This window comes from Streptomyces olivaceus, assembly GCF_000721235.1.
Classification (GTDB): domain Bacteria; phylum Actinomycetota; class Actinomycetes; order Streptomycetales; family Streptomycetaceae; genus Streptomyces; species Streptomyces olivaceus.
On record NZ_JOFH01000002.1, the window covers coordinates 1 to 113290 of the forward strand.

Here is a 113290-nt window from a genome sequence, read left to right on the forward strand (position 1 = left end):
CGCCCCGGCCCCTGCCGCCCCGGCCCCCGCCGCCGGGAAGCCGCACCCGGACGCCGCCCGGCGCAGTCAGCGCTCCCGGCAGGCGATCTACGACGCGGCCCTCGCGCTCGTCGGGGAGGTCGGCTACCCCAAGACCACCATCGAGGGCATCGCCGCCCGTGCCGGTGTCGGCAAGCAGACGATCTACCGCTGGTGGTCCTCGAAGGCGGACGTCCTGCTGGAGGCGTTCCTCGATCTCGGCGAGCGGCTCGTGGAGAACGCCGGGGAGGAGGCGTACGCCATCCCGGACACCGGTGACGTCGCCGCGGACCTCAAGTTCACCCTGCGCTCCACCGTCGACGAACTGCGCGACCCGCGGTTCGAGGCCCCCTACCGCGCCCTGGCCGCCGAGGGCGTCGTCAACGAGCAGCTGGGCCGGACCTTCGTCGCCCGGCTCCTGGAGCCGTCGCTCCAGCTGCACGCCGACCGGCTGCGCGCGGCCCAGGAGGCGGGCCAGGTCCGGCAGGGCATCGACCTGCGGATCGCGCTGGAACTCTTCGTCTCCCCGCTCGCCCAGCGCTGGCTCCAGCACACGGGGCCGTACACCCACGCCTACACCGACACCCTCGTCGACTACGCGCTGCACGGGCTCGCGCCCCGGTGACCGGCCGGTGACCGAAGAAGTGATGACCGGAAAAGTCTGGTGAAACACGCCTGACCAGGGAAGTTTGTCCCTTCGCGACCCCGAAGCGCGCAATGGTGCGACGATAGGGCATGCTGGTGCGCACGACGGCGAGGCGAGGAGATCGATGAGCGCGGAGTTCGGCGGTCGGAGCGGTCTGCAGGGCAAAATCTCCTCGTGGCTGCGCGGACGCCGGCCCAAGGAGGCCGCCGGAGACGGTGGCCGGGAGGATCTGCTGCTCGCCGCCGCCGGTGCGGGACTGCCCCTGGCGCCCGCCGCGCACCCCGCCGGATACCGTTGCTCCTGCGATCGCGTGGGCTGTCCCACCCCCGCCCGGCACCCGGTGTCCTTCGCCTGGCAGACCCAGTCCACGACCGACCGTTCGCAGATCGAGCGCTGGGCCCGGCATCAGCCCGAGGCCAACTTCATCACCGCGACCGGCATGGTCAACGACGTCCTGGACGTCCCCCTGGAGGCCGGCCGCGAGGCGCTCGGGCGGCTGCTCGACGCCGGTGTCGAGGTCGGCCCGGTCGCCGAGAGCGACGACGGACGCATGCTGCTGTTCACCCTCACCCGCGGCACCCCCGAGGACGAGGACGAGTGGTGGCCCTGCGAGCTGGACTGCCACCCCGAGACCATGGACGAGCATCCCGGCCTGCGCTGGCACTGCCGCGGCTCCTACGTCCTCGTACCGCCCGCCCGGCTCCCCGGCGAGAACCGGGCGGTGAGCTGGGTGCGCGGCCCCGAGCACCCGCTGCCCGACCCGCTGACCCTGCTGGAGACCCTCACCGACGCCTGCGCCCGGCACGCCGGCGAGGAGAGCGACCACGCGGCCGACGCCTGGCCCCTGCGCCGCTGAGAACACTGAGCCGTTGAGAACCTGAGCCGTCGAGAACTCTGCGCCGCTGAGAACCCTGCGCCGCCGAGAACCTGAGAACTCCGGGCGCCCGGCGGCCGGTTACTCGCCCTTCGCCGACGTCAGCCCCTGCACCCGGCCCAGGACGGAGACCTGTCCGTCACCCGCGCCGTCCGCCGGGTCGAGCGCGACCTCGTTGGAGACGAACTCCATCGTCAGCGACTGCTTGATCTCGCCGTCCGTCAGCGCCAGCACGTCCTTGTTCGGCGTCGGCACGGACGCGCCCCGCGCGGCGGTCTGCTTCTCGAAGTGCCGCGAGGTGAAGAAGACCAGCGCGCCGCCGTCCTTCGTGCGCAGCGCCAGCGGCGCGTAGTCGCCGTTGGTCAGCGGTTCGTCGATGAACTGCGTGACCAGGCCGGGCCGCGTCCCCCGCTTCTCGCGCGACGCGCGCCACGTGCTGGTGTGGACACCGTCCGCGAAGGACTTCCCGCCGTCCTTCAGGTACGCCGCGTAGTCCTTGCTGAGGTCGCCCGGCGCCACGCTCACGTCGGTGGCGTCGGCGGGGACCGCCTCGGCCCAGCCGTCCGCGTCGGTCACGAACTCCGGTACCTTGCCCGGCGCGACCAGCGTCAGGTACGCCGCCTCCCAGGTCCCGTCCAGGCCGTCGCGGGTGAAGGCCAGCAACCAGCGTGCGCCGCCACCCTTGTTGGCCTTGGCGTCGGCGACGAACCAGCGGGGCCAGCCGGCCTTCTTCGGGATCGTGTACTTCGCGTCGGACAGTTCGAGCGGCGCGTGGTCCGGGTTGCCGTCCGGGTGGTTGGTCGCGCCCGCCTTCAGCCGTGCCGAGTCGATGGCGGCCAGCGCTCCGGTGGTGTGGTCGGCGTCCAGGGAGGTGTCGTACGCCTTGTCCGCGGCGTTGTACGCCTCGGTGAACTGCTCCAGCGCCTTCGCGGCCTCGGCGCGGGTGGCCGACGGCAGCACCTCGCGCTCGCCGTGCACCACCACGCATCCGCTCGCCGTCAGCGACAAAGCGGTCACCGAGGCCGCCGCGAGTATCTTCCGGTCAAGTCTGCGGGGCCTTCGAGGGCCGCGATCCCTGCTCATCAGGTTCCTTCACCTTCCCCTTCCCGGAGGCGAACCCTACCGGGGGGACACGGCCGGTGAGCGCCGGGACCGGGGAGAGCGGCCACACCGTGACCTCCGCCGTTCAGGGTTCGCGGCGCGGCAGGACCAGCAGGGCGCCCGTGCGCGGATGCGGCAGGACCTCCACCGGCTGGTCGTAGACCTCGGACAGCAGCTCCTCGGCGAAGACCTCCGCCGGAGGGCCGTCGGCCGCGACCCGGCCCGCGCGCAGGACCGCCACCCGGTCCGCGTACGCCGCCGCCAGCGCCAGGTCGTGCAGGACGACGACCACCGCGTCCCCGGCCCGCGCCCGCTCCCGGCACAGCCGCAGCACGAGTTCCTGGTGGCGCAGGTCCAGTGCCGCGGTCGGCTCGTCGAGCAGCAGCAGGGGAGCGCGCTGGGCGAGGACCCGGGCGAGAGCCACCCGGGCCCGCTCACCGCCGCTGAGCGCGGAGAACGGGCGTCCGGCGAAACCGGTCACCGCCGTGCGGCTCATCGCGTCGGCCACCACCGCGTCGTCCTCGTCCGCCTCGTCGCCGCCCGCCCAGGGCGCCCGGCCCATCCGGACCACCTCCTCGACCGGGAACGGGAAGGACAGCGACGCCGACTGCGGCAGGACCGCCCGGCGCAGGGCCAGTTCGGGCGCCGACCACGCGGACACCGGGCGCCCGTGGACGCGTACGACCCCCTCGGCGGCCGGGACGTCGGCGGCGAGCGCGCCCAACAGGGTCGACTTCCCCGCCCCGTTGGGACCGACAAGGGCGAGCACCTCACCCGCGCGGACCCGGACGTCCACCCCGTCGAGGACCGGCCGCCCGCCGAGGAACACCCGCAGGGCTTCGGCCTCGGCGAGGACCTCGCCGGGGGAGGCCGGGGGCGGCGGCGCGGGCCGGGCCGGTACGAGCGACGCGGCCAGCCGGGCCGGTACGAGGCGGAGTCGCACGTTTCTCATGCCCAGCCTCCCTGCCTGCGCCGGGTGCGGCGCAGCAGCCAGAAGAAGAACGGGCTGCCCAGCAGCGCCGTCAGCACCCCGAGCGGCAGCTCGGCCGGTTCCGCGACCGTGCGGGCGGCCAGGTCGGCCGCGAGCAGGACCAGCGCGCCGAGCAGCGCGCTGCCCGGGATCAGGAACCGGTGCCCGGGACCCGCCGCCATCCGCAGCAGATGCGGCACGACCAGCCCGACGAAGCCGATCACGCCGGCCACGCTCACGGCCGCCGCGGTGAGCAGCGCGATCACCAGCACCAGGACGATCCGCAGCCGCTCCACGTCCACGCCCAGGTGCCGGGCGGGGCGTTCGCCGAGCGCGAGCAGGTCGAGCCGGCGGGCGTACAGCGGGGCCAGTCCGAGGCCGAGCGCCGCGCACGGCAGCACCGCCAGCACCTTCGGCCAGGTCGCCTGCGCGAGCGAGCCCAGCTGCCAGAAGGTGATCTGGTTGACCGCAGCCGTGTCCGCGAAGAACAGGAACAGCCCGATCAGCGCCCCCGCGAAGGCGTTCACCGCGATGCCCGTGAGGATCAGCGTCACGACCTCCGTACGGCCGCCCGAGCGGGACATCGCGTACACCACCAGGACCGTGACCAGGCCGGAGACGAACGCGAAGACGGACACCGTCCAGTTGCCGAGGACGTGCACGCCGAACGCGAGGGCGGCGACCGCGCCGACCGCCGCGCCCGAGGAGACGCCGATGACACCCGGCTCGGCGAGCGGGTTGCCGAACACGCCCTGCATCAGCGCGCCCGCACAGCCCAGCGAGGCGCCGACGAGCAGGGCGAGGACGATCCTGGGGAACCGCACGTTCCACAGCACCGACTCGGCCACCCGGTCCAGTTCGCCGCCGCCGAGCCCGGCCCGGTGCAGCAGCGAGCCGAGCACGTCGCCGACCGGGATCGGATAGGCGCCGGTGCCGGCCGCGACCGGGACGAGGACGAGGAGACCGGCGGCCAGGGCGGCGGTCAGCAGCCAGGCGGTGGTGCGCCGGGCGCGGGGCGGGGCCGGGTCGGTGGGCGCCCGGTGCGGGCGGGCCGGCTTGTCCAGGACGGTCACTTCGGGCCGTCCTCGCCGCTGCCGCCGTACAACTGGGCCACGACCGACTTCAGCACCTGGTCGGTGCGCGGGCCGTAGTTGAGGAGTACGCCGTCCTCGACGGAGACCACGCGGCGGTCCATCCCGGCCGGGGTCTGGGCGACACCGGGGATCTTCACCAGCCCGTCCAGGCCGCCGACCGATTCGAGGCCCTTGCTCATCACGAGGATCGCGTCCGGCGCCGCCTTGACGAGCGCCTCGCTGGTGATGGCCGTGAAGTCCTTGTCGAGCCCGGAGGCGGCCCCGGCGTCCACCGCCCCGGCCGCCTCGATCAGCGAACCGGCGCCGGAGTCCTCGCCGCCGATGAGGTAGACGGAGGCCGAGCCGCGCAGGTACAGGAAGGCGACCCGCGGCCTGTCGCCGTGCGGAACCTCCTTGCGGGCGGCCCCGATCCGCTGCTCCGAACGCCGGGTCAGTTCCTTCCCGGCCGCCGGTACGCCGAGGGCGTCGGCGACGGCTTGGATGCGCGGGCCCACGTCGTCGAGTCCCTTGGCCGCCTCCACGAACAGCACCGGGACCCCGGCGGCGCGGATCTGGTCCACCGCCTCCTCGGGGCCGCTGGTGGTCTCGGCGAGCACCAGGTCGGGGCGGAGCGACAGCACGCTCTCCGCGGAGACGTCGTGGCCCCGGGTGACCACGGGCAGCTTCGCCGCCTGCTCGAAGGTGGCGGTGACGTCCCGGGCGACGACCCGGTCGCCGAGCCCGAGGGTGAAGACGATCTCGCTGAGGCTGCCGGAGAGGGGTACGACTCGGTCGGCCCCCTCGACCGTCACCCGCTCTCCGTCGGCGGAGCGGACGGTCACCGGAAGGTCCGGCTCGGGTGCCCCCGCGAGCGGCTCGACCCGGTTCGCGACGGAATCCCCGGCCGTCGCGGCCCGCGTGCCGCTCTCCGCCCCGGGCGCGGCCTCGGAGGAGCCTCCGCATCCGGTCGCGGCCAGGGAGAGGGCGAGTACGGACAGCAGTACTCCCGCCAGTCGGTTCCGCATGCGTCGCACGGTGGTGTCCCGTCCTTTCCGTCGACTGCAGGTATCAGTCGGCTAGAGCTTAGGTTAGCCTTACCTTCGCCCGCTACCGGCCCCCGATCCGGAGGACTTCGCATGCCCGCCCGCCTTCGCACCCTGGTCGCCGTGGTGTGCGCGGCCGTCCTCGGGGCCCTGCTCCCCGCGACCGCCGCCCACGCCGAGGGCCGGACCGTGCAGGGCGGACGGCTCGACTGGGGCATCAAGTCCTCGTTCCAGAGCTACGTCACCGGCCCCATCGCCAAGGGGAGTTACTCCCTGACCGGGGGAGCGGCCACCGTCGGCGGCAGCACCTTCCGGTTCCACTCGGCGGCCGGCACCTACGACGCCGGCACCGGTGCCTTCCGCGCCGCCTTCTCGGGCGGCGTGCACTTCACCGGCCACCGCACCGACTCCGGCACCGACCAGCTCGACCTCACCCTCAGCCGTCCCACCGTGAGCGTCTCCGGCTCCACCGGCACGCTCTACCTGGACGTCGTCAGCAAGGCGAAGGACACCGGGGCGGTCACGACGTCCCGTCAGGTGCCCTTCGCCGCCCTCTCCCTCGGCGGCATCGACATGAAGGGCGGCGGCGACACCGTGGCCCTGAACAACCTGCCCGCCACCCTCACCGCCGAGGGCGCCCGCTCCTTCGCCGGGTACTACACCGCCGGCACCGCGCTCGACCCGGTCAGCCTGTCCGCGGACGTCCAGCGGGCGGCGCCGCAGCCGTCCGGCACGTCCGGCGCGTCCACCACGGCCCCCGGGGACGACAAGTCGCCGAAGGCCGGAGCGACTTCGGACGGCGCCATCAAGAAGGGCGCCGTCGACTGGGGCGTACGCCGCACCTTCCGCGAGTACGTCACCGGCGACATCGCCGACGGCAAGTGGGACCTGTCCGCCGGGGCGCAGGACGGCGGCGCCCTCTTCCGCTTCCCCGGCGGCGAGGGCACGTACGCGGACGGCGGCCTCACCGCGTCCTTCGACGGCGCGGTGCGCTTCACCGGCGCCCACGGCCTCGACCTCGGCCTGAGCGGCGTACGGGCCGCGGTGAAGGACGGCAGGGGGACGCTGTACGCCGACGTGAGGAGCCCGGACGCCGAGGAGAAGAAGGTGCCCCTGGTCACCTTCGCCGCCGAGGACCTGAAACCGGCCGACGGCCTGGTGAAGGTCACCGAGGCGCCCGCGAAACTCACCGAGCGCGGCGCGAAGGCCTTCGGCGGCATGTACCCGGCGGGCACCGAGATGGATCCGGTCTCCCTGGCCGTCGCCCTCACCGCCGACGCCGAACTGCCCGCCCTGCCCGACCTCGGCAGCACGCCCGCGCCCAGCGCGAGCCCGCAGCCCGAGGAGTCCGCGTCCGACACGTCCGCCGCCCCCGTGGCGAGCGCCGCCGACGACGACTTCCCTGCCCTTCCCGTCTCCCTCGCGGCCGGTGCCCTCCTGCTCGCGGCCGCGGCCCTCGTGGCCGTCGCCCTGCGCAGGCGCCGCGCCCGGCCCGCCGGAACCGCACCGGACGCGGACCAGGGCTGACAACCGCCCCGCGCCAACTCCCTCCCCACTCGAAGGAGAACCGAGCATGCCCGTCAGAGGACGCCGCTCCACCGCACTCGCCGCCGCCGTGGCCACGGCCGCCGCGCTCGGCGCCACCGCCCTCGCCACGCTGGGCGGCGCCGCCCCCGCCGCGGCGGCCGAAACCCCCCTCCAGGACTACGAACTCACCTGGGGCATCAAGCAGTCGTACCGCACCTACGTCGGCATGTTCGGCAGCTTCACCGCCTCCGAGGGCGCCACGCAGGCCGCCGGGAACGGCGCCTTCACCTTCACCGACGGCACCGGAACCTACGACGACACGGCCCACACCGTCGACCTCGGCTTCCAGGGCAAGGTGGTGGCCGCGTCCGCCGCGCACGGCTTCGAGGTCACCCTCACCGACGTGCGCTTCGACAGCGGCGCCGGCGAGATCACCGCCGACGTCACGACGGTCGACACCCTGGGGGGAACGCCCACCAAGAAGGGCGACGACGTCCCGCTCGCCACGGTCGAGGTGACCCGCGAGATGACGGACATGGCCACCACCCTCACCGAGGAGGCGGGCGAGTACCTGGGCAGCGCGGGCTACGCGGGCGCGGCCGGAGACCCCCTCACGGTGGTCGACACCGCACCCCCGGCCACCGACCCCTCGGACGACCCCACCGACCCGTCCACCGACCCCACCGACCCCGACGGCCAGGAGCCGGCCGACCCGGGAGGCGACGAGGAGACCGGCGGAGGGGCCGGAGGAGGGACCGGTGGTGGGACCGGCGGCGGGACCGGCGGAGGCACCACGCCCGGCACCGACCCCGGCACCGCGAATCCGAACGCCTCGGCGGGCACGGGCACTTCCCCCTCGGCCCCCGCCGAAGCGGCGCCCGCCCAGGGCGAGATCGCCGACGGCACCCTCGGCTGGGGCGTGAAGGAGTCCTTCCGCTCCTACGTCGTCGGCCCCATAGCCAAGGGCGCGGTCACCGTCTCCGGCGGTGCCACGCAGGCGGCCGGCAACGGGGCGTTCACCTTCAAGGACGCCACCGGCACCTACGACACGGACGCCGGCAAGCTCACCGCCGCCTTCCAGGGCGCCGTCAACTTCAAGGGCCACGAGTCGGGCGGCACATACGGCCTCGACCTGACGCTGACCAACCTCAAGGCCACCCTCGACGGCGGCGCCGGCAAGCTGAGCGCCGACGTGACCAGCCTCGGCACCCAGACCAAGGGCGTGGTCCTGGCCGACCTCAAGGCCGCGTCCGGCGAACTGGAGGCCGTCGAGAACGTCGTCACGGTCGACGACATCGCCGCTACCCTCACCGAGGCCGGCGCCAAGGCCTTCGGCGACTTCTACACGGCCGGCACCGCGCTGGACACCGTCGACCTGTCGGTGGCGCTGAGCGACGACGCCCAACTCCCCGGCGGCAGCACCGGCGGCAACGGCACCGGCGGCTCCTCCGGCGGCGCCGCGGGCGGCACGGGCACCACCGGCGGCACGGGCGGCACCGCCTCGACCATCGGCGGCACGGGCAGCACCACGGGCGGCTCGATCGGCGGCGGCAGCCTCGCCTCCACCGGCACGGACCTCCCGGCCCCGGCGCTGGGGGCGGCCGCCGGCGTCGCGGTGGCAGCGGGTGCGGGCGCGGTCTGGGCGGCCCGCAAGCGGCGGACGCAGGGACAGCCCGCCGAGTAGCCGGGCAACCGGGCGGCGGGCCGGTGGGGGGGGGGATACCCTCAACCCGCCGCCCTTTAGCGGTGCTTGAATGCCCCCGTGACTGACTACGACGTACTGCGCGTCTTCTGCGCGCCGAACGGCGGATACGGCAACGAACTGGGCGTCGTCCGGGACGGGTCCGTGCTGCCCGAGCCCGCGCGGCGCCAGGAGCTCGCCGCGAAACTGGGCTTCAGCGAGACCGTGTTCGTCGACGACCCCGAGCGCGGTGTCGTCGACATCTACACACCCACCCTGCGCCTGCCCTTCGCCGGGCACCCCTGCGTGGGCACGGCCTGGCTCCTCGACGTGCCCGAACTGGTCACCCCGGCCGGGGTGGTGGGCACCCGCCTCGACGGGGAGTTCACCTGGATCGAGGCCCGCGCGGAGTGGGCGCCTGCGCGCACCCTGCGCCAGTACGCCACCGCCGCCGAGGTCGACGACCTGCCGGTGCCGCCCAAGGGGGAGTGGGTGTACGCGTGGGCCTGGCTGGACGAGTCGGCGGGCCGGGTGCGCGCCCGTGCCTTCCCCGGGCGGGACGACGGCATCGACGAGGACGAGGCGACCGGCGCGGCGGCACTCCTGCTGACCGAGCGCCTGGGCCGCGCGCTCAACATCACGCAGGGCGTCGGGTCGCAGATCCTGACGGCCCCGCAGCCCGGGGGCTGGGTGGAGATCGGCGGGCGGGTACGCCTGGAGCGGTGACGGCGCCGCCCGTCACCGCCCTCCGCGGACCGCCGCTCAGGCCGCCGACAGCGGGAACTCCTCGCCCAGGCCCTGGAAGACCGCCGTGTTGAGCGCGAAGGCGCGCTTGCACTCGGCGACGATCCGCTGCTTCTCCAGGTCGTCGGCGCGGACGCCGTCCAGCAGTTCGCGGTACTCGCGCTTGAAGGCGGCCGGGTTGGCGATCCCCTCGAAGACGTAGAAGCGGACTCCGTCCCCCTTGCGCTCGAACCCCCAGGTCTTCTCGGCCTTCCCGCGGATGATCTGCCCGCCCGACAGGTCGCCGAGGTAGCGCGTGTAGTGGTGCGCGACGTATCCCGCCGGCCACTCCTCGGCGCACTCGCGCACCCGGGCGGCGTACGCCTCCGTCGCGGGGAGCGGGGTCAGTGCCGCGCGCCAGCCGGGGCCGCGCAGGTGCGCCAGGTCCCGCTCCAGGGAGGGGAGGCGCAGCAGCTCGGGCCGGACGAAGGGGCCCGCGACCGGGTCCGACGCCAGGCGTCCCGTGGCGGCTTCCAGGGCTTCGTAGACGAACCACAGCTGTTCGGTGTAGCGCGCGTACGCGTCGACGCCGAGCCGGCCGCCGAGCAGGTCGCTCATGAACGTGGAGGTCTCCGCCTCCACGTGCTGCTCGTGCGACGCCGTGCGGATGAGGGTCGAGAAGGAGTCCATGGGCCCGATTTTCTATGGTTAGGCTTACCTAAGTCAAGAGTCTTTCCGACGTCCTGTCGGTAAAAGCGTACCCACCCGGGCACGAAAAAGCCCGCCCTCCGAGGAGAGCGGGCCCACGGCTCGTACGGGCCGGTCTCAGGGCAGCGTCAGGATCTCCGCGCCCGAGTCCGTCACCACCAGCGTGTGCTCGAACTGGGCCGTCCGCCTGCGGTCCTTCGTCACGACCGTCCAGCCGTCGTCCCACATGTCGTACTCGTGCGTCCCGAGCGTCAGCATCGGCTCGATGGTGAAGGTCATCCCGGGCTGGATGACGGTCGTCGCGTGCGGGCTGTCGTAGTGCGGGATGATCAGCCCCGAGTGGAACGCCGCGTTGACGCCGTGCCCGGTGAAGTCCCGCACCACCCCGTACCCGAACCGCTTCGCGTACGACTCGATGACCCGGCCGATGATGTTGACCTGCCGGCCCGGCCTGACCGCCTTGATCGCGCGGGCCAGCGACTCCCGGGTGCGCTCGACCAGCAGCCGGCTCTCCTCGTCCACCTCGCCGACCAGGTAGGTCGCGTTGTTGTCGCCGTGCACGCCGCCGATGTACGCCGTCACGTCGAGGTTCACGATGTCGCCGTCGCGCAGCACCGTGGAGTCGGGGATGCCGTGGCAGATGACCTCGTTGACCGAACTGCACAGGGACTTGGGGAAACCGCGGTAGCCGAGCGTCGACGGGTAGGCGCCGTGGTCGCACATGTACGCGTGCGCCACCCGGTCGAGCTCGTCCGTCGTCACGCCGGGCGCGATGTGCTTCGCGGCCTCCTCCATCGCCCGCGCCGCGATCCGCCCCGCCACGCGCATCGCCTCGATCGTCTCGGGCGTCTGCACCTCGGGGCCGGTGTACGGCGCGGGTGCGGGCTTCCCGACGTACTCGGGCCGGCGGATGTTCCCGGGCACGGGACGGGCGGGGGACAGCTTCCCCGGTTCAAGCAGTGACTGGCCAGACATGGCAACGAGTCTAACCAGCACGCGTGGGGGAACATGTGGGTGGCGAGAGGAGCAGCTTATGGCCCTGTTCAAGAAGCGCACGGTCGGGAAGCCGGGCGAGTGGTACTACTGCCTGGAACACCAGAAGGTCGAGGAGGGCCCGGACTGCCCGGGCAAGGACCGCTTCGGACCGTACGCCTCCCGCACGGAGGCCGAGCACGCGATGCAGACGGCCCGCGAGCGCAACCTCCAGTGGGAGAACGACCCCAAGTGGCACGACGCCTCCGCCGCGGGGCGCGCCGACGAGGACTGAGACCGGCCCCCTTCCGGCCCCGCCGCCGTCATCGGCCACGGCCCCGCCGCCGTCACCAGCTCGACGGCGGCGGGGCCGTCAGGTGGTCGGCCAGGCGGGAGAGGCGGTCGCGGAAGCGGCGGCGGCCCCGGGGCGGCGGTACCGCGTTCTCCCCGGCCGCCGCGCTGACCAGGTGCTGCACCGTGTCCAGGTCCAGCTCGGCGCCGTCCGGCACGGTCAGCGTCTCGTGCGCCATGGCGGCCAGCTCCCGCTCGCCCGCGTCGCGGGCCGTGCCCAGCGCCAGCACCGTCGCACCGGCCCGGCGGGCGTCGTGCACCCGCTCGAGGAGCCGGGCGCCGGGGTCGTCCGGCGTCACCACGAGCAGCGTCTCCCCGCGCCGGGCCGCCGCAAGCCGCCCGAGCCCGACCGCCAGGTGCGCAGGGTCCGAGAGGCGCGCGTCGTGCCGTACCAGCGTGGGCGCCAGCTCCGGCGTGCCCGACCAGGCGGCCTCGTCCACCAGGTGCGCCGCCAGGTGCCAGGGCTCGTACCCGGCGGTGCCCACGAGCAGCAGCCCGCCCCCGTGCGGCACCACCGACCCCCGCAGCGCCCCCGCGAACGTCCGGGTGGCGCCCAGCCACTCGGTCCCGGCGAGCACTTCCCGCAGCAGCGCGACCCGTACGGCGTCCATGCCGCCGCATCCTGCCGCAACCGGTCCCGCGCGGTCCGGCGTTCGCCCCGGATTCCCCCGACCCGGGGACGCCCCGGCGCGGGCGCGACCCGTGCCGCTGCGGCGGCCGGAGCGGACGTAGGGTCGGCCCATGACCTCTACCGACAGTGCTGCACAGAAGGCCCCCGCCAAGGACCCCTGGGACCTGCCCGACGTCTCCGGCCTGGTCGTCGGCGTCCTCGGCGGCACCGGCCCGCAGGGCAAGGGCCTCGCGTACCGCCTCGCCAGGGCCGGCCAGCGGGTGATCGTCGGCTCGCGCGCCGCCGAGCGCGCCGAGGCGGCCGCGGCGGAACTCGGGCACGGCGTCGAGGGCGCCGACAACGCCGAGACCGCCCGCCGCAGCGACGTCGTGATCGTCGCCGTGCCGTGGGACGGCCACGGCGAGACCCTCCAGTCGCTGCGCGGGGAACTGGCGGGCAAGCTCGTCGTCGACTGCGTCAACCCGCTCGGCTTCGACAAGAAGGGCGCCTACGCGCTCAAGCCCGAGGAGGGCAGCGCCGCCGAGCAGGCCGCCGCGCTGCTCCCGGACAGCCGGGTCACCGCCGCCTTCCACCACCTCTCCGCGGTTCTCCTCCAGGACCCGGAGATCGCCGAGATCGACACCGACGTCATGGTGCTCGGCGAGGCCCGCGCCGACGTCGAGACCGTGCAGGCGCTGGCCGGACGCATCCCCGGCATGCGCGGCATCTTCGCCGGGCGGCTGCGCAACGCCCACCAGGTCGAGTCCCTGGTCGCCAACATCATCTCCGTCAACCGCCGCTACAAGGCACACGCCGGGCTCCGCGTCACGGACGTATGAGGCGATGGGGGACACTGGTGGGTGCCAGCAGTGTCCCCCGACAGGAGCCCGCCCCATGCCGAGCCTCGCCCGCTACGCCCTGGTCGTCTGCGTCCTCGCCGTCGCCGCCGCCGTCGTCTCCTTCGTGCAGGGCAGTGTGCTGATCGGCGTCGTGTGGGTGCTGCTGTCGGGGCTGTCGTCCAACATGTGCTGGTACTACGTCAAGCGCGGCCGGGACGCGCGGCGCGCCGCGTCGGCGTCCGCCACCGGCTGACGGCGTCCGTCACCAGGCTTCCGGCACCAGGCGTCCGTCGCCGGCTTCCGGCACCAGGCGTCCGTCGCCAGGACTCCGTCACCAGGCGTCCGGCACCGCCTGACGGGAGCCGTCAGCCGCCGACGGTGCACAGCTCGTCGGTCTGCCAGAACCGGTACAGCTCGAAGCCGCAGTACGTGTCGACGTCGCCGATCCCCAGTGCGCGCAGGAGCGCGTCGACCACGTCGAAGAACACGCCGTTGAGCGCCGGGATCCACAGCAGCGCGAAGACGATCAGCAGGCCGAACGGCGCGAGCGGCTCCACCTGCCGCCGCACCCCGTGCGACAGCCACGGCTCGACCACGCCGTAGCCGTCGAGGCCCGGCACCGGCAGGAAGTTCAGGATCGCCGCCGTGACCTGGAGCAGTGCCAGGAAGGCCAGCGCGAGCCGGAAGTCGCGGGGTACGCCGTCCAGCGCGTCCAGCCAGAACGGCGCCGTGCACACGACGGCGAACAGCACGTTCGTCAGCGGGCCCGCCGCCGAGATCAGGCTGTGCCGCCACCGCCCCCTGATCCGTCCGCGCTCGATGAACACGGCGCCGCCGGGCAGCCCGATCCCGCCCATGATCACGAAGAGCACGGGGAGCACGATGCTCAGCAGGGCGTGCGTGTACTTGACCGGGTTCAGCGTGAGGTAGCCCTTGGCGCCGACCGAGATGTCGCCGCTGTGCAGCGCGGTGCGGGCGTGCGCGTACTCGTGCAGGCACAGCGACACGACCCACGCGGCCGTCACGAACAGGAACACCGCGAGCCCCGGCTGCTCGGCGAAGCCGGTCCAGGTGGCCCAGCCCGTGACCGCGGCGACGGCCACGATGCCGAGGAAGACGGGGCTGATCCGCCGGTCACTGGGGCGGGCGGTGGCGGTGGACATGGAACTCCCTGGCTCTCGGAGGCGCGCGGCACCCGGCGGGGCGCGCGACGCGGGACTGCCCGACCGTACCCGGCGCACGGGGAGAACGTCTCCCGGGTGGCGGACGGTTCCGGGGAACGGACGGGGCGGGACGGGGCCGGAAGGCGAAGGGCGGCCCGGGTGGCGCGCCGCGCCGTCAAAACCCCGTGACCGGCCCCGACGGCAGCGGGGACAATGGGTCCGTGCGCTACCGCATCCTCGGCACCACCCAGGTACTCCGTCCCGACGGCACGGCCGTCCCGCTCGGCGGGGCGCGGCTGCGCGCGCTGCTGACCGTGCTCGCCCTCCGTGCGGGCCGCGCCGTCCCGGTCGGACTGCTGGTGGAGGAGGTCTGGGACGGCGACCCGCCCGCGGACGCGCCGGGCGCCCTGCAGGCGCTGGTCGGGCGGCTGCGCCGGGCGGTGGGAGCGCAGGCGGTGGCCTCGTCCGACGGCGGCTACCGGCTCGCCGCGGCCCCGGACGACGTCGACCTGCACCGCTTCGACCGGCTCGCCGGTGAGGGCACCCGCGCCCTCGCCGACGGCGACCCCGCCAAGGCCGCCGACGTGCTCGACGACGCCCTCGCCCTGTGGCGCGCGCCCGCCCTCGCCGACCTGCCCGACCGCGCCGCCGAGGCGGCCCGCTGGGAGACCCGGCACCTGGACGCCCTGCGCGCCCGCCACACCGCCGCCCTGGACCTCGGTGAGGCCGAGCACTCGCTGCCCGAGCTGACCGCGCTGTGCGACGGCCGCCCGCTGGACGAGTCCCTCCAGGCGCTGCGGCTGCGCGCCCTGCGCGACACCGGCCGCACCGCCGAGGCACTGGCCGCCTACGAGGACGTACGCCGCCTGCTCGCCGACCGGCTCGGTGCCGACCCGGGCCCCGAACTGCGCTCCCTGCACGCCGAGCTGCTGGTGCCGGTGGAACTCCCGGCGCCGGGGACGCCCGACCCCGGTGCCCCTTCGGGTGCTGCGGCGTCCGGTGCGTACCCGGGCTCCGCGGGCGGGCCCGACGGCGCCCGCACCCGCCCCGACGGGACACCCGGGCCCGCGACGCCCTCCGGTGCACGCCCGCCCTCCGGCGCCCCGCACCGGACGGGGGCGCCCCCGTCCGGGTCCGGGCACCCGGGGCAGGAGACGCCCCGGACGCCTGCCCGGCCGGCGGAGGGGGCGCAGCCCGGGGCCGCCGGTCCGGCCGGGCTGCTCCACGCCTCCGCGCCCGGGGACACGCTCCCCGCGCTCCCGGACACGCCCCCCGCGCCCGCGGACGCCCCCCGCCCCCGGGGCAACCTCCGGGCCCGGCTGACCTCCTTCGTCGGCAGGGGCGCCGACCTCGAGGCCCTGCGGGCCGACCTGGCGACGTCCCGTCTCGTCACCCTCCTCGGGCCCGGCGGCGCCGGCAAGACCCGGCTGTCGCAGGAGGTCGCCGAGGGCGCCGGGGACGTGGCGCGGGACGGGGTCTGGCTGGCCGAGCTGGCCCCCGTCGACGACCCCGCCGACGTACCGGAGGCCCTCCTGACCGCCCTCGGCGCCCGCGAGACCGTGCTCTACGGTGCCAAGGCCGAGGAGCTGCGGGCCGTCACCGCGGGCGTCGAGCGGCAGGCCGGCGCGCTGGAGCGACTGGTCGAGCACTGCGGACGGCGCCGCATGCTGATCGTCCTCGACAACTGCGAGCACGTCGTCGACGCCGCCGCCCGCCTCACCGAGGAACTCCTCGCCCGCTGCCCCCACCTCACCGTCCTCGCCACCAGCCGCGAACCGCTCGGCGTACCGGGGGAGTCGCTGCGCCCCGTGGAACCGCTGCCCGAGCCCGCCGCGCTGCGGCTGCTCGCGGACCGGGGCGCCGCCGCCCTCCCCGGCTTCCGCGTCGACGCGGACGAGGAGACCGCCGCCGCCTGCGCCGAGATCTGCCGCCGCCTGGACGGCCTGCCGCTGGCCATCGAACTGGCCGCCGCCCGGCTCCGCCTGCTCACCCCGCGCCAGATCGCCGACCGGCTCGACGACCGCTTCCGCCTGCTCACCTCCGGCAGCCGCACCGTCCTGCCCCGCCAGCAGACGCTGCGCGCGGTCGTCGACTGGTCTCGACGAGACCGGCGGCCGGCCCGCCGCCGAGCGCGCGCACCTGACGTACTACCGCGAACTGGCCCGCACCACGGACCCGTTGCTGCGCGGACCCGGGCAACGCGCCGCCATCGAGCGGCTGGAGCGCGAGTACGAGAACCTGCGCACCGCCCTGCGCCATGCCATAGCGGAACGCGACGAACAGGAGGCGCTGAGCCTGTCCCTGTCGCTCGTCTGGTACTGGCAGATGCGCGACCTGCGGGTGGAGGCCCGGAACTGGTTCAGCGAGGTGATGGCCCTCGGCCCGGACCCGTTCGCCGAGCCGGCCCGCCCCGCCCGGCCGGTGTGGGAGCGGTGCACGGCCGCCCCGCCGCCGATGACCGGCGAAGTGCTCGCCGAGGCCCGGCGCGGCGTCCACCTCGCCCACCTCGCCTGCATGGACACCGAGTTGGACGCCTGGCAGAACCCGGCGTCCAGGCGGAAACTGCGCGTGATCGCCGACACGTACGAACCCGGCATGCCCCAGACCTGCACCCCGCCCGGCCTGCTCTGGTTCTTCGCCGTGATGCTCTCCGGCGACATGGAGCGGCTGCGCGTCATCATGGACGCCTCCGTGCGCACCTGCCGCGAGACGCCCGGGTTCGACTGGGAGCTGGCCGGCAGCCTCCAGATGCGGGCCAACTTCCTCGCCAACCGCACCGAGTGGGCCGGGGACGCCACCGGCGACGCCGACGAGGCGCTGGAGATCTACCGCCGCCTCGGCGACGCCTGGGGCACCGCCGAGGCCCTCTCGTCCCGCGCCGAGGCCCGCGAGCGCAAGGGCGAGTTCCGGCTCGCCGCCGACGACTACCGGGCCGCCGCACGGCACGCCGAACGGCTCGGCGCGCACGCCCAGGTGGACGTCCTGGAGGCCCGTCTCGGCAGCGTGCTCCTGGAGGCGGGGGACGCCGAGGAGGGCGAGCGCCTCCTGACCGGCGTGATCGACCGGACCGACGGGAGCGCCCACAACGGCGCGATGCCGGCCGCCCGGCTCTTCCTCGCCGGCTGGCTCGGCATGACCGGCCGGACCGCCGAAGCGGGCGAGCAACTGCGCTTGCTGCGCGAGGACTTCGCCATCTCCCACTTCATCGTCTTCGACGCGTTCATCCTGGCGGCCGAGGCGTGGGTCGCCACGCTGGAGGACCGGCACGAGGAGTGCCTGACCCGGATCCGCAGGGCGCTGGAGCGGGCCGACGACCCGCTGTCCGCGGCCATCGCCCCGCACATGCGCTCCGGATACCTGACCATCGCCGCGATGGCGCTCGCCCGCGTGGACGGCGGGCGCCGGGCCGCGGACGCCGCCCGCTGCATCGGCGCCGCCGACGCGGTGCTGCCGCCGGAGCACGTCTCGATGGGCCTGGAGCGCGACGCGCGCGCCCGTGCCGCCGGACGGGCCCGCGACGCCCTCGGCCCCGAGGCGTACGACACCGCGTACGCCGAGGGCGCCCGGCTCTCCCCCCAGGAGGCCGTCGCCCTCGTCTGACGCCGCGCCCGGCCGGGTCAGGTCTTCGTACGGAACTTGTGGATGGCGATCGGTGCCATCACCGCGGTGATCGCCACCGACCAGCCCAGCGTGATCCACAGGTCGTGCGCGACCGGGCCGCCCACCATCAGTCCGCGCGCCGCGTCGGCGAGCGTGGACAGCGGGTTGTAGTCGGTGAAGGACTGCAGCCAGCCCGGCATCGACTGGGTCGGCGCGAAGATCGACGACCCGAACTGCAGCGGGAACAGCACCATGAAGCCCATCGCCTGCACGGACTGGGCGTTCTTCAGGACGACGCCGAGAGTGAGGAACACCCACATGATCGACGAGGCGAACACCGCGGACAGGCCCACGGCCGCGAACAGCCCCATCCAGTGGTCGATGTCGAAGCCGACCAGGACGGCGACGACCATCAGCACCGCCGTGGCGAACAGCATCCGCGCCATCTCGACGGCGATCTTGGCGAAGAGCACCGAGCCGCGCCCGATCGGCAGCGACCGGAAGCGGTCCATGACACCGGAGTTGAAATCCTGGCTGAAGCCGGTGCCGACGCCCTGGGACAGCGTCATGCTCATCATCGCGATCATGCCGGGGATCACGTACTGCACATAGCCGTCCTGCCCGCCGCCCAGGGCCTGGCCGATCGACCCGCCGAAGACGTACACGAACAGCAGGGTGAAGACGATCGGCATCAGCAGCGCGTCGAACATCGACTCCGGGTCCTGCCGGATCCACAGCAGGTTGCGCCGGACCAGGGCGCCGGTGTGCCGCACGTGCGCGCGCAGCGAGATCCGCGCGTCGGGAGTGAGGGCGGGAGCGGGTGCGGTGGTGGCGGCGCTCATACGGCGACCTCCTCGCGGGTGTCGGCGGGGGCGGGCGCGGGGTCCTGCGGGGCACTGGCGCGGTGGCCGGTGAGGGACAGGAAGACCTCGTCCAGGCTGGGCAGTTCGGTGGTGACGGAGGAGACGGTGATGCCGCGCGCGGTGACCGCGCCGACCACGGCCGTCAGCTGCTCGTCGCTGAGGATCGGCACCAGGACGGCACCGCGCTCGGCGTCCACCGTGGTGTTGGCGAGCCCGGTGATGCCCAGCTCGTCCAGGTAGGCGGCGAGCGGGCGCAGCTGCAGCGGGTCGGCCGGGCGGACCCGCAGGGTGCGTCCGCCGACCTTGGCCTTCAGCTCCTCGATGCCGCCGTTCGCGATGACCTTGCCGCGGTCCACGACGGTCAGCTCGGAGGCGAGCTGCTCGGCCTCCTCCATGTACTGGGTGGTGAGCAGCACGGTGACGCCGTCGCCGACCATGCGCTTGACCTCGGTCCACACCTCGTTCCGGGTGCGCGGGTCCAGGCCGGTGGTGGGCTCGTCCAGGTACAGCACGGCGGGCTGCCCGATCATGGACGCGGCCAGGTCGAGCCGGCGCCGCATGCCGCCGGAGTAGGTGGCGGCGGGGCGCTTGCCGGCCTCGGTGAGGGAGAACCGCTCCAGCAGCTCGCCGGCGCGGGTGCGCGCGTCCCGGCGGGACAGGTCGAGCAGCCGGCCGATCATGTAGAGGTTCTCCCAGCCGGGGAGCTTCTCGTCCACCGAGGCGTACTGCCCGGTCAGTCCTATGACCCGGCGCAGCTGCCGCGGCTGCCGTACGACGTCGTAGCCGGCGACGTACGCCTGGCCGGAGTCGGGGGTGACGAGGGTGGACAGGATGCGCACGAGGGTGGTCTTGCCGGCGCCGTTCGGCCCGAGCACGCCCATCACGGTGCCCTCGCGCACATCCAGGTCGACGCCGTCCAGCGCCTTGGTCTCGCCGTAGTGCTTGACCAGCCCCCGCACGGTGACCGCGCTGTTCGCGGCCCGGGGGATGTCGTCGATTCGCTTCATGCCCCAGACGATGGCAGGGGCCGCCGACAAACGACCGACATCCCGCCGACAGCGGCGACCGGCGGCACCGACATCCCGCCGGCGGGAGTACCCGACCGGCCAAGTACGCGCGCCCCGGCCCCGGATAACCACCGGCCCCGCCGACGGGGGAAGATCGGCGGGGCCGGTGTTGTACCGGGATGGTCTCCTGGAATGTCCTCCTGGACGACGGGCCCCGGACGACGGGCCCCGGACGACGGGCCCCGGACGACGGGCCCCGGACGACGTCCCCTAGTGGACCGCGTGCTCGTCCTGCGGGAACGTTCCGCCGACGACGTCCTCGGCGTACGCCTTCACCGCGTCGCCCATGACCTTGCGCAGGTCGGCGTACTGCTTGACGAACTTCGGCACCCGGCCGCCAGTCAGCCCGAGCATGTCGGTCCACACCAGGACCTGCGCGTCGGTCCCGGACCCCGCACCGATGCCGACGGTCGGGATGTGCAGCGTCCCCGTCACCTCGGCGGCCAGCTCGGCCGGCACCAGCTCCAGGACGACCGCGAAGGCGCCCGCGTCCTGCACCGCCTTGGCGTCGCGCAGCAGCTGCTGGGCCGCCTCCTCGCCCCGGCCCTGCACCCGGTACCCCATGGAGTTGACGGACTGCGGCGTCAGGCCGATGTGCGCCATCACCGGGATGCCGGACTCCACAAGCAGCTCGATCTGCCGGTGCGAGCGCTCGCCGCCCTCCAGCTTGACCGCGCCGACCCCGGCCTCCTTGACCAGCCGGGTCGCCGAGCGCAGCGCCTGCACCGGGCCCTCCTGGTAGGAACCGAAGGGCAGGTCGCCCACGATCAGGGCGCGGCTGGTGCCCCGGACGACGGCGGCCGAGAGCATGGTCATCTCGTCCAGCGTGACGGGCACGGTGGTCTCGTAGCCGAGGTGGCAGTTGCCCGCCGAGTCGCCGACGAGCATGACCGGGATGCCGGCCTCGTCGAAGACGGACGCGGTCGTCGCGTCGTAGGCGGTCAGCATGGGCCACTTCTCGCCGCGCTCCTTGGCGGCGGTGATGTCCCGTACGGTGATGCGGCGGTTGGACTTGCCCCCGTACAGCGCCCTGCTCCCGTCCCCGGGGGTGCGCTGCGGCGTCTGGGCAGCCGAAAGCTGCGTCATGGCAACGGCTCCTTCATGTCATCTCGAGGCACCCTCACGGCGTCCCCGGATCCGTTCCATGGTGGCACTCCGGACGTCCTGTCGGCTAGGGGGTGCTCGGGGAGGGCGGTCATCCCGGTCGAAATATGCTTGTTCCGTTACGGAATCGACCGCCCTGGCGGCGGCCGGAACTCCGCGGGGCGCCTCGCACGTCCTCTGCCCGTACGGCCGTCGGAAGGCGGCAGGATCGGCGCCGATCATCCCCTAAGGTGCTGAGTCACAGGGGGCGACGGTGTGCACAGCAGGTAGTGAGGCAACGGTATGGCGCAGCAGGCGTACATGACGGATACGGACAACGGTGACTCGGATCCCGAGCGCCGGGAGTCCCGGATTCGGCGCCTGTTCGGCCGGGCGGTCAGCGGCTGGCGCGGCGACCGGCGGATCTGGCGCCGGGGCCTGGTCACCGCGGCGGTCGCCCTGCTCCTGGCGGCGATCATGGCCGCTCACGCGCACATCCCGAACGCCATAGGGAATCTGGGCAGCCTCACGGAGACCTTCCTGCCGTGGTTCGGCGTGCTGCTCCCGGTCCTGCTGGTGATCGCCCTGGCCCGCAAGTCGGCGACGGCGCTGATCGCGCTGGTGGTGCCGGTGGCCGTGTGGCTGAACCTCTTCGGGGGCCTGTTCTCCGACAAGACCGGTGGCGGCGGCGATCTCACCGTGGCCACGCACAACGTCAACGCCGACAACGCCGACCCGGCGGGCACCGCCCGCGCGGTGGCCGCCGCCGGCGCGGACGTGCTGGCCCTGGAGGAGCTGAAGGCGTCCGCCGTGCCGACGTACGAGAAGGCCCTGGAGGCGAAGTACCCACACCGCGCGGTCGTCGGCACCGTGGGGCTGTGGAGCAAGTACCCGGTCAGCGACGTGAAGGCCGTCGACATCGAGATGGGCTGGAAGCGGGCGATGCGGGCCACCGTCGCCACCCCGTCCGGACCGGTCGCCGTGTACGTCGCTCACCTGCCCTCCGTACGGGTGAAGCTGGAGGCGGGCTTCACCGCCCGGCAGCGCGACAAGAGCGCCGCCGCGCTCGGGGCGGCCATCGAGCACGAGAAGCTGCCCCGCAAGATCCTCCTCGGCGACCTCAACGGCACCATGAACGACCGCGCGCTCACCGCGATCACCTCGCAGATGCGCTCCCCGCAGGGTGCCGTGGGCGGCGGGTTCGGCTTCAGCTGGCCGGCGGCCTTCCCGATGGCCCGCATCGACCAGATCCTGGTCAGCGGCGTCGAACCGACGACCAGCTGGACCCTCCCGGCGACCGGAAGCGATCACCTGCCGATCGCGGCCCGTGTGAAGGTCGACACAACGGACTCCTAGAGTTCTTCCGAGGAATACCTGCCCCGAGCGTTTTTGTTCCGTACGGGAACATACAGTCGTCCCTCCCGTCCCCTCCCGTACGCACTCCGCTCTCGAAAGGCTCGCTCCTCATGCCCCTGGCCCTGCTCGCCCTTGCCGTGGGCGCCTTCGGCATCGGTACCACCGAGTTCGTGATGATGGGCCTGCTGCCCGACGTCGCGGACGACCTGGGCATCTCCATCCCCACCGCCGGCCACCTCGTCTCCGCCTACGCGCTCGGCGTCGTCGTCGGCGCCCCGCTGCTCGCGGCGGCGACGACCCGGATGTCCCGCCGCGCCGTCCTGATCACGCTGATGGCGCTCTTCGTGGCCGGCAACGCCCTGTCGGCCGTCGCCCCCGGCGAGCTCTCGCTGCTGGCCGCCCGCTTCGTCAGCGGCCTGCCGCACGGCGCCTTCTTCGGCGTCGGCGCGGTCGTCGCCACCGGTCTGGTCGCGCCGGAGCGCAAGGCCCGCTCCGTCTCCCTGATGTTCCTCGGCCTCACGGTCGCCAACATCGTGGGCGTCCCCGCGGCCACCGCCGTGGGCCAGCAGCTCGGCTGGCGGGCCACCTTCCTCGGCGTGAGCGTGATCGGCGTGGCGGCGATAGCGGCGCTGGCCGCCCTGATCCCGCGCGACAGCGCCCCCGCGCCCGCCACCGGCCTGCGCGGCGAACTGGCCGCCCTGCGCTCCCTGCCCGTCTGGCTGGCGCTCGGCACGACGGTCGCCGGGTTCGGCGCCCTCTTCGCCGCGTACAGCTACATCACGCCGATGCTCACGGACGCCGCCGGCTTCGCCGAGACCAGCGTGACGCTGCTGCTCGCGCTGTTCGGCGTCGGCGCCACCGCGGGCAACCTGCTGGGCGGGCGCCTGGCCGACTACTCCCTGCGCGGCACCCTCTTCGGCGGGCTCGCGTCCCTGGTCGTGGTCCTGGCGCTCTTCCCGCTCCTGATGCGCACGCCGGTCACGGCGGCCGTGTCCGTGGCGCTGCTCGGCATGGCGGCCTTCGCCACGGGCTCCCCGCTCCAGCTGATGGTGATGGAGAAGGCCGCCGCCGCCCCCTCCCTCGCCTCCTCGGCCAACCAGGCCGCCTTCAACCTCGCCAACGCCGGCGGCGCCTGGATCGGCGGCCTCGCCCTCGCGGCGGGCCTCGGCACCACCTCCCCGGCGACGGCGGGCGCGGCACTGGCGGTCCTCGGCGTGGCGGTCGCGGCCACGGCCTACGCGATCGACCGCCGCAACGGCAACGCCACCCCGGCGTCCGCCCCCGAACGGCTGGTCGCGGGCCACGTCCCGGAACCCACGAAGCCGGCGGCACACCGGTGAGGGGAGTGTCCGCCCTGGTCTTTCAAAATCGGCTGAAATTGACCGAGATCATTGACTGATGCCGGGGAATTCCGAATTCCCCGGCATCACACCGGTCACGATGCCCACTGCCGCAGCGTGCGCATGCGGCTTTGGATTCTGCGCAACATGCTGGCGAGGCAACACGCGTGACGGTAGAATGCGCGGCGTGACCATGCCCCCCATTGCGCTGGACAACTCCACTTTCATCAGTGCTCAGGAGTTCATCACCGCACAGAATCGTGGCGAGCGAAGCAAAGATCCATTCGCACGGCAATCCTATGTCGAACTCGTCCAGTCGTTGATTCTGCAGCCGGCGGTCCGGGTGATTCATCCCCTTCACCTCAGGCCGACCTCGGGGCAATTCGGTGACGAGCCGTACCTCCTGCGCCGTCTCCTCGATCTCGGCCTGGTCGCGCCGGTGCAGGTCGTTCCGGATTCCGAGCAGCGTCTGGTGGCCGCGGAATCGGACGTACTGAGGACCCTGCAGACGCAGGGCGTGGAGGCGCTGCTCACCTTCCTGCACTCCATGGATGCCTGCGACCGGGAGGCGGAGGCCACGGGCAACGCGGGTCTCCGGCGGAGGATCCTGCAGTGGAACGACTTCCATCAGACGCAGATCCCCCACCACCTGGTGCGGGTGCCGACGGCCGACGGGATCGAACCGGACCGGCTCGGTGAATGGGCCCGGGCGGCCTCCCTCGCCATCGGTGAACTCTTCCGTCCCCTGATGCCGGACACGGTGGAGCCGTCCAACCTGATCGCGGCACTGGCCAGATCCCTCCGCTACCAAGCGCGTGCCACCGTCACCGGCCACGCCTACCAGCCGCACGGCCTCCGTCGTGACTTCGCGGTCACTAGCCAAATCCTGTCCGACGAAATGGACGAGGAGGCGGCGGTGGACGTCATGAAGTCGATTCGCGGCATACACCAGCGGCTGGGCGAGCAGGCGGGCTCTCCCCGTGCACGCCAACTCGAGTTGTTACGCCTCGAACTCCCCCTGGTCGGAGGACGCCTGTGGAACACGGAGGAGGCGGGCGTCCGCACGCAACGGGACTGGATCAACCTGGTCTGCGACCGCATCATGAGCTATCGGCGACAGGCCGGAGCCCTGCGGGAACTCGTCCGGGCCATCAGGACCGAAGAGGACGCCCTTCGCTTCGAACGTGGAATCGACGACATCATCCAGCAATTGAACGAACGTCTCGGACTGAGCACCGCCGAGATCACGCCGCTGGAGCAGCAACTCGCGGAGGGCGTCTCATCCGTAGCTTCCACGGTACCGGGCATGCCGAGAGTGGAAGGTCTCTGGCTCGGCGCCCGAGCCACGCTGAGGAGATACTCCTTCCGCGGCAATCCGGCGCAGAAGTTCATCTACCAGGAATATCTCAGCGCGTGGCGCCGAGCGAGCCACTGACAGCGGCAGAACACTGTGCATTTCACATGAAGCGGCGCTCCGGCTCGAATCTTTCGACATAGTCGAGGGTGGGTGCGAGTGCGGCCACCGTCTCCTCGGACGCAAGGCCCTCGCGCAGTACGTAGGAGACCACGTCGGCCTCGGTCCACCGGGTCAGGAACGTGTCTGCCTCTGCTCCGAGCCGACTGACCACGACGTTCACGAGAGCCTGCCGAAGCGCCCCACCGTGACACACCTTCTCGTTGTTGAGCGGGAAGATCTTCTGCTCCATGTAGTCGGCCCGGAGCGCCGACTGGATCTCCCAGAACCGTGCGTTCTCAAGCGGGTCGGTGTCCAGGAATCCGTGATCGGCGAGGAACTTACGGGTCGACCTGAAAACAAGCGAGTTGAAATCGCGGGTGTACCGCGGTACATCCTTGTCCAGGTTCAGCAGCGTGTAGAGGTGTTCAAGTTCTTCCAGAAAAGAAAAATCCCCCACAGGTAGCCGGAGCAGTTCGAGTGCGTCGGACGGGAGCTCCGAGGGAGAGAGGTTCAGGCCGGTGATCGTGAAGAGAGTGTCTTCGAAGAAGCCGGTGGCGATGTCGGCCAGAAGCACGGTGCGCCCGGTCCGGTCGAGGCGCGAGACCTCTTTGCGCGCGACACCCACCGCCTGCTCCACTGTGGGCCCGGGTAGTCTGTCCGCGATGAAACGCTCGATGTGGTCGGCATGTTCAAAATTCCCTCGCTCGGCGTTGTGAGCGAAGGGCCAGCGATTGATGTCGTGCAGCCAGGAAAGGAGCAGTGTCTCATCCCGCGACAGCCCCCGGTCCTCACTCAGAGAAAGCGCCAGCGAAGTCACCCTCGTCACGTGCTCATAACGGGAGAAGGCGTGTGTTCGCGGGTCACCCCCGTTGGGGTGCACTGTCACGAACCCGGTAATTCCGCGCAAGCGTTTGGCGGCATCGGTCAGCCAGGCCGGCAAAATTTCGGGCGCCACTGTGCTGGCGTTACTCATTTCCGCCCTCTCTGCCGAAACGGCCAAGCCAGGCGCGCTCAGCTGAAATCGATGTGGGTAATAGTTCGATCTGGTATTTGTGCAAGGTAAGGCTGATCATGGACTGCTGCACCTCACCGGCCACCCGGACGCGGCGGCCGGGAAGTATGGAAAGGTCGGAGACATCTTGCCCCAGCCGGTCCGCGATCCACTCCAACGAACGCCGCGACGGCGGTGCGTCGAGAGTCAGGACCCGACAGGCACTTCGCTGGGCCGGCGGGCAGTTGCACGGCAGGCATTGCTTTGCCGCTCCCCGCCGGTCGTCCCACACTCCCAGTGCCTCCCCTCTTCCGGTGGCCAGGGCAATCGCGCAGGACGTGCTGCGGTAGACCGGATAGTCGACGGCCGCGGCGGCGGAGTTTATGTCCTCCCAGACCGCGTCGTCCCACAGTTCGTCGCAGGTGTCGGAAGGTCCTGATAGCAGTCCCGTACCGATGAGTTCCTGCTGATCGATCCCCGCTCCGAGGGACAGGCCGATGGCGACCGAACAACGGTAGCCCGCTTCCTTGAGGGCCTGAACCGTCCGGAGCGCCCAGTCCGCGGAAGGTACACACTTCCGTGTGATGGGTCGCCAGTAGTGGGCCATCGTGATGTTCTCACTGTCGCGACAGCTTCTTGCTGCGCGGAAAGTCTGCTCCGGCGCGAGGACCGGGCCCTTCTCCGTCCGTACATCCAGTGTGGTGCGGTGGAAAGACTGGGAGGAGAAAAGGATCATGTCGATGTCCAGACTGCCGAGATCCTCCACGAGGGATCGAGGCATATGCCCTTTGGACACCACCACTAGCGGTCGATTCACGCGCGCATGTGCCAGTTCACGCGCGAATGAGCGCAGGTAGGTCACGTTTTCGGGTGCGAGCAGCATATCTGTGTAGTTACCCAGGCAGACCGGCGTGAAATCCCTGGTCGCGTCCATGTCGCCACGTGTTTCCGCAAGGTACCTGCATAACATGTCCACCGCCTCGCCGGGGCTGACCCGTGGCTCGGGCTTCCTGGCCTTCAGTCCGATGGGGCCAAGATAGCAGTATGCGCAATTCGCAGGACAGCCGATGATCGGGTCCACGCTTATCCACGTGTCATGTTCCGCGATGATCGGAACATGCTGCTGGGGGACCTTTTTCGTCGGCATGTATCTGCACCACCATCGGTTGGGGCCTGCACTACATTTACTGAAAAGTGCATTTTATTGCGAATGGTGATCGAGTGGCTCGTGGTGCCGCATGGGGCGGAACAGACCGAGAGGTCGTCGGGTGTCGACCGGCCTCTCACGTAGTGGCACGGTACCGGAACTCTGGGCGACGGTGCCTTGTCAGGTCCACGTTTTCCGCTGCGCGGGATCGCGTTGCGACAAGAGGTAGTCAGTCTGTCGCTGCTGGCTACAGGGTCGAATAAATACCGGGCAAAACGTGTCATAAGCCCCTCGGTGGCCACCCGAAGTGAGACGGGCGGTCCCGTGTGCCACGGGGATGCGGGACCGCAGTGACGTCTGACGAGGAGACCGCCGATGAGTGAGTCCGTACAGACCGGAGCCGGGGCGACCAAACAAAAGGTGAGGACGGAGACGTCGGCCACGGCCGGCGAGGCGAAACAGGCCGCGAGTCAGGTGGCCGGGAAGGCCGCGGAGCAGGCTCGCGGCGTGGCGGGCGAGGCGCGGCAGCAGGCGGGTTCGGCCCTGGGGGACCTGCGGAGCCGCGCGATGGGCGAGGCCGAGGGGCAGACCAGGCGCGCGGCGGGCCGGCTGCGGCAGTGGTCGAGCGACCTCTCGGGGCTGGCCGCGCACGCACGGGACGATTCGCCGGCCCGCGGTCTGGTGGCGCAGGCGGCGGACACGGGCAGCCGGGCCGCCGACTACCTGGAGGAACAGGGCGTCGAGGGGCTCGTCGGCGATCTGCAGCACTTCGCCCGGCGGCGGCCGGGGGCCTTCCTGGGCGGAGCCCTGCTGGCCGGACTTGCCGTCGGCCGCCTGGCGAAGGCCGCGCAGGCGTCCGGGAACGACGGGGTCGGGAACGACGCCGGAGACGGCCGGACCGGCGCGGTCGCCGACCGCGGTGCGGTGCGGCCGGGGCAGGGACAGACCGTACGGACCGGGCCTCCGGCGATCTCCGCCGAGGGCGCGGCGGTGACGCCGCCGGCCGGGCCCTCCTCCGGCGGTGCCGCCCGCCGCGGACGCCCGGGGGTGTGAGATGGCAACGATCTCTCCCCTCCGAGGCTCGGGAGCGCACCAGGAGGAGCAGGACCGGTCCGTGAACCAGTTGCTGTCCGCGGTGACCACGGACCTGCAGACCCTGTTCCGGCAGGAGGTCGAGCTGGCCAAGGCCGAGGTCAGGGACGAGGCGAGCCGGGCGGGCAAGGCCGCCGGGATGTTCGGCGGCGCCGGGTTCGCGGGCTACATGGTCCTGCTGTTCCTCTCCCTGGCCGCGGTGCTCGGCCTGGCCAACGTCATCGACGGCGGCTGGGCGGCCCTCGTCGTCGCCGCGCTCTGGGGGATCGCCGGAGCCCTGCTCTTCCTGAAGGGTCGCGCGGGGATGAAGGCCGTGTCGCCGAAACCGGAGCGAACCGTCGAAACCATGAAGGAGAACGCGCAATGGGCACGTCACCCGACCAAATGAGGTCCGAGATAGAGGCCACCCGCGGCAGGCTGGCCACGGACGTGGGCCGGCTCACCGACCGGACCAGTCCCCGGCGCATGGCGCGGCGGCGTCGCGCCCGGATGCGCCGCACGATGTCCGGCATGCGCAACCGTGTCATGGGCACGGCCCACGACACCGCGCACGGAGTGCGGGACACCGCGCACGGCGTACGGGACTCCGCCCAGTCGGCGGCCGGTTCGGTCCAGGAGGGCACCGGGCAGGCGGTCGGCTCCGCCCGCGACGCCGCCGGACACGCGGCCGGTACCGCGCGTGACGTCGCCGAACAGGCCGGCCACGCCGTACAGCAGACGCCCGACATGGCGCGCAGCCAGACCCAGGGCAACCCCCTGGCGGCCGGTCTGGTCGCCTTCGGGGCCGGACTGCTGGCCGCCTCGATGGTGCCCGCCTCCCGCACCGAGCGGCAGAAGGCCGCCGAACTGATGCACAGCGACGCCCTGGAACCGGTGAAGCAGGCCGCGACCGAGTCCGCGCAGCATCTGAAGGAAGGCGCGAAGGAGGTCACCCAGGAGGCGGCCGGGGACGTGAAGGACACCGCGGCACAGGCCGCCCGCGCCACGCAGGACGAGGCGCGCGGCCAGGGAGGCAGGGTCACCGAACAGGCCCGGGACTCCGGCCGCAGTGTTGCCGACGAGGCCCGGCACCGTTCCGGACCCGGTTGACCGCACCACACCCGCACCGCACCCGCTGCGACGAGAATCCCCGCACCCCGGCCCGCGCAGGGTCGGGGACGCGGGGATTCCGTGCACAACGGGGGTGCCCACCCGGACCGACCCGGTGCTTTGCGTTCTTGGGTCGCTCAGGGGTCACGCGGGAGTGCGGAGCTGTTCGGTCAGTCGTTCGAGTTCGGCCACCGCGGCGGGGGAGCGGTCGTTGAGTCCGCTGTGCACGGCCGTCGGGCTCTTCAGGAAACGCCGGAGCACGGCCACGAGGAGTCCTTCCGGCAGCGTCCGCAACGCGGTGAACGCGCGAGGTACCGGCGGCGCCCCCGCCGCGGCGAGGTTCTCCCGCATGAGGTGGAGCATGTCGCGGACCGCGCCCGGGTCGTCGGCCAGTGCCACCGGGCCGCCCGCCGCGTGTACCGCCTGGCCGAGCGGCACCTCGAACGCGGCGTGGGTCCGGAGCCAGGCATCCATCCGCGGCTCGGCCCTGGCGTTGATCCCGGCGGTACGGAACGTCTCAACGATCCGCTCCAGTCGCGGAGTGGTGCGGCCGTCGGGCTCGCCGACCGGCATCGCGACCCGGCGGGTGAGGAAGCTGCTCCTGCGGTAGCGGATCGCGTCGCCGTCCCTCGTGCCGCCCGACATGGGGAAGCCGAGCAGCACCCGCTCGTCTCCGATCACTTTGCCCAACGGTTCCGGGCCGGCTGCCCAGTTGAGCAGGAACAGCACGTCACCGCGGACGCCGGCGAGTGATTCCTGCACCGCGTCCACCTGGTGGGTGCGGACGAAGACGGTGATCAGGTCGTACTCGCTGCCCGGGCGCTCGACCACCGGTACCGGTACCCGCCTGACAGCCGGACTGTCTCCCTCGCTGAGCTGTACGCCGTGCCGGCGCAGCGCGGCCAGGCGCCCGCCCCGGGCGAGGAGCGAGACGTCGTGACCGGCCTCGTGCATATGGGCGGCGAACAGGCTGCCGCACACCCCGGCGCCGTACACGAGCAGTTTCATGACCGCCTCTTTCATACGTTCGATTGAATCATACGTTCGTTTCATTCAAACATATGTAGAGTCCTCGTGTGGCGACCCCAGACACCCGCACCCAGCTCCTCGACGCCGCCGAGCACCTCTTCGCCGAGCACGGATATCGCGGCACCTCGGTCCGCGCGATCACGACACGTGCCGGAGCGAACCTGGCCGCGGTCGGCTACCACTTCGGATCGAAGGCGGAGCTGATGGCCGCGGTCGTCCGCCGCGTGATCGAGCCCATCAGCGCCGCCCAGCGCGCGGGGCTCGACACCGTGCTCGCCCGGACCTCCGACCCCTCGGTCGGCGAACTGGTGGAGGCGTTCGCGGGGCCGCTGTTCGACCGGATGTCGGCCGGCGGCGAGGGCGGGGCCCGGACGTCCCGGCTGATCGTGACGATCCTCAGCGACCCGGCCGAGGAGGCGCGCAGCTGGACCGGACCGGGCGAGGACACGGTCCGGGAGGGCTATCTCGCGGCCTTCGCGCGCGTACTGCCCGGCCTTTCCCCGGAGGAGCTGCGGTTCCGGATGCGGGGGATGCTCGCCGTGACGGCCGTCGACCGCCTGGAGGTCCATCAGCAGCCCACCCCGGGCTGCACGTCCCCGGTGGCGGGCGAGGCGGCCCGGCGATGGGCGGTCACGTTCCTGGCGGCGGCGATGAGCGCGCCGCCGGCCCCGGGCTGACGACCCGGGGCCGGCGGACGCCGAACCGTCCCTACAGCACCGGCAGCGACTTCCGCAGCTCGAAGGCGGTGACCTGGGAGCGGTACTCCTCCCACTCCTGGCGCTTGTTGCGCAGGAAGAAGTCGAAGACGTGCTCGCCCAGGGTCTCGGCGACCAGGTCGCTGCGTTCCATCAGGGCGAGGGCCTCGCCGAGGTTCTGGGGGAGGGGTTCGATGCCCAGCGCGCGGCGTTCCGCGTCGGAGAGGGCCCAGACGTCGTCCTCGGCGCCCGGCGGGAGTTCGTAGCCCTCCTCGATGCCCTTGAGGCCGGCGGCGAGGAGGACGGCGTAGGTCAGGTACGGGTTGGCGCCGGAGTCGATGGAGCGGACCTCGACGCGGGCCGAGCCGGTCTTGCCGGGCTTGTACATCGGTACGCGGACCAGCGCCGAGCGGTTGTTGTGGCCCCAGCAGATGTAGGACGGGGCCTCGCCGCCCGCGCCCGCCGTGCGCTCGGTGCCGCCCCAGATGCGCTTGTAGCTGTTCACCCACTGGTTGGTGACCGCCGAGATCTCCGCCGCGTGCCGCAGCAGGCCCGCGATGAAGGAGCGGCCGACCTTCGAGAGCTGGTACTCGGCGCCGGACTCGTAGAACGCGTTGCGGTCGCCCTCGAAGAGGGAGAGGTGGGAGTGCATGCCCGAGCCCGGGTACTCCGAGAACGGCTTCGGCATGAAGGTGGCCTGGAGGCCCTGTTCGAGGGCCACCTGCTTCATGACCAGGCGGAACGTCATGATGTTGTCGGCCGTGGAGAGCGCGTCCGCGTAGCGCAGGTCGATCTCCTGCTGGCCCGGTGCGCCCTCGTGGTGCGAGAACTCCACCGAGATGCCCATCGACTCCAGCATCGTGATCGCCTGACGGCGGAAGTCCATGCCGATGTTCTGCGGGGTGTGGTCGAAGTAGCCGGAGTTGTCGGCCGGGGTGGGGACCGTACCGTCGACCGGCTTGTCCTTCAGCAGGAAGAACTCGATCTCCGGGTGGGTGTAGAAGGTGAACCCCAGGTCGGAGGTGCGGGCCAGGGCGCGCTTGAGGACGTAGCGCGGGTCCGCGAAGGACGGCGAGCCGTCGGGCATCAGGATGTCGCAGAACATGCGGGCCGTGCCGGGGGCCTCGGCGCGCCACGGCAGGACCTGGAACGTCGACGGGTCCGGCTTGGCGATCATGTCGGACTCGTAGACCCGGGCGAAGCCCTCGATCGCCGAGCCGTCGAAGCCGATGCCCTCGTCGAAGGCCTGCTCCAGCTCGGCCGGGGCCACGGCGACGGACTTCAGGAAGCCCAGCACGTCCGTGAACCACAGGCGTACGAACCGGATGTCGCGCTCCTCCAGCGTCCGGATCACGAACTCCTGCTGCTTGTCCATCTTCCGCTTCCCCATCCTCGCTGGTCAGGCCGCCTGTCTCCGGTACGGCGGGAGGCGGTCGGGCACCTGAGCATCACACCACAGGACCGTTTCGTACGCGTTGCGGGCCCGGCCGGGCGGCCCGCCCCCGTGTCCGCAGCGTAGAGGCCATCTGTTCGATCGGGCCATTCCTGGGTTCGGGCAGGTCCCGAACGCGGCGGATCCTGTGTGCTCCCTACGAAGGAGCCGCCTTCCGCCCTTACGATCAGCTGACTCATCGACCCTGCCCCACCGCTGCACCCCCGTTCCGTTCCCAGCAGTTTTCCCAGAAGGGCAACACCCCATGGGTTCCGCCAAGAAGAGCAGCAACACGGCGCGACAGGCCCGCATAGCCGAGATGCGGCGTGCCGAGGAGGCCCGCGGCCGCCGGAACCGGATCCTCACGATCGCGCTCAGCACCGTGGTCGTGGTCGGCCTCGTGGCCGGCGGGGTCGTCCTCGTCCGGTCGCAGTCCGACGACTCCTCCGACGAGGCCGCCGCCGAGGGCAAGGCGTCCGGGAAGTTCGTCACCGGCGAGGACGGGGTGCGGACCTGGGACGGCGACCTCGGCCGCAACCACGTCACCAAGAAGGTGTCCTACCCCGTCGAACCCCCCGTCGGCGGCGACCACAACCAGGTCTGGATGAACTGCAACGGCGACGTCTACACCAAGCCGCTGGAGAACGAGCACGCCGTGCACTCCCTGGAGCACGGGGCGGTGTGGGTGACGTACACCGACAAGGCGCCGAAGGCCGACGTCGAGAAGCTGGCCGCCAAGGTCAAGCAGACGCCGTACTCGCTGATGAGCCCCGACGACGGGCAGAAGGACCCGATCGTGCTGACCGCCTGGGGCCACCAGCGCACGGTGACGGGCGCGGACGACCCGGACGTGAACGCGTTCTTCGAGAAGTTCGTCCAGGGCGAGCAGACCCCCGAGCCGGGGGCCGCGTGCACCAACGGGCTCTCCCAGTGACCCCGAAGCGGGCCGGCTGGATCGCGTCGGGCGCCGCCGCGGTGCTCGTCGCGGCCGGCGCGATCACCTACGCGGTCGCCGGGGACGACGGCAGCACCGGCCGGGTGCCGTCCGCCGACTCGGCCGACGCCGGGTTCGCGCGGGACATGTCGGTCCACCACCAGCAGGCCGTGGAGATGTCGTACGTCGTGCGCGACCGCACCGACGACGAGGAGGTGCGGCGGCTCGCGTACGACATCGCGCAGACCCAGGCCAACCAGCGCGGCATGATGATCGGCTGGCTCGACCTGTGGGAGCTGCCGAAGGTGTCGTCCGACCCGCCGATGACCTGGATGGGCATGGGCGGCGCGCCCTCCGCGGGCGAGGGCTCGCTGATGCCCGGGATGGCCACCGACGCCGAGATGGACGAACTCGGCACGCTCGACGGCGAGGAGGCCGAGGTCTTCTACCTCCGGTTGATGACCGAACACCACAAGGGTGGCGTGCACATGGCCGAGGGGTGCGTCGAGAAGTGCTCGGTGGGGGTGGAGAAGCGGCTGGCCCGGGGGATGGTGGAGTCGCAGGAGTCGGAGATCCGGCTGATGGCCGACCTGCTCGCCGAACGGGGCGCCGAGCCGCGGAGTTGAGCCCGGCGGGCGCGGGCAGGTACAGGGTGGCTGCACCGGCCCGGTGAGGCCCCCGGTGAGGCCGCGGTGAGGTCCCGGTGAGGCCGCGGACACGAGGCCGAAACCCGCACGTCACCCCATTGCGTCGTTCTGACGATTACACTGGCCGCGTGCCCCGACTACGACTCGCCCTGAACCAGATCGACTCCACCGTCGGCGACCTCGCCGGCAACGCGGAGGCGGTCGTCCGGTGGACCCGGCACTCGGCCGGGCAGGGGGCGCACCTGGTGGCGTTCCCCGAGATGATGCTGACCGGCTATCCCGTCGAGGACCTGGCCCTCAGGTCGTCCTTCGTGGCGGCCTCCCGCGCCGCCCTGGTCTCCCTCGCGACGCGGCTCGCGGACGAGGGACTGGGCGGGCTGCCGGTGGTCGTCGGCCACCTCGACCGCTCGGCGACCGCCCGGCCGAAGTACGGCCAGCCGGCCGGCGCCCCGCAGAACGCGGTGGCCGTGCTGCACGGAGGCGAGGTCGTGCTGAGCCTCGCCAAGCACCACCTGCCGAACTACGGCGTCTTCGACGAGTTCCGCTACTTCGTGCCCGGCGACACCATGCCCGTCCTGCGGGTGCGCGGCGTGGACGTGGCGCTGGCCGTCTGCGAGGACCTGTGGCAGGACGGCGGCCGGGTACCGGCGGCGCGCTCGGCGCGGGCCGGGCTGCTGCTCTCCGTCAACGCCTCCCCGTACGAGCGCGACAAGGACGACACCCGGCTCGAACTGGTCCGCAAGCGCGCCCAGGAGGCCGGGTGCACCACCGCCTACCTCGCGATGGCGGGCGGACAGGACGAGCTGGTCTTCGACGGCGACTCGATCGTCGTCGACCGGGACGGGGCGGTCCTGGCGCGGGCGCCGCAGTTCACCGAGGAGTGCGTGGTGCTCGATCTCGACCTCCCGGCCGCCGGGGCGGACGCGCCCACGGGCGTGGTGGACGACGGGCTGCGCATCGACCGGGTGGTGCTCTCCGAGGAGCCCGTGCACGGCGGCGGGCCCGCGCCGTCCGACGAGCCCCTGCTCTCCGGCGGGCACGCCGAGCGGCTGGACGACGACGAGGAGGTCTACGCGGCGCTCGTCGCCGGCCTGCGCGCGTACGTCACGAAGAACGGCTTCCGCTCGGTACTGGTCGGCCTGTCCGGCGGCATCGACTCCGCGCTGGTCGCGGCGATCGCCTGCGACGCGGTCGGCGCGCGGCACGTGCACGGCGTCTCGATGCCGTCCCGCTACTCCTCCGAGCACTCCAGGGGCGACGCGGCCGAGCTGGCCCGCCGCACCGGCCTGCACTTCCGCACCGTGGCGATCGAGGCGATGTTCGACGCGTACATGGGCGCGCTGGGTCTGACCGGACTGGCCGAGGAGAACCTGCAGTCCCGGCTGCGCGGCACGCTGCTGATGGCGCTCTCCAACCAGGAGGGCCACCTCGTCCTCGCCCCCGGCAACAAGTCGGAGCTGGCGGTCGGCTACTCCACGCTGTACGGCGACTCGGTGGGCGGGTACGGACCCATCAAGGACGTGTACAAGACGTCCGTCTTCCGCCTCGCCGAGTGGCGCAACCGGGCGGCGGCGGCGCGGGGGCAGACTCCGCCGATCCCGGAGAACTCGATCACCAAGCCGCCGAGCGCGGAGCTGCGGCCGGGCCAGGTCGACACCGACTCGCTGCCGGACTACCCGGTCCTCGACGCGATCCTCGACCTGTACGTCGACCGGGACCGGGGCGCGGACGAGATCGTGGCCGCCGGGTACGACCGGGAGCTGGTGACGAGGACGCTGCGCATGGTGGACACCGCGGAGTACAAGCGGCGGCAGTACCCGCCGGGCACCAAGATCTCGGCGAAGGGCTTCGGCAGGGACCGCCGCCTGCCGGTCACCAACCGGTGGCGGGAGACGGGCTGAGGGACCGGCCGGGACGGCGCCGCCCGGTCAGGCTCCGCCCTTGAGGTCCGCCAGTACCTTGTGCAGCGGCTCCGCCTCGCGGCGCCGGTACTCCTGGATCGCCCAGCCGTTGCCGTCCGGGTCCTTGAAGTACATGAAGGTGGCGCCGTCGTCCGGCGTGTACCGCACCGGTTCCGACACCTCGAGGCCGCGCGCGGTCAGCTCCGCGTGGGCCGCCCCGATGTCGGCGACGCAGAGCTGGAGGGCCTGGTACGAGCCCGGTTCCGGCCGGGTCTCGACCTGGGCCATCTCCCAGATGGTGTCGCCGAGGGCGATCGAACAGCCGGAGCCCGGAGGCGTCAGCTGGACGATGCGCATGCCCGGCATGACCTCCTGGTCGATGTCGACGTGGAAGCCGACCTTGTCGCGGTAGAAGTCCCGGGCCCGGTCGATGTCGGTGACCGGGAGCGGGATCACTTCGAGGGTGAAGTCCATGGCGTGGCTCCTTCGACGTCCTTGTCGAGCGCGTGCCGAGCACGATACGGGCCGTCAGCAGCCCTGTGCGGGCCGTCAGCGGTGTCAGTAGTGGTAGCGGGCCTGCACGATGACCAGTACGCCGTCGGCGGGCTTGTACACGAGCCGGTGTGTGTCGTCGATGCGCCGTGACCAGTAGCCCGACAGGTCGCCCTTGAGCGGCTCCGGCTTCCCGATGCCCTTGAACGGGTCACGGGTGATGTCGTCGATCAGTCTGTTGATCCGCTTGGTCACCTTCCGGTCGCTCTCGGCCCAGTGGACGTAGTCCTCCCAGCCGTGGGACGTGAAAGTGACCCTCACGCCCGCTCCGCGTCCGGGTCGATCAGCTCGCGATGCCGTGCTTCGCCCGCTTCGGCCTCCGCGATGGAGTCGAGCAGACGGCGGGCGTTCTTGGGCGAGCGCAGGAGGTGCACCGTCTCCGTCCACGCCGTGAAGTCCTCCTCGGACATGAGTACGGCGTTTCCCTTGCGGGAGGTGATGTGTACCGGGGCGTGGTCCTCGTTGACCTGCTCTATCAGCGGGAACAGGTTCTGACGGGCTTCGCTGGCGGTGATGGGCATACCGGTGCCTCCCTTCCAGGGCTTGTACAAGATATCGTACGAGTCCGGGGCGGTCCACCGGAGAGCGGGACCGGTCCCGGCGCCCGCGCGCGCCTGCCCGGCTACCCTCAAGCCGTACCCCTTGATCCCCCAGGTCCGACAGGAGGCCGAGATGACGGCGCCGGGACGCAGGAGCAGTACCTTCACGCGACTGCTGCGGCACGGCTTCACCGACCCCTCGGCCGCCGAGCGGCTGCTGGACGGCGCGGAGCTGGCCGAGGTCCGGGCCGACCCCGTCCTCCTCGAGGCGCTCGGCGCCACCGCCGACCCCGACCTCGCCCTGCACGGCCTGGTCCGGCTCCTGGAGGCGCAGCCCGGTCCCACCGCCCGCCAGGAGCTGCTGGACACCCTGATAGCGGCCAAGCCGCTGCGCGACCGTCTCCTCGGTGTGCTCGGCGCCTCCGAGGCGCTCGCCGACCACCTCGCCCGGCACGCCGGCGACTGGCAGGCCCTCGTCACCTACGAACCGCGCGACCTGCACCGCGGCGTCGAGGAGTTCGAGCAGGGCCTCGCCGAGGCCACCGACCCGGTGTCCCTGCGCGTCGCCTACCGGCGCTGCCTGCTGTCCATCGCCGCCCGCGACGTCTGCGGCACCATCGACGTCGCCGAGACCGCCGCCGAGCTGGCCGACCTCGCCACCGCCACCCTGCGCGCCGCCCTGGCCCTCGCCGAGGCCGCCGCGCCCGAGGACGCCGCGCGGTGCAGGCTCGCCGTGATCGCGATGGGCAAGTGCGGCGGACACGAGCTGAACTACGTCTCAGACGTCGACGTGATCTTCGTGGGCGAGCCCGCGGCGGGCGCGGACAGCGACGCGGACGCCGACGAGACCAAGGCGCTGCGGGCCGCGACCGCGCTGGCCTCGCACATGATGCGGATCTGCTCCGAGACCACCGTCGAGGGCTCCATCTGGCCCGTCGACGCCAACCTCCGCCCCGAGGGGCGCCACGGCCCGCTGGTGCGCACCCTCAGCAGCCACGTCGCCTACTACCAGCGCTGGGCCAAGACCTGGGAGTTCCAGGCGCTGCTCAAGGCCCGCCCGGTGGCCGGCGACCCCGGCCTCGGCGCCGAGTACGTCGCCGCCCTGCAGCCCCTGGTGTGGCAGGCCGCCGACCGCGAGAACTTCGTCCCCGACGTGCAGAAGATGCGCCGCCGGGTGGTGGAGACCATCCCCGCCGCCGAGGTCGACCGGCAGCTCAAGCTGGGTCCGGGCGGCCTCAGGGACGTCGAGTTCGCCGTGCAGCTGCTCCAGCTCGTGCACGGGCGCTCCGACACCTCCCTGCACAGCGGTACGACCCTGGACGCCCTGGAGGCCCTCGCCGCCGGCGGCTACGTCGGCCGGACCGACGCGGCCCAGCTCGACGAGGCGTACCGCTTCCTGCGCTCCATGGAGCACCGCATCCAGCTGCACCGGCTGCGCCGCACCCACCTCGTGCCCGAGGACCAGGCCGACCTGCGCCGCCTCGGCCGCTCCCTCGGCCTGCGCACCGACCCCGTCGACGGGCTGCTGCGCGCCTGGCGGCGGCACTCCTCCGTCGTACGCCGGCTGCACGAGAAGCTGTTCTACCGGCCGCTGCTCGACGCCGTCGCCCAGCTCGCGCCCGGCGAGGCCCGGCTCAGCCCCGAGGCCGCGCGCGAGCGCATGGTCGCCCTCGGGTACGCCGACCCGGCCTCCGCCCTGCGGCACCTGGAGGCCCTGGCGTCCGGAGTCACCCGCAAGTCGGCCATCCAGCGCACCCTGCTGCCCGTGCTGCTGGGCTGGTTCGCCGACTCGGCCGACCCCGACGCCGGACTGCTCAACTTCCGCAAGGTCTCGGACGCGCTCGGCAAGACGCCCTGGTACCTCAGGCTGCTGCGGGACGAGGGCGCCGCGGCCGAGAACCTCGCCCGCGTCCTGTCCGCCGGGCGGCTCGCCCCCGACCTGCTGATGCGGGCCCCCGAGGCCGTCGCGCTGCTCGGCGACGGCGCCGCCGGGGGACTGGCGCCGCGCGGACGCGCCCAGCTGGAGCAGGAGGTGCTCGCCGCGGTCCGCCGCGCCGACGGCGCCGTGCAGGCGGTCACCGCGGCACGCGGGGTACGGCGCCGGGAGCTGTTCCGCACCGCCGCCGCCGACATCGTCGGCTCCTACGGCACCGAGGCGCAGCCCGTCGAGGCCGACCAGGGCGCGCTGGTGGACCTGGTCGGCGGCGCGGTGTCCGACCTGACGGCGGCGACCCTGGCGGGAACGCTGCGGGCGGTGGTGCGGGAGGGGTGGGGCGACACCCTGCCGACCCGGTTCGCGATCATCGGCATGGGCCGCTTCGGCGGGCACGAACTGGGCTACGGATCGGACGCCGACGTGCTCTTCGTGCACGAGCCGCGCGACGGGGTCGGCGAACGGGAGGCCGGGGACGCCGCGAACAAGGTCGTCGCCGAGCTGCGCCGCCTGCTCCAGGTGCCGAGCGCCGACCCGCCGCTGCCGATCGACGCCGACCTGCGGCCCGAGGGCAAGTCGGGGCCGCTGGTGCGCACCCTGAAGTCGTACGAGGCGTACTACCGGCGCTGGTCACTGGCGTGGGAGCGGCACGCGCTGCTGCGGGCCGAGTTCGTGGCCGGCGACGCGGACCTGGGGCGGCGCTTCACCGAGCTGGTAGACCCGCTGCGGTACCCGGCGGACGGGCTGGGGGACGACGACGCCCGGGAGATCCGGCGCCTGAAGGCCCGGATGGAGACCGAGCGGCTGCCGCGCGGCGCGGACCCCAAGCTGCACGCCAAACTGGGGCCGGGCGGGCTCTCCGACGTGGAGTGGACCGTGCAGCTCCTCCAGCTGCGGCACGGCCACGAGGAGGAGGGGCTGCGGACCACCGGGACGCGGGAGGCGCTGGCCGCCGCGCGGGACGTCGGGCTGATCTCGGCGGAGCATGCCGGGACGCTCGACGAGGCGTGGGTCCTGGCGAGCCGGGTCCGCAACGCGGTGATGCTGGTCCGCGGGCGGGCCGGGGACACCTTCCCGACCGACACGCGGGAGCTGGCGGCGGTGGGGCGCTACCTGGGGCACGGCCCGGGGCACGCGGGGGACATGCTGGACGAGTACCGGCGCACGGCCCGGCGGGCGCGGACGGTGGTGGAGGAGCTCTTCTACGCCTAGGGAGCACGGGCCGGGGCACGCTGCCGGCATCGCCGGCCCCCGTGCTGGTGTCGGGGGCCGGGCGGCGGGTGGCGCAGCCCGGCGTTGCGGGGTGCCTCCCCCACAGCCCACCCGTGCAGCCCCAGCGGCACGACTGGGGGCCTCACGCCCGCCCAGGTGCCCAGACCCCCCGCCGCCCGGCATCCGGCACCGCGCGCGGCAGCGCGTACGGCATCCGGCCGTACCACACCGCCGCCACCGCGTACCCGAAGGCCAGGCACAGCACGCCGCCCACCGCGTCCAGCCAGAAGTGGTTGGCCGTCGCCACGATGACCACCAGCGTCAGCGCCGGGTACACAAGGCCCAGCACCCGCACCCACGGCACCGAGGCCAGCGCGAAGATCGTCAGGCCGCACCACACCGACCACCCGATGTGCATCGACGGCATCGCCGCGTACTGGTTGGACATGTTCTTCAGGTCGCCGGACGCCATCGACCCCCACGTCTGGTGGACCATCACGGTGTCGACGAAGCTCCCGCCGTTCATCAGGCGGGGCGGGGCGAGCGGATACAGGTAGTAACCGGCCAGCGCGACGCCCGTGGTGGCGAAGAGGACCAGCCGGGTCGCCGCGTAGCGGCCGGGGTGGCGGCGGTACAGCCACACCAGTACCCCGACCGTCACCACGAAGTGCAGCGTGGCGTAGTAGTAGTTCATGCCGACGACGAGCCACGTCACCGAGTTGACCGCGTGGTTGACCGACTCCTCGACGGCGAGGCCCAGTTGCTGCTCGACGCGCCAGATCCAGTCGGCGTTGCGCAGCGCCTGCGCACGCTGTTCCGGCACCGCGTTGCGGACGAGCGAGTACGTCCAGTAACTGAGCCCGACGAGCAGGATCTCGAACCACAGGCGGGGCCGGCGCGGGGCGCGGAGGCGACGCAGGAGGCGCTGCCCCGTCCGCTCGGGGACGGGGTGCGGAACGCCTTCCTCACGGCGCTCCCGAGTCCTCGCGGTCGCGTCACCCATAGGTTCGAGTCTGCCAGAAAAGCCCTCTCCCACCCGATCATCCCGCAGTCGGAGCCGACCCGCATCCGACCCGGATTCCGGCACCCCGAGGAGGGTCAGGGGCGGGAGCGTCCGCCCGGTGCCGAGGCGGTCGAACCGCGCACCACCAGCTCCGGCATGAACACGAACTCGCTGTGCGGTGCGGGCGTCCCGGCGATCTCCTCCAGGAGCGTGCGCACCGCCGCCTGCCCCATCGCCGGGACCGGCTTGCGGACCGTCGTGAGCGGCGGGTCGGTGAAGGCGATCAGCGGCGAGTCGTCGAAGCCGACGACCGAGACGTCCTTGGGCACGTCCAGGTCGAGCTGCCGGGCCGCCCGTATCGCGCCCAGCGCCATCATGTCGCTGGCGCAGACCACCGCCGTGCAGTCGCGCCCGATCAGCGCGGCGGCCGCGGCCTGACCGCCCTCCAGGGTGTAGAGGGAGTGCTGGACCAGTTCCTTCTCCACGGTCTGGGCCGCCAGCCCCAACTGGTCCTGGACCGTGCGGACGAACCCCTCGATCTTGCGCTGCACCGGCACGAACCGCTTCGGCCCGAGGGCCAGCCCGATCCGGGTGTGGCCGAGCGAGACCAGGTGCGTGACCGCGAGACTCATCGCGGCGCGGTCGTCGGGGGAGATGAACGGCGCCTGCACCTTCGACGAGAAGCCGTCGACGAGGACGAAGGGCACGCCCTGCGCCCGCAGCCGCTCGTAGCGCTGCATGTCGGCGGTGGTGTCGGCGTGCAGCCCCGAGACGTAGATGATCCCGGCCACCCCGCGGTCCACCAGCATCTCGGTCAGCTCGTCCTCGGTGGAGCCGCCCGGCGTCTGGGTGGCGAGGACCGGCGTGTAGCCCTGGCGGGTCAGCGCCTGGCCGATGACCTGGGCGAGGGCCGGGAATATCGGGTTCTCCAGCTCCGGGGTGATCAGGCCGACCAGGCCCTCGCTGCGCTGCCGCAGCCGCACGGGGCGCTCGTAACCCAGCACGTCGAGGGCGGCGAGCACGGACTGGCGGGTGGTGGCGGCGACGCCCGGCTTCCCGTTGAGGACCCGGCTGACCGTCGCTTCGCTCACCCCCGCCTGGGCGGCGATGTCGGCAAGCCGTGTGGTCACAGGGGTGGACTGTACCTGTCGGCCGCCGCCTTGCACACCGATCGGGCGCCGTGTGCGGCCGGTGGGACGGCCCGTCGGACGGCCCGGCGCGGGCTGCTGCGTCATCGCGCTCCCTCATGAATGTCGCGGCAAGAGCTTGCAGAGTCTTGCACAAGCGGAACGATCCCGCTCGATCCCCGTAAACAAACCGCTCGCCCCTGGTCCTTGAGCGTCTCGCAGTAGTCTCCCGCAGGTCACACGGGGATAACTTCGGAGATCTCTTGCACTTTTTTGCTGCAAGGCCTTTCGCGCAGCTTTCCACGCTGTTACGTTCACGTCGCCCGACGGCGGCGATGGCGCGGTCGGTGTCGGCAGGAGCGGCGGACGGGCCCGCACCCTGCACCACACGGGCTTTCACCCTCAAGGAGAACTCATGCGGCGTGGCATAGCGGCCACCGCGCTGGTGGCGTCCCTCGCCCTGGCGGCGACGGCGTGCGGCGGGGACGGCGACAGCGACAGCGAGTCGGGCGGACCGGTCACCATCACATACTGGGACACCTCCAACGCCACCAACGAGGCGCCGACCTACAAGGCCCTGGTCGAGGAGTTCGAGGCCGCCAACAAGGGCGTCAAGGTCGACTTCGTCAACGTCCCCTTCGACCAGGCGCAGAACAAGTTCGACACCGCCGCCGGCTCCAAGGGCGCACCGGACGTGCTGCGCGCCGAGGTCGGCTGGACGCCCGCCTTCGCCAAGAAGGGCTTCTTCCTGCCGCTGGACGGCACCGAAGCCCTCGCCGAGCAGGACGCGTTCCAGCCCAGCCTGATCGAGCAGGCGAAGTACGAGGGCAAGACCTACGGCGTCCCGCTGGTCACCGACACCCTCGCCTTCGTCTACAACAAGGAACTGTTCCGGAAGGCCGGCGTCGAGGCGCCGAAGACCTGGGACGACCTGAAGAAGGCCGCCGCCACCGTCAAGGACAAGACCGGCGTCGACGGCTACTGGGCCTCCACCGCCGGCTACTACGCGCAGCCGTTCCTCCACGGCGAGGGCACCGACACCGTCGACGCCGACGCCGGGAAGGTCACCGTCAACGGGCCCGCGGCGCAGAAGGCCTACGGCACCTGGCTGAGCCTGTTCGACGGCAAGGGCCTGCACAAGGCGGACACCACCGCCGACGCCTACGCCCACATCCAGGAGGCGTTCGTCAGCGGCAAGGTCGCCTCGACCATCCAGGGCCCGTGGGAGATCACCAACTTCTACAAGGGCTCCGCCTTCAAGGACAAGGACAACCTCGGCATCGCCACCGTCCCGGCCGGCTCCACCGGCAGGGCGGGCGCCCCGACCGGCGGCCACAACCTGTCGGTCTACGCCGGCTCGGACCAGGCGCACCAGGAGGCCGCGCTGAAGTTCGTGAAGTTCATGACCTCGGCGAAGTCCCAGGAGACCGTCGCCCTGAAGAACTCCACGCTGCCCACCCGCGACGACGCCTACACCGACCAGGTCAAGGCCGACCCGGGCATCGCGGGCTTCCAGACGGTCCTGCCCGCCGCCCGGCCGCGCCCGGCGCTGCCCGAGTACAGCTCCCTGTGGACGCCGCTCGACGACGAACTCCCGCAGATCGCCGGCGGCAAGAAGTCCCTGGACGAGGGCCTGGGCGACGCCGAGACCGCGATCGCCAAGCTGGTGCCGGACTTCGACAAGTGACGCCGCGCCGCGCGTGACCCGATCCGACCGCCGGGTCCCCACGGAGGGGAGGGACCCGGCGGCCGGCGCACCGGGCGCCGCACCCCCGACCTTCCGCTCGTCCCGATGCTCTTTGAAGGTGTCGAACCATGACAGTCGCCATCGACCGCGCGACCGGCAAGCGCCGCGGTGACCGCACCCCGCGGCCCGGCCTCGGCCGGCGTCTGAAAGACGGCTACCAGAAGCACTGGTACGCCTACGCCATGATCGCGCCGGTGGCCGTCGTGATCGGCGTCCTCGTGCTGTACCCGCTGGGCTACGGCCTCTACCTCACCCTCACCGACGCCAACAGCCTCAACTCGGCGCGCACCATCGGCGTCAACGAGATCGAGGCCACCTACCAGTTCGTCGGCCTGGACAACTACGCCGACATCCTGTGGGGCCCGACGGCGTACGACCGCTTCTGGTCGCACTTCGTCTGGACCATCGTGTGGACGGCGGTCTGCGTCGGCCTGCACTTCTTCATCGGGCTCGGCCTCGCCCTGCTGCTCAACCAGAAGCTGCGCGGCCGCACCTTCTACCGGCTGATCCTGGTCCTGCCGTGGGCCGTGCCGACGTTCGTGACGGTCTTCGGCTGGCGCTTCATGCTCGCCGACTCCGGCATCATCAACTCCGCCCTGGACTGGCTGCACCTGCCGACCCCCGCGTGGCTGGAGGACACCTTCTGGCAGCGCTTCTCGGCGATCATGGTGAACACCTGGTGCGGGGTGCCGTTCATGATGGTCTCGCTCCTCGGCGGCCTGCAGTCCATCGACCACACCCTGTACGAGGCCGCCGAGATGGACGGTGCGAACGCCTGGCAGCGCTTCCGCTATGTCACCCTGCCGGGGCTCAGGTCGGTCAGCTCCACCGTCGTCCTGCTCGGCATCATCTGGACGTTCAACCAGTTCGCCGTGATCTTCCTGCTGTTCGGCAACACCGCCCCCGAGGCGCAGATCCTCGTCACCTGGGCGTACCAGCTCGGCTTCGGGCAGCAGCCGCGCGACTTCGCGCAGTCCGCCGCCTACGGCATCCTGCTGCTGGCCATCCTGATCGTCTTCACCTCCTTCTACCGCCGCTGGCTGAACCGCAACGAGCAGCAGCTCGCGAACTGAGGCAGGAGCCGCCATGAGTACAAGCACCGCGCCGGCGAAGGCCCCCGCCGAGCAGACCACCGTGTCCACCGCGCCCCCGCGCAGGGTGCGCGCCCGCGGCGAACGCGGCCGCGCCGCGTCCCTCGCCTCCCACGGCGTCCTGACCGTCGCGAGCCTCGTCGCGCTCTTCCCGGTCGCCTGGCTGGTCTACCTGTCCCTCGGCCCGGACAAGGACGACTACCTGCACCCCGGGGGCATCTGGTCGAAGATGACCCTCGACAACTACGCGTTCGTGCTCCAGCACACCAACTTCTTCGACTGGCTGAAGAGTTCGCTTATCGTCTCGCTGGGCACCACGGTCATCGGCGTGCTGGTCGCCGCGACGACCGGCTACGCGGTCTCCCGCATGCGCTTCCCCGGCTACCGCAAGCTCATGTGGGTGCTGCTGGTCACCCAGATGTTCCCCATCGCCGTACTGATCGTGCCGATGTACCAGATCCTGTCCGGGCTCCAGCTCGTCGACAGCTACCTCGGCCTCGTCCTCGTCTACTGCTCGACCGCGGTGCCGTACTGCGCGTGGCTGCTCAAGGGCTACTTCGACACCATCCCGTTCGAGATCGACGAGGCCGGGCGCGTGGACGGGCTGTCGCCGTTCGGCACCTTCTTCCGGCTGATCCTGCCGCTGGCCCGGCCGGGCCTCGCGGTCGCCGGCTTCTACAGCTTCATCACGGCCTTCGGCGAGGTCGCCTTCGCCTCGACGTTCATGCTGAGCGACACGAAGTACACCTTCGCGGTCGGCCTGCAGAGCTTCGTCAGCGAGCACGACGCGCAGCGCCACCTGATGGCCGCCACCGCCGTCCTCGTCGCGATACCCGTCTCCGCGTTCTTCTACCTCGTGCAGAAGAACCTGGTCACCGGACTCACCGCCGGCGGTACCAAGGGCTGAGGCCCGGCTGCCCGTATCAACCAATGAGCGGACCTTCGTATCCGAACCTCGGCACCGCACGTCAGCACCCGCGCGTCGGCACCCGCATCCCAGCACCCGCAAGTCCGTACCCGGCAAGTCCGTACACAGCAAGGACGACATGAGCCAGCAGCACTCCGCCGCACCGGCCCCCACCTCCGCCGTCTCCGCCGTCGAAGGGCGCCCCGACTGGTGGCGGGACGCGGTCATCTACCAGGTGTACCCGCGCAGTTTCGCCGACGGCAACGGCGACGGCATGGGCGACCTGGAGGGTGTCCGCACCCGCCTGCCGTACCTGCGCGACCTGGGCGTGGACGCCGTGTGGCTCAGCCCCTTCTACGCCTCTCCGCAGGCCGACGCCGGTTACGACGTCGCCGACTACCGGGCCGTCGACCCCATGTTCGGCACCCTCCTGGACGCCGACGCGCTGATCCGCGACGCCCACGCGCTGGGCCTGCGCATCATCGTCGACCTGGTCCCGAACCACTCCTCCGACCAGTACGAGTGGTTCAAGCGCGCCCTCGCCGAGGGCCCCGGCTCCCCCTCCCGGGACCGGTACCACTTCCGCCCCGGCAAGGGAAAGAACGGCGAACAGCCGCCCAACGACTGGGAGTCCATCTTCGGCGGCCCCGCCTGGACCCGGGTCACCGAGCCCGACGGCACGCCGGGGGAGTGGTACCTGCACCTGTTCGCCCCCGAGCAGCCCGACTTCAACTGGGAGCACCCGGCCGTCGGCGACGAGTTCCGCTCCATCCTGCGGTTCTGGCTGGACATGGGCGTGGACGGCTTCCGGATCGACGTCGCGCACGGCATGGTGAAGGCCGAGGGCCTGCCCGACCTCGGAGACCACGAGCAGCTCACGCTGCTGGGCAACGACGTCATGCCGTTCTTCGACCAGGACGGCGTCCACGACATCTACCGCGAGTGGCGTCTCGTCCTCGACGAGTACTCCGGCGACCGCATCTTCGTCGCCGAGGCCTGGACCCCGACCGTCGAGCGCACCGCGAACTACGTGCGCCCCGACGAACTGCACCAGGCCTTCAACTTCCAGTACCTGGCCACCCACTGGGACGCCGCGGAACTGCGCACGGTCGTCAACCGCACCCTGGACGCGATGCGCCCCGTCGGCGCTCCCGCCACCTGGGTGCTGTCCAACCACGACGTCACCCGGCACGCCACCCGCTTCGCCAACCCGGCGGGCCTCGGCACCCAGATCCGCCTGGCCGGAGACCGCGAAGTCGGACTCAGGAGGGCCCGCGCCGCCACCCTCCTCATGCTGGCCCTGCCCGGCTCGGCCTACGTCTACCAGGGCGAGGAGCTGGGCCTGCCGGACGTCGTCGACCTGCCCGACGAAGTCCGCCAGGACCCGGCGTACTTCCGCGGCGCGGGCCAGGACGGCTTCCGCGACGGCTGCCGGGTGCCGATCCCCTGGACGCGCACGGGACCGTCGTACGGCTTCGGCGACGGGGGCAGCTGGCTGCCGCAGCCGGCGGACTGGGGCGGGCTGAGCGTCGAGGCGCAGACCGGCGAACCCGGCTCGACCCTGGAGCTGTACCGCGCGGCGCTGGCCGTCCGCCGCGAGCGGGCCGACCTGGGCGCGGGCGACGCGGTGGAGTGGCTGCGCGCCCCCGAGGGCGTCCTCGCCTTCCGGCGCGGGGAGTTCGTGTGCGTGGCCAACACCACCGGCGAGTCCGTACCGATGCCCGCGTACGGCCGGGTGCTGCTCGCCAGCGGCGAGATCACCGAGGCGGCCGGGGAAGCGAAGGTGCCGGCGGACACGACGGTGTGGTGGTCCGCCTCCTGACCGGCCGGCGGGTTCCGCTCACGGCTGCCTGAAAGTTTTTCATTCAATTCCGTACGGCCCGCTGCCCTTTCAGGCGGCGGGCCTCTAGTATCTGCGTCACCCGAAAACTTGCTGAAGCTTTCAGCAAGAGTCTTCAGGTCCCCCCAAGAGCCTTCGACGAAGAAGGAACCCCCACATGGCACGCAGAATCCTTACGGCGGCCGTCGCGCTCGCAGCGGCCGCGGTTGTCATGACCCCGACTGGCGCACCGGCCTCCCCGCCCGGCGCCAAGGACGTCACCGCCGTCCTCTTCGAGTGGAACTTCGCCTCCGTGGCCAAGGAGTGCACCAGCACCCTCGGCCCCGCCGGCTACGGCTACGTCCAGGTCTCCCCGCCCGCCGAGCACATACAGGGCGGGCAGTGGTGGACGTCGTACCAGCCCGTCAGTTACAAGATCGCCGGACGGCTCGGCGACCGCGCGGCCTTCGAGAGCATGGTGGACACCTGCCACGCGGCCGGCGTGAAGGTCGTCGCCGACGCCGTGGTCAACCACATGTCCGCGGGCAGCGGCATCGGCACCGGCGGCTCGTCGTACTCGAAGTACGACTACCCCGGGCTGTACTCGTCGCCCGACTTCGACGACTGCACCGCCCAGATCAGCAACTACCAGGACCGCTACAACGTCCAGCACTGCGAACTGGTCGGCCTCGCCGACCTCGACACCGGCGAGGAGTACGTCCGCGGCAAGATCGCCGGGTACCTGAACGACCTGCTCTCGCTCGGTGTCGACGGCTTCCGGATCGACGCGGCCAAGCACATCCCGGCCGCCGATCTGGCGAACATCAGGTCCCGGCTGTCCGACCCGTCCGTGTACTGGAAGCAGGAGGTCATCCACGGCGCCGGCGAGGCCGTCCAGCCGACCGAGTACACCGGCACCGGAGACGTGCAGGAGTTCCGGTACGCCTACGACCTCAAGCGCGTCTTCACCAACGAGAACCTCGCCTACCTGAAGAACTACGGCGAGGACTGGGGCTACCTCGGCAGCGCGGACGCGGGTGTCTTCGTCGACAACCACGACACCGAGCGCAACGGCAGCACGCTCAACTACAAGAACGACGCCGCCTACACCCTGGCCAACGTCTTCATGCTGGCCTGGCCCTACGGCGCCCCCGACGTCAACTCCGGCTACGAGTGGTCGGACGCGGACGCCGGGCCGCCGAACGGGGGCCGGGTGGACGCCTGCTGGCAGGGCGGCTGGAAGTGCCAGCACGCCTGGCCCGAGATCGAGTCCATGGTCGCCTTCCGCAACGCCACGCGCGGCGAGGCGGTCACGGACTGGTGGGACAACGGCGGCGACGCCATCGCCTTCGGCCGCGGCGGCAAGGGCTTCGTCGCCGTCAACCACGAGTCCGGCCCGCTGGACCGCACCTACCAGACGTCCCTGCCCGCCGGGACGTACTGCGACGTGCAGAGTGGCGGCACGGTCGCCGTGAACGGCTCCGGGCAGTTCACGGCGACGCTGGGCGCCGACACGGCGCTCGCCCTGTACGCGGGCAAGTCCAGCTGCTGAGCGGTGTCACGGGCAAGGGTCATGAAAGTTATTTCTGCTTCTTTCAGGACCCTTGCCGCAAGACTTGCGGCAGCGCTACGGTCCCGCCGGGGCCGGACCCGAACGCACCCGCATGCAGGTCCTCGCCCCGGCGACCGCCGCCCTCCCGCAGGGCCCGGCGCTCTCCCGGGCGGGTACCGACCTGCTGCGCTCCAAGTCGCTGTCCGCAACTCCTACGACAGGGCAGGAGCAGCGTGTCGGCGCCGCGGCCGGGCCCGGCACGTTCACCGTGCCGGGCCGCACGGTCGCCGTGTTCCGGCGGGCCGGCTGAGGGTGCGCGGGCTGCGGTTAGGGTGAGCCCTGCCGTTCACGCACCGGGCACGCACGGTACGCAACAGGAGGGCCCATGCCGCAGATCACCGTCGACTACTCCGCCGAGCTGGCGGACGACTTCGACCGGCCCGCCTTCGCGCGGGCCCTGCACGCCGGCGTCGTCGAGATCGCGGCGGCCAGGCCGCCGGCGTGCAAGACGCAGTTCCGCCGCACCGAGGACACCGCCGTCGGCCCCGACACCGACGGGCACGCCGTCGTGCACGTCACCCTCGGGCTGCTCGCGGGCCGCACCGAGGAGACCAAGGCCCGGCTCACCGAGGCGGTCCTGGAACTGCTGCGGCAGTACGTGAAGCCGTCCGGCGGCCTCGCCCTGCACGCGTCCGCCGAGGTCCGCGAACTCGACCCGTCCTACCGCAAGTCCGAGAGCTGATCCGAGAGCTAACCGGCGAGTGACACCAGCCGGCCGACCAGGTCCGCGAAGGGGCCGTCGGCCGGCTCGGACTCGGCGATGCGGCGCAGGAGGGCGCCCATCTCCTCGTCGTACGCGGCGCTCACCGCCACCAGCGCGGCGAAGTCGTGCACGAGCTGGACCTCCAGCTCGGCCCGCGGGATGCGGCGCCCGTCCAGCCAGATCAACGCGGTCGACTCGGCGAGCGAGATCCACGAGCGGACGATCAGTTCCAGGCGCGCGGGCGGGTCGGTGACGTCCAGGTGCGAAAGGATCTGGACAAACGCGGCCTGCCGCACGGAGTCCACGAGCGCGTTGGTCGTGGACGAGCCCACCGCCGGGCCACCGCGCATCAGCGCCGAGAAACCCGGGCCGTGCTCGTCGACGAAGTCGAAGTAGCGGCGCATGACCCGCAGCAGCCGCGCGCCCAGCGGACCCTGGTGCGGCTCCTCGAAGCGGGCCGCCAGATCGTCCGAGGCGCGTCGCAACGCGGCCTCGTACAGGCTGAGTTTGCCCGGGAAGTAGTGGTAGACCAGCGGGCGCGAGATGCCCGCGGCCGACGCTATCTCGTCGATGGAGACCTCGTCGGGCGAGCGGCGGCTGAACAGTTCGAGCGCGACGCCGATCAACTGCTGCCGCCGCTCCTCGACGCCCATTCTGCGGCGTGCCCCGGTAGTCATACGAACACCTTACCGATCGAATCCGGCCCTTGAACGGACCGGTCCGGGCATCGGTGTTCACCCCGCCGGTGCGGCACGGCCGGTGCGGTACGGCTACCGCAGCCCGCCGATCGTGCGGCCGCCCTCCAGCGTGCCCTTCAGCTTCGCCCGGGCGCCCTGCTCGGCCTTGGCCGTCAGCAGGTTCCCGTCGGCGGAGCCGGTGATGCCGCCCGTCGCCTCGATCGACTCGGTGTCCCCGCCGCCGGCCGCGAGCAGGTACCAGTGCCCGCCCTCCGACTTCCACAGCACCCCGGCCAGCACCTGCGGGTCCCGCTCGCCGCACGCCGGCACGTCCTGCGCCTTCGCCGCGACCGCGCCCTGCACCCCGCCCGGTGTCCGGAACTGCGCCAGCACCCGGGTCCCGTCGCCGCGCCACGTCTCGGCGCGGGTGCACACCCAGGCGCCCGACCCGGTCGAGTCGGGCAGCGGCTGGGACGCGAACTCCCAGGCGTTCACCGACCGCACCCCCTGCCCGCGCACCGCGCCCAGCGAGCAGGCGTACGGCGCCCAGGCCCCCCGCGCCTTCTCGCCCGAGACGTCCTTCGCCCCGCCCGGACGCCCGGTGGTGAGGCGGGCCGGGACCAGCTCGCCGAGGTCGGACACCACCCGGGTGTCCGAACCGTCGGTCAGTTCGAGGACCTTCCAGGAGGTGCACCCCTCGGCCTGCCCCTGCTGCACGGGGCTGGCCAGCGGAGCGGTCACCCCGTCGGTGAGCGTCAGCTCCTTCGCGCCGGAGTCCGGATCGGCCAGGTCCCGGCCGGCCGCCTTCGTCACCCAGGGCGCCGTCAGGTAGCGCACGTTGCCGTCGGACCGGCCCAGGACCACCGCACCCGCCTCCGCCCGGTCCGCCGCGTCGGTCCGCGCGAGGTCCAGGACGGCGCCGGCGGAGCCGTCCTTCGGCTCGGCGTACCTGACGAGGCGCAGCCCGTCGTGCAGGATCACCACGCGCGTGTTGTCCACGTTCCCGGCGTACAGCAGGTGCGCGGGACCCGCCGGACCGCCGGTCTGGGTGCCCGGCGTCGCGGACACCCCCACGCTCTCCCCGGGCCGCGCCCAGACGGCCAGGGCACGCCGCAGCAACCCCTCGTCGCCGGTGAGGTCGCCGCGCGCCGGCCACACCGAGAAGTCCGTACGCGCGGACGTCTCCCAGGCGGCGGGGGCGACCTTCGTGAGCCCGGCGGGGTCGAGGGCGGCCTCGGCCGCCGGATTGCGCGCGTAGGGCGGGGCGGCGGCGCCGTCCGGACCCCAGCCGTCACCGGGCAGGCCGAGCAGCGCCCCGCACACCACCAGCGCCGTCCCGGCGACCAGTGCCGCCCTCGTGTGCTGGCGGCGGCGCAGCAGATCGGTCGGGCGGGCCTGCAGCGAACAGGGGTCGAACTCGGAGGAGCCGAGCAGCGCGCCCGGCTCCGGCACCGAGCCGGCCTCCCGCAGCGCCCCGTCCACGTCGGCGACCCCGGCGGCCCGCAGCACCTGCCGCACGCCGTCGTCGGAGAGCCGCTCCAGGCCGCGCAGCACGTACGCCGCGCGGGCCGGCCCGGAGAGCGCCGAGAGCCGCTGGTCCAGGGCGAGTTCGTCGGCGCCGCCCGAGCGCGGGAAGAGCTTCAGCCCCCGCACGTGCGGCAGCAGCGGCGGCAGCTGGGACCGCCTGGGCAACGCGAGCCGCCGCAGGGGAAGGCCCGCCTCCAGCGCCGTACGGACCACGCGCAGCCGGATCAGCGCGTAGCCGGGGGCCTCCGGGCGGCCGGACTGCTGGGCCGGGACGAGCGGGACCGTCGTCCGGTTGCGGGGCAGCGCGCGCTGGGTGAGGGCGTGCGCGGTCAGGACACGGCGGCTGCGGCCGAGGCCCGGCGGCAGCACCAGGTAGGCCAGCCGGGCCAGCCGCGGGTAGTGCTCGACGAGCGCGGCCTCGGCCTGCTCGACGTCGACGACCGGGTCGGCCGGGGAGGCGGCGGACGGTGCGGGGCGCGGGGCGACATCCTGTGGCTGCACGTCCAGCAGAACGAGTGACCGGGGCGATGGTCACCGTGGGGCCGCCGTCCCGCTCGCCGGTCGGCGTGCCGGCGTGCCGGCGTGCTTCCTAGTCCTCCGGGTCCTCCGGCTCGACCAGCTGCCGGGCGTAGGCGGCCATCGAGCGCTGGTAGCGGGGCAGGTGGGGCGCGAGTGCGCCGAGCACCAGGGACAGGCCCTCGCGGTCGCGGCCCATGGCGGACAGGCACAGCGCGAGCGTCGCGCGCACCGCGTCGTCCAACTCGTCCGACGTCGACACCAGTTCGGGCGACAGCAGCAGGACGCCCTCCTCCGGGTGCCCGGTGTTCCGCAGGGAACTGGCGAGCTGGATCTTCGCCCGGCGCCCCTTGTGGTGGCTCACCTCGCCGAGACCGCGCTCCAGCGCCTCGCGGTACAGCGGCACGGCCCGGTCGGAGTGGCCGGTGGAGTCCCAGGCGCAGGCCCGCTCGAACAGGCCGAGCGGGCTGTCCGCGGGCAACTCGTCGGCGAGGGCGTCGATCACCGCCCTGAACTCGGCGGCGCCGTCGTCCGCATAGTCGTCGATCGCCGCCCAGGCGGCCGTCACGCGCTCTTCCCAGTCCTGGTCCACCCGGTCACAGTAGGCGACTTCGCGCCCGGGGGCGCCGGGTGGCCGGGGGGCACTGAGTAAAACGCGGCCCGTCCCCGTACCGGTGCGCAGAGCCCCGCGCCGGGGCTCCGCGCGGCATGTCGCCGGAACCGACCGGAGGAACAGATGAGGCTGACCCGACCGATGCTCGCGCCCGCCGCCCTGGTGGCGGCAGTGGCGCTGACGGGCTGCGGAGGCGGTGGGGGCGGCGGGGACGCCGTGCCCGAGACCGTGACCGGCAGCCTCGAACACCTGGCGGCCGAGGCGAAGTGCACCGCCCCGAACATGCAGACCGACGCCGACACCATCCGGCAGGCGATCTGCGAGAAGGGCGACGAGAAGTACGTCCTGGCCACCTTCTCCACCGACCGGGGCCAGCGCGAGTGGATCAACACCGCGAAGGACTACGGGGGTTACTACCTCGTCGGCCGCAAGTGGGTCGCGGTCGGCCACGAGGACGTGGTGGCCGACCTGCGCGGCCGGCTCGGCGGGAACCTGGAGCAGGGCGTGCAGCACGGTGGCGGCGGGGGTTCGGCCGGGCACGGCGAACACACCGGACACGGCGGCTGACGGCGGCGACGCGAAGGGGGCCGGTGGCGGATGCACCGCCACCGGCCCCTGCTCGTTCCTCCTGGCCCGTTCCTCCTGGGCTACTGGCAGTCCTCGCCGCCGTTGATGCAGTCGACCACCTCGTTCATCAGGTTCTCGTCCATGACGTTGATGAAGTCGTTGTGATCGGTGATCGGCTTGTGCAGCTGCTCCGGGAAGCCGTCGACCGCGTACGGGTTCTGCACCTGGCCGTTCTCGACCGTCGGGGCCGGCACGTCGTACACCAGGCGCACCTGAAGCTGGGGAATGGCCTGGAAGCCGTTCGCGCAGCTGCCGTCGCCCTGGACGAAGGCGACGTGGTCGCGGTGGTTGGCACTGTCGATGTTCTGTCCGTCCCAGCAGCTCTGGAAGTTGGACGTGCGTACGACCTGGCTGCCCTCGGGGCAGAGTACGTACTTGTCGGTCACCTGCCGGTCCTCGAAACCGGTGCAGCTGAAGGAGCTGTTGGCGTTGGCGACGCCGTTGGTGAAGGCCTTGGCGTCACCGGTGATGATCCGCAGGAACTTCGGCATCGCGACGACGTCGCTCTGCTGGTTCCCCACGAACTTGATCTCCGCCTCCGCGGCCTTGAGGATCTTGCCGACGTTGCCCTCGGCACCACCACCCAGGTCGTTCGCGTCGAACTCCTGCGTACCGTCCTGGAGCCGCAGCACCGGCCAGTAGTAGGTGGACTTGTCGCCCTGGTTCTGGCACGAGGTGTCCGCACCCGCGAGGTCGTCGTCGCTGGAGAAGGCGTTGTTGTTCTGGTTGCCGACGTAGTCGTGCGTGTGGTGCGCGCCGTTGTCGACGCCCGGGGCCACGATCAGGTTGTCACTGTTGAACAGGTTGTCCTCGTTCACACCGCAGACCGCGGTGAAGGAGCCGGTGGAGCCTCCGTCACCGTTGGCTGCCAACCCGTTCTCCAGATCCCTGGAGTTCGGCTGCACGTCGTTGATGTCGACGAAGTCGTCGGCGAAGGGGCCTGCGGCTCCGTTGCCGTTGTCTCCCTGGTTCTGGCCGTCGTCCTGACCGCCGTCCTGGCCGCCGTCCTGACCCTGACCGTTGTCCTGGTCCTGGCCGCCGTCGCCGTTCTGGTCGTCCTGACCGTCGCCGTTGCCCGGCTGGTCGGCGCCCATGCCGCGGCACTCGGCGAAGCGGTCGAGTCCGCCGGGGGCGTCGCCGCCGCCCCGCCGGATGTTGATCCCGATCCGGTCCAGAGCCGCGGTCCGCTTCGACTTCAGCGGGCCGAGGATCGCGTTCTGCACGTAGCTCGAGTCGCCCGACTGCGCCTGGCGCGTCGAGGCGAGGCGGGCGTACGCCTCGGTGATCTGCTCGTCGAGCCTCGCCAGTTCCTTGTCGACCCCGGACCGTGCTCCCCGCGGCACGTTCCGCAGTTCCTGGCCGACGTCCGGGCACTGGATCGTGGCGACCTGCGCACCCGCGGACCTGGTCCGGTGGTGCGACGAGTCCGACTCGTGCGCCGAGGCGTAGAAGTTGGCCCAGACCAGCCCGCCCCCGCCGACCGCCAGGGCCGCCGCCCCGGCGACGACCTTGGTGGCCAGCGGCGAACGGCGTTTTCTTGTGTTGCGTCCCATGGAACTCCTCTGACTTCCTTGCGGGGCTTTCGGGGCATCGAGGGCGCCCGACAGGAGTGAAGCGGCTCCCATCCATACGGAAGCCGCCTCGGAGGTGTTCACCCGTCACGGAGATTGCCGGGTCCGCGGGGACGCACGGGACCGGTGGGACGGTCAGCGGCCGCGGTCCAGATAGGCCAGAACCGCCAGTACACGGCGGTTGTCGTCGTCCGAAACCTCCAGGGTCAGCTTGGCGAAGATGTTCGCGGTGTGTTTCGCGATCGCCCGCTCCGTGACGACGAGCCGGGCGGCGATCGCCGCGTTGGTCCGGCCCTGCGCCATCAGCTCCAGCACCTCCAGCTCCCGGGGCGTCAGCCGCTCCAGCGGCTGGTCCTCGGCCGCACGCCGGCTGAGCAGTTGCTGGATGACCTGCGGGTCCATCGCCGTACCGCCCGCCGCCACGCGCTGCACGGCGTCGACGAACTGCTCCGCGTCGAACACCCGGTCCTTGAGCAGGTACCCCACCCCGCCGGTGCCGTCGGCCAGCAGCTCGCGGGCGTACAACTGCTCCACGTGCTGCGACAGGACCAGCACCGGCAGGCCCGGCCGGTTGCGCCGGGCCTCCAGCGCGCACTGCAGCCCCTCGTCGGTGAGGGTGGGCGGCAGCCGGACGTCGACCACCGCGACGTCCGGCTCCAGTTCGGCCAGGGCCCGGGACAGCTCCGGGCCGGTCTCGACCGCCGCGGCGATCTCGAAGTCGTGGGCCTCCAGAAGCCGGACGAGCCCGTCGCGCAGCAGGAACAGGTCTTCGGCTAGGACAACGCGCAAGGGATCTCCATGGTGACCATGGTGGGACCGCCCGCGGGAGAGCTGACGGCCAGGACGCCGTCGAATGTACCCAGTCGCCGTTCCACGCCGGTCAGGCCCGACCCCGCACCGATGGCCGCGCCGCCCTTGCCGTCGTCGGTGACGGTGACGCGCAGCCGGCCGTCCTCGTGGTCCATGTCGACCCAGACGCGGTCGGCGCCGGAGTGCTTCACGGCGTTGGTGAGGACCTCGCTGACCGCGAAGTACCCGGCCGACTCCACGGGCGCGTCGGCGCGGCCCGGCAGGTCCACGTTCACCTCGACCGCCAGCGGCAGCCGCAGCGCCAGGGCGCGGACGGCGTCGCCGAGACCGCGTTCGGCGAGCACCGGCGGGTGGATGCCGCGGACCAGGTCGCGCAGCTCGGTCAGGGCGTCGGCCGAGGACTGGCGGGCCTGCGCGAGCAGTTCCTTCGCCTTCGCCGGGTTCTTCTCCAGCAGGGCCTCGATGGTGCCCAGGTCCATGCCCATGGCGACCAGCCGGGCCTGCGCCCCGTCGTGCAGGTCGCGCTCGATGCGGCGCAGCTCCGCCGCGGAGGTGTCGACGGCGTCGCGGCGGGTCTCGGTCAGGACCCGCACCCGCTCGGCCAGTTCCTCCTGGCCGCCGCCGAGCACCGCGCCGGTCAGGGCGAAGTGGGCGCGCAGCAGCAGCGGGGTGAGCCCGAGGGAGCAGACGAGCAGTACGGCGCCCAGGACGGCGGCGAAGAGGGCGGAGAGCTGGCCGGTGACGTGGACGAAGCCGTACCAGTACCCGTCGGGCAGGGCCCGCCACAGGCCGAGGGCGATGGCGAAGCCCTCCACGGCGTACAGCGGCAGCGCGAAGGTCAGCACGGCGGTGACGAAGCCCGCCGTCATGTCGACCGGCAGCCAGCGGAAGTCCCGCCAGGTCGCCGGGTCGCCGAGCATGCCGAAGGTGCGCGTCCACGGATTGGCGTCCGCGGGCAGCGGCCGGTACGTCCGCGGTATCCGCACCCCGCCCCACCGGGCGGCGAGCAGTCGCCGGCGGTCGGCGAACGCCCGTACGCCGGTGAGCACCCACGGCGTGGTGACGATGCCGACACCGATCGGGACGAGGGCGACGGAGACGAGGGTCAGGCAGAAGCACAGCACGGCGACGGGCAGGGAGACGAACGCCAGGGCCAGTCCCCGTACGGCCGCCACTGCCACGTCCCGTGCCCGTGTCCCGAGTGTCGCGGTCCCGCTCTTCGTCTCGATGTCCATGGCGGACAGTCTCGCGCAGGTGGCGCGGCGGGACACGGGGCCGGGCACCCCGGTCGGGGGGTGGTGTCAGGTACACCCCGGCCCGGTGGGTCCGGCCCCGCGTCCCGCCGCGGGCTCAGCGCCCCGTGGGCGGCGTGTACTTGTAGCCGACGCGGCGGACGGTCTGGATCGTCTGCCGGTGCTCCGTGCCGAGCTTGCGGCGCAGCCGGGCCACGTGCACGTCGACGGTGCGTCCGTCGCCCACGTGCCCGTAGCCCCACACCGTGGTGACCAGCTGGTCGCGGGTGTGCACCCGGTGCGGGTGCGTCACCAGGTGGGCGAGGAGCTCGAACTCCAGGTAGGTGAGGTCGAGTTCGCGTCCGTCGACGGCGGCGGTGCGCCGCGCGGCGTCGATCCGGACGAGCTGGTCGGCGGGACCTGCGGGTGCGGTGCCCAGCGGATCCCGCACGCTCCCGGGGGCGGGGGAGTGCCGGTGGCCCCGGGCGTCCCGGTGGTCCGGGACGCCCGGCAGGTCCGCCTCGTCGCCGGCGGGCCCGGCGGACGGTGCCGCGGGCACACCGACCGGCGCGAACGGCGGCTGCTGGTCGGCCGGCACGAGCACCAGGTAGCCGACCATCGGCGGGCGGCCCGGCAGGGAGGGCAGGGTGTGCGGGGGAGCGGGCAGCCAGGTGGCGCCCGGCGGCAGCAGGTCCGTGACGTCCACCACCTCGTACCGGTCGACGGCGCGCAGCCGGTGCCGGGGAGCGCCGGAGCCGGGGAGGGCCGTGGCGGGGGCGGGGGCGTCGAGGGGGACGGTGGACAGGGAACGGGTGGTCGCCATGAGTCGTCAGCTCTTTCGCGCGAGAGGTTCGTCGGGAGGGGCGACGGGCGCGAGTTCGTGGTCGGGCGCGTCGCGGGGACGTACGTCGTGCGCACCGGCCGAAGGCCTGGGGTGTACGGCTTTCTAGCGGGCCGGCGCGATCGTCGCGCGGCAACACACCCGGTCGAAGTCGTCGTGCTGACGGGAAGGCCAGAACGGCTCCAGGTCATGGCGACCCGTCGCTGCGTACTTCCGGAAACTGGCCATGGGCCCATTGAAGCAGACGGCGGCGCGGGACAGGAGGGCCCTCTCACTGCGTGGACGCCGACTGGCGCAAATCAGCGGGTCCGGCCGGACCCCGCGGCAGCGCGAAGGGGGCGCCCGCCGTCGTGACGCGTCGTGAACACGTCGTGACGGCGGACGCCCCCGGGGAGCGGGCGGGGCCGGGTCAGATCCGGTCGGCCTTCTCCAGCGCCGTGCAGCAGGTGTCGACGAGGAGGCGGGTCACGACGTACGGGTCGACGTTGGCGTTGGGGCGGCGGTCCTCCAGGTAGCCCTTGCCGTCCTTCTCGACCTGCCACGGGATGCGCACCGAGGCGCCGCGGTCGGAGACGCCGTAGGAGTACTCGTTCCACGGGGCGGTCTCGTGCAGGCCGGTGAGGCGGTCGTCGATGCCGGCGCCGTAGTTCTTGACGTGGTCGAGCGGCTTGGAGCCCTCACCGAGCGACTCGGCGGCGGTGACGACCGCGGCGTACCCCTCGGGCCCCTCGCGCATCGCCTTGGTGGAGAAGTTGGTGTGCGCGCCCGCGCCGTTCCAGTCGCCCTTGACCGGCTTGGGGTCGAGGGTGGCCGAGACGCCGAAGTCCTCGGCGGTGCGGTAGAGCAGCCAGCGGGCGATCCAGAGCTGGTCGGAGACCTCCAGCGGCGGGAGCGGGCCGACCTGGAACTCCCACTGGCCGGGCATGACCTCGGCGTTGATGCCGGAGATGCCGAGGCCGGCCCCGAGGCAGTTCTCCAGGTGCGCCTCGACGACGTCGCGGCCGAAGATCTCGTCCGAGCCGACGCCGCAGTAGTAGCCGCCCTGCGCGGCCGGGAAGCCGCCCTCGGGGAAGCCGAGCGGGCGGGCGCCCTTGAAGAAGGTGTACTCCTGCTCGATGCCGAAGACCGGCTCCTGCGCGGCGAAGCGCTCGGCCGTCTCGGCCAGCGCGGCGCGGGTGTTGCTCGGGTGCGGGACCAGGTCCGTGTCCAGGACCTCGCACAGCACCAGGACGTCGTCGCCGCCGCGGATCGGGTCGGGGCAGGAGAAGACCGGCTTGAGCACGCAGTCCGAGGAGCTGCCCTCGGCCTGGTTGGTGGAGGAGCCGTCGAAGCCCCAGACCGGCAGGGCGCCGAGACCGGCGGGAGCGTCCGTGATGATCTTCGTCTTGGAACGGAGCTTGGCCGTCGGCTCGGTGCCGTCGATCCAGATGTACTCGGCCTTGAAGGTCACGGGGGCCACATCCTTCGGGTGGGTCCGGGCGCACTTGCGGGTGCTGCGGCGCTGGGAGCGGCGCGGCAGGAGTGCCGCGGCTACTGCCGTGCAGCGTGTCAACAGGCAGTTTCCCGACCGTTGCCCGGGTATGAACCCCGTGTTACCCGGAGTGGTTGTGGCCCCTGTCACGGTGCGTCCGGGAGACCGGGCCTCACCCGACCTTCTCGATCAGTGCCCGGCGGATCAGGAACTTGCCGTCCTCGCGGACCTCTTCGAACGCAGCGTCGTTCAGCAGCGCGCAGCTGCCCGAGACCGAGTCGACCGTCACCGTCGTGGACTTGCCGTTGTCGAGGTTGGTCACCCTGAGTGTGGTGCCCACCGGGAACTGGTTGCTGGAGGCGGCGGGCGCGCCGCCCTCGCCGGAGAGGGTCACGGTGGAGCCGGTGCACACCTGCTCACCGGCCTGCGGGGGCTGCGCGGGCTGCGACGTCTGCGCGGGCTGCGAGGCCGGTGGCGACTGCGGGGGCGGGGCGGACCCGGGTGCCGGGGCCGACTCCCCGGCCGCGCACCCGGACGCCTCCTGCTTGCGCTCGATCTCCGCGACGACCGCCTCGCGGTTGGCGATCCGCGCCTCGGACTGCGCGTCCGGATCGGCCCGCTGGCCGTCGATGAAGCGCAGGTTGTTGCCGAGCGCGGTGGCCAGCCCCTGACAGACGGTGGAGTCACCGGCGGCCCTGGTCTGCGCGCCCGGGGCGGTCTGCGCGGCGTTCGAGGCGTTCGCCGCCACGAAGGCCCCGCCGCCGGCCACCGCCGCGGCGCCGGCCAGCAGGGCGAGCTTCTTCTTCGTGCCGAGAGTTCTCCTGCGCGACATGCGCGCCTCCTGACGAGGTGGGGGCTGCGTACGCCGCCAGGTACGGGATGCCGGGCGAAGTTACTCACGAGACAGGGCGTCTCGCACCGCCTCGTCGGTGCGGCCCACGACGGCCGTACCGTCGTCCGCGGTGATGATCGGGCGCTGGATCAGCCTCGGGTGCTCCGCGAGCGCCGTGACCCAGCGGTCGCGCGAGGCCTCGTCCCGCGGCCAGTCCTTCAGGCCCAGTTCCTCGGCGGCGGCCTCCCGGGTGCGGGTGATGTCCCACGGTTCGAGGCCGAGGCGGGCGAGCACCCCTCGGATCTCGTCCGCGCTCGGCACGTCCTCCAGGTAGCGGCGGACGGTGTACTCGGCACCCGCGGCGTCGAGCAGACCGATCGCGCTGCGGCACTTCGAACAGGCCGGATTGATCCAGATCTCCATGCCGCACACGGTAGCCGGAGGGTCCGGAAACTCGTTCGCCACGTGCGTCACAGCGGCCCCGAAAGCCCTTGTGGCCAGGGGCTTTTGTCAGTGGGGGGCGGTAAAATAGAAGCAGTGTTCGAGGGTGTCGCCGGGAGGTCCGGACGGCGCCCTGACCGCGACAGGAGGATGCCCGTGCCCGCTGCCGCACTGAAGCCGAAGCCGCTGCCCACCCAGTCCACCGCCAAGCGGCCCGTCCAGCTCGACCTGCCGTACGAACCCGTGCCGAAGCGCCCGCTGCCCGCGGGCCGTCCCCGCGAGTGGTACGTCACGCACAACCGCCGGCTCAAGGCGATGCGCCTCGCCATCGCCCTGCTCGACTCCGGCGTCTACCTGCCGAGTCAGGCGCGCAACGAGAGGATACGGAGCGCCGCGCTGGCCGTCGGCGTTCACCCGCCGTCCGACACGACGTGCCACATGGTGCGGGCGCTGATGCGGTACTCGCGGTGAGCGGGGGCGCAGGGTGCCGTGTGTGATGCGGTGCCCTGCGTCCGTGTCGCCGTCGTCCGGGGGCTGGCGTCCGGCGTTCGAGGCCGAGGCCTGGTCATAGCCCCGGGGCGCCCCAGAGCGGGAACCAGCGGCCCAGGTCGTCCTCCACCGGCAGTTCGTCGGCGAGTACGGCCCGGACCCGCAGCTCCAGCGCGTTGTCCCGCTGCCGCCGGTCGCCGGACAGGGGGGCGAAGGGGTAGAAGGTGCCGCGTTTGTAGAGGTAGACCAGCGCGAGGCGGCGCCCTTCGGCGTCCGTGAAACCGGCCAGGGAGCAGAGCAGCCGCGGGCCGAAGCCGCCCGACTCCAGGGTGCTGTTCACCGCGTGCAGGTCGTTCACCAGGAGCGGCAGTTCGCCGGGGGAGCGGTGGGAGACGAGCCAGGAGTAGCCGTAGGAGTCGCGGCTCAGCTCCACCGGGCTGCGGCCCGCGTCCGCGTCCAGCAGGGCGTGGATCTCGTGGTGCGTCCGCTCGAAGGCGGCGCCCTCGACCGTGGCGAAGCACACCGCGCCCTGCCCGGTCGGCGTGAAGGAGGCCGCGGCCTCCAGGCTCACCGCGGCCGAGGGCAGCGCGAAGAGCCGGTCGAGGTCGGGCCCCACCGGCCTGGACCGGCCGAGCAGGATGTCCAGCAGCCCCATGTCCGTCCCCTCCCGGCCCTCAGCCCTTGCCCGGTGCGCCGGGCGCCGTCGCCTCGCCCAGCTCGGCGGAGATCCGGCCCAGTTGGTCGAGCCGCTGCTCCAGACTGGGGTGGGTGGCGAAGAACCGGCTGATGCCGGGTTCGCTGCCGAAGGCGGGGGTGAAGTAGAAGGCGTTGAAGGCCTGGGCCGTGCGCAGATCCTTGGTCGGGATGCGGGCGATGTCGCCGGTGACCTTGGTGAGCGCGGCAGCCAGGGCCGAGGGACGCCCGGTGAGCAGCGCGGCGGCGCGGTCGGCCGCCAGCTCCCGGTACCGGGACAGGGCCCGGATGAGCAGGAAACTGAGCGCGTAGACGGCCGCCGAGACGCCCATCACGACCGCGAGGACGGCCATGGTGTTCTGGTCCCGCCGGCCGCCGAAGAGCTGCGAGTAGAAGGCGAAGCGCACGATCAGACCGGCGAGTACGCCCAGGAAGGACGCCACCGTGATCACCGCCACGTCCTTGTGCGCCACGTGCGACAGCTCGTGCGCGAGCACGCCCTCCAGTTCGGCCGGCTCCAGCCGCCGCAGCAGTCCGGTGGTGACGCAGACCACCGCGTGGTCGGGGTTCCGGCCGGTCGCGAACGCGTTCGGCATCTCCATCTCCGACACCGCGACCACCGGCTTCGGCATGTCGGCCATCGCCGCCAGCCGGTCCACCACCCCGTGCAGCTCGGGATACTCGTCCCGTTCCACGGCCCGGCCGCGCATCGCGAACAGCGCGATGCGGTCGGAGAACCAGTACTGCGCCCCGAGCACCGCCGCCACGATCACCACGACCAGCACCCAGGACTTCAGCACCGCGACGAGCGCGGCGACGAAGCCGACGTACAGCAGGCCGAGCAGGAACAGCGTGATCCCCATGCGTACGGTCAACCGCCGGTCGCTGCGGAAGCGGCTCCGCATCTGCATCACCTCACAGTCGAGCACTCGTCCCGCTGTCCAGTGTGCACCCGGGGGCCCGCGCCCCGGCTATCCGGCGCCGGGTGGTGCCAGCCGACGCGTGATCCGGTCGAACAGCTCCGTCAGCGGCTCGCCGATGTCCCGGCCGAAGCCGGTCAGCCCGTAGGTCACCCGGGGCGGCGTCGCGGGCTCGACCTCCCGCCAGACCAGACCGTCCTCGACCAGGGCACGCAGGGTCTGGGCGAGCATCTTCTCGCTGATGCCCCGGATGCTCTCGCGCAGCTCGTAGAACCGCAGGTCGTTGCGGCGCAGCGAGATCAGCACCCAGACGCCCCACCGGCTGGTCACGTGGTCGACCACGTCGCGTGCGGCGCAGTCGGTGTGAAACACGTCATAGCGCTCGCCCGGCTCGACCCGGCTGCGCTGGAGACCTTCCGTCATGTCATGAGCTTACCCAGAGGTATGCCCTTACTCATCGTTAGCCCCTGCTCCTACCGTTCAGGCGTCAGAGGAGAACCGACTCCCACGAGTCGGAGAACCGACTCTCACGAGTCCCACCAGACGTACGACGAGGAGCTGTTCATGATCGTGGTGACCGGGGCCACCGGAAACATCGGCCGGCCGCTGACGCGGGCGCTGGCCGAGGCGGGCGAGCAGGTGACGGCGGTGTCGCGGCACCCGGCGGCGGTGCCGGAGGGCGTCCGCCACGTGGTGGCCGACCTGGCCGAACCGGCCGGTCTGGGGCCCGCGCTGGCCGGCGCGAAGTCCCTGTTCCTGCTGCTCTCCGGCGACCTGCACGCCACCGGGGCCAACCCCGCCGACATCGTCGGCGAAGCCGTGGACCGCGGGGTGCGCCGCGTCGTCCTGCTCTCCACGCTCGGCGTGGTGACCAGGCCGTTCGGGACCACGCGGGTGGCGATGCGCGCACTGGAGGACACCGTGCGGGAGTCCGGCCTGGAGTGGGCCGTCCTGCGGCCGGGCGGCTTCGCCTCCAACGCCCTGTGGTGGGCCGAGTCCGTCCGCACGCGGAGGGTCGTCGCCGCCCCCTTCGGCGACACCGGGGTGCCGGTGGTCGACCCGGCGGACATCGCCGCGGTGGCGGCGGCCTGCCTGCTGGAGGACCGGCACACCGGCGGCGCGTACGAGCTGACCGGCCCGGAGGTGATCACTCCGCGCGGGCAGACGGAGGCCCTCGCCGCCGCGCTCGGCTCGCCCGTGGACTTCCACGAGCTCACCCTCGAGGAGGCCAGAGACGGCATGAGCCGGGCCATGCCGGCCGAGCTGGCCGACGACACGCTGGACATCCTCGGCTCCCCGAGCCCGGCCGAGCAGCGGGTCAGCCCGGACATCGAGCGCGTCCTCGGCCGCGCCCCGCGCACCTTCGCGGACTGGGCGGCCCGCAACGTCGACGCGTTCCGCTAGGGGGCAGCGCCGTCGTCCCGCCCGCGGTCAGTAGGGCGCCCGGAAATTGAGGTAGCCGAGCAGCACGATCACCGCGGCCACACAGCCGAGCACGACGGCGGTGGACACCCACGACGACCGGCGCCCGAAGCCCACGTGGTCGGGGTCGCCGCGGAAGGGGACCGGCCCGGGAGGGTTCTCCTTCCAGCGCGCGGCCAGCATCCGGGCGCGCGCGGAGGGCTCCTTGTGCTCCGCGCCGTCCGCCCACCTGAGGTCGAACTCGCGCTCCTCGTCGTCTCTCTCGGGCATCTCCGGCACTCTCCCCGTCCCCCTGACTCGAACAACCGTGTCAGTACACAATGATCCCGGCACCGGGTCCGCGCCGTGAAGTGTTTTCAGCCATACACGAACGGCGCCCCCGGCCTCCGCGAGGAGGGGACGGGGGCGCCGGACGGGTACAGGCGTCGATCACACGTCGAAGTACAGCTCGAACTCGTGCGGGTGCGGGCGCAGCTGGAGCGGGGCGATCTCGTTCGTGCGCTTGTAGTCGATCCACGTCTCGATCAGGTCCGGCGTGAAGACGTCGCCCTGGAGCAGGAACTCGTGGTCGGCCTCCAGGCGGTCCAGGACCGCGCCGAGGGAGGTCGGGACCTGGGCCACGCCGGCGTGCTCCTCGGGAGCCAGCTCGTAGAGGTCCTTGTCGATCGGCTCGGCCGGCTCGATCTTGTTCTTGATGCCGTCCAGGCCCGCGAGGAGCAGGGCCGAGAAGGCCAGGTACGGGTTGCCGGAGGAGTCCGGGGCGCGGAACTCGACGCGCTTGGCCTTCGGGTTCGAGCCGGTGATCGGGATGCGCATCGCGGCGGAGCGGTTGCGCTGCGAGTACACCAGGTTGATCGGCGCCTCGAAGCCCGGGACCAGGCGGTGGTAGGAGTTCACCGTCGGGTTGGTGAAGGCCAGCAGCGACGGGGCGTGGCGCAGGATGCCGCCGATGTAGTAGCGGGCGGTGTCCGAGAGGCCGGCGTAGCCCTGCTCGTCGTAGAAGAGCGGCTCGCCGCCCGACCACAGCGACTGGTGCACGTGCATGCCCGAGCCGTTGTCACCGAAGATCGGCTTCGGCATGAAGGTCGCCGTCTTGCCGTTCTTCCAGGCCACGTTCTTCACGATGTACTTGAAGAGCTGGAGGTCGTCCGCGGCGGCGAGCAGCGTGTTGAACTTGTAGTTGATCTCGGCCTGGCCGGCGGTGCCCACCTCGTGGTGCTGGCGCTCGACCTTCAGACCGGACCGGTCCAGCTCCAGGGAGATCTCGGCGCGCAGGTCGGCGAAGTGGTCGACCGGCGGGACCGGGAAGTAACCGCCCTTGTAGCGGACCTTGTAGCCGCGGTTGTCCTCGACCGCACCGGTGTTCCAGGCGCCGGCCTCGGAGTCGATGTGGTAGAAGGACTCGTTCTCGCGGGTGGCGAAGCGGACGGAGTCGAAGACGTAGAACTCGGCCTCCGGGCCGAAGAACGCCGTGTCGGCGATGCCGGTGGAGGCCAGGTAGGCCTCGGCCTTCTTCGCCACGTTCCGCGGGTCGCGGGAGTACTGCTCGCCCGTGATCGGGTCGTGGATGAAGAAGTTGATGTTGAGGGTCTTGTCCCGGCGGAACGGGTCGATGCGCGCGGTGGACAGGTCGGGGCGCAGGGACATGTCCGACTCGTGGATGGCCTGGAAGCCGCGGATCGAGGATCCGTCGAAGGCCTGCTCGTCGTCGGGGTCGAACGCCTCGGCGGGCAACGTGAAGTGCTGCATGACGCCCGGCAGGTCGCAGAAGCGGACGTCGACGAACTTGACGTCCTCGTCCGCGATGAACTTCTTGGCGTCGTCGGCGTTCTGGAACATCCAGCTCCTCCTACTCCCGACCGTCCCGCCGGGGTGGTAGATCGTTCGTGCGGCCAGTGCGGGTGGCACACGTTTCCTCGACCCTAGGGACGGGTGATTTCTCTGGCGTGACCCGTTTGTTTCGCAGAAGTTAACCGGTCCCCGCCCCAGCCTAGGCCCGATCGGGGACCGTCACACCCCGCCGTCCCCGGGACGTATACGGGCGCAGTACCGTGGTCGGGTGGACAACAGGCAAGCAATCGGATCGTGGCTTTCCGGGCCGCGCGCGGCCATCGAGGGGGCCGGCGCCGACCTCGGGTACCGCGGGGAGCAGCTCGGGCTGCCCGAGGACGGACCGGGCTCGATCGCCCGTCCGGGCAGGCGCATCGCCGCCGTGGCCGTCGACTGGGCCCTGTGCCTCCTGATCGCATACGGCCTGATCACGGACGGCTACGGCCAGGCGACCGGCAACTGGGCCCTGGTGATCTTCTTCGTACTCAGCGTGCTGACGGTCGGCACGGTCGGCTTCACGCCGGGCAAGCGCCTGCTCGGCCTGCGCGTGGTGGACCTGGCCACCGGCCGCCCCAGCCCCCTGCGCGCCCTGCTGCGCTCGGTCCTGCTCTGCCTCGCCCTGCCGGCCCTGATCTGGGACCGCGACGGGCGCGGCCTGCACGACCGGCTGGCGCGCACGGTGGAGGTACGGATCTGATCCGTCCGTGCGGTCACGGGGCCGGGGGCCCCGGGCGTACGGGGTGACGGCGGCGCATACGAGGACGGCGACGGGGGCGTCCGGGACGACGGTGGTCCCGGACGCCCCCGTCGCCGTACCGGGTCCGGCGTTCGAAGTGCTGGTGCTGGTGCTGGTGCTGGTGCTGGTGCGGTCAGCGCTGCCTGGGGTTGCCGCCCCGCGGCATGCGCATCCCCTTGGGCATCGGGCCCTTGGGCAGCGGCATGTTGCTCATCAGGTCGCCGAGGGCACGCAGCCGGTCGTTGGTCACGGTGACCTGCGGTCCCGACAGCACGCGGGGGAGCTTGAGCATGGTCGTGCGCAGCTTCTTCAGCTCGACCTGGCCCTCGCCGGTGCCCACGACCAGGTCGTGCACGGGTACGTCGGAGACGATGCGGTTCATCTTCTTCTTCTCGGCCGCGAGCAGGGACTTCACCCGGTTCGGGTTGCCCTCCGCGACGAGCACAATGCCGGCCTTGCCGACCGCGCGGTGCACCACGTCCTGGCTGCGGTTCATCGCCACCGCCGGGGTCGTCGTCCAGCCCCGGCCGATGTTGTCCAGTACGGCCGCTGCCGCGCCCGGCTGTCCCTCCATCTGGCCGAAGGCCGCCCGCTCGGCCCGGCGTCCGAAGACGATCGCCATCGCGAGGAAGGCGAGCAGCACGCCCAGAATGCCGAGATAGATGGGGTGACCGATCAAGAAACCGATCGCGAGGAGGACACCGAAGACGACGATGCCGACACCCGCGAGTACAAGACCGATCTTCTTGTCGGCCTTGCGGGTCATCTTGTAGGTCAGAGCGATCTGCTTCAGTCGCCCGGGATTCGCAGCGTCCGCTGCAGGTTCCTTCCTCGCCATGGCACGAAGTCTACGTGCCCCCGAAAGCGCCGACGACGGCAGTGCCCGGGCGCGGGGAGGGCGGGAGTGCGGGAGCGGGTCAGGGGCGGCCGGTGGCGGACTGGCCCAGGACGCGCTCCGTCTCGATCCGGTCCTTGGCGCGGCGGCGGTCCTCCAGGACCGAGGTCCAGGCATTGCGCCGTGCGGTGCGCTGGCCGCCGCTCATCAGCAGCGACTCGACGGCCCGCAGTGCGGTGCCGAAGGACGGGATGGCGGTGGCGCGGACGGTGGCGGTGCGGGCGGGTGCGGCCTGCATCGTGGAGGTCCCCCCTCGGTACGGCTCCGGGTACGGAGACGGGTGTACGTGGTGGAGTACGTGCTGTGATTCCAGGGTCACTGATTGGTGTTACCAGGGCGTGACCCACCGGTCAAACGGACATGAAGCCGTGCTGCCGGGCCGCGGAACGGGCCCGCGGCCCCGACCGGTGCCCTCAGCTGCGAGGACGGTCGGGGCCGCGGGGGACCGGTCACTACTGGCCGGTAGTGTCTTGTGCGTGAATTCACACGGTGGACTCTGACGGTGGAGTTCACACGGCGGACGGCGCGGTCGGCGCCGGGGTGCGGCGCTGCTCCATCGCCATCCCGTAGAGCCGGCCGGCGCGGTACGAGGAGCGCACCAGCGGACCCGACATCACACCGGAGAAGCCGATCTGCTCGGCCTCCTCCTTCAGCTCCACGAACTCCTGCGGCTTCACCCAGCGCTCCACGGGGTGGTGGCGCACGGACGGACGCAGGTACTGCGTGATGGTGATCAGCTCGCAGCCGGCCCCGTGCAGCTGCCGCAGCGCCTCGCTGATCTCCTCACGGGTCTCGCCCATGCCCAGGATCAGGTTGGACTTGGTGACCAGACCGTAGTCGCGGGCGTCGGTGATGACCTTCAGCGAGCGGTCGTAACGGAAGCCGGGACGGATGCGCTTGAAGATCCGCGGGACCGTCTCGACGTTGTGCGCGAAGACCTCGGGGCGGGAGTCGAAGACCTCCCGGAGCAGCTCCGGCACGGCGTTGAAGTCGGGGGCCAGCAGTTCGACCTTGGTGCGGCCGGCCTCGCGCTCGGCGGTCTGCTGGTGGATCTGGCGCACCGTCTCCGCGTACAGCCAGGCGCCGCCGTCGGGGAGGTCGTCGCGGGCGACGCCGGTGATGGTGGCGTAGTTCAGGTCCATCGTGACCACGGACTCGCCGACGCGGCGCGGCTCGTCCCGGTCGAGCGCCTCGGGCCTGCCCGTGTCGATCTGGCAGAAGTCGCAGCGCCGGGTGCACTGGTCGCCGCCGATGAGGAAGGTCGCCTCGCGGTCCTCCCAGCACTCGTAGATGTTGGGACAGCCGGCTTCCTGGCAGACCGTGTGCAGGCCCTCGCTCTTCACGAGGTTCTGCATCTTGGTGTATTCGGGGCCCATTTTCGCCCGGGTCTTGATCCACTCGGGCTTGCGCTCGATGGGGGTCTGGCTGTTGCGGACCTCCAGGCGCAGCATCTTGCGTCCGTCGGGTGCGACTGCGGACACGACCGGCTCCCTAACGTTTGATTCTTCGGCGCCTTCAAGCGTACGCCCGTTGATTTGAATGCCCGGCGAGGGTGCGGGCCTCTGGGGGCTGCCGCCCCCAGACCCCCGCTGTCGCACTGAACGGCCTCGTCCTGAAACGCCGGACGGGCTGGATCTATGCCCATCGGGCTGGAATCAGGCAGGGGCCTTCTCGACGACCCTCGGCTTCGGTTCCGCGTTCTCCAGGACGTCGCGGAGGTGGCGTTCGGCGACCGGGAGGACCTCCTCGATGGTCACGTCGCGGCCGAGTTCGTTCGCCAGGGAGGCCACGCCCGCGTCGCGGATGCCGCACGGGATGATCCTGTCGAACCACTTGTTGTCGGGGTTCACGTTCAGGGCGAAGCCGTGCATCGTGACGCCCTTGGCGACCCGGATGCCGATCGCGGCGATCTTGCGGTCCTCGCGGCGCTGGCCCGCGTTGGACGGGGCGTATTCGGGGCCGTCGAGCCGGGGGTCGAACTCGTCGTCGGTCAGTCGCGGGTCGAAGTCCAGCGAGAGCCCGCCCAGGGCCGGGCGCCGCTCCACCGGGTCGCCGAGGACCCAGACGCCGCTGCGGCCCTCGACCCGGGTGGTCTCCAGGCCGAACTCCGCGCAGGTGCGGATCAGGGCCTCCTCCAGGCGGCGGACGTGGGCCACCACGTCGACCGGGCGCGGGAGCTTCTGGATCGGGTAGCCGACCAGCTGGCCGGGGCCGTGCCAGGTGATCTTGCCGCCGCGGTCGACGTCGACGACCGGCGTGCCGTCCAGGGGGCGTTCGCTGTCCTGGGTGCGCCGGCCGGCGGTGTAGACCGGGGGGTGTTCGAGGAGCAGCACGGTGTCGGGGACCTCGTCGGCGAACCGCGCGGCGTGCACGCGGCGCTGTTCGTCCCAGGCCTCCTGGTACTCGACGCGTTCGGCACCGAACCCCATCCGGACGAAGCGCAGCTCACTCACGGCACGTGCCTCCCTGCAAGGTCGTAAGGCACGAAGCGTGCCCACGCCACTGTACGACCGCCGGCTCGTCGTCAGCCGAGCGGGCATTTCTCATCCGATCGGATGAATGCGGGGTGAATTGTGCGATCGGGTGCTTACTCTCCGCTACATTCGCGCCGTTCACCAGGCCGTAAGGGCTGTTCACAGGCGCTCCGGGCGGTCGAACGCCCGGAAGGCAGGAGACCGCACCGCACCATGACGGAACGACCCGCGCAGCGCACCCCCAACCGCCAGCTCGCCGCACTCATCGCCGAAGCGGGGTTCTCCAACGCGGGTCTCGCGCGTCGCGTCGACCAGCTCGGACTCGAACACGGCCTGGACCTCAGATATGACAAGACGTCCGTCACCCGGTGGCTGCGCGGCCAGCAGCCCCGCGGCACCACCCCGGCCCTGATCGCCGAGGTCTTCACCCGGCGCCTGGGCCGCCGCCTGACCGCCCAGGACCTCGGCCTGGACGCCTGCGCGCCCGTCTACGCGGGGCTGGAGTTCGCCGGCAGCCCGGAGGAGGCCGTGGACATCGTGGGCGGGCTGTGGCGCAAGGACTCCGGCAGCCACGCCGAACTGCGGAAGATCGCCTTCACCCCGGCCGGCCTCGTCGTGCCCAGCCGCGACTGGCTGATCGGCCGAGCCGACGAGAAGGTCGCCCGCACCGAGGTGCCCGTCCGCATTCCCGCGCAGGGCCGCCCGGCGACGCCCCGCACCTCCCTCCCGCCCGGCCCGTCCCGGCGCCGGCCCCCGGCCGAACGCGGCCCCGGCCAGCGGGTCACCGGCGGCGACCTCGCCGCGCTGCGCTCGGTCGGCGAGCTGTTCCGCACCCTGGACGACCGCTACGGCGGCGGGCACGCCCGGCAGGCCCTGGTGCGCTACCTGGAGCACGAGGTGGAGCCGATGCTGCGCGGCACCTACGGCGAGCAGGCCGGCCGCCGCCTGTTCGCCGCCGCCGCCGACCTGACCCGGCTCGCGGGCTGGACCTCGTACGACATCGCCGCGCACGGCCTCGCCCAGCGCTACTTCGTCCAGGCGCTGCGGCTGTCGCAGGCGGCGGCGGACCGGTCGTACGGCTCCTATGTGCTGGTCACGATGAGCCGGCAGGCCGTCTACCTGGGACACGGGCGCGAGGCCGTGCAACTGGCGCGGGTGGCGCAGCAGGGCGTCGGGACCTCCGCGCCCCCGGTCGTGCAGACCCTGCTGCACGCCGCCGAGGCGCGGGCGCACGGCCTGCTCGGCGAGGTGCGGGCCTGCACCGCCGCCCTGGTCCGCGCCGAGCGGTCGCTGGGGGCGGCCCGGCCCGGCGACGAGGTGCCGCACTGGGCGCGCTTCTTCGACGAGGCCCAGCTCGCCGACGAGTTCGGGCACTGCCACCGCGACCTGCAGCAGTTCCGCGCCGCCGCCCAGCACGCGGAACGCTCGCTGCAACTGCGCGCACCCGCGTACGCCCGCAGCCGGCTGTTCTGCCGGGTGGTCCTCGCCACCGCCCGGCTCGGCCTCGGCGAACTCGACCAGGCCTGCCAGCTGGGCGCCGAGGCGGCCGGACAGGCGGCCGAGATGCGCTCGGTACGGGCTGCGGAGTACGTCCGCGACTTCGAGCGGCGCCTGGAGCCCTACCGGGACGCCGCCCCGGTGCGGGGGTACCGGGACAAGGTGGCCGCGCTGGGGTAGCGGCGCCGGCCCCTCGGTCCTCGCGCCTTCTCCTCGTCCCTCTGCGCCCCTGCGCCCCTGCGCCCCTGCGCGTCGCGCGGCCTCCCTCCGTGTCCGGCTGCCCCGCCCGTGTCCGTGCCCGGGCGGGGCGGATGTCACTGGCGGCTGGGCGGGAGGGCGGGAGGGCGGGCAGGTCGGCGTCGGTAAACTGGGCGTTCGGCACCGGACGAGGGGCGGCGGGCGTGGACTACGGTGACAAGCTCTTCTGGCTCTCGGTCCTGATCCAGCGGAGGTACGCGCAGATCTGCGCCGAGTACGACCTGACCTCCTTGCAGGCCACGCTGCTGTGTGCGATCAAGGACGAGCCGCGGCGGATGGCGTACCTCGCCGCCTCGCTCGGCATGACCAAGAACGCGCTGAGCCAGCTCGTCGATCGCACCGAGCGGCGCCACCTGGTCAGCCGGGCGAGTTCGGAGCAGGACCGGCGGGTCATCATGCTCAGCGTGACGCCCGCGGGGAAGGTGCTCGCCGAGGCGGTGTTCGCCGAGACCACCAAGCGCCTGCCCGACATCGCGGAGAACCTCGGCGCCGACGACCGGCGCGACCTCGAACGCCTGGCCACCGCCGTCGTGGACGCTTCGGGCGTCTCGGCGGTCACCTCTTCCTGACGTACCACGCAGTCCTCCCGGGCATCCCGGCACCCTCGTGCCTCGCTTCAGTTCATGCCGTGAACTAGTATGGTTCATGCCGTGAACCAATCGGGGTTCACGCCATGCCCCAGCGAGAGGTGACGACATGGTCACGCGGGAAAACGGTGCCATCGCGGTCTTCGGTGCGACGGGACAGCAGGGCGGGGCGGTCGTCGACGCGCTCCTGGCCCGGGGAGCGCGAGTGCGGGCCCTCGTCCGCACCCCCGCGTCCGATCGGGCGCAGGCGCTGGCCGCCCGAGGCGTCGAGCCGGCGACCGTCCGGATCGACGCCTCGGCGTCGACGGTGGCCGCGCTGGAGGGGGTTGCCGCGTTCTACTTCATGACCCCGGAGGCGAACAGCCTCGAGGAGGTCGAGGAGGAGGTCCGAGTGGGCACCGCCCTCGTCGACGCGGCGGCCGCGGCGCGCGTGCCGCACGTCGTGTTCAACTCGGTCTTCGGAGCGGATCGCGAAACGGGCGTGCCCCACCACGACTCGAAGCACCGGATCGAGGAGTACCTGAGGCTTTCCGGCCTGAGGGCCACGATGGTTCGCCCGACCGCCTTCATGGAGAACTTCGCGACCGTGATGGCGCCGAGCCTGGAGGACGGAACGATCGTCGTGAGGCTGCCGCTGCCGGACGACATCGCCCTGAAGATGATCTCGATCAAGGACATCGGCCAGGTCGCCGCCGCGATCCTGCTCGGCGCCGCCGACGTGCCCGGCGGAGCCGTCGACGTCGTCGGCGACGAGCCGACGGGCCCCCGGATCGCCGCCGCGTTCGGCGAGCGCGCCGGGCTGCCGTCACGCTACGAGGCCCTGCCGCTGAGCGTCCTCGGCAACGACCTCGACAAGGCGATGTTCCGCGAGTTCGCCAAGCCGTCCGCCCCGTCGGACCTCGCGGCAGTGAAGGCGATCGAGCCGACCGTCCGGGACCTGGCCGAGTGGATCCGCTCCACCGGCTGGACCGCGCCCGCGGACCGGGTCCGCGGGCGCGGTCCACAGAGTGGAACCTGACCGCGGACGAGCCGGGACGGCACACCTAGGGGGCGTCGTTTGGATCTTGCCGGGGTCGCGGGCCCGGTAAGCGCATCTGCGGCGTGGTCGTCGGTTGCCAGGGCTCCGCCCTGTCGCCCTCCTCCGCCTTGCAGTTGCACGCACCAGACCCCGCTCGGGCCGGCAACAAGGCGCCTTGGCCTGGAACCGACCAGATCCAAACGACGCCCCCTAGGCCGCGCTGGCCGTCGCCACCCGTTCCGCCGTGTGCATCGAGCGGCCCGCGCCCAGGTCCGTGAGGATCGCCGCCGCGGCGCGCAGGCCCGAGTGCAGGGCGCCCTGGGGCGTGCTGGTGTCCCGGTGGTCGCCGCACACGTACAGGCCGGCCAGCAGCCGTACCTGCCTGCGCAGGTCGTGCGGCGGCCGCATGGCCGGGACCGCCTCCGGCGTGTGCCGAACCGCCAGGGTCTCCCAGCGGCCGGTCGGGGTGCCGTAGAGGCGGGAGAGGTGGATGCGTACGGCGGTGTCGACGTCGGACGGGCAGGGGCCGAGGACCGTCGACGAGACGAGGGCGCGGCCGGCGGGGGCCCTGGACGGGTCCACGTGGCTGACCACCGCCGTGTGGGCGACCGGGCCGCCCCGGTCCGCGTCCAGCAGCAGGGACGCGCCGGTCGCCGGCGGCTCGTCGGTCGTGTGGTGGAGCACCGTCACCGGGTGGAAGTCGGGTACCCGCAGCCCGGGCAGCAGCTCGGCCGCCGCACGGGCGTCGGTGGCCACCAGGACGGCCCGGCAGCGGATGACGCCGTGCTCGGCGGTGGTCACGGAATTGGTCGCGACCGAGGTGACCCGCACACCGGTGTGCACGGTGCCCGGCGGCAGGTTCCGCGCCAACTGCTCGGGCAGGGACTCCGCGCCCCCCTCGGGCAGGGCGAGCCGCCCGCCGGCGAACGCCCGCAGCGCGAGGTCCGCGCACCGGCTGGAGGTGGTGAGGTCCGGGTCGCACAGCAGGGCGGCGAGCAGCGGACGCAGGAAGCCGTCGATCGTGCGGGCCGGCAGCCCGCGGGCCGCCAGTGCCTGGGCCGCGGGCAACTCCGGCCGGGCCAGCAGCCGTTCGACCGGCGTGCTCGCGTGGCGCGACAGCGCGGCACCGAGCCTGGCCTGGTCGACGGCGGTGCCGAGCGGGGCACCGGCGCGGGTGCGGTGCGGGGCGGCGGGCCTTCCGGACGCGCCGAGCGCGGTGATCGTACGCCGGGGCGCGGGTATCGAGCGGGGGGCGCTCGCCAGGGCGCGCACGGCATGGAGTGCGCTCCTTGCGCTCCGTACGCCCGCCTGGGCGCCCGCGCGATGGTGGCGGCCCTCGCTGTGCAGCAGGACACCGGGGGCGAACGGCAGCAGCGCGAGGCCGTCGAGCCCGGGGGTGCGGCGCAGTTCGGGATACGCCGTGGACAGCAGCTGTCCGATTCTGTCGAGCCGGAAGCCGTCGACCTTCTCGGTGGCCATCCGGCCGCCCACCGTGTGGGCGGCCTCCAGGACCGTGGTCGTCACTCCTGCGCCGGTCAGCCGCCCGGCCGCGGCGAGTCCGGCTGCCCCGGCCCCCACGACGACGACGTCCGCCTGGTACGCGGGCTCAAGCACGTGCCCCTCCTCGAGGTTGCGCGGCCGCTGGAGACGTCATGCCCCCAACAGCCGTAGGGGATACCCGAGTTCGAGACGAGGTTAGGTCCCGGAGCGGTCAGCGGGAGTCGCACGGAGACAGGGCACGGTCGCACGGCGGTCGCACAGCGGCGCGGAGTGGTCGCGTGTGGTGCTCATGTGGTCGCCGCACGCCCGCCCCAGACGCCCGATCGCCCGACCCAGACGCCCGCTCGCCCGCCCGCTCGTCCGTCCGCGCGACTGAGCCGTGCGGTCCCGGAGCCGGGGCGGCGTCACAGTGCCGCCCGGATCGCGCCGTCGATCTCGGGGAACGCGAAGCGGAAGCCCGACTCCAGCAGACGGGCCGGGAGGACCCGGGCGCTGCCCAGGACGTCGCCCGCCATCTCGCCGAGCACGGCGCGCAGGACCGGCGCCGGGACCGGGAACGGCGTCGGACGGTGCAGCACCCGGCCCATGGCCACCGTGACCGCACGGTTCGTCACCGGCTGCGGGGCGGTCAGGTTGAACGGGCCGGACAGGTCGTCCCGGTCGAGCAGATGCCGGATCGCCGCCACCTCGTCGTGCAGCGCGATGAAGGACCAGTACTGCGACCCGTCGCCCAGCCGTCCGCCGAGCCCCGCCCGGAAGAGCGGGAAGAGCCGGCCCCAGGCCCCGCCCTGCCGCGCGACCACCAGTCCGGTCCGCGGGAAGACCGTGCGCACGCCCGCCTCGCGGGCCGGGGCCGCCGCGGCCTCCCACTCCACGCACAGGGCCGGCAGGAAGCCCTCACCCGCGGGTGCGCTCTCGTCCACCGCGCGGTCGCCGGTCTCGCCGTAGAAGCCCATCGCGCTGCCGTTCACGAAGACCCGCGGCGGCGGGTCCATCGCGGCCACGGCCTCCGCCAGCGCCGTCGTGCCGTGCACCCGGCTGCTGCGGATGCGGGTCTTGTACGCGTCGGTCCACCGGTGGTCGCCCACCCCGGCCCCGGCCAGGTTGACCACGGCGTCGCACCCGGCGAGTCCGGCCGCGTCCACCCGTCCGTTCTCCGGGTCCCACCGGACCTCGTCCGCGCCCCGGGGCGCGTGCCGCACCAGGCGTACCACCTCGTGCCCGTCCGCGGTCAGGGAACGTGTCAGCGCGCCGCCGACGAGACCGGAGGCGCCGGCCACCGCCACGCGGGACCGCCCCCCGCTCCGGCCTCGGTCGTCCCGGCGTCGGTCGTGCAAGCGTCCGTCGTCCATGGGCCCATCCTGCCGGGTGCCCGGAGGAAAACCGCGGACCGGGCCCCGGCCACCGCGTCGTACAGTGATCGTCATGCCCGCCCCGCACATACGTCACGCCAGGTCCGAGGACGAGGAAGCGCTGCGCCTGATCGACCGGGCGACCTGGTCCCCGGTGCACGCCGTCTCGCCGCCGCCGGACCCGGACGCCCCTTTCTTCCGCCCGCACTCGGGCCCCGCCGAGCACCTCGTCGCCGAGCTCGACGGCGCGGTCGTCGGCTACGTCCGCCTCGGCCACCCCACGCCGCTGGCGTCCAACGCCCACGTACGCGCGATCCACGGCCTCGCCGTCGCCGACGCCGCCCGCGGCCACGGCGCCGGACGCGCCCTCGTCCGGGGCGCCGTCGAGGAGGCCCGCCGCCTGGGCGCCCGCCGCCTCACCCTGCGCGTCCTCGGGCCCAACACGGCCGCCCGGGCCCTCTACGAGTCCGAGGGCTTCGTCGTCGAGGGGGTGCAGCCGGAGGAGTTCCTGCTCGACGGCGCGTACGTCGACGACGTGCTGATGGGCCGGTTCACGACGTGACCGGATCGCCCGTGTCCACCGCGCCGGTCGCGTCGGCCGCCTGCCGGGCCGCGTCGGCCACCTCGGCCGCCGTCAGCACGTAGCCGGTCGAGGCGTCGGAGGTGGAGCGGGCGAACACCACGCCGAACACCCGGCCGTCGGTGGTCAGCAGCGGTCCGCCCGAGTTGCCGGGGCGGACCGTGGAGCGGACCGAGTAGATCTCCCGGGTGACGTTCTCGTCGTGGTAGATGTTCTGGCCCCTCGCCTGCACCCGCTGCGCCACCGTCGCCGCCCGCAGGTCCAGGTCGCCGTCCTGCGGATAGCCCGCGACCACCGCCGCGTCGCCGCGCGCCGCGTCCTCGTCGAACCGCAGCACCGGCGCGTCCAGGTCCGGCACGTACAGCACGGCCACGTCCGTGCCCGGGTCGAAGAGCACCACCCGCGCCTCGTACGCCGGCCCCGCCCCGCCGACCCGCACGGTCGGGTCGTCGATGCCGGCCACCACGTGGGCGTTGGTCATCACCCGCTGCGGCGCGTACACGAAGCCGCTGCCCTCCCGGCCCTGGGTGCCCGCGACGCCCTCCACCTTCACCGTGCTCCGCCGGGCCGCGGCGGTGGCCGCCGCGGTGACGCTGTCGCCGGAGGGATCGGGCACCCTCGCCGTCGACTCGTTCTGGAACGGGTTGAAGACCTGCGGGAACCCGGCCTCGGTCAGCGCGGACGTCGCTCCCGAGAACCACGCCGGGGTGGTGTCCGGCATCGCCCGCTGCACGGCGCCCAGCAGCGTCGAGTCCCGGATCGCCGAGGACAGCAGCGAGGAGGAGGACGCCGTCAGCACGCTCCCCGCCACCCACGCCACGATCAGCGCCGCCGCCGCGTTCGCCACCGCCCCGCCGACGCCGTCGGCCACCCGCAGCGGACCGGCGTCCAGCTCCCGGCGCAGCCGCAGGGCGAGCCGCCCCGCCAGCTCGTGGCCCACCATCGCCGGCAGCAGCACGGTGACCACGGCGGTCACCGTCGCCGCCGTCGAGCCCGCGGCCACCAGGTCCGTCACCCACGGCAGGACCCACACGCCGAGCGCCGCGCCGCCCACGAAGCCGGCCAGCGAGACACAGCCGGCCACCAGACCGCGCAGGTAACCGGACGCGGCGTAGCCCAGCACCACCAGCGCCAGCAGGATGTCGAGCAGGTCCACGCGAGCCGCCTTTCCACCGGACCCCGGAGCCATCAGTACGTGCCGTCACGCCCGGGTGATCAGCCAGGCACGCCGGCCGTCCGAAAACGGCCACCGCGCGAACGAGTGCGGTCAACGGTGAAACGCCGTGTACCAGGACGATGGTTCCCCCGGGTGGCACAGCGCACATCGCGGACAGGGCGGATCCGTCGGACAGTGGGACCATGCCTGTCCTCCGAGGACCGCGCGGGGTCCGCAAGCGGCGTGCCGCCCGGATACCCGGCGCCGCCCGTCCGCCGGCCGCGGTGCGGGCGCTGCTCGGCGCCCTGCCCGGGCTGGCCGCCGTCGCCGCGCTGTTCCTGTGCGCGCACGGCGTGGAGCAGGCGGCCGCCACCGAGGACCAGCCGTCCTCCGCCGAGCGGTACGCCGCCCCCCGGCCCGACATCGTGCCCCGGTCGGTCTGGCTGGGCGACGCCGCCCGCGCCCAGCCCGCCCCGCGCTACGACGACAAGGTCGTCGCCGTCTTCGTCCACCACACGGACACGCCGAACGGTTACGACTGCGCCGACGTGCCGGCCATCCTCCGCGGCGTGTACCAGGGCCAGACCGGCGCCCGGGACTGGGACGACATCGGCTACAACTTCGTCGTCGACCGCTGCGGCACCGTCTACGAGGGCCGCGCCGGCGGCATTGACCGCCCCGTCACCGGCGCCCACACCCAGGGCTTCAACCACCGCAGCACCGGCATCGCTGCCCTCGGCACCTACACCGCGGGCGTGCCCGTGCCCGAGGAGCTGACCGACGCGATCGCCGCCGTGGCCGCCTGGAAACTGGGCGGGACCGGCACCGACCCGCGCGCCGAGGTCGCCCTGGTCTCCAGCAACGGCCTCAGCCGGTTCGCCGCCGGCGCCACCGCCACCCTGCCCGCCGTCGCGGGCCACGACGACGGATACGCGACGGACTGCCCGGGCGCCGCCCTCGCCGCCCGCCTCGGGGACGTCAGAGAGGCGGCGGCCCTGCTCCAGGGCCGCACCGGCTGAAGCACGGACACGGGCACGGGCACGGGGACGCGCGCGGGGACGGCCGCGGCGCCCACTCGGCGCTCCGGCACGGGCGGGGAAGGGCCGGCTCACTCCGGTCCGAACCGCTCCCACAGGCGGGGCAGGCGCCCGGCGAGGGCCCGGTCGTCCTCCAGGTCGACCGGCGTGCCCAGCGGCTCGGCCGGCGCGGGCGCGATCCCGAGGTCCGGGGCGACGGTGCCGGTGAGCTGCTCGTACGCCTCGTCGGCGGCGTAGCCCAGCTCCTCGCCGTCGCCGTCCAGCTCCTCGTCGAAGTCGTCCAGCAGCCCGGCGAGCGAGTCGGGCTCGTGGACGGCGCCCTCGTACACCTCGCGGCCCTGGCCGATCAGCCAGCAGCGGAAGAAGTCGAAGGCGTCGTCGCTCGCCCCGCCGAGCAGGATCCACGCGGCGGCCCACAGGTCCCAGGTGCAGGCGCGGTTGTACCGGGCCTCGAAGTGCCGGGCGAAGTCGAGCACCAGGTCCGGGTCCATGCCGAGCAGCCGCTCCACGAGCAGGTCGGCCTGGTCCTCGGGATCGCCGTCGGCGCCCTGCCGGGCGGCGTCGATCAGCTCCCAGAACTCCGTCTCGTCCATCACGGATCCAGCATCGTCCCTGGGCGCGGGCGACGCACGTGGAGTGCGGCGGACCGACGGCGCCGGCCGGGCGGGTCCTACGGGGTGCCGTACAGCTCCGCCAGCCGTCTCGCGTCCCGCGCGAACCGCTCGCGCAGCGTCTCCGGCGCCAGCACCTCCACCTCGGGTCCGAGCCCCCTGAGCTGACCGTGCGCCACCTCCTCCGACTCCACGGGCAGCGTCACCGTCACCCACCCGTCGGGGTCCGGCGCCGGCGCGTGCTCCAGCGCCGCCCGGGCGGCCGGCGCGTCGACGGCGTGCGGGAGTGCGCGCAGGCCCCGCGCCGACAGCCGCACCACCACCTCGGACCGCAGCAGCGACCGCGCGAACTCCTCGGCCCGGTCCGCCCAGAACGCGGGCAGGTCGAAGCCGTCGTCACGGGCGAAGCGCTCCTCACCGGCCGCCACCGCCGCGAACCGGTCGATCCGGTACACCCGGTACCCCCGATACGACGCACCGGAGCCGGAGCTCTCAGGGGCGCCGTCCGGGATCCCCGTCGCCCGCGCGCACAGGTACCAGACGCCCGCCTTCAGCACGAGCCCGTACGGCTCCAGCTCGCGGGTCACCTCGTCCCGTCCGCGCCGGTAGCGCGCGGTGATCCGCCGGTCGTCCCAGACCGCGTCCGCGACCGCCGGCAGCGACTCCGGTGTCCGGGGCTCCCGGAACCAGTTCGGCGCGTCCAGGTGGAAGCGCTGCGCCGCCGTACGGGAGGCGTCCCGCAGGGAGGGGAGCAGAGCCGCCGACACCTTCAGCCGGGCCGCCGAGGCCGCGTCCTCAAGACCCATCTCGCGCAACGCCCCGGGGACCCCGGACAGGAACAGCGCCTCCGCCTCGCCGCGCGCGAGGCCGGTCAGCCGGGTGCGGTAGCCGCCGATCAGACGGTAGCCCCCGGCCCGCCCACGCTCCGCGTACACCGGCACGCCCGCCTCCGACAGCGCCTGCGCGTCCCGCGTCACGGTCCGCTCCGACACTTCCAGCTCCCGGGCCAGTTCGGCGGCGGTCATGGTCGGACGGGACTGGAGGAGCAGCACCATCTTGATGAGGCGGGCAGCACGCATCCCCACATGATGCAGGAGAACGCGGGAGGCCCCCGCCGGAGCGGGGGCCTCCCGTTGGGGACCTTCTGACCGGGCCCCGCAAGGGCTCTCCTACAGGCCGTAGCGCTCGCGCGCCTCCTTCACGGCCGTCGCCTTGACCTCGCCGTTCCGGGCGAGCTGGGCCAGGGCCGCGACCACGATGGACTCGGCGTCGACCCCGAAGTGGCGGCGGGCGGCGTCGCGGGTGTCCGACAGGCCGAAGCCGTCGGCGCCCAGCGAGGACCAGTCCTGCTCGACCCACTGCGCGATCTGGTCCGGGACCTGGCGCATGTAGTCGGAGACCGCGAGGACCGGGCCCTGGGCGCCCTGCAGCGCCTGGCGGACGTACGGCACCCGCTCCTCGCCGCGCAGCAGCGCCGCGTCGGCGTCCATGGCGTCCCGGCGCAGCTCCGTCCAGGAGGTCGCGGACCACACGTCGGCGGCCACGCCCCACTCCTCGGCCAGCAGCCGCTGCGCCTTGAGCGTCCAGTGGATCGCCGTACCGGAGCCGAGCAGCTGGATGCGCGGGGCGTTCGCGGCCGGGGCCAGGCCCGCCGTCTCCGCCGTGTTGAAGCGGTACAGGCCCTTGACGATGCCCTCGTCGACACCGGCGGCGGACGGCTTGGCCGGCTGCGGCATCGGCTCGTTGTAGACCGTCAGGTAGTAGAAGACGTTCGGGTCCTCGCCCGGGGCCGCCTCGCCGTACATGCGGCGCAGGCCGTCCTTGACGATCGCGGCGATCTCGTACGCGAACGCCGGGTCGTACGACAGCGCGGCCGGGTTGGTCGCCGCGATCGCGGGCGAGTGGCCGTCCGCGTGCTGCAGGCCCTCACCGGTCAGCGTGGTGCGGCCGGCGGTGGCGCCCACCAGGAAGCCGCGGCCGAGCTGGTCGCCGAGCTGCCACATCTGGTCGGCCGTGCGCTGCCAGCCGAACATCGAGTAGAAGATGTAGAACGGGATCATCGCCTCGCCGTGCGTCGCGTACGACGTCGAAGCGGCGATGAAGTCGGCCATCGAACCGGCCTCGGTGATCCCCTCGTTGAGGATCTGGCCGTTGGTGGCCTCCTTGTAGTACATCAGCTGGTCGCGGTCGACCGGCTCGTACGTCTGGCCCTTGGGGGAGTAGATGCCCAGGGACGGGAAGAGGCTCTCCATGCCGAAGGTGCGCGCCTCGTCGGGGACGATCGGCACCCAGCGCTTGCCGGTCTCCTTGTCGCGGACCAGGTCCTTGACCAGGCGGACGAAGGCCATGGTGGTGGCCACGCTCTGCGAGCCGGAGCCCTTGTCGAAGGAGGCGAACGCCTTGTCGGCGGGCGCGGGCAGCGGCGCGATCGGGTGCACGCGCCGGGCCGGGGCGGGACCGCCGAGGGCGGCGCGGCGCTCCTGGAGGTAGCGCACCTCGGGGGAGTCGGCGCCCGGGTGGGCGTAGGGGACCACGCCGTCGACGAAGGCGCTGTCCTTGATCGGCAGTTCGAGCAGGTCGCGCATGTCCTTGAACTCGTCCACCGAGAGCTTCTTCATCTGGTGGTTGGCGTTCTTCGACGCGAAGCCGGTGCCGAGGGTGTGGCCCTTGACCGTCTGGGCCAGGATCACGGTCGGCGCGCCCTTGTGGGCGAGCGCCGCCCGGTACGCGGCGTACACCTTGCGGGACTCGTGGCCGCCGCGCGAGAAGTGGAAACAGTCGAGGATCTTGTCGTCGGACAGCAGCTTCGCCATCTCGGCGAGCTGCGGGTCCTTGTTGAAGAAGTCCTCGCGGATGTAGGCGGCGTCGCGCGTCTGGTACGTCTGCACCTGGGCGTCCGGTACCTCGCGCAGCCGGCGTACGAGCGCGCCGGTGGTGTCGAGCTGGAACAGCTCGTCCCAGGCGGTGCCCCACAGCGACTTGACCACGTTCCAGCCGGCGCCGCGGAACTGGGCCTCCAGCTCCTGCACGATCTTGAAGTTGGCGCGGACCGGACCGTCGAGGCGCTGCAGGTTGCAGTTGATGACGAAGGTCAGGTTGTCCAGGCCCTCGCGGGAGGCGAGGGTGAGCGCGGTGGTGGACTCCGGCTCGTCCATCTCGCCGTCGCCGAGGAACGCCCACACGTGGGAGTCGGTCAGGTCCTTGATGCCGCGGCTGGTCAGGTAGCGGTTGAACCGCGCCTGGTAGATCGCGGAGATCGGCCCGAGCCCCATCGAGACGGTGGGGAACTCCCACAGCCAGGGCAGCCGGCGCGGGTGCGGGTAGGACGGCAGGCCGTTGCCGCCGGCCTCGCGGCGGAAGTTGTCGAGCTGCTCCTCGGTCAGCCGGCCGTCGAGGTAGGCGCGGGCGTAGATGCCGGGGGAGGCGTGGCCCTGGACGTAGAGCTGGTCGCCGGAGCCGTCACCCTCCTTGCCCTTGAAGAAGTGGTTGAAGCCGGTCTCGTACAGCCAGGCCGCGGAGGCGAAGGTGGCGATGTGACCGCCGACGCCGTGCTTGCTGCCACGGGTCACCATCGCCGCCGCGTTCCAGCGGTTCCAGGCGGTGATCCGCTGCTCCAGCGCCTCGTCGCCGTCCACCGCGGGTTCGTCGGCCGTCGGGATGGAGTTGACGTAGTCGGTCTCAAGGAGCTTCGGCAGGGCCAGTCCGGCGCCCTCGGCGCGCTCCAGCGTGCGGCGCATCAGGTACGCGGCACGGTGCGGCCCGGCCGCCTGGGTGACGGCGTCCAGGGAGGCCTGCCATTCGGCGGTCTCCTCGGGGTCGCGGTCCGGGAGCTGGTCGAGCTCGCTCGGCTGGATGGCTTTGGGGTCGGTCATGTCGCCGCCTTCCTCAGTCGAAGGGGGTTCCCTCATCGGCAAGGGTTCGGGGGTGCCCTAGGTCTTTGGCAGGACAGGGCTGGCCTCTGGTGGGAGTCCAGAGAGGACTGTAACTCCGTGATCGATGATCGATCAAAGGGTTGAGAGGCAAAACCTCTTGATCACGAGAAAGTCGGCACGCGGTGCCTCCGGCGGTGGCACGGGGTGACGGTCCCGTCGGGGATACGTGCAGGTGAGAGGCGCGGGCGCGGATGAGCTCGGGGGTTCCCGTCGAGGGGCGTCCGCGGGGAGGCAGTGGCTGGTCGCGCAGTTCCCCGCGCCCCTGAAGCGCAGTTCCCCGCGCCCCTGAAGACCGGGCTGTGCCCGTCTTCAGGAGTTACGGCCGCGGCGCGCAGCCCAGGACGTGGGACTTGACGATCTCCGGGATGCGCGGGTCCCGGCGGCGGAAGGCGGCCACCAGCTCCTCGTGCTCCTCTGCGTAGGACTGCTGCACCGTCCCCAGCCACCGTATCGACAGCGCCGTGAACACCTCGATCCCCAGCCCCTCCCACGTGTGCAGCAGCACCGAGTTGCCGGCCGCCCGGACCAGCTCTCGGTGGAAGCCCACCGTGTGCCGCACCTGCCCCGTCCCGTCGGAGACCCGGTCGGCCTCGTACAGTGCGGCGACGTGCGGCTCCAGGGCCGAGCAGTCCACGGCGAGCCGGTCCGCCGCCAGCTCCGCCGCGATCGCCTCGAGGCCGGCCCGGACCGGGTAGCTCTCCTCCAGGTCGGCGGCGGTCAGGTTGCGCACCCGCACGCCCTTGTTCGGCGCCGACTCGATCAGCCGCAGCGACTCCAGCTCCCGCAGCGCCTCGCGCACCGGCGTCTGGCTGACCTCCAGCTCGGTGGCGATCCGGCGCTCCACGATCCGCTCGCCCGGCTGCCAGCGTCCACTGATGATCCCTTCCAGGATGTGCTCGCGGATCTGTTCGCGCAGCGAGTGGACGACGGGCGCGGTCATGAGAGCTCCTTCGGGCAGAGGGCCCCTTCGGCCCCCCGGGGCGATCGACGCTTAGACAATACGGCCGTCACGGTGCGCCGGTAGGGCGCACGGGGGCGCTTCGGCGCAGGTGAGACGAGACTTACACAGCGTGCCCCGGCGGGAACGCGACGAAGCCTGTCCGGAGCATGACAGTAACTGCGTCCGCCGCGCGACGGCGCCCGGGCCCCGACACGGCGGTGCCCCCGCCCGGAAGAACTCCGGGCGGGGGCACCGTGCAGGCCCACTGGCGAGGCGGCTACAGGCCGAGCTCGACCTCGAACTCGCCCGCCTCCAGGATCGCCTTGACCGCCGTCAGGTACCGGGCGGCGTCGGCGCCGTCCACCAGGCGGTGGTCGTAGGACAGGGTCAGGTACGTCATGTCGCGGACGCCGATGACCGTGCCCTCCTCCGTCTCGAGGACGGCCGGGCGCTTGACCGTGGCGCCGATGCCGAGGATGGCGACCTGGCCCGGCGGCACGATGATCGTGTCGAACAGCGCGCCGCGCGAACCGGTGTTGCTGATGGTGAAGGTCGCGCCGGCCAGCTCGTCCGGGCTGATCTTGCTGGCCCGCACCTTGCCCGCCAGGTCGGCGGTCGCCTTGGCGATGCCGGCCAGGTTCAGGTCACCGGCGTTCTTGATGACCGGGGTCATCAGGCCCTTCTCGGAGTCCACCGCGATACCGATGTTCTCGGTGTCGAAGTAGGTGATGGTCCCCTCGGCCTCGTTGATCTTGGCGTTGACCGGCGCGTGCGCCTTCAGCGCCTGGGCCGCCGCCTTCACGTAGAACGGCATCGGCGAGAGCTTGACGCCCTCGCGCGCCGCGAACGCGTCCTTGGCGCGGGCGCGCAGCTGCATCAGGCGGGTGACGTCGACCTCGACGACCGACGACAGCTGGGCCTGCTCGTGCAGCGCCTTGACCATGTTGTCGCCGATGACCTTGCGGATGCGCGGCATCTTGACGGTCTGGCCGCGCAGCGGGGAGGCCTCCAGGACGGGGGCCTTCTTCGCTGCGGGCGCCGCGGGGGCGGCCGCGGCCGGAGCCGGGGCGGCCTTCGCGGCCTCGGCGGCTGCGGTGACGTCCTGCTTGCGGATGCGGCCGCCGACGCCGGTGCCCTTGACGGTGGACAGGTCGACGCCGTGCTCGGCGGCGAGCTTGCGCACCAGCGGGGTGACGTAGGCGCCGTCGTCCGCCGGCTGGGCGGCGGCCGGGGCGGCGGGCGCGGCGGGCTGCGGGGCGGGAGCCGCCGGAGCCTGCGGGGCGGGCGCCGGAGCGGCCGGCGCCGGAGCGGCCTGCGCGGGGGCGGCCGGAGCCGGAGCCGGGGTGGGCTCGGGCTGGGCCGGAGCCGCCGGAGCCGGGGTGGGCTCGGGCTGCGCCGGGGCGGCCGGGGCCTCCTGGGCCGGGGCGGCGGCCGGAGCGGCACCCGCCTCGCCGATGACGGCGAGCTTGGCGCCGACCTCGGCGGACTCGTCCTCGCCGACCACGATCTCCAGCAGGGTGCCAGAGGTGGGGGCCGGGATCTCGGTGTCGACCTTGTCGGTCGAGACCTCGAGCAGCGGCTCGTCGGCCTCGACACTGTCGCCGACCGACTTCAGCCAGCGGGTGACGGTGCCCTCGGTGACGGACTCGCCGAGCGCGGGCAGGACCACGTCCGTGCCCTCGGCGGAGCCGCCGCCACCCTGACCGGCGGCGGCGTCGGCGGTGGGAGCGGGCGCCGGGGCGGCCTGCTCGGTCGAGGGGGCGGCCGGGGCGGGCTCGGGGGCCGGCTCGGCGACCTGCTCGGCCTGCGGGGCGGCCTCGGCGGCCGGGGCGCCGCTGCCGTCGTCGATCAGCGCCAGCTCGGCGCCGACCTCGACGGTCTCGTCCTCGGCGACCTTGATGGAGGACAGCACGCCGGAGACCGGCGCCGGGATCTCGGTGTCGACCTTGTCGGTCGAGACCTCGAGCAACGGCTCGTCGGCCTCGACGCGTTCACCCTCGGCCTTCAGCCAACGGGTGACGGTGCCCTCGGTGACGCTCTCGCCGAGCGCCGGCAGGGTTACGGAAACCGCCATGGTTTCGGTTGCTCCTTACGAAATTGCGGAAGTCTGTGTCGTCGCGCAGTGACCGAGGGAGGTCAGTCGTGGGAGTGCAGCGGCTTGCCGGCCAGCGCGAGGTGGGCCTCGCCCATCGCCTCGTTCTGCGTCGGGTGCGCGTGGACGAGCTGGGCCACCTCGGCGGGCAGCGCCTCCCAGTTGTAGATCAGCTGCGCCTCGCCGACCTGCTCGCCCATACGGTCGCCGACCATGTGGACGCCGACCACGGCACCGTCCTTGACCTGGACGAGCTTGATCTCGCCCGCGGTCTTGAGGATCTTGCTCTTGCCGTTGCCCGCGAGGTTGTACTTCAGGGCGACGACCTTGTCCGCGCCGTAGATCTCCTTGGCCCTGGCCTCGGTGATACCGACGGAGGCGACCTCCGGGTGGCAGTACGTCACCCGCGGCACGCCGTCGTAGTCGACCGGGACGGTCTTCAGGCCGGCGAGCCGCTCCGCCACCAGGATGCCCTCGGCGAAGCCGACGTGCGCGAGCTGGAGGGTGGGGGCGAGGTCACCGACGGCGGAGATGGTCGGGACGTTGGTCCGCATGTACTCGTCGACCAGGACGAAACCGCGGTCCATGGCGACCCCGGCCTCCTCGTAGCCCAGGCCCTGCGAGACCGGGCCGCGGCCGATGGCGACGAGCAGGACCTCGGCCTCGAACTCCTTGCCGTCGGCGAGGGTGACCTTGACGCCGTCCTGGGTGTACTCGGCCTTCTGGAAGAAGGTGCCCAGGTTGAACTTGATGCCCCGCTTGCGGAAGGCGCGCTCCAGCAGCTTGGAGCTGTTCTCGTCCTCGACCGGCACGAGGTGCTTGAGGCCCTCGATGATCGTGACGTCGGTGCCGAAGGACTTCCACGCGGAGGCGAACTCGACGCCGATCACGCCGCCGCCGAGGACGATCGCGGACTTCGGCACGCGGTCGAGCTTGAGGGCGTGGTCGGAGGAGATGATCCGGTCGCCGTCGATCTCCAGGCCCGGCAGCGTCTTCGGCACGGAGCCGGTCGCGAGCAGCACGTGCCGGCCCTGGACACGCCGGCCGTCGACGTCGACGGAGGTCGGCGAGGACAGCCGGCCCTCGCCCTCGATGTACGTCACCTTGCGCGAGGCGATCAGACCCTGCAGGCCCTTGTACAGGCCCGAGATCACGTCGTCCTTGTACTTGTGCACCGCGGCCACGTCGATGCCCTCGAACGTGGCCTTCACACCGAACTGCTCGCTCTCGCGGGCCTGGTCGGCGATCTCGCCCGCGTGCAGCAGGGCTTTGGTGGGGATGCACCCCTTGTGCAGGCAGGTACCGCCGACCTTGTCCTTTTCGATCAGGGCGACGTCCAGGCCCAGCTGAGCCCCGCGCAGGGCCGCGGCGTAACCGCCACTGCCACCGCCGAGGATCACTAGGTCGAAAACGGTGCTGGCGTCGTTCGCCACGTCACGTCCTCCATGCATGTGCGCCACGCCGGTCTCCAGTGACCGGTCGGCGGCTGGTGTCCGGCCGCTCTTTGTTCTCGGCCCTTGGGTGGGCCCTGCCCTGCCGGGCTCCATCTTCGCACTTGTAGGACCCGAACGAGACGCGGGGCCGCCGTGTGAGACGCCCCACGTTCCCGTGAGGGGAAGGGCCGGCGCAGTCGCCACCGACGGCACGGCAACGCCGGAAGGGGCGCGGGGCTGTGTCCGGCCTGCGGCTCCGCCGCGTGGGCGCGACCGGCCACGACGGACCCGCGGTCGCAAGACCACCCGCGCCCCCGAGCTGTCAGGCGCCCTGGCCCGGTCCTAGCCCAGCTCTCCCGCAGCCGCCAGCTCGGCGACCCGCACCAGCGTCCGCACCGCCGTCCCCGTGCCGCCCTTCGGTGTGTACCCGAACGGCCCGCCCTCGTTGAAGGCCGGACCCGCGATGTCCAGGTGCGCCCAGGTGATGCCCTCGCCGACGAACTCGCGCAGGAACAGGCCGGCCACCAGACCGCCGCCCATCCGCTCGCCCATGTTCGCGATGTCCGCGGTCGGCGAGTCCATGCCCTTGCGCAGGTGCTCCGGCAGCGGCATCGGCCAGGCCGGCTCGCCGACCTCCTCGGCAGCCTCGTGCACCGCGGAGCGGAACGCGTCGTCGTTCGCCATGACGGCGTACGTCCGGCTGCCCAGCGCCAGCATGATCGCGCCGGTCAGCGTCGCCACGTCGATGATCGCGTCGGGCTTCTCCTGCGAGGCCGCCCACAGCGCGTCGGCGAGCACCAGCCGGCCCTCGGCGTCGGTGTTGAGCACCTCGACGGTCTTGCCGCTGTACATCCGCAGCACGTCGCCCGGGCGGGTCGCGGAGCCCGACGGCATGTTCTCGGCCAGCGCCAGCCAGCCGGTCACGTTGGCCTCCAGGCCGAGCCGCGCGGCGGCGACCACCGCGGCGAACACGGCGGCGGCGCCGGCCATGTCGCACTTCATCGTCTCGTTGTGCCCGGCCGGCTTCAGCGAGATGCCGCCCGAGTCGTAGGTGATGCCCTTGCCGACGAAGGCGAGGGACTTCTTCGCCTTGGGCGAGGTGTACGACAGCTTCACCAGCCGCGGACCCGACGCCGAACCGGCGCCGACGCCGAGGATGCCGCCGTAGCCGCCCTTGGTGAGCGCCTTCTCGTCGAGCACCTGCACCTTGATGCCGTGCTCCTTGGCGGCGGCCTGCGCGACGGCCGCGAACGCCTCCGGATTGAGGTCGTTCGGCGGGGTGTTGACCAGATCGCGGGCGCGGTTCAGCTCCTCCGCGACGGCAGCGGCACGCTCGACCGCCGCCTTGTACGCCTTGTCGCGGGGCTTGGCGCCGAGCAGTGCCGCCTCCGCCAGCGGGGCCTTGCCGCCGCCCTTGGCCCCGGCGTCCCTGCCGCTCTCCTTGTAGGCGTCGAAGGAGTACGCGCCGAGCAGCACGCCCTCACCGACGGCGCCCGCGTCGGCGGCCTCGGCGAGCGGGAGGGCGAACGCGGCCTTCTTGGCGCCGGCCAGGGCGCGCGCGGCGACACCGGCCGCCCGGCGCAGCGCCTCGGCGTCGTAACCGGCGCCCTTCCCGGGCTCGGCGCCCAGGCCCACCGCCACCACGACGGGCGCCTTGAAGCCGGACGGTGCGGGCAGCTTCGTCACCTCGCCCTCGGCGCCGGACGCACCGAGGGTCTCCAGGACACCGGCGAGGCGGCCGTCGTACGCCTTGTCCACGGCCTCGGCGCCCGGTGCGACGGACGGGCCCTTGGCGCCCTTGGCGACACCGATCACGATCGCGTCGGCCCGCAGGCCGGGCGCCGCGGCGGTGGAGAGAGTCAGAGCAGTCACGGTGGTGAATTCTCGCTTCCGTATGAAGTCTGGTGTGGCCGAATGCTGGTGGGTCGACCGGGCCCGACATCCGACCCTGGATCCCTCCTGCGATGCGGTCCTCGCCCGGACAGGCGAACACTCGGCACGAGCCTACGCTCGCGCTCCGTCCCGCTTGCTCCCGGCTTGCTCCCGAGGGCCCCCGTTTCCCGCCCGGGGTCCCGGATTTCCCGCCCGGGGCCGCGGATGGGAGATCATTCCCGGGGCACGCCGCCCCGCCACCCGCCCCCGCACACTGGAGCACCCCCGTGAAACGCCCGGTCCTGTCGACAGCCCTCCTCCTGCTGCTCGCGGGCTGCACACCGGCCCCCGGCGGCGGCGAAGCCGCGGACCGCTGGCAGCCGCGGCCCGGCACCGACTGGCAGTGGCAGCTCAGCGGCAGGCTCGACACCTCCGTCGACGTGCCGGTCTACGACATCGACGGCTTCGAGCACGGCGAGGACGCGGTCGCCGGCCTGCACGACGACGGCCGCAAGGTCATCTGCTACGTCTCCACCGGCGCGTGGGAGGACTTCCGCCCCGACGCCGGGGAGTTCCCCGAGTCGGTGCTCGGCGAGGGCAACGGCTGGGAGGGCGAGCGCTGGCTGGACATCCGCGCGACGGACGTCCTGGAGCCGCTGATGGCCGAACGCCTCGACATGTGCCGCGAGAAGGGCTTCGACGCCGTCGAACCGGACAACATGGACGGCTACAAGAACGACACCGGCTTCCCGCTCACCGGTGACGACCAGCTCCGCTACAACCGGCTGATCGCGAAGCTCGCCCACGACCGCGGGATGGCCGTCGGCCTCAAGAACGACCTCGACCAGATCCCCGACCTGGTCGACGACTTCGACTTCGCGGTCAACGAACAGTGCGCCCAGTACGGCGAGTGCGAGGACAACCAGCCGTTCATCGACGCGGACAAGGCGGTCTTCCACGTCGAGTACGAGCTGCCCACCGAGCGCTTCTGCGCCGACTCCCGCGAGTGGCGGCTGAGTTCGATGCTGAAGAAGTACGAGCTGGGGGTGTGGCGGGAGGCCTGCTGAGCGCTTGCGTCTGCCGGGCCGAGAGGGCAGCGGCGCCCTGGGGCGCGTCGCGCCCGCCGGGCCTAGCCGAGGGCCAGCGCCACGAGGGCCGTGGTGGACGCCGTCTCCGCGACGCCTCCGAAGACGTCCCCCGTGACCCCGCCGAAACGGCGCACGCAGCGCCGCAGCAGCACCTCGGCGGCGGCGACGGCGCACACGACGGCGAGCGCCGTGCGGAGCGCGTCGTACGCCCCCAGGTACGCCCCCGCCGCCGCACCGGCCAGGGTGACGGCGGCGGCCGTGCCCAGCGCGCCGCCGGCCGGTACCACCCCGGCGACCGCCGCGCCCAGGCCCTCCGGGCGGGCGGCGGGCACGCCGGACCGGGCCGCGAGCGTGAGCGCGAGGCGGGCGGCGACCGCGGAGACCACGGCCGCGACCGTGCCGCGCGCCCAGGAGTCGTCGTAGGCCTGTGCCAGGGCCGCCACCTGCGCGAAGAGCGTGAACACCAGGGTGAGCACACCGAACGGGCCGATGTCCGACTGCTTCATGACGCGCAGGGCGTCCTCGGCGGGCTTCCCGCTGCCCAGGCCGTCCGCGGTGTCGGCGAGGCCGTCGAGGTGCAGTCCGCGGGTGAGTACGGCGGGTACGGCGGCGGCGGCGACGGAGGCGAGCAGGCTGCCGGCGCCCAGGAACAGCAGCAGGAGCCCGGTGACCGCGGCTCCGGCGCCCACGACCAGCCCCACCACGGGTGCGCACAGCATGCCGCCGCGCGCCGCCTCCCTGTCCCACCGGGTCACCCGGACCGGGATCACGGTGAGGGTGCCGAAGGCGAAGCGGAGTCCGTGGGGGAGGCCGGGGAGCGGGGGGCTGGGCACCGGCGCAGACTACCCGGCGCACGGCAGGGTCCCTGCCCCCGCCCTCGCTCTCGCCCTCGCGCCGCGGACTACGCGACCGGGGCCGGGGCCGGCTCCCCCGGGTCGTCGGTGGCCTCCGGCAGCTCCGCCGCCAGCGCCGCCGCCGCCTGCACCACCGGCAGGGCCAACAGGCCGCCCGCGCCCTCACCCACCCGCACGCCCTGGGACAGCAACGGCTCCAGAGCCATCCGGTCCAGCGCCTTCGCCTGCCCCGGCTCCCCGCTGTCGTGCGACGCCAGCCACCAGTCCGGCGCCCGGAACGCCACCCGCTGCCCGACCAGCGCGCACGCCGCCGTCACCACCCCGTCCAGGACCACCGGCACCTTCCGCACCGCGCTCTGCAGCAGGAAGCCCGTCATGGCGGTGAGGTCAGCCCCGCCCACCGTGGCGAGGAGCCGCAACTGGTCGCCGAGGACCGGCCGCGCCCGGCGCAGGCCGTCGCGGATCGCCGCGCACTTGCGCATCCACGCCAGGTCGTCGATCGGCAGGCCGCCCCGCCCGGTGACGACCGACGCGTCCGTCCCGCACAGCGCCGCGACCAGCACGCCGGCCGCCGTCGTCCCGCCCACGCTCACGTCGCCGAGCACCACCAGGTCCGTGCCCGAGTCGGCCTCCTCGTCGGCCACCGCCACCCCGGCCTGGAAGGCGGCCTCCGCCTCCTCCAGGGTCAGCGCGTCCTCGATGTCGATGCGCCCGCCGCCGCGCCGCACCCGGTGCCCCGCCACCTCGGCCGGCAGGCTCTCCGGGTCGCAGTCCAGGGCCATGTCGACGACGCGCACCGGTACGCCCAGGCGCCGGGCGAGCACGGACACCGGCCGGCCGCCCTCCAGCACCTCGCGCACCAGGTCGCCCGCACCGCCCGCGGGCCGCGCCGAGACGCCCAGCTCCGCCACCTTGTGGTCGCCGGCGAAGAGCACCACCCGGGGCTTCTCGACCGGCCGCACCGGTACGGCGGACTGCGCCGCGGCCAGCCACTCGCCCAGCTCGTCCAGGCGTCCCAGTGCTCCGGGCGGAACGGCCTGACGCTCCCGGCGCGCCTCCGCGTCGCGACGTACCCCGCCGTCGGGGCGCTCGATCAGGTCGGTGAAGTCGTCGAGATTCAGCGAGCTCATTCGCCGAACAGTACCGGCCCCGGTCGAACGGCAGGGCGGGCCCGTCGGCACCGCGCCCGAGCGGCGTCGTTGCGCCCCGGGACGCGATCACCTACGTAACGTTTTGCCTGGATTGTCGTACGTCTCTCCGCGTACGGCCTCGCCTCGCGTCGGGAGCCGCCCATGTCCGCACCCCCCGTCCCCCCGGTGCCTCCCGTCGTCCCCCCGGCGCCCGCTGTTCCCGCCCTGCCGCCCGTTCCCCGGTACGGGCCGTCCCGGGCCGACTGCCCCTGGTGCGGCTCGCGGCGGCTGCGTACCCGGCTGCGGCGCGAGGAGCCGGGGCCGGGAACGCCCGGGCGGCCCGTGCTCGAACGGTGCGCGGACTGCCGGTACGGGTTCTGGAACCCGCCGGCCGCGGCGGAGCCTCCCCTGCTGCGGGCCGCGGTCCGGCTCCGGCACCGGTCGGCCGCCCGCGCGCTCTTCCGCCGCTGTCCGGGGCCCGAGAGCTGGCTGGACGTCGGCACCGGCGACGCGGACTTCCCGTGCACGGCCCGCGCCTACTTCCCGTACACCTCCTTCGACGGCCTGGACGCCACCCACCGCGTCCTGCGCGCGCGGGCGGCCGAGCGCGTCGAGGAGGCGTACGTCGGCCGGCTGACGGACCCGCACATCGCCGCCCGGCTGCGGGCCCGCTACGACGTCGTCAGCCTCTTCCAGTACCTGGAGCGCCTCCCCGACCCCCGCGCCGAACTGCGCGCCGCGGTGTCCGTGCTCCGCCCCGGCGGCCACCTCCTCGTCGACGCGGCCGATCCGCGCCGCCCGCTTCCGGTGGGGCTGGGCGCCGAACTGGTGGCCCGGGGCTGCACGCTCCTCACCGGCGACCGCTCCCACCGCGTCCTCGCGCGCAAGGAGACGTCAGCCCCGTAGGGCCTGTCTGACGATTCCCGTCAGACAGGCCCCAGCACCAGGGCCCGGCCCGCCACCACCAGCAGCACCTGCTCGCACTCGGCCGCGAACGCCGCGTTCAGGCGGCCGAGTTCGTCGCGGTAGCGGCGGCCGGAGGCCGTGGCCGGGACGATGCCCGAGCCGACCTCGTTCGACACCGCCACCAGCGTGCGCCGGGTGGCGCGGACCGCCTCCGTCAGCTCCCGCGTCCGGTCCCTGAGCGCCCGTTCGCCGCCGTCGGCCCACTCCGCGTCGTCCCACGCGCCGACCGCGTCCATCGCGTCCGTCAGCCACAGGGAGAGGCAGTCGACGAGGAGGGGCGGCCCCGCGTCCTCCAGCAGGGGGACCAGGTCGCAGGTCTCGGCGGTGCGCCAGGACCCCGGGCGGCGCTCGCGGTGCGCGCAGACCCGGGCCGCCCACTCGGTGTCGCCGCCCCGGGTGCCGCCGGTGGCCACGTAGAGCACGTCGGGGAAGGACTCCAGGCGGCGTTCCGCCTCCACCGACTTGCCCGACCGGGCGCCGCCCAGGACGAGGGTGCGCCGCGGTACGTCGGGCACCTCCTCGTACGCGCCCACCGTGAGCGTCGTCCCGTCCGGCACCGCCCGCGCGCCGGCCGCCGCGAGCCGCCGCGCCAGCTCCGCGCCCGGCGGCACGTCGTGCCCCAGGTGGACCGCGACGACGTCCGTCGTGGGGCCGGCGGCGCCCACCGCCCGCAGCCGCGCCAGCGCGTCCGGCCGCCCCACGACGTCCGCGAGGATCAGGTCGTACGGCTCCACGGGCTCCTCCAGGCCGGCGGGGGAGCCGCCCGGCGGGACGTAGAGCAGCCGCCCGCCGTCCGGGCCCGTCACCGCGTACCCGGTGCCCGGCGCGTCCAGCGCCACCGCCCGCACCCGGTGCCCGGTCAGCAGCGCCAGCTCCCGCCCGTCCGGCACCCGGCCCGGCTGCGGCAGCCCGGCCGGCACCTCCACGGCCGGGCCGTCGTGCGGGTGGGAGAGCAGCACCTGCCGGACGCCGGTCAGCGAGCGCCCGGCCCGCGCCGCGGCGAACGCCGCCCCGGGCGTCAGGTCGAGCAGCAGCGCCCCGTCCACCAGCAGCGCGGTCGCCGCGCGCGCGTCCTCGCCCTGCGCCGCGGCACAGGCCGCGCAGGGGCAGTCGGGGCGGGGGAGTCCCGCGGGGGCACCGGTGCCGAGCAGTGTCACGTCCACGCACCGATTTTCCCCGCTCGCCCGGCGACGTGCGCGCCCGAGTCCCCCATCGAGAGCGGGGCCCGGCCACCCGGGCCTTCTGGGGCGTGTCCGGCTCAGCGCATAGGCTGCGGGCGGAGGCAGGACCAGGGTCCGGCTTCCGCTCAGCTCGTGCTCACACCTGGGAGGCGTACATGGCGGCATGGACGTGGCGGTTCGAGACGGCCGACGGGACGGAGGTCCGGCCCGCGGTGCAGCCCGATGAGTTCACCACGCAGGGGGACGCCGAGTCGTGGGTCGGGGAGTACTGGAAGGACCTCAAGGAGGGCGGCACCGACCAGGTGCGGCTCTTCGAGGACGCCACCGAGATCTACGGTCCGATGAGCCTGCACGCCGAGGAGTCGGCGGCGGCCGAGTCCGAGGCCGAGTCGGAGGTCTGACGGGCCGGGGCGGAGGGCCCCGGGGCGGGCGGGGGCGGTGGAGCCCCCGTCACTGCTCGCCCAGTGTCACCTCGGCGGTGCGCTCGTCGCCGTCCCGGGTGTACGTCACCTTCGTCCGGTCGCCCGGCCGCATCGGGGCCAGCGCCTCGGCCAGTGAGGTGATCGTGGTGATGTCCGTACCGCCCAGCTTCACGACGACGTCCCCGGACCGCAGCCCCGCGTCGTCCGCGGCCCCGCCGCGGCTCACCTCGACGACGGCCGCGCCCGCGGGCCGGTAGCCGTCGTCGACGACCGTGCGGGCGGTGATGCCCAGCGCGGCCCGCCCCGAGTCGGTGACCCGGCCCTCCTCGACGATCTGCCCGGCCACCGTCGACACCATCGACGCCGGGATCGCGAAGCCGATGCCGGGCGCCGCGCCCTCGCCGAGGCCCGGGTCGGTGGCCGCCAGCGTCGGGATGCCGATCACCTGCCCGTCAAGGTTCACCAGGGCGCCGCCGCTGTTGCCGGGGTTGATGGCCGCCGACGTCTGCACCATGTTGGCGATCGTCGCGCCCGTGCCGCCCCCGCTGCCGCCCTCCGTGACGGTCCGCCCGGTCGCCGAGACGATGCCCTGCGTCACGCTGGAGGACAGGCCGAGCGGCGAACCCATCGCCAGTACGATCTGCCCGACCGCGACCTTCGCGGAGTCCGCGAGGCGGGCCGCCTTCAGGCCCTCGGGCACCTTGTCGAGCTTGACGACCGCCAGGTCCTGCTCGGGATAGGACGAGACGAGCTTCGCGCCCAGGGCCCCCTCCGCGCGGGCGGTCGTCACCCGGAAGGACTTGCCGTCCCCGACGACGTGCGCGTTGGTGACGACGTGCCCCTTGTCGTCGTACACGACTCCCGAACCCAGCGAGTCGCCCGCCTGGATCTGCACCACCGACGGCAGCACGTCCTCGATCACCCGCTCGTAGTCGGCCTGCAGATCGCTCGCCGCGCGCGGTACCGCGGCCCGCGCCGTCTCGCCCTCCCGCGCGCGGCCGGACCCCGGGCCGGAACCGGACTCGGAGCAGCCCGTCACGGGGAGCAGGAGCAGCAGGGTGCAGGCCGGCACGGTCACCGGGCCGGACAGCCGGGACACGGCACGGGCGGCACGGGTCGCACGGGTACGGGAAGCGTCCATGGCCCGAGTCTCGTCGCGCTCCGTGTCCCCGGCCCGCGCTGAACACCCGAACGGGCGTAGCGGCGGAGGAGACGGGCGAGGAGGGAGGGGCCCCAGGGGCCGTGCTAGCCCCGGACCCCGCACAGGTGCAGCAGCGCCGCGATCCCGCGGTACGGGTCCGTCCGGCCCGCCCGTTCCTCGGCGGCCAGCAGGGCGTCGGCGTCGTCCGGCGGCGCGGTCCCGTCGGGCGCGGTGTCCGTGAAGACCCGCACGCCGTACCAGGTGTGCAGCGGCGCCCCGATGCCGGCGAGCTTCGCCGTCAGCGTCGCCAGCCGGTCCGCGCGCACGTCGACGCCGAGCCGGTTGCGGTACGCGGTGGTGTCGAAGGCGGCCAGCGCGCCGGTCCAGTCGCCGTGCAGGCCGGGGCGCATGGCGAGCGCGTCGGCGTTGCGCACCAGGAGGGACAGCAGCCCGCCCGGCGCGAGCATCCGGGCCAGCCCCGCGAGCAGCGGGTCGGGTTCCTCGACGTACATGAGCACGCCGTGGCAGAGCACCACGTCGAAGCTGCCCGGCAGGAAGTGCACGCCGGTGTCCCGGCCGTCCCCCTCGACGATCCGCATCCGCTCCCGGATGCCCTCCGGCTGCCCTGCCAGCGCCTCGCGCGCGGTGGCGATCATCGCCGTGTCCCGCTCCACGCCGGTCACCTGGTGCCCGGCCCGGGCCAGCCGCAGCGCCTGGGTTCCCTGGCCCATGCCGACGTCGAGCACCCGCAGCCGCCTGCCCACCGCGAAGCGCCCGGCTATCTGCTCGTCCAGCTGGCGGGCCACCAGCTCCTGCCGTACGACGTTGCGAAGCCCGGACAGCCCCGCTGTCCAGGCCTCGGCCGCGCCCTCGGTGAACGGCGTCGTGCTCAGGGCCGCTCCCCGCGCTTGACCTGGGGCTTGGGCAGCCGCAGCCGGCGCATCTGGAGCGAGCGCATCAGCGCGTAGGCGACCGCGCCGCGCCGCCGCTCGTCCGGGAAGCGCTCGGCGAGCCGCTTCTTCAGCCGGAAGCCGGTGACGGCCGAGTCCAGCACGATCAGCACGATCACGACCAGCCACAGCAGCAGCGCGACGTTCTGCAGCGAGGCCACCCGGATCATGCTCAGCACGAGGATGATCACGGCCATCGGCAGGAAGTACTCCGCGATGTTGAACCGCGAGTCGATGAAGTCGCGCGCGAACTTGCGGACCGGGCCCTTGTCGCGGGCCGGCAGGTACCGCTCGTCGCCCTTCGCCAGCGCCTCGCGCTGCCGCGCCATCGCGGTCCTGCGCTCCTCGCGCTGCCGCTTGGCCGCGTCCTTGCGCGTCATCGGCGTATTGGCGACGCTGCGGCGCTGGGACTGGGCCACGCTGCGCTTGGGCGTGGGCCTGCCCTTCGGGGCCTGCGGGTCGCGGGGCTGCTTGGAGTCGGTCACCTGCGCGCTGACGGCGCTCTGGGCCTTCTCATCCTTGGCACGGCTACGGAACACAAAACCCAAGGGTACGGGGTCCCGGGGTGTGGACCCCAGTCCGGTGGGGAACGATCCGGCAACGCCGGTCGTCTGTAAAAGGACAGAGCGGACGTTGTGCGTGCGGCGTACGGGCTCGGACACCGGTGCATTCCGGACACCCCGGGGAGCACCTACTCCCTACGCCGGACCGGGAGCGTGCGCAGTCGTCCTTGGGGATGAGCGCATCCGTCCCCGAACAGTGCGGTAATGGAGTCGGGCCCCGTACTGTGGGTTCTGTTGTAGTCGCTGGAGCCGGAGTCGGTCAGAAGGGGGCGCGCGAAGCCCATGAGCGGTGTCATGAAGCGTATGGGGATGATCTTCCGCGCGAAGGCCAACAAGGCCCTTGACCGGGCCGAGGACCCGCGCGAGACCCTCGATTACTCGTACCAGAAACAGCTGGAGCTGCTGCAGAAGGTGCGCCGCGGCGTCGCCGACGTGGCGACCAGCCGCAAGCGCCTGGAGCTGCAGCTCAACCAGCTCCAGTCCCAGTCGGGCAAGCTGGAGGACCAGGGCCGCAAGGCGCTGGCGCTGGGCCGGGAGGACCTGGCCCGCGAGGCACTCTCCCGCCGCGCCGCCCTCCAGCAGCAGGTCACCGACCTGGAGACGCAGCACGCCACGCTCCAGGGCGAGGAGGAGAAGCTCACCCTCGCGGCCCAGCGCCTCCAGGCCAAGGTGGACGCCTTCCGGACGAAGAAGGAGACCATCAAGGCCACCTACACGGCGGCCCAGGCGCAGACCCGCATCGGCGAGGCGTTCTCCGGCATCTCCGAGGAGATGGGCGACGTCGGCATGGCGATCCAGCGGGCCGAGGACAAGACCGCCCAGATGCAGGCCCGGGCCGGTGCCATCGACGAGCTGCTCGCCTCGGGCGCCCTCGACGACCAGTCCGGCATGCACAAGGACGACATCCAGGCCGAGCTGGACCGGCTCTCCGGTGGTACGGATGTAGAGCTGGAGCTGCAGCGGATGAAGGCCGAGCTGTCCGGGGGCAGCACCTCGGACCGGCAGGCCATCGAGGGCGGCCAGGACCAGGGCCAGGGCAGTCCGCAGCCCCAGCAGCAGCCGCAGGACACCCCGCGGTTCGACAAGCAGTAGCTCCACGCCTAGGAGGGCGACATGATCGTACGGATCATGGGGGAGGGCCAGCTGACGCTGCCCGACGGCCGGCTCGCCGAGCTGGACACGCTGGACGACGAGCTCCTGGCCGAGATGGAGAACGGCGACGGCCCGGGCTTCCGCGCGACCCTCCAGGCCCTCCTGGCCAAGGTCCGCGAACTGGGCGAGCCGCTCCCGGAGGACTCCCTGGAGCCCTCCGACCTCATCCTCCCGTCCCCGGACGCCACTCTGGAGGAGGTCAGGGAACTCCTGAGCGACGACGGCCTGATTCCGGGCGGCGCGTAGGTTCCCGCACTCTGGGCGCCGGGCGGCAACACTCAGCCCGTCCGGCGTTTGAGGGCGAGGCCGTCCAGGCCGAAGCGGGGGTCCGGGGGCGCAGCCCCCGGGGGCCGACGTCCACTGAACGCCGCCCCACTCAAAACAGGCGCCCACTCCAGCTACCGTAAACAAGCGTGAGCACCCTCGCCCGCGCCCGCTGCACCCTCGGCGCCCACCCCTCCGCGCTGGACACGGCCCTCGCCACCGCCGTCCTGGTGTGCATGCTCGCGGGTTCCTTCGTGGATCCGCACGGTCCCGAGGGCGTCAGCTGGGAGCTGCGCACCCCCGACGCGCTGAGCCTCGCGCTCATGGCCGTCGGCGCCGCCGCCCTCGCCTTCCGCCGCCGGGAGCCCATGGCGGTCCTTGCCGTCACCGGCTGCGCCTCCGTCGTCGAGAGCGTCACCGGCGAACCCCGCGCCCCGGTCGTCATGTGCGCCGTCGTCGCGCTCTTCACCGTCGCCGCCTCCGCCGACCGCACCACCACCTGGCGGGTCGGTCTGCTCACCATGACCGTCCTCACCGGCGCCGCCATGCTGGCGGGTCCGCTGCCCTGGTACGCGCAGGAGAACCTCGCTGTCTTCGCCTGGACCGGCATCGGCGCCACCGCCGGGGACGCCGTCCGCAGCCACCGGGCCTTCGTGCAGGCCATCCGGGACCGGGCCGAGAAGGCCGAACGCACCCGCGAGGAGGAGGCGCGCCGCCGGGTCGCCGAGGAGCGGCTCCGCATCGCCCGCGACCTGCACGACGTGGTCGCCCACCACATCGCCCTGGTCAACGTCCAGGCCGGTGTCGCCTCGCACGTCATGGACAAGCGGCCCGACCAGGCCAAGGCGGCCCTCGCCCACGTACGGCAGGCCAGCCGCAGTGCCCTGGACGAGCTGCGGGCCACCGTCGGCCTGCTGCGCCAGTCCGGCGACCCGGAGGCGCCGACCGAGCCCGCTCCGGGCCTCGCCCGCCTCGGTGAACTCGTCGGCACCTTCCACCACGCCGGGCTGCACGTCGAGGTGGCCCGCGCCGACCAGGGGACCGAGCTGCCGGCCGCCGTCGACCTCGCGGCGTACCGCATCATCCAGGAGGCCCTGACCAACGTCCGCAAGCACGCGGGGGAGCGGGCGAAGGCCGAGGTCAGCGTCGTAAGGGTGGGGCCGAACATCGAGGTGACCGTGCTCGACGACGGCACCGGCACCGACGACGGCGCTCCTACCGACGGTGCCCCCGCCGACGGCGGCGGCCACGGCCTGCTCGGCATGCGCGAGCGGGTCACCGCCGTGCGCGGCATCCTCACCACCGGTCCCCGCTACGGGGGCGGTTTCCGGGTCCATGCGATCCTTCCGGTCAGAAGCCGTACCGACGCCGCCGACGCCGTGGAGGACCTCGTATGAACACCGCTGTGGAGCACTCCGTATGACGATCCGTGTCCTGCTCGCCGACGACCAGGCGCTGCTGCGGAGCGCCTTCAAGGTGCTGGTCGACTCCGAGCCCGACATGGAGGTGGTGGGGGAGGCGTCCGACGGCGCGGAGGCGGCCCGGCTGGCCGCCGAACGGCGGGCCGACGTGGTGCTGATGGACATCCGGATGCCCGGCACGGACGGTCTCGCCGCCACCCGCCTGATCAGCGCCGACCCGGCCCTCGCCCATGTCCGCGTGGTCATACTGACCACCTTCGAGGTCGACGACTACGTGGTGCAGTCGCTGCGCGCCGGCGCCTCCGGCTTCCTCGGCAAGGGCTCGGAGCCCGACGAACTCCTCGCCGCCATCCGCGTCGCGGCCGGCGGCGAGGCGCTGCTGTCGCCGACCGCCACCAAGGGACTGATCGCCCGCTTCCTCGCCCAGGAGGGCACGGGCGACGAGAACCGCGATCCGGCGCGCGCCGAGCGGCTGCGGTCGCTGACCGGACGCGAGCGCGAGGTGCTGGTCCAGGTGGCCGGCGGGCACTCCAACGACGAGATCGCCGAACGCCTGGCGGTCAGCCCGCTCACCGTGAAGACCCACGTGAACCGGGCCATGGCCAAGCTGGGCGCCCGCGACCGCGCCCAACTGGTCGTCATCGCGTACGAGTCAGGGTTGGTACGTCCAAGGGTGGAGTGACCTCTACCCGCGTGTACTGCGGCGGGAGTAGGTGCCGCATAAGGAAATGGACCTGGGGCCTAGGGAACCGGGGTCCGCCATGGCTCAGGGTGTTGGAGTGGGCGCTCATCCGTTGCCCGCACCCGGCGCTCACGTGCCCCGCACCCGGCGCTGCCACGTGCCCCGTTCCCTGCTCGGCCACAGAAGAGAGACCCTGACCCATGTCCTGGCTGTCGAGATTCAGCCTCGCGCAACGGGCCCTGATAGGGCTGATGTCGATCGTCGCGCTCGTCTTCGGGGCGATCGCGATCCCCCAGCTCAAGCAGCAGCTGCTGCCCACCATCGAACTGCCCATGGTGTCGGTCCTCGCCCCGTACCAGGGTGCCTCGCCCGACGTGGTCGAGAAGCAGGTCGTCGAGCCGATCGAGGACAGCCTCGAAGCCGTCGACGGCATATCGGGCGTCACCTCGACGGCCAGTGAGGGCAGCGCCGTCCTCATGGCGTCCTTCGACTACGGCCCGGACACCCAGCAGCTCGTCGCCGACGTCCAGCAGGCCGTGAACCGGGCCCGCGCCCAGCTCCCGGACGACGTGGACCCGCAGGTCATCTCCGGTTCGACGGACGACATCCCGACCGTCGTCCTCGCCGTCACCTCGGACAAGGACCAGCAGGCACTGGCCGACCAGCTCGACAAGACGGTCGTCTCCGAGCTGAAGAACATCGACGGCGTCGCCCAGGTCACGGTCGACGGCGTCCGCGACGTGCAGGTCACCGTCACGCCGGACGACGCGAAGCTGGCCGGGGCGGGCGTGGCTCCGCAGGCGCTCGCCCAGTCCCTCCAGGCCGGCGGCGCGACCGTCCCCGCGGGCTCCTTCGACGAGGACGGCGCCAACCGCACCGTCCAGGTCGGCGGCGGCTTCACCTCGGTCAAGCAGATCCAGGACCTCATGGTCACCGGTGAGGGCGTCGACGAGCCGGTCCGCCTCGGCGACGTCGCCACCGTCAAGGAGGAGGAGGCCAAGGCCGACTCGCTCACCCGCACCGACGGCAAGCCGTCCCTCGCGGTCGCCGTGACGATGGACCACGACGGCAGCGCGGTCTCCATCTCGAACGCCGTCGAGGACAAGCTCCCCGACCTGCGCGAGCAGCTGGGCTCCGGCGCGACCCTCACCGTCGTCAGCGACCAGGGCCCGGCGGTCTCCAAGGCCATCTCGGGCCTGACCACGGAGGGCGGGCTCGGTCTGCTCTTCGCCGTCCTGGTCATCCTGGTCTTCCTGGCGTCGATCCGCTCCACCCTGGTCACCGCGGTCTCCATCCCGCTGTCGGTGGTGCTGGCGCTGATCGTCCTGTGGACGCGCGACCTGTCGCTCAACATGCTGACGCTGGGCGCGCTGACCATCGCCATCGGCCGCGTCGTCGACGACTCGATCGTGGTCCTGGAGAACATCAAGCGCCACCTCGGCTACGGCGAGGAGCGCCGGGAGGCCATCCTCAAGGCCGTCCGCGAGGTCGCCGGAGCGGTCACCTCCTCCACGCTCACCACCGTCGCCGTGTTCCTGCCGATCGGTCTGGTCGGCGGCATGGTCGGCGAGCTGTTCGGCTCCTTCAGCCTCACCGTCACCGCCGCGCTGCTCGCGTCCCTGCTGGTGTCGCTGACGGTCGTCCCGGTCCTGTCGTACTGGTTCCTGCGGCCCCCGAAGGGCACCCCCGAGGACGCGGCCGAGGCCCGCCGCCTCGCCGAGGAGAAGGAGGCGAGGAGCCGCCTGCAGCGGTTCTACGTCCCCGTCCTGCGCTTCGCCACCCGCCGCCGCCTGACCAGCGTGGCCATCGCCGTCGTCGTGCTGATCGGCACCTTCGGCATGGCGCCGCTGCTGAAGACCAACTTCTTCGACCAGGGCGAGCAGGAGGTCCTCAGCATCAAGCAGGAGCTGGAGCCGGGCACCAGCCTCGGCGCCACCGACGCCCAGGCCAAGAAGGTCGAGAAGCTGCTCGGCGACACCGACGGCGTCAAGGAGTACCAGGTCACCATCGGCTCGTCCGGCTTCATGGCCGCCTTCGGCGGCGGCACGGACACCAACCAGGCCTCGTACCAGGTGATGCTGGAGGACTCGGCGTCCTACGAGGACGTCCAGGACCACCTGGAGGACGGGCTCGCGAAGCTCGACGGCATCGGCACCACCACGGTCGCCGGCGGCGACGGCTTCGGCAGCCAGGACCTGAGCGTCGTCGTCAAGGCCGCCGACGCGCAGGTGCTGCGCGACGCCGCCGAGCAGGTCCGCAAGACGGTCGCCGAACTCGACGACGTCACCGACGTCACCAGCGACCTCGCCGAGAGCGTGCCGCGCATCTCGGTCAAGGCCAACGCGAAGGCGGCCGGGGCCGGGTTCACCGACCAGACCCTCGGCGCGGCCGTCGCCCAGGCGGTGCGCGGCACCCCGGCGGCCAAGGCGACGCTGGACGACACCGAGCGCGACGTCGTCATCCGGTCGGCGCAGCCCGCCGAGACGCTGGACGAGCTGAAGGCACTGAACCTGGGCCCCGCGAAGCTCGGTGACATCGCCACCGTGGAGCTGGTGGACGGCCCGGTGTCGATGACCCGCATCGACGGCCAGCGCTCGGCGACCGTCACCGCCAGGCCGACCGGCGACAACACCGGCGCGGTCAGCACCGACCTCCAGACGAAGATCGACGGTCTCGACCTGCCGACCGGTGCCACGGCGGAGATCGGCGGCGTCACCGCCGACCAGGACGAGGCGTTCGTCAACCTCGGCCTCGCCATGCTCGCGGCGATCGCCATCGTGTTCATGCTGCTGGTCGGCACCTTCCGGTCGCTGGCCCAGCCGCTGATCCTGCTGGTGTCGATCCCGTTCGCGGCGACCGGCGCGATCGGCCTGCTGATCGCCACCGGCACCCCGATGGGCGTCCCGGCGATGATCGGCATGCTGATGCTGATCGGCATCGTGGTCACCAACGCGATCGTGCTGATCGACCTGATCAACCAGTACCGCAAGCAGGGCTACGGCGTCGTCGAGGCCGTCCTGGAGGGCGGCCGCCACCGGCTGCGCCCCATCCTGATGACGGCCCTGGCGACGATCTTCGCCCTGCTCCCGATGGCGCTGGGCGTCACCGGAGAGGGCGGCTTCATCGCCCAGCCGCTCGCGGTGGTCGTGATCGGCGGCCTGATCACCTCGACGCTGCTGACCCTGCTCCTCGTCCCGACGCTCTACGCGATGCTGGAGCTGCGCAAGGAGCGGCGCGCGAAGAAGAAGGCGGCGAAGCGGGGCGGCGACGTGCCGCCGCAGGCCGCGACCTCGCAGGAGCCGGAGACGGCGAACGTCTGAGGCGTCCGGAAACGGCCGGGGCCCCGCGCGACACCGAAGGCGGTCGCGCGGGGCCCCGGCCGTGCGGGCGCGATTCCTACGGCAGCGCGAGCATCCGCTCCAGTGCCAGCTTCGCGAACGCCTCCGTCTCCCGGTCGACCTCGATGCGGTTGACGAGGGTGCCCTCGGCCAGCGACTCCAGCGTCCAGACCAGGTGCGGGAGGTCGATGCGGTTCATGGTCGAGCAGAAGCAGACCGTCTTGTCGAGGAAGACGACCTCCTTGTCCTCGGCGGCGAAACGGTTCGCCAGCCGCCGGACCAGGTTCAGCTCGGTGCCGATGGCCCACTTGGAACCGGCCGGGGCCGCCTCCAGGGCCTTGATGATGTACTCGGTCGAGCCGACCTGGTCCGCGGCGGCCACGACTTCGTGCTTGCACTCCGGGTGCACCAGGACGTTGACGCCGGGTATGCGCTCCCGCACGTCGGCGACAGAGTCCAGGCTGAAGCGGCCGTGCACCGAGCAGTGCCCCCGCCACAGGATCATCTTCGCCGCGCGCAGCTCCTCGGCGCTCAGCCCGCCGTTCGGCCGGTGCGGGTTGTAGACGACGCAGTCCTCCAGGGACATGCCCAGGTCCCGCACCGCCGTGTTGCGGCCGAGGTGCTGGTCGGGCAGGAAGAGCACCTTCTCGCCCTGCTCGAAGGCCCAGTTCAGGGCGCGCTCGGCGTTGGAGGAGGTGCAGATGGTGCCGCCGTGCTTGCCGGTGAACGCCTTGATGTCCGCCGACGAGTTCATGTACGAGACGGGCACGACCTGCTCGGCGACCCCCGCCTCGGTCAGCACGTCCCAGCACTCGGCGACCTGCTCGGCGGTGGCCATGTCCGCCATGGAGCAGCCGGCGGCCAGGTCGGGCAGGACCACCTTCTGGTCGTCGGAGGTGAGGATGTCGGCCGACTCGGCCATGAAGTGCACACCGCAGAAGACGATGTACTCGGCCTCCGGGCGCGCGGCGGCGTCCCGGGCCAGCTTGAAGGAGTCGCCCGTGACGTCCGCGAACTGGATGACCTCGTCGCGCTGGTAGTGGTGACCGAGGACGAAGACCTTGTCACCGAGCTTCTCCTTGGCCGCGCGGGCGCGTGCGACCAGGTCCGGGTCGGAGGGCGAGGGCAGGTCGCCGGGGCACTCCACACCGCGCTCGCTCCTCGGGTCGGCCTCGCGGCCGAGCAGCAGCAGGGCGAGGGGCGTCGGCTGTACGTCGAGCTCCTGGGTTTGGGCGGTGGTCACGACACGCACCCTTTCTGTTTCTCGTCGACCCTTTTCGTCGAACTGACGCTATATATCATATCCGCTTCACGTCACTTTGACGATGCCCATAGTGTCGGTGTGACGTGAATCCCGGTGCGCTCGCCGCGGTCGGTGGCGCGTACCTCACGGGACGCGACCCCGGCACACTCGGAGCAGCTCACTCCCGGCAGTCCGCCGATACGTCGGCCGCAGCAGGCGTGGCCGTGCTGCTCGTCAGCACTCCTCAGGACGTCGCTTCGGTAACGGGATCCATCCCCAGAACCTGCAGCAGAGCCGAGTGGATGTTCCGGTACCGGTGCTCGGCCTCGTCGAGGTCGGCAGGCACGTGACCCGCTCCCGCCTCGGTGACCAGCGTCCAGGGCAGCTCTCTGCGGACCGCCTCGTCGGCCGCGCGCTTGCTGTGCTGCCACTGCGTCACCTCGTCCTCGCTGCCGTGGACGAGGAAGACACGCTGTCCGGGATCCGTGGCGCAGAGGTGTCCGGGATCGAAGACCCGTTGTGCCGGCGCGGCCGACGCGGCGAGTTCGAATCGAGCTCCGAACCAGTCCCGGTAGGAGGGATCCGCCGCAGCTGCCCGCTCCGCGTGGCGTCGGATGTCGATGAGCGGAGCACTGGCGACTGCGCCGGCGAGGTCGTGCCGGAGGACACAGCCCAGCAAGGCGAGTGCGCCGCCGAAACTGCCACCGAGAAGGGCGATGCCGGCCGGGCCCACTCCCCATTCCGCCGCGGCAGCGATACAGGACTCGACATCTTCTCGGAACGCGGTGGTCCAGGTCTTCCACGCCCGCTGCGTGTGGAGTGGACCGTATCCGGTGGACCCGCAGTAGTTGAGCCCGATGACGGCGACACCGGCGTCGAGGAGTTCGCGGTACAGGCCGTCCCAGCGGAGCTCATCGCGTTCCAGCGACTCCGGTCCGCCGTGGAGCGAGACAACGGCTGCCACCGGAGGCTGCTCCGGCAGGTACCGGAGCGCCGGTGTCCGGCCGTACCAGACATGGGACAGCGTGGCCTGCCCGCCGTGGCGGGGGATCTCGCCCCCGGACCGGTGCAGGTTTCCGTCCTGGTCCAGCCAGATCCAGGAGGAGCCTCCCAGTGTCGAGACCCGGTAGATCCCGATTCCGCGCGGCCCGGCGGTCCGGATGCGGAGCCGGCCGGTGCCGTCGAGGGGAAGCTGTACGTTCTCGTCGTCGTCCGGGTTCCACAGGTGCAGGGTGTCCGAACCCTCGACGGTGGCGACGACGAGGACACGTCCGCTGCCCTCACGTGTGAAGCGTGCTGCATCGATGTGTCCGGCCGGGCCGGCGATCGTGATCCGGGAGTGAGCGGCGAGGTCCCATCCCACCAGGCGGCTCGCGGAGCCGGAGGGCGTCTCGATGAGCAGGCCGTGTCCCTCCCAGCCGTCTGCCCACCGGGCCTCGACCGCCTGCGGGGTGGCCTTCGACAGCGGACGTTCCAGATGCAGCCTGGAATCCCAGGGGCCGCGGTCCTCGCGGAGGACGGCCGCGTCGCACCGGAGATCCCAGTAGACCAACTGCCCCGGCACGCGGGGCCGGTGGGCCCGTGCCGGCTTGCCGGCACCGATCTGGTGGAACTCGACGGATCCCGCGCCGTCCTCGACTGTGAGAACCAGGCAGTGTGCGCCCTCTTCGTCCCAGGCATCCACCACGTCCGTCAGGGTCCAGTGACCGTGCTCCGCCGGTGGCAACGTGGCATGCCACCGTTGGCTCCGGCCGCTCAGGCCGCTCTCGGCAACGACGACTTCCGCGTCGTCCATCTGCACGGTCACGAGCACTTCACGTGATTCGACGTACAGAACGGCGTCACCATCGAGCCCGATGCGGGTGTCGGTCGAGGCACGCTGCGCATCCACGGGCACGTCGAGGTGCAGGGCGCCGTCGTCCTGGACCGTTCCCAGCACCGGGCCTTCGTCCCACGAGAGGAGGAACCGGCCGCGCTCGGTGAAGAAGGTCTCGGCCAGATGGCGCCGGGAGCGGGCGGCGTCAGGAAGTGGCATGCGCGCTCTGCCTTTCCGGGGCGGTCTCGGAGAGTCTGCGCAGACGGCCGTAGAAGGTCGGCACGAGCAGTGCGTTGGCCAGGGTGAGCACTGTGGCGATGAGTACCGTGTGCGAGCTGCCGAGTTGGTGGTACAGCCAGCCGCCCACCGCACCGCCCAGGGCGTCTCCGGCCAGGAAGGCACTCTGCACGAGCCCGAAGAGGACTCCGGCGAGGGCGGTGGGGAAGGCGTTCAGTTGCAGCAGTTCCTGGGAGACGGTTGCGCCGAGCAGGAAAGCGCCGCGCACGGCCAGGGCGCAGGCCGCCAGCCAGGGGCTCACGGACAGGGCCAGGATCAGCGTGGCCGCCGCACAGCAACTCTCCGAGACCAGGAAGACCGCCAGCGGAGAACGCTCACGCAGGTACTTCCCGGCGACGGCTGCCGCGGTCAGCCGGACGACGCTGGCCACGGCAAGCACGACACCGACGAGAGCCACGGGCACACCCCGCTCGGCAAGCAGCAGCGGCAAGTACGGGCTGAGGATGCTGGCGTAGGAGCCCATCAGGAATCCGAGACCGACAACGCCGAGCGCCAGGCCCCGGTGTTCTCGGAACACCGTGGCGAACCCCGCCCCGCCGGCCTTCGCCCGGCCGGCGGAGACCGTACTGGTCCGACCCGGGGGGATGAGGAAGAGCCCGGCCAGCACGCAGCCCGCCGCGAGGAGCAGCACGCAGACGTAGCCTCGGTCACCTGCGCCGATGAACGCGGCGAGCGCTCCGGCAGTTCCCATACCGAGAGCTGTCCCGGCCTGGTTCATGAACTCCCGGCGCGACACGATGGGGACCCGCTGCTCCTCGGTCGTGTGGTGCAGGGTCCACGTGCGCAGACCGATGAACACGGACGAGGCTCCGACACCCGCTACGAGGCCGGAAGCCACCGCGACGACGGCACTGTCGTGGACGATGCGCAGCGTCATGCCGGCCGAGTAGAGGACGGTGCCGCCGATGAGTACCGCTCTCGGTCCCCACCGGTCCGAGAGCCGGCCGATGAACACCGACGTGGTGCCGGCGACGGCCATGGCGGTGTACGACAGACCGAAGTTCACAAGATCGTCATGCGTGTTGAAGTACAGCGGATGCACTGTCTTCGAGAGCCACATGCCGGTGAAGAACATGAAGGTGTAGGCCACCAGGCGGCGGGCCCCCGGGACCGGCAGACTTCGGTTCGACGGCGTGGCACGGGAGGAACGCATGGACGCCTTCTCGGCTTTGGACACTGAATTCCCTGTTCAGGGGGCGCGGGCTGCGGGGCGGCGTGCTGCGGTCACGCCATGGCGGCGGCCACTTGATCGAGATTGGCGCGGGCGTCCGGGTCGTCCGGATTGAGCGTGAGGACCTCTTCCAGCGCCGAGTGAGCCGAGGGAAGGTTCCCGAGCTGGGCGTGCTGCTCGGCCGCCAGTGTCAGGAGCTTGACCGCCTGGTCGCGCGGCAGCAGGCCGGGGTCCAGACTGCAGGCCAGCTGCAAGGCCTTTTCCGTCTGCTCGGACTCGGCCAGAAGGTACGCGTAGTCGTACAGCGCATCGACGTCCCGTGGATCGCATTCATGCGCGATGCGATAAGCGTCGAGGGCCTCTGCCGTCTTCCCGATCCGCAGGTATGTGAAACCCAGGAGTGAATGTACCTCCTGGATGGAAGGCCCCAGATTCCTGGCTTCCAGAAGGGAGGCGAGTGCTTCGCTGAACTGCTCGGCGCTCAGATGGCAGTGAGCGAGTTCCATATGGTATTCCGGCATCTTTCCATCGACGCCGAGCAGCTCACGATAAGTCTCGATGGCGGAGTCGATCCTGCCGATGCGCCGGTAGCACTGTGCCAGGTTGTACATCAGCACGGTTTGGTGCATGCGGTGGACCGCAGTGCCGCTGCGGAGCTTCGAGATACCGGCTGTCAGGTGTTCGATCGCCACATCGACGCGTCCCCGCCGGAATTCTACGAGAGCATAACCGTTCCGGTTGAAGACCCGATGGAAAGTGAGATCCCGGTCGTCGTCTTCGTCCACCCGGTCCAGGGCGGCGTACCCGTGTTCCAGGTAGTCGGCCGTCCGGTCGAGGGAGCGCAGGTGCTCCGGGTGATGGCGCGCGTAGAGCATGGAGAGCGCGTAGTCCGCGCCGGCCACCCCGACGGGGTCGGGATCGCTGCGCCACCTGAGACAGCAGAACTCCGCCTCCAGAGTCCTGCCCTGCATGGTGTACGCCAGGGCAAGACGCCCCCAGACGGCCGGCACGTCGCGGTGCGGCTGGATGCCCCGCAGAATCCGCTCGGCGGTCCAGCTGTCGCCGACGCTCAGGTATTCCACTGCCTGTTCGTACAGGTGGTCCACGTCGGACTCCGACAACCCACCGACCCGGGCGAACAGGCGGTTGACGGTGTCTTCCCGGGGGCTCTCGGGAGGATGCGCGGTGGCTGCGGAACCGCCCGCGCCCACCTGGAGCCGTACCTCGACGTCCCGCCCCGGCAGAGTCGCCAGTGTCTCCAGGAAGAGGCGGCTGCCTTCGTCCAGCAGCTCTGCGTGGGTCACCTCGACGAGGCAGGGGCCCACCTCGGACAGCCAGGCCCTGCCGACATCACGGAAGTTCCGGGTGAGGCGGTCCTTCAGGAAGAACCGGATCCGGTCCTGGGCCTGCGCGGCGTCCGTGAGGCTCGCTTCGCTGTCGATGCCGGAGCAGGCGGGGTCGTCGGGTGAGATCAGCTTGAGACCGATCAGCGCTTCCCGCCGCCACCGGGACCTGTCCGTCACGTCGATGAGCGCCTTGACCGGCGAAAAACCCACGACTCCACGACCGGCTGAAACCACGAAATGGCGCACCCTGCCCCCCCGTTTCTCTTGCAAGTCCATTCCGGCCGGAAATGAGACGTGCCCGTGAGGGGCAGAGAGTCTCTGCCCCTCACGGATGCACGACGCCTCGGATCAGAGTTGGGCGTTGTACATCACGGAGAACGTGACCTTCTTGGCCGCGGGAGCGGCCTTGATGAGCTTCATCGTATTCCCCCTTTTCGTTTGCCGGGCGAGGTTGCCCAGACGTATCAAGATTCACGTATCGCCCTTTCGGTGGACAAGTGATTTTTTGGACGACCTTGCCCCTGATTGTGACGTGGGTCACTGTCGTTTGAGGTTTGCTGATTGTCGATGCACTTCAGTCATCCTCGGGATGCTTGGCGAATCCCTGCCGGCTGTCGGTCGCCTCCCCGTGCTTCCTTGCCGGCCGGTGTGGTCGACTCGCTGAATCGGGTGAAGCTGTACGTCTCATTCCGGCCAAGCTGTGCGAGCGCCCGGTAATCGACGGACCTCCGTACCGGACGTCCGACGTCCCCGCCGGAGGTCATGTGGACGATCTTGCGTGCCCCGCAGCCGGGACGGGGCCCTCCGGCCGCTGACCGCGCGCGGGGGCGTGTGCGAGCATGAAGGGGACAGGATGCCGAGGAGAAAGACTCGGCGCGCCCGGAATGAATCCGCGGCTCCGGCGGTTGACGCCGTCGGCAAGCAGTCTCCGTACAACCCGGGAGAGATGTAGATGTCCGTATCGGACGAGACCACCACCGTCACCGACGGCATCATCCTGACCGACGCCGCCGCGTCGAAGGTCAAGGCGCTGCTCGACCAGGAAGGCCGTGACGACCTGGCGCTGCGCGTCGCCGTCCAGCCCGGCGGCTGCTCCGGCCTGCGCTACCAGCTCTTCTTCGACGAGCGCTCGCTCGACGGCGACGTGGTGAAGGACTTCGGCGGCGTCAAGGTCACCACCGACCGCATGAGCGCCCCGTACCTGGGCGGCGCCACCGTCGACTTCGTGGACTCGATCGAGAAGCAGGGCTTCACGATCGACAACCCGAACGCGACGGGCTCCTGCGCCTGCGGCGACTCCTTCAGCTGAGCCGCGCGGCACCCGAGCAGAACAGGGCGGCGGCCCGGGACCGAGGTCCCGGGCCGCCGCCCTGTCCCGTGCCGGGTGAGGTGCCGGGTGGTGTCACCGGCCCCCGGACGGTGCCGGGAGCCGCGCGCCCGGCTTGTACGTCGGCACGCGCTCGCCGTCCGCCCCGACGACCTCGCGCCCGCCGAGCGGTTCGTCGAGCCGCACCGTC

General features: G+C 72.4%; 104 protein-coding genes and 2 pseudogenes (1 of these 106 cut by a window edge). 45 read left to right on the top strand and 61 right to left on the bottom strand.

All coding sequences use genetic code 11. The features are described from left to right. Together IG94_RS0102915 and IG94_RS0102920 are read left to right on the top strand one after the other, a co-directional pair. On the top strand, window positions 1-643 hold a 643-nt coding region (locus IG94_RS0102915), incomplete at its 5' end, for a TetR/AcrR family transcriptional regulator (RefSeq protein ID WP_031030488.1). 145 nt (window positions 644-788) lie between these two features. After that, complete coding sequence (locus IG94_RS0102920) at window positions 789-1520, top strand: bifunctional DNA primase/polymerase (protein ID WP_031030491.1); 732 nt, start codon at window positions 789-791, stop codon at window positions 1518-1520. Window positions 1521-1619: 99 nt separating this feature from the next. On the opposite strand, the gene IG94_RS0102925 is transcribed toward IG94_RS0102920, so the two are convergent. The 5 genes and pseudogenes from IG94_RS0102925 to IG94_RS0102940 all read right to left on the bottom strand — a co-directional run bounded on the left by IG94_RS0102925 (window position 1620) and on the right by IG94_RS0102940 (window position 5707). Then, complete coding sequence (locus IG94_RS0102925; RefSeq protein WP_031030493.1) at window positions 1620-2621, bottom strand: SCO2278 family lipoprotein; 1002 nt, start codon at window positions 2619-2621, stop codon at window positions 1620-1622. Then, a pseudogene (locus IG94_RS43285) lies at window positions 2581-2718 on the bottom strand (iron transporter); the annotation flags it as partial. The gene IG94_RS0102925 and the pseudogene IG94_RS43285, both read right to left, overlap by 41 nt. Window positions 2719-2724: 6 nt before the next feature. Continuing rightward, on the bottom strand, window positions 2725-3591 hold the full coding sequence (locus IG94_RS0102930) for a heme ABC transporter ATP-binding protein (protein WP_031030496.1): 867 nt from the start codon (window positions 3589-3591) through the stop codon (window positions 2725-2727). Then, window positions 3588-4682 carry a FecCD family ABC transporter permease gene (locus IG94_RS0102935; protein ID WP_031030498.1) on the bottom strand — a complete coding sequence of 365 codons (1095 nt, stop codon included), beginning with the start codon at window positions 4680-4682 and terminating at the stop codon, window positions 3588-3590. The genes IG94_RS0102930 and IG94_RS0102935 overlap by 4 nt, the downstream gene beginning before the upstream one ends. Beyond that, window positions 4679-5707, bottom strand: coding sequence for a heme/hemin ABC transporter substrate-binding protein (locus IG94_RS0102940; protein ID WP_043482839.1), 1029 nt, complete (start codon window positions 5705-5707; stop codon window positions 4679-4681). Before IG94_RS0102940 ends, IG94_RS0102935 begins: the two co-directional genes overlap by 4 nt. 111 nt (window positions 5708-5818) lie before the next feature. On the opposite strand from IG94_RS0102940, the gene IG94_RS0102945 reads away from it, so the two are divergent. From IG94_RS0102945 to IG94_RS0102955, 3 genes are all read left to right on the top strand, one after another. Continuing rightward, window positions 5819-7252: an HtaA domain-containing protein gene (locus IG94_RS0102945; RefSeq protein WP_031030503.1), complete on the top strand. Its 1434-nt coding sequence runs from the start codon at window positions 5819-5821 to the stop codon at window positions 7250-7252. Window positions 7253-7298: 46 nt separating this feature from the next. Further along, the gene (locus IG94_RS0102950; RefSeq protein WP_031030505.1) at window positions 7299-8936 is read left to right on the top strand and encodes an HtaA domain-containing protein; all 1638 of its coding nucleotides are present in this window, start codon (window positions 7299-7301) and stop codon (window positions 8934-8936) included. A 78-nt stretch (window positions 8937-9014) separates the two neighbouring features. Then, the gene (locus IG94_RS0102955; RefSeq protein WP_031030508.1) at window positions 9015-9659 is read left to right on the top strand and encodes a PhzF family phenazine biosynthesis protein; all 645 of its coding nucleotides are present in this window, start codon (window positions 9015-9017) and stop codon (window positions 9657-9659) included. Window positions 9660-9695: 36 nt separating this feature from the next. On the opposite strand, the gene IG94_RS0102960 is transcribed toward IG94_RS0102955, so the two are convergent. Continuing rightward, complete coding sequence (locus tag IG94_RS0102960) at window positions 9696-10346, bottom strand: biliverdin-producing heme oxygenase (RefSeq protein WP_031030510.1); 651 nt, start codon at window positions 10344-10346, stop codon at window positions 9696-9698. Between the two features lie 135 nt (window positions 10347-10481). Then, window positions 10482-11339: a type I methionyl aminopeptidase gene (gene map, locus IG94_RS0102965; protein WP_031030512.1), complete on the bottom strand. Its 858-nt coding sequence runs from the start codon at window positions 11337-11339 to the stop codon at window positions 10482-10484. A 58-nt stretch (window positions 11340-11397) separates the two neighbouring features. Between map and IG94_RS0102970 the strand changes: the two genes are divergently transcribed. Next, entirely contained in the window at window positions 11398-11631 is a 234-nt protein-coding gene (locus IG94_RS0102970) for a hypothetical protein (RefSeq protein WP_031030515.1), read from the top strand. Between the two features lie 52 nt (window positions 11632-11683). Here the strand turns inward: IG94_RS0102970 and IG94_RS0102975 are convergent, their stop codons facing one another. Beyond that, complete coding sequence (locus IG94_RS0102975; RefSeq protein ID WP_031030518.1) at window positions 11684-12298, bottom strand: hypothetical protein; 615 nt, start codon at window positions 12296-12298, stop codon at window positions 11684-11686. 130 nt (window positions 12299-12428) lie between these two features. Here IG94_RS0102975 and npdG point away from each other — a divergent pair, with 130 nt between their 5' ends. Both npdG and IG94_RS0102985 read left to right on the top strand, forming a co-directional pair. Next, window positions 12429-13136 carry an NADPH-dependent F420 reductase gene (gene npdG, locus IG94_RS0102980; RefSeq protein WP_031030521.1) on the top strand — a complete coding sequence of 236 codons (708 nt, stop codon included), beginning with the start codon at window positions 12429-12431 and terminating at the stop codon, window positions 13134-13136. A 55-nt stretch (window positions 13137-13191) separates the two neighbouring features. Beyond that, window positions 13192-13389: a hypothetical protein gene (locus tag IG94_RS0102985; RefSeq protein ID WP_031030523.1), complete on the top strand. Its 198-nt coding sequence runs from the start codon at window positions 13192-13194 to the stop codon at window positions 13387-13389. 112 nt (window positions 13390-13501) lie between these two features. Here the strand turns inward: IG94_RS0102985 and IG94_RS0102990 are convergent, their stop codons facing one another. Further along, the gene (locus IG94_RS0102990) at window positions 13502-14299 is read right to left on the bottom strand and encodes a site-2 protease family protein (RefSeq protein ID WP_031030526.1); all 798 of its coding nucleotides are present in this window, start codon (window positions 14297-14299) and stop codon (window positions 13502-13504) included. A 221-nt stretch (window positions 14300-14520) separates the two neighbouring features. Between IG94_RS0102990 and IG94_RS38410 the strand changes: the two are divergent. Further along, window positions 14521-17899: pseudogene (locus IG94_RS38410) on the top strand (AfsR/SARP family transcriptional regulator). A 17-nt stretch (window positions 17900-17916) separates the two neighbouring features. Here the strand turns inward: IG94_RS38410 and IG94_RS0103000 are convergent. The 3 genes from IG94_RS0103000 to panB form a co-directional block, all read right to left on the bottom strand. Next, on the bottom strand, window positions 17917-18741 hold the full coding sequence (locus IG94_RS0103000; protein WP_031030529.1) for an ABC transporter permease: 825 nt from the start codon (window positions 18739-18741) through the stop codon (window positions 17917-17919). Continuing rightward, on the bottom strand, window positions 18738-19769 hold the full coding sequence (locus IG94_RS0103005; RefSeq protein ID WP_031030531.1) for an ATP-binding cassette domain-containing protein: 1032 nt from the start codon (window positions 19767-19769) through the stop codon (window positions 18738-18740). The genes IG94_RS0103000 and IG94_RS0103005 overlap by 4 nt, the downstream gene beginning before the upstream one ends. A 270-nt stretch (window positions 19770-20039) precedes the next feature. Then, window positions 20040-20915 (bottom strand): 3-methyl-2-oxobutanoate hydroxymethyltransferase, encoded by an 876-nt coding sequence (panB, locus tag IG94_RS0103010; RefSeq protein ID WP_031030534.1) that lies wholly within the window; start codon window positions 20913-20915, stop codon window positions 20040-20042. A gap of 300 nt (window positions 20916-21215) precedes the next feature. Here panB and IG94_RS0103015 point away from each other — a divergent pair, with 300 nt between their 5' ends. From IG94_RS0103015 to IG94_RS0103025, 3 genes are all read left to right on the top strand, one after another. Next, window positions 21216-22268 carry an endonuclease/exonuclease/phosphatase family protein gene (locus tag IG94_RS0103015; protein ID WP_031030538.1) on the top strand — a complete coding sequence of 351 codons (1053 nt, stop codon included), beginning with the start codon at window positions 21216-21218 and terminating at the stop codon, window positions 22266-22268. Between the two features lie 110 nt (window positions 22269-22378). Continuing rightward, entirely contained in the window at window positions 22379-23608 is a 1230-nt protein-coding gene (locus IG94_RS0103020) for an MFS transporter (RefSeq protein ID WP_031030542.1), read from the top strand. A 187-nt stretch (window positions 23609-23795) separates the two neighbouring features. Next, window positions 23796-25043 (top strand): hypothetical protein, encoded by a 1248-nt coding sequence (locus IG94_RS0103025; RefSeq protein ID WP_157852196.1) that lies wholly within the window; start codon window positions 23796-23798, stop codon window positions 25041-25043. A 22-nt stretch (window positions 25044-25065) separates the two neighbouring features. Here IG94_RS0103025 and IG94_RS0103030 read toward each other — a convergent pair whose 3' ends face one another. Together IG94_RS0103030 and IG94_RS0103035 are read right to left on the bottom strand one after the other, a co-directional pair. Next, window positions 25066-26037 (bottom strand): HD domain-containing protein, encoded by a 972-nt coding sequence (locus IG94_RS0103030; protein WP_157852198.1) that lies wholly within the window; start codon window positions 26035-26037, stop codon window positions 25066-25068. Continuing rightward, complete coding sequence (locus tag IG94_RS0103035) at window positions 26030-27202, bottom strand: radical SAM family protein (RefSeq protein ID WP_157852200.1); 1173 nt, start codon at window positions 27200-27202, stop codon at window positions 26030-26032. The genes IG94_RS0103030 and IG94_RS0103035 overlap by 8 nt, the downstream gene beginning before the upstream one ends. Window positions 27203-27577: 375 nt before the next feature. Here IG94_RS0103035 and IG94_RS0103040 point away from each other — a divergent pair, with 375 nt between their 5' ends. The 3 genes from IG94_RS0103040 to IG94_RS0103050 all read left to right on the top strand — a co-directional run bounded on the left by IG94_RS0103040 (window position 27578) and on the right by IG94_RS0103050 (window position 29383). After that, on the top strand, window positions 27578-28255 hold the full coding sequence (locus IG94_RS0103040) for a hypothetical protein (RefSeq protein WP_052410543.1): 678 nt from the start codon (window positions 27578-27580) through the stop codon (window positions 28253-28255). 61 nt (window positions 28256-28316) lie between these two features. Next, window positions 28317-28682 carry a phage holin family protein gene (locus IG94_RS0103045; RefSeq protein WP_224220620.1) on the top strand — a complete coding sequence of 122 codons (366 nt, stop codon included), beginning with the start codon at window positions 28317-28319 and terminating at the stop codon, window positions 28680-28682. Beyond that, on the top strand, window positions 28658-29383 hold the full coding sequence (locus IG94_RS0103050) for a DUF3618 domain-containing protein (RefSeq protein WP_031030556.1): 726 nt from the start codon (window positions 28658-28660) through the stop codon (window positions 29381-29383). Before IG94_RS0103045 ends, IG94_RS0103050 begins: the two co-directional genes overlap by 25 nt. 144 nt (window positions 29384-29527) lie before the next feature. Here IG94_RS0103050 and IG94_RS0103055 read toward each other — a convergent pair whose 3' ends face one another. Beyond that, a complete protein-coding gene (locus IG94_RS0103055; protein ID WP_031030557.1) occupies window positions 29528-30391 on the bottom strand; it encodes a ketopantoate reductase family protein in 864 nt (287 codons plus the stop codon). 68 nt (window positions 30392-30459) lie between these two features. Here IG94_RS0103055 and IG94_RS0103060 point away from each other — a divergent pair, with 68 nt between their 5' ends. Further along, entirely contained in the window at window positions 30460-31089 is a 630-nt protein-coding gene (locus IG94_RS0103060) for a TetR/AcrR family transcriptional regulator (RefSeq protein ID WP_031030561.1), read from the top strand. A 31-nt stretch (window positions 31090-31120) separates the two neighbouring features. Here IG94_RS0103060 and glnA (IG94_RS0103065) read toward each other — a convergent pair whose 3' ends face one another. After that, complete coding sequence (glnA, locus tag IG94_RS0103065; RefSeq protein WP_031030564.1) at window positions 31121-32482, bottom strand: type I glutamate--ammonia ligase; 1362 nt, start codon at window positions 32480-32482, stop codon at window positions 31121-31123. A gap of 322 nt (window positions 32483-32804) precedes the next feature. On the opposite strand from glnA (IG94_RS0103065), the gene IG94_RS0103070 reads away from it, so the two are divergent. The 3 genes from IG94_RS0103070 to IG94_RS0103080 all read left to right on the top strand — a co-directional run bounded on the left by IG94_RS0103070 (window position 32805) and on the right by IG94_RS0103080 (window position 36021). Next, window positions 32805-33473, top strand: a complete 669-nt coding sequence (locus IG94_RS0103070) for a thioredoxin-like domain-containing protein (RefSeq protein WP_031030567.1) — start codon at window positions 32805-32807, stop codon at window positions 33471-33473. Next, window positions 33470-34099, top strand: a complete 630-nt coding sequence (locus IG94_RS0103075) for a DUF305 domain-containing protein (RefSeq protein ID WP_031030571.1) — start codon at window positions 33470-33472, stop codon at window positions 34097-34099. The genes IG94_RS0103070 and IG94_RS0103075 overlap by 4 nt, the downstream gene beginning before the upstream one ends. 149 nt (window positions 34100-34248) lie before the next feature. Next, window positions 34249-36021, top strand: coding sequence for an NAD+ synthase (locus IG94_RS0103080; RefSeq protein ID WP_031030574.1), 1773 nt, complete (start codon window positions 34249-34251; stop codon window positions 36019-36021). Between the two features lie 27 nt (window positions 36022-36048). Here the strand turns inward: IG94_RS0103080 and IG94_RS0103085 are convergent, their stop codons facing one another. From IG94_RS0103085 to IG94_RS0103095, 3 genes are all read right to left on the bottom strand, one after another. Next, entirely contained in the window at window positions 36049-36495 is a 447-nt protein-coding gene (locus IG94_RS0103085) for a VOC family protein (protein ID WP_031030577.1), read from the bottom strand. Between the two features lie 84 nt (window positions 36496-36579). Then, the gene (locus tag IG94_RS0103090; RefSeq protein ID WP_031030578.1) at window positions 36580-36834 is read right to left on the bottom strand and encodes a Txe/YoeB family addiction module toxin; all 255 of its coding nucleotides are present in this window, start codon (window positions 36832-36834) and stop codon (window positions 36580-36582) included. Then, window positions 36831-37094 carry a type II toxin-antitoxin system Phd/YefM family antitoxin gene (locus IG94_RS0103095; protein ID WP_031030581.1) on the bottom strand — a complete coding sequence of 88 codons (264 nt, stop codon included), beginning with the start codon at window positions 37092-37094 and terminating at the stop codon, window positions 36831-36833. The genes IG94_RS0103090 and IG94_RS0103095 overlap by 4 nt, the downstream gene beginning before the upstream one ends. Before the next feature lie 151 nt (window positions 37095-37245). Here IG94_RS0103095 and IG94_RS0103100 point away from each other — a divergent pair, with 151 nt between their 5' ends. Further along, window positions 37246-40257, top strand: coding sequence for a bifunctional [glutamine synthetase] adenylyltransferase/[glutamine synthetase]-adenylyl-L-tyrosine phosphorylase (locus IG94_RS0103100; RefSeq protein ID WP_031030584.1), 3012 nt, complete (start codon window positions 37246-37248; stop codon window positions 40255-40257). A 142-nt stretch (window positions 40258-40399) separates the two neighbouring features. Here the strand turns inward: IG94_RS0103100 and IG94_RS0103105 are convergent, their stop codons facing one another. After that, window positions 40400-41260 carry a phosphatase PAP2 family protein gene (locus tag IG94_RS0103105; protein WP_031030587.1) on the bottom strand — a complete coding sequence of 287 codons (861 nt, stop codon included), beginning with the start codon at window positions 41258-41260 and terminating at the stop codon, window positions 40400-40402. Window positions 41261-41355: 95 nt separating this feature from the next. After that, the gene (locus IG94_RS0103110; protein WP_031030589.1) at window positions 41356-42390 is read right to left on the bottom strand and encodes a LacI family DNA-binding transcriptional regulator; all 1035 of its coding nucleotides are present in this window, start codon (window positions 42388-42390) and stop codon (window positions 41356-41358) included. Window positions 42391-42802: 412 nt separating this feature from the next. Here IG94_RS0103110 and IG94_RS0103115 point away from each other — a divergent pair, with 412 nt between their 5' ends. The 7 genes from IG94_RS0103115 (at window position 42803) to IG94_RS0103145 (ending at window position 50245) form a co-directional block, all read left to right on the top strand. Then, window positions 42803-44074 carry an extracellular solute-binding protein gene (locus tag IG94_RS0103115; RefSeq protein WP_031030598.1) on the top strand — a complete coding sequence of 424 codons (1272 nt, stop codon included), beginning with the start codon at window positions 42803-42805 and terminating at the stop codon, window positions 44072-44074. 128 nt (window positions 44075-44202) lie between these two features. Continuing rightward, on the top strand, window positions 44203-45207 hold the full coding sequence (locus IG94_RS0103120; protein WP_031030599.1) for a carbohydrate ABC transporter permease: 1005 nt from the start codon (window positions 44203-44205) through the stop codon (window positions 45205-45207). A gap of 13 nt (window positions 45208-45220) precedes the next feature. After that, a complete protein-coding gene (locus IG94_RS0103125; RefSeq protein WP_031030600.1) occupies window positions 45221-46132 on the top strand; it encodes a sugar ABC transporter permease in 912 nt (303 codons plus the stop codon). A 139-nt stretch (window positions 46133-46271) separates the two neighbouring features. Beyond that, window positions 46272-47954: a glycoside hydrolase family 13 protein gene (locus tag IG94_RS0103130; protein WP_031030602.1), complete on the top strand. Its 1683-nt coding sequence runs from the start codon at window positions 46272-46274 to the stop codon at window positions 47952-47954. A gap of 175 nt (window positions 47955-48129) precedes the next feature. Next, a complete protein-coding gene (locus IG94_RS0103135; RefSeq protein WP_031030604.1) occupies window positions 48130-49503 on the top strand; it encodes an alpha-amylase in 1374 nt (457 codons plus the stop codon). A 52-nt stretch (window positions 49504-49555) separates the two neighbouring features. Further along, entirely contained in the window at window positions 49556-49813 is a 258-nt protein-coding gene (locus tag IG94_RS0103140; protein ID WP_157852201.1) for a hypothetical protein, read from the top strand. A gap of 75 nt (window positions 49814-49888) precedes the next feature. Then, on the top strand, window positions 49889-50245 hold the full coding sequence (locus IG94_RS0103145; protein ID WP_031030610.1) for a 5-carboxymethyl-2-hydroxymuconate Delta-isomerase: 357 nt from the start codon (window positions 49889-49891) through the stop codon (window positions 50243-50245). 8 nt (window positions 50246-50253) lie between these two features. On the opposite strand, the gene IG94_RS0103150 is transcribed toward IG94_RS0103145, so the two are convergent. The 3 genes from IG94_RS0103150 to IG94_RS0103160 form a co-directional block, all read right to left on the bottom strand. Beyond that, window positions 50254-50919 carry a TetR/AcrR family transcriptional regulator gene (locus tag IG94_RS0103150; protein WP_031030613.1) on the bottom strand — a complete coding sequence of 222 codons (666 nt, stop codon included), beginning with the start codon at window positions 50917-50919 and terminating at the stop codon, window positions 50254-50256. A gap of 117 nt (window positions 50920-51036) precedes the next feature. Further along, window positions 51037-52971, bottom strand: a complete 1935-nt coding sequence (locus IG94_RS0103155) for a hypothetical protein (RefSeq protein ID WP_031030617.1) — start codon at window positions 52969-52971, stop codon at window positions 51037-51039. Window positions 52972-53059: 88 nt separating this feature from the next. Next, window positions 53060-53578 (bottom strand): tetratricopeptide repeat protein, encoded by a 519-nt coding sequence (locus IG94_RS0103160; RefSeq protein WP_031030620.1) that lies wholly within the window; start codon window positions 53576-53578, stop codon window positions 53060-53062. Between the two features lie 144 nt (window positions 53579-53722). Between IG94_RS0103160 and IG94_RS0103165 the strand changes: the two genes are divergently transcribed. Next, entirely contained in the window at window positions 53723-54166 is a 444-nt protein-coding gene (locus tag IG94_RS0103165; RefSeq protein ID WP_031030623.1) for a hypothetical protein, read from the top strand. A gap of 80 nt (window positions 54167-54246) precedes the next feature. Here the strand turns inward: IG94_RS0103165 and IG94_RS0103170 are convergent, their stop codons facing one another. From IG94_RS0103170 to IG94_RS0103200, 7 genes are all read right to left on the bottom strand, one after another. After that, window positions 54247-55779 carry a DUF1996 domain-containing protein gene (locus IG94_RS0103170; RefSeq protein WP_031030626.1) on the bottom strand — a complete coding sequence of 511 codons (1533 nt, stop codon included), beginning with the start codon at window positions 55777-55779 and terminating at the stop codon, window positions 54247-54249. A 153-nt stretch (window positions 55780-55932) separates the two neighbouring features. Then, a complete protein-coding gene (locus tag IG94_RS0103175; protein ID WP_031030629.1) occupies window positions 55933-56586 on the bottom strand; it encodes a LuxR C-terminal-related transcriptional regulator in 654 nt (217 codons plus the stop codon). Next, window positions 56571-57842 carry a sensor histidine kinase gene (locus tag IG94_RS0103180; protein ID WP_031030632.1) on the bottom strand — a complete coding sequence of 424 codons (1272 nt, stop codon included), beginning with the start codon at window positions 57840-57842 and terminating at the stop codon, window positions 56571-56573. Before IG94_RS0103180 ends, IG94_RS0103175 begins: the two co-directional genes overlap by 16 nt. Before the next feature lie 115 nt (window positions 57843-57957). Beyond that, window positions 57958-58662 (bottom strand): winged helix-turn-helix domain-containing protein, encoded by a 705-nt coding sequence (locus IG94_RS0103185; protein WP_031030635.1) that lies wholly within the window; start codon window positions 58660-58662, stop codon window positions 57958-57960. A 427-nt stretch (window positions 58663-59089) separates the two neighbouring features. After that, complete coding sequence (gene glnII / locus IG94_RS0103190) at window positions 59090-60130, bottom strand: glutamine synthetase (RefSeq protein ID WP_031030637.1); 1041 nt, start codon at window positions 60128-60130, stop codon at window positions 59090-59092. A gap of 193 nt (window positions 60131-60323) precedes the next feature. After that, window positions 60324-60983: an RlpA-like double-psi beta-barrel domain-containing protein gene (locus IG94_RS0103195; protein ID WP_031030640.1), complete on the bottom strand. Its 660-nt coding sequence runs from the start codon at window positions 60981-60983 to the stop codon at window positions 60324-60326. A gap of 60 nt (window positions 60984-61043) precedes the next feature. Next, window positions 61044-61406, bottom strand: a complete 363-nt coding sequence (locus IG94_RS0103200; protein WP_031030643.1) for an arsenate reductase family protein — start codon at window positions 61404-61406, stop codon at window positions 61044-61046. Window positions 61407-61580: 174 nt separating this feature from the next. Between IG94_RS0103200 and IG94_RS0103205 the strand changes: the two genes are divergently transcribed. After that, on the top strand, window positions 61581-61895 hold the full coding sequence (locus IG94_RS0103205; protein WP_031030645.1) for a hypothetical protein: 315 nt from the start codon (window positions 61581-61583) through the stop codon (window positions 61893-61895). Between the two features lie 94 nt (window positions 61896-61989). On the opposite strand, the gene pspAB is transcribed toward IG94_RS0103205, so the two are convergent. The 3 genes from pspAB to IG94_RS0103220 all read right to left on the bottom strand — a co-directional run bounded on the left by pspAB (window position 61990) and on the right by IG94_RS0103220 (window position 63949). Further along, on the bottom strand, window positions 61990-62568 hold the full coding sequence (gene pspAB, locus IG94_RS0103210) for a PspA-associated protein PspAB (protein ID WP_031030650.1): 579 nt from the start codon (window positions 62566-62568) through the stop codon (window positions 61990-61992). 19 nt (window positions 62569-62587) lie between these two features. Beyond that, on the bottom strand, window positions 62588-63511 hold the full coding sequence (htpX, locus tag IG94_RS0103215) for a zinc metalloprotease HtpX (RefSeq protein ID WP_031030653.1): 924 nt from the start codon (window positions 63509-63511) through the stop codon (window positions 62588-62590). Window positions 63512-63577: 66 nt separating this feature from the next. Beyond that, window positions 63578-63949, bottom strand: coding sequence for a winged helix-turn-helix transcriptional regulator (locus IG94_RS0103220; protein WP_031030656.1), 372 nt, complete (start codon window positions 63947-63949; stop codon window positions 63578-63580). 141 nt (window positions 63950-64090) lie between these two features. Between IG94_RS0103220 and IG94_RS0103225 the strand changes: the two genes are divergently transcribed. Further along, window positions 64091-64930, top strand: a complete 840-nt coding sequence (locus IG94_RS0103225) for an SDR family oxidoreductase (protein ID WP_031030658.1) — start codon at window positions 64091-64093, stop codon at window positions 64928-64930. A gap of 27 nt (window positions 64931-64957) precedes the next feature. Here the strand turns inward: IG94_RS0103225 and IG94_RS0103230 are convergent, their stop codons facing one another. Beyond that, the gene (locus IG94_RS0103230; RefSeq protein ID WP_031030659.1) at window positions 64958-65218 is read right to left on the bottom strand and encodes an SCO2583/SCO2584 N-terminal domain-containing protein; all 261 of its coding nucleotides are present in this window, start codon (window positions 65216-65218) and stop codon (window positions 64958-64960) included. A 159-nt stretch (window positions 65219-65377) separates the two neighbouring features. Then, window positions 65378-66787 (bottom strand): type I glutamate--ammonia ligase, encoded by a 1410-nt coding sequence (gene glnA, locus IG94_RS0103235; protein WP_031030661.1) that lies wholly within the window; start codon window positions 66785-66787, stop codon window positions 65378-65380. A 220-nt stretch (window positions 66788-67007) separates the two neighbouring features. Here glnA (IG94_RS0103235) and IG94_RS0103240 point away from each other — a divergent pair, with 220 nt between their 5' ends. Next, window positions 67008-67475, top strand: coding sequence for an RDD family protein (locus IG94_RS0103240; protein ID WP_031030662.1), 468 nt, complete (start codon window positions 67008-67010; stop codon window positions 67473-67475). A gap of 172 nt (window positions 67476-67647) precedes the next feature. Here the strand turns inward: IG94_RS0103240 and IG94_RS0103245 are convergent, their stop codons facing one another. From IG94_RS0103245 to lipB, 4 genes are all read right to left on the bottom strand, one after another. Beyond that, window positions 67648-68352 (bottom strand): DUF4191 domain-containing protein, encoded by a 705-nt coding sequence (locus tag IG94_RS0103245; RefSeq protein ID WP_031030665.1) that lies wholly within the window; start codon window positions 68350-68352, stop codon window positions 67648-67650. Window positions 68353-68431: 79 nt separating this feature from the next. Beyond that, window positions 68432-68647 carry an SCO2195 family GlnR-regulated protein gene (locus IG94_RS0103250; protein ID WP_031030668.1) on the bottom strand — a complete coding sequence of 72 codons (216 nt, stop codon included), beginning with the start codon at window positions 68645-68647 and terminating at the stop codon, window positions 68432-68434. Between the two features lie 271 nt (window positions 68648-68918). Next, window positions 68919-69890, bottom strand: a complete 972-nt coding sequence (gene lipA, locus IG94_RS0103255) for a lipoyl synthase (RefSeq protein WP_031030672.1) — start codon at window positions 69888-69890, stop codon at window positions 68919-68921. Window positions 69891-70064: 174 nt separating this feature from the next. Beyond that, window positions 70065-70862, bottom strand: a complete 798-nt coding sequence (gene lipB / locus IG94_RS0103260) for a lipoyl(octanoyl) transferase LipB (RefSeq protein ID WP_031030676.1) — start codon at window positions 70860-70862, stop codon at window positions 70065-70067. A gap of 234 nt (window positions 70863-71096) precedes the next feature. Here lipB and IG94_RS0103265 point away from each other — a divergent pair, with 234 nt between their 5' ends. The 3 genes from IG94_RS0103265 to IG94_RS0103275 all read left to right on the top strand — a co-directional run bounded on the left by IG94_RS0103265 (window position 71097) and on the right by IG94_RS0103275 (window position 74243). Beyond that, window positions 71097-72560: an NsdA family TPR-like regulatory protein gene (locus tag IG94_RS0103265; RefSeq protein WP_031030679.1), complete on the top strand. Its 1464-nt coding sequence runs from the start codon at window positions 71097-71099 to the stop codon at window positions 72558-72560. A gap of 221 nt (window positions 72561-72781) precedes the next feature. Further along, on the top strand, window positions 72782-73207 hold the full coding sequence (locus IG94_RS0103270) for a MarR family winged helix-turn-helix transcriptional regulator (RefSeq protein WP_031030682.1): 426 nt from the start codon (window positions 72782-72784) through the stop codon (window positions 73205-73207). 127 nt (window positions 73208-73334) lie between these two features. Next, the gene (locus IG94_RS0103275; protein ID WP_031030685.1) at window positions 73335-74243 is read left to right on the top strand and encodes an NmrA/HSCARG family protein; all 909 of its coding nucleotides are present in this window, start codon (window positions 73335-73337) and stop codon (window positions 74241-74243) included. A gap of 210 nt (window positions 74244-74453) precedes the next feature. On the opposite strand, the gene IG94_RS0103280 is transcribed toward IG94_RS0103275, so the two are convergent. Beyond that, window positions 74454-75857, bottom strand: a complete 1404-nt coding sequence (locus IG94_RS0103280; RefSeq protein ID WP_031030687.1) for an NAD(P)/FAD-dependent oxidoreductase — start codon at window positions 75855-75857, stop codon at window positions 74454-74456. 290 nt (window positions 75858-76147) lie between these two features. Next, complete coding sequence (locus tag IG94_RS0103285; RefSeq protein WP_052410544.1) at window positions 76148-77095, bottom strand: TIGR01777 family oxidoreductase; 948 nt, start codon at window positions 77093-77095, stop codon at window positions 76148-76150. A gap of 73 nt (window positions 77096-77168) precedes the next feature. Here IG94_RS0103285 and IG94_RS0103290 point away from each other — a divergent pair, with 73 nt between their 5' ends. Further along, window positions 77169-77657 carry a GNAT family N-acetyltransferase gene (locus tag IG94_RS0103290; protein ID WP_031030692.1) on the top strand — a complete coding sequence of 163 codons (489 nt, stop codon included), beginning with the start codon at window positions 77169-77171 and terminating at the stop codon, window positions 77655-77657. On the opposite strand, the gene IG94_RS0103295 is transcribed toward IG94_RS0103290, so the two are convergent. Further along, complete coding sequence (locus IG94_RS0103295) at window positions 77647-78831, bottom strand: MarP family serine protease (RefSeq protein ID WP_031030695.1); 1185 nt, start codon at window positions 78829-78831, stop codon at window positions 77647-77649. The genes IG94_RS0103290 and IG94_RS0103295 overlap by 11 nt on opposite strands. A 140-nt stretch (window positions 78832-78971) precedes the next feature. Between IG94_RS0103295 and IG94_RS0103300 the strand changes: the two genes are divergently transcribed. Then, a complete protein-coding gene (locus tag IG94_RS0103300; RefSeq protein ID WP_052410545.1) occupies window positions 78972-79850 on the top strand; it encodes a peptidoglycan recognition protein family protein in 879 nt (292 codons plus the stop codon). Window positions 79851-79939: 89 nt separating this feature from the next. Here IG94_RS0103300 and IG94_RS0103305 read toward each other — a convergent pair whose 3' ends face one another. From IG94_RS0103305 to IG94_RS0103335, 7 genes are all read right to left on the bottom strand, one after another. Then, the gene (locus IG94_RS0103305; protein ID WP_031030702.1) at window positions 79940-80461 is read right to left on the bottom strand and encodes a DUF4240 domain-containing protein; all 522 of its coding nucleotides are present in this window, start codon (window positions 80459-80461) and stop codon (window positions 79940-79942) included. Between the two features lie 77 nt (window positions 80462-80538). Next, window positions 80539-81558, bottom strand: a complete 1020-nt coding sequence (locus IG94_RS0103310) for a helix-turn-helix transcriptional regulator (RefSeq protein ID WP_031030706.1) — start codon at window positions 81556-81558, stop codon at window positions 80539-80541. 90 nt (window positions 81559-81648) lie between these two features. After that, entirely contained in the window at window positions 81649-84351 is a 2703-nt protein-coding gene (gene aceE, locus IG94_RS0103315; protein ID WP_031030710.1) for a pyruvate dehydrogenase (acetyl-transferring), homodimeric type, read from the bottom strand. A 376-nt stretch (window positions 84352-84727) separates the two neighbouring features. After that, window positions 84728-85351 carry a GntR family transcriptional regulator gene (locus IG94_RS0103320; RefSeq protein ID WP_031030713.1) on the bottom strand — a complete coding sequence of 208 codons (624 nt, stop codon included), beginning with the start codon at window positions 85349-85351 and terminating at the stop codon, window positions 84728-84730. Window positions 85352-85628: 277 nt separating this feature from the next. Further along, the gene (sucB, locus tag IG94_RS0103325) at window positions 85629-87425 is read right to left on the bottom strand and encodes a 2-oxoglutarate dehydrogenase, E2 component, dihydrolipoamide succinyltransferase (protein ID WP_031030716.1); all 1797 of its coding nucleotides are present in this window, start codon (window positions 87423-87425) and stop codon (window positions 85629-85631) included. Between the two features lie 62 nt (window positions 87426-87487). Then, window positions 87488-88876: a dihydrolipoyl dehydrogenase gene (lpdA, locus tag IG94_RS0103330; RefSeq protein WP_031030719.1), complete on the bottom strand. Its 1389-nt coding sequence runs from the start codon at window positions 88874-88876 to the stop codon at window positions 87488-87490. A 342-nt stretch (window positions 88877-89218) separates the two neighbouring features. Further along, window positions 89219-90748 (bottom strand): leucyl aminopeptidase, encoded by a 1530-nt coding sequence (locus IG94_RS0103335; protein ID WP_031030723.1) that lies wholly within the window; start codon window positions 90746-90748, stop codon window positions 89219-89221. Between the two features lie 287 nt (window positions 90749-91035). Between IG94_RS0103335 and IG94_RS0103340 the strand changes: the two genes are divergently transcribed. Continuing rightward, the gene (locus tag IG94_RS0103340; protein WP_031030726.1) at window positions 91036-91815 is read left to right on the top strand and encodes an endo alpha-1,4 polygalactosaminidase; all 780 of its coding nucleotides are present in this window, start codon (window positions 91036-91038) and stop codon (window positions 91813-91815) included. Between the two features lie 62 nt (window positions 91816-91877). Here IG94_RS0103340 and IG94_RS0103345 read toward each other — a convergent pair whose 3' ends face one another. Both IG94_RS0103345 and cobT read right to left on the bottom strand, forming a co-directional pair. After that, window positions 91878-92669, bottom strand: coding sequence for an adenosylcobinamide-GDP ribazoletransferase (locus IG94_RS0103345; protein WP_031030730.1), 792 nt, complete (start codon window positions 92667-92669; stop codon window positions 91878-91880). Between the two features lie 68 nt (window positions 92670-92737). Beyond that, complete coding sequence (gene cobT / locus IG94_RS0103350) at window positions 92738-93820, bottom strand: nicotinate-nucleotide--dimethylbenzimidazole phosphoribosyltransferase (protein ID WP_031030731.1); 1083 nt, start codon at window positions 93818-93820, stop codon at window positions 92738-92740. Window positions 93821-93982: 162 nt separating this feature from the next. Between cobT and IG94_RS0103355 the strand changes: the two genes are divergently transcribed. Then, entirely contained in the window at window positions 93983-94726 is a 744-nt protein-coding gene (locus tag IG94_RS0103355; RefSeq protein ID WP_031030734.1) for a class I SAM-dependent methyltransferase, read from the top strand. A 20-nt stretch (window positions 94727-94746) separates the two neighbouring features. Here IG94_RS0103355 and IG94_RS0103360 read toward each other — a convergent pair whose 3' ends face one another. Continuing rightward, window positions 94747-95949, bottom strand: a complete 1203-nt coding sequence (locus tag IG94_RS0103360) for a bifunctional adenosylcobinamide kinase/adenosylcobinamide-phosphate guanylyltransferase (protein WP_031030736.1) — start codon at window positions 95947-95949, stop codon at window positions 94747-94749. Window positions 95950-96122: 173 nt separating this feature from the next. Here IG94_RS0103360 and IG94_RS0103365 point away from each other — a divergent pair, with 173 nt between their 5' ends. Next, window positions 96123-96368, top strand: coding sequence for a hypothetical protein (locus IG94_RS0103365; protein WP_043482850.1), 246 nt, complete (start codon window positions 96123-96125; stop codon window positions 96366-96368). Between the two features lie 49 nt (window positions 96369-96417). On the opposite strand, the gene IG94_RS0103370 is transcribed toward IG94_RS0103365, so the two are convergent. From IG94_RS0103370 to IG94_RS0103380, 3 genes are all read right to left on the bottom strand, one after another. Continuing rightward, entirely contained in the window at window positions 96418-97530 is a 1113-nt protein-coding gene (locus IG94_RS0103370; RefSeq protein ID WP_031030742.1) for a S1C family serine protease, read from the bottom strand. A 104-nt stretch (window positions 97531-97634) separates the two neighbouring features. Continuing rightward, window positions 97635-98336, bottom strand: a complete 702-nt coding sequence (locus tag IG94_RS0103375) for a class I SAM-dependent methyltransferase (RefSeq protein ID WP_031030745.1) — start codon at window positions 98334-98336, stop codon at window positions 97635-97637. 83 nt (window positions 98337-98419) lie between these two features. Beyond that, entirely contained in the window at window positions 98420-99058 is a 639-nt protein-coding gene (locus IG94_RS0103380) for a DUF3043 domain-containing protein (protein WP_078535819.1), read from the bottom strand. A gap of 279 nt (window positions 99059-99337) precedes the next feature. Between IG94_RS0103380 and IG94_RS0103385 the strand changes: the two genes are divergently transcribed. The 5 genes from IG94_RS0103385 to IG94_RS0103405 all read left to right on the top strand — a co-directional run bounded on the left by IG94_RS0103385 (window position 99338) and on the right by IG94_RS0103405 (window position 105882). After that, complete coding sequence (locus IG94_RS0103385; RefSeq protein WP_263435732.1) at window positions 99338-100135, top strand: PspA/IM30 family protein; 798 nt, start codon at window positions 99338-99340, stop codon at window positions 100133-100135. Window positions 100136-100156: 21 nt separating this feature from the next. Continuing rightward, window positions 100157-100441: a PspA-associated protein PspAA gene (pspAA, locus tag IG94_RS0103390; protein ID WP_031030751.1), complete on the top strand. Its 285-nt coding sequence runs from the start codon at window positions 100157-100159 to the stop codon at window positions 100439-100441. 167 nt (window positions 100442-100608) lie between these two features. Continuing rightward, window positions 100609-101856 (top strand): sensor histidine kinase, encoded by a 1248-nt coding sequence (locus IG94_RS0103395; RefSeq protein ID WP_031030752.1) that lies wholly within the window; start codon window positions 100609-100611, stop codon window positions 101854-101856. 22 nt (window positions 101857-101878) lie between these two features. Continuing rightward, window positions 101879-102562 carry a response regulator gene (locus tag IG94_RS0103400; RefSeq protein ID WP_031030754.1) on the top strand — a complete coding sequence of 228 codons (684 nt, stop codon included), beginning with the start codon at window positions 101879-101881 and terminating at the stop codon, window positions 102560-102562. A 200-nt stretch (window positions 102563-102762) separates the two neighbouring features. Further along, the gene (locus IG94_RS0103405) at window positions 102763-105882 is read left to right on the top strand and encodes an efflux RND transporter permease subunit (RefSeq protein WP_031030756.1); all 3120 of its coding nucleotides are present in this window, start codon (window positions 102763-102765) and stop codon (window positions 105880-105882) included. Between the two features lie 76 nt (window positions 105883-105958). Here IG94_RS0103405 and nadA read toward each other — a convergent pair whose 3' ends face one another. The 4 genes from nadA to IG94_RS0103425 all read right to left on the bottom strand — a co-directional run bounded on the left by nadA (window position 105959) and on the right by IG94_RS0103425 (window position 111983). Then, window positions 105959-107143: a quinolinate synthase NadA gene (gene nadA / locus IG94_RS0103410; protein ID WP_031030758.1), complete on the bottom strand. Its 1185-nt coding sequence runs from the start codon at window positions 107141-107143 to the stop codon at window positions 105959-105961. Between the two features lie 244 nt (window positions 107144-107387). Beyond that, window positions 107388-109178 carry an alpha/beta hydrolase family protein gene (locus IG94_RS0103415; RefSeq protein WP_031030760.1) on the bottom strand — a complete coding sequence of 597 codons (1791 nt, stop codon included), beginning with the start codon at window positions 109176-109178 and terminating at the stop codon, window positions 107388-107390. Then, window positions 109165-110409, bottom strand: a complete 1245-nt coding sequence (locus IG94_RS0103420; RefSeq protein WP_157852203.1) for an MFS transporter — start codon at window positions 110407-110409, stop codon at window positions 109165-109167. The genes IG94_RS0103415 and IG94_RS0103420 overlap by 14 nt, the downstream gene beginning before the upstream one ends. Window positions 110410-110480: 71 nt before the next feature. Further along, a complete protein-coding gene (locus IG94_RS0103425; protein WP_031030767.1) occupies window positions 110481-111983 on the bottom strand; it encodes a tetratricopeptide repeat protein in 1503 nt (500 codons plus the stop codon). A gap of 742 nt (window positions 111984-112725) precedes the next feature. On the opposite strand from IG94_RS0103425, the gene IG94_RS0103430 reads away from it, so the two are divergent. Then, complete coding sequence (locus tag IG94_RS0103430) at window positions 112726-113082, top strand: HesB/IscA family protein (protein ID WP_031030770.1); 357 nt, start codon at window positions 112726-112728, stop codon at window positions 113080-113082. 93 nt (window positions 113083-113175) lie between these two features. Here IG94_RS0103430 and IG94_RS0103435 read toward each other — a convergent pair whose 3' ends face one another. Further along, window positions 113176-113290: the 3' portion of a hypothetical protein gene (locus IG94_RS0103435; RefSeq protein WP_031030773.1), read on the bottom strand. Its footprint extends 1442 nt past the window's final position; the window shows 115 of its 1557 coding nt (coding positions 1443-1557); its start codon lies off the right edge, out of view — the gene reads right to left on this strand; its stop codon occupies window positions 113176-113178.

Bases quoted from the DNA above. Each gene is read 5' to 3' on its own strand.
- IG94_RS0103310 (WP_031030706.1), bottom strand. From the start codon at position 81,558: ATGCGTGCTGCCCGCCTCATCAAGATGGTGCTGCTCCTCCAGTCCCGT.
- IG94_RS0103120 (WP_031030599.1), top strand. From the start codon at position 44,203: ATGACAGTCGCCATCGACCGCGCGACCGGCAAGCGCCGCGGTGACCGC.
- IG94_RS0103245 (WP_031030665.1), bottom strand. From the start codon at position 68,352: ATGGCGAGGAAGGAACCTGCAGCGGACGCTGCGAATCCCGGGCGACTG.
- IG94_RS0103130 (WP_031030602.1), top strand. From the start codon at position 46,272: ATGAGCCAGCAGCACTCCGCCGCACCGGCCCCCACCTCCGCCGTCTCC.
- map (WP_031030512.1), bottom strand. From the start codon at position 11,339: ATGTCTGGCCAGTCACTGCTTGAACCGGGGAAGCTGTCCCCCGCCCGT.
- IG94_RS0103400 (WP_031030754.1), top strand. From the start codon at position 101,879: ATGACGATCCGTGTCCTGCTCGCCGACGACCAGGCGCTGCTGCGGAGC.
- IG94_RS0103115 (WP_031030598.1), top strand. From the start codon at position 42,803: ATGCGGCGTGGCATAGCGGCCACCGCGCTGGTGGCGTCCCTCGCCCTG.
- IG94_RS0102930 (WP_031030496.1), bottom strand. From the start codon at position 3,591: ATGAGAAACGTGCGACTCCGCCTCGTACCGGCCCGGCTGGCCGCGTCG.
- IG94_RS0103250 (WP_031030668.1), bottom strand. From the start codon at position 68,647: ATGCAGGCCGCACCCGCCCGCACCGCCACCGTCCGCGCCACCGCCATC.
- aceE (WP_031030710.1), bottom strand. From the start codon at position 84,351: ATGACCGACCCCAAAGCCATCCAGCCGAGCGAGCTCGACCAGCTCCCG.
- IG94_RS0102990 (WP_031030526.1), bottom strand. From the start codon at position 14,299: ATGTCCACCGCCACCGCCCGCCCCAGTGACCGGCGGATCAGCCCCGTC.
- IG94_RS0103415 (WP_031030760.1), bottom strand. From the start codon at position 109,178: ATGCCACTTCCTGACGCCGCCCGCTCCCGGCGCCATCTGGCCGAGACC.
- IG94_RS0103355 (WP_031030734.1), top strand. From the start codon at position 93,983: ATGTCCGCACCCCCCGTCCCCCCGGTGCCTCCCGTCGTCCCCCCGGCG.
- IG94_RS0103035 (WP_157852200.1), bottom strand. From the start codon at position 27,202: ATGCCGACGAAAAAGGTCCCCCAGCAGCATGTTCCGATCATCGCGGAA.
- IG94_RS0103000 (WP_031030529.1), bottom strand. From the start codon at position 18,741: ATGAGCGCCGCCACCACCGCACCCGCTCCCGCCCTCACTCCCGACGCG.
- IG94_RS0103145 (WP_031030610.1), top strand. From the start codon at position 49,889: ATGCCGCAGATCACCGTCGACTACTCCGCCGAGCTGGCGGACGACTTC.
- htpX (WP_031030653.1), bottom strand. From the start codon at position 63,511: ATGCGGAGCCGCTTCCGCAGCGACCGGCGGTTGACCGTACGCATGGGG.
- pspAA (WP_031030751.1), top strand. From the start codon at position 100,157: ATGATCGTACGGATCATGGGGGAGGGCCAGCTGACGCTGCCCGACGGC.
- IG94_RS0103220 (WP_031030656.1), bottom strand. From the start codon at position 63,949: ATGACGGAAGGTCTCCAGCGCAGCCGGGTCGAGCCGGGCGAGCGCTAT.
- IG94_RS0103275 (WP_031030685.1), top strand. From the start codon at position 73,335: ATGGTCACGCGGGAAAACGGTGCCATCGCGGTCTTCGGTGCGACGGGA.
- IG94_RS0102945 (WP_031030503.1), top strand. From the start codon at position 5,819: ATGCCCGCCCGCCTTCGCACCCTGGTCGCCGTGGTGTGCGCGGCCGTC.
- IG94_RS0102975 (WP_031030518.1), bottom strand. From the start codon at position 12,298: ATGGACGCCGTACGGGTCGCGCTGCTGCGGGAAGTGCTCGCCGGGACC.
- IG94_RS0103165 (WP_031030623.1), top strand. From the start codon at position 53,723: ATGAGGCTGACCCGACCGATGCTCGCGCCCGCCGCCCTGGTGGCGGCA.
- IG94_RS0103405 (WP_031030756.1), top strand. From the start codon at position 102,763: ATGTCCTGGCTGTCGAGATTCAGCCTCGCGCAACGGGCCCTGATAGGG.
- IG94_RS0103225 (WP_031030658.1), top strand. From the start codon at position 64,091: ATGATCGTGGTGACCGGGGCCACCGGAAACATCGGCCGGCCGCTGACG.
- IG94_RS0102985 (WP_031030523.1), top strand. From the start codon at position 13,192: ATGCCGAGCCTCGCCCGCTACGCCCTGGTCGTCTGCGTCCTCGCCGTC.
- panB (WP_031030534.1), bottom strand. From the start codon at position 20,915: ATGACGCAGCTTTCGGCTGCCCAGACGCCGCAGCGCACCCCCGGGGAC.
- IG94_RS0103185 (WP_031030635.1), bottom strand. From the start codon at position 58,662: ATGGCGACCACCCGTTCCCTGTCCACCGTCCCCCTCGACGCCCCCGCC.
- IG94_RS0103265 (WP_031030679.1), top strand. From the start codon at position 71,097: ATGACGGAACGACCCGCGCAGCGCACCCCCAACCGCCAGCTCGCCGCA.
- IG94_RS0103050 (WP_031030556.1), top strand. From the start codon at position 28,658: ATGGGCACGTCACCCGACCAAATGAGGTCCGAGATAGAGGCCACCCGC.
- IG94_RS0103230 (WP_031030659.1), bottom strand. From the start codon at position 65,218: ATGCCCGAGAGAGACGACGAGGAGCGCGAGTTCGACCTCAGGTGGGCG.
- IG94_RS0103015 (WP_031030538.1), top strand. From the start codon at position 21,216: ATGGCGCAGCAGGCGTACATGACGGATACGGACAACGGTGACTCGGAT.
- IG94_RS0102970 (WP_031030515.1), top strand. From the start codon at position 11,398: ATGGCCCTGTTCAAGAAGCGCACGGTCGGGAAGCCGGGCGAGTGGTAC.
- IG94_RS0103095 (WP_031030581.1), bottom strand. From the start codon at position 37,094: ATGCCCATCACCGCCAGCGAAGCCCGTCAGAACCTGTTCCCGCTGATA.
- IG94_RS0103420 (WP_157852203.1), bottom strand. From the start codon at position 110,409: ATGCGTTCCTCCCGTGCCACGCCGTCGAACCGAAGTCTGCCGGTCCCG.
- IG94_RS0102920 (WP_031030491.1), top strand. From the start codon at position 789: ATGAGCGCGGAGTTCGGCGGTCGGAGCGGTCTGCAGGGCAAAATCTCC.
- IG94_RS0103100 (WP_031030584.1), top strand. From the start codon at position 37,246: ATGACGGCGCCGGGACGCAGGAGCAGTACCTTCACGCGACTGCTGCGG.
- IG94_RS0103055 (WP_031030557.1), bottom strand. From the start codon at position 30,391: ATGAAACTGCTCGTGTACGGCGCCGGGGTGTGCGGCAGCCTGTTCGCC.
- IG94_RS0102925 (WP_031030493.1), bottom strand. From the start codon at position 2,621: ATGAGCAGGGATCGCGGCCCTCGAAGGCCCCGCAGACTTGACCGGAAG.
- IG94_RS0103135 (WP_031030604.1), top strand. From the start codon at position 48,130: ATGGCACGCAGAATCCTTACGGCGGCCGTCGCGCTCGCAGCGGCCGCG.
- IG94_RS0103125 (WP_031030600.1), top strand. From the start codon at position 45,221: ATGAGTACAAGCACCGCGCCGGCGAAGGCCCCCGCCGAGCAGACCACC.
- IG94_RS0103320 (WP_031030713.1), bottom strand. From the start codon at position 85,351: ATGACCGCGCCCGTCGTCCACTCGCTGCGCGAACAGATCCGCGAGCAC.
- IG94_RS0103085 (WP_031030577.1), bottom strand. From the start codon at position 36,495: ATGGACTTCACCCTCGAAGTGATCCCGCTCCCGGTCACCGACATCGAC.
- IG94_RS0103300 (WP_052410545.1), top strand. From the start codon at position 78,972: ATGGTTCCCCCGGGTGGCACAGCGCACATCGCGGACAGGGCGGATCCG.
- IG94_RS0102960 (WP_031030510.1), bottom strand. From the start codon at position 10,346: ATGGACTCCTTCTCGACCCTCATCCGCACGGCGTCGCACGAGCAGCAC.
- IG94_RS0103005 (WP_031030531.1), bottom strand. From the start codon at position 19,769: ATGAAGCGAATCGACGACATCCCCCGGGCCGCGAACAGCGCGGTCACC.
- IG94_RS0103370 (WP_031030742.1), bottom strand. From the start codon at position 97,530: ATGGACGCTTCCCGTACCCGTGCGACCCGTGCCGCCCGTGCCGTGTCC.
- IG94_RS0102950 (WP_031030505.1), top strand. From the start codon at position 7,299: ATGCCCGTCAGAGGACGCCGCTCCACCGCACTCGCCGCCGCCGTGGCC.
- IG94_RS0103385 (WP_263435732.1), top strand. From the start codon at position 99,338: ATGAAGCGTATGGGGATGATCTTCCGCGCGAAGGCCAACAAGGCCCTT.
- IG94_RS0103200 (WP_031030643.1), bottom strand. From the start codon at position 61,406: ATGGAGATCTGGATCAATCCGGCCTGTTCGAAGTGCCGCAGCGCGATC.
- glnA (WP_031030564.1), bottom strand. From the start codon at position 32,482: ATGGACAAGCAGCAGGAGTTCGTGATCCGGACGCTGGAGGAGCGCGAC.
- pspAB (WP_031030650.1), bottom strand. From the start codon at position 62,568: ATGGGGCTGCTGGACATCCTGCTCGGCCGGTCCAGGCCGGTGGGGCCC.
- IG94_RS0103105 (WP_031030587.1), bottom strand. From the start codon at position 41,260: ATGGGTGACGCGACCGCGAGGACTCGGGAGCGCCGTGAGGAAGGCGTT.
- sucB (WP_031030716.1), bottom strand. From the start codon at position 87,425: ATGGCGGTTTCCGTAACCCTGCCGGCGCTCGGCGAGAGCGTCACCGAG.
- IG94_RS0103180 (WP_031030632.1), bottom strand. From the start codon at position 57,842: ATGGACATCGAGACGAAGAGCGGGACCGCGACACTCGGGACACGGGCA.
- IG94_RS0103040 (WP_052410543.1), top strand. From the start codon at position 27,578: ATGAGTGAGTCCGTACAGACCGGAGCCGGGGCGACCAAACAAAAGGTG.
- IG94_RS0103365 (WP_043482850.1), top strand. From the start codon at position 96,123: ATGGCGGCATGGACGTGGCGGTTCGAGACGGCCGACGGGACGGAGGTC.
- IG94_RS0102940 (WP_043482839.1), bottom strand. From the start codon at position 5,707: ATGCGGAACCGACTGGCGGGAGTACTGCTGTCCGTACTCGCCCTCTCC.
- glnA (WP_031030661.1), bottom strand. From the start codon at position 66,787: ATGTTCCAGAACGCCGACGACGCCAAGAAGTTCATCGCGGACGAGGAC.
- IG94_RS0103195 (WP_031030640.1), bottom strand. From the start codon at position 60,983: ATGTCGCGCAGGAGAACTCTCGGCACGAAGAAGAAGCTCGCCCTGCTG.
- IG94_RS0103290 (WP_031030692.1), top strand. From the start codon at position 77,169: ATGCCCGCCCCGCACATACGTCACGCCAGGTCCGAGGACGAGGAAGCG.
- IG94_RS0103305 (WP_031030702.1), bottom strand. From the start codon at position 80,461: ATGGACGAGACGGAGTTCTGGGAGCTGATCGACGCCGCCCGGCAGGGC.
- IG94_RS0103150 (WP_031030613.1), bottom strand. From the start codon at position 50,919: ATGGGCGTCGAGGAGCGGCGGCAGCAGTTGATCGGCGTCGCGCTCGAA.
- IG94_RS0103070 (WP_031030567.1), top strand. From the start codon at position 32,805: ATGGGTTCCGCCAAGAAGAGCAGCAACACGGCGCGACAGGCCCGCATA.
- IG94_RS0103285 (WP_052410544.1), bottom strand. From the start codon at position 77,095: ATGGACGACGGACGCTTGCACGACCGACGCCGGGACGACCGAGGCCGG.
- cobT (WP_031030731.1), bottom strand. From the start codon at position 93,820: ATGAGCTCGCTGAATCTCGACGACTTCACCGACCTGATCGAGCGCCCC.
- IG94_RS0103170 (WP_031030626.1), bottom strand. From the start codon at position 55,779: ATGGGACGCAACACAAGAAAACGCCGTTCGCCGCTGGCCACCAAGGTC.
- npdG (WP_031030521.1), top strand. From the start codon at position 12,429: ATGACCTCTACCGACAGTGCTGCACAGAAGGCCCCCGCCAAGGACCCC.
- IG94_RS0103020 (WP_031030542.1), top strand. From the start codon at position 22,379: ATGCCCCTGGCCCTGCTCGCCCTTGCCGTGGGCGCCTTCGGCATCGGT.
- IG94_RS0103430 (WP_031030770.1), top strand. From the start codon at position 112,726: ATGTCCGTATCGGACGAGACCACCACCGTCACCGACGGCATCATCCTG.
- IG94_RS0103030 (WP_157852198.1), bottom strand. From the start codon at position 26,037: ATGAGTAACGCCAGCACAGTGGCGCCCGAAATTTTGCCGGCCTGGCTG.